At 65.3% G+C, this 112942-nt stretch carries 109 protein-coding genes (1 of these 109 cut by a window edge); 65 read left to right on the top strand and 44 right to left on the bottom strand.

The window, feature by feature from the left end:
* The 7 genes from NG900_RS03865 to NG900_RS03895 form a co-directional block, all read left to right on the top strand.
* A partial coding sequence (locus NG900_RS03865) for a hypothetical protein (RefSeq protein WP_252676946.1) occupies positions 1-192 on the top strand: 192 nt, incomplete at its 5' end.
* Between the two features lie 419 nt (positions 193-611).
* On the top strand, positions 612-2174 hold the full coding sequence (locus NG900_RS03870; protein ID WP_252676948.1) for a DUF1302 domain-containing protein: 1563 nt from the start codon (positions 612-614) through the stop codon (positions 2172-2174).
* Between the two features lie 50 nt (positions 2175-2224).
* Complete coding sequence (locus tag NG900_RS03875; RefSeq protein ID WP_252676950.1) at positions 2225-3604, top strand: DUF1329 domain-containing protein; 1380 nt, start codon at positions 2225-2227, stop codon at positions 3602-3604.
* A gap of 87 nt (positions 3605-3691) precedes the next feature.
* A complete protein-coding gene (locus NG900_RS03880) occupies positions 3692-4933 on the top strand; it encodes an MFS transporter (protein WP_289813661.1) in 1242 nt (413 codons plus the stop codon).
* Positions 4930-6267 (top strand): NAD(P)/FAD-dependent oxidoreductase, encoded by a 1338-nt coding sequence (locus NG900_RS03885; RefSeq protein ID WP_252676954.1) that lies wholly within the window; start codon positions 4930-4932, stop codon positions 6265-6267. Before NG900_RS03880 ends, NG900_RS03885 begins: the two co-directional genes overlap by 4 nt.
* Before the next feature lie 14 nt (positions 6268-6281).
* Positions 6282-6689, top strand: a complete 408-nt coding sequence (locus NG900_RS03890) for a RidA family protein (RefSeq protein WP_252676955.1) — start codon at positions 6282-6284, stop codon at positions 6687-6689.
* Between the two features lie 274 nt (positions 6690-6963).
* A complete protein-coding gene (locus NG900_RS03895) occupies positions 6964-7476 on the top strand; it encodes a TetR-like C-terminal domain-containing protein (RefSeq protein ID WP_252676956.1) in 513 nt (170 codons plus the stop codon).
* Positions 7477-7484: 8 nt separating this feature from the next.
* Here NG900_RS03895 and NG900_RS03900 read toward each other — a convergent pair whose 3' ends face one another.
* Entirely contained in the window at positions 7485-8639 is a 1155-nt protein-coding gene (locus tag NG900_RS03900; protein ID WP_252676957.1) for a helix-turn-helix transcriptional regulator, read from the bottom strand.
* 329 nt (positions 8640-8968) lie between these two features.
* Here NG900_RS03900 and NG900_RS03905 point away from each other — a divergent pair, with 329 nt between their 5' ends.
* The 7 genes from NG900_RS03905 to NG900_RS03935 all read left to right on the top strand — a co-directional run bounded on the left by NG900_RS03905 (position 8969) and on the right by NG900_RS03935 (position 16003).
* The gene (locus NG900_RS03905; RefSeq protein ID WP_252676958.1) at positions 8969-10057 is read left to right on the top strand and encodes a 3-ketosteroid-9-alpha-monooxygenase, oxygenase component; all 1089 of its coding nucleotides are present in this window, start codon (positions 8969-8971) and stop codon (positions 10055-10057) included.
* Between the two features lie 13 nt (positions 10058-10070).
* Positions 10071-10898: an SDR family NAD(P)-dependent oxidoreductase gene (locus NG900_RS03910; RefSeq protein WP_289813664.1), complete on the top strand. Its 828-nt coding sequence runs from the start codon at positions 10071-10073 to the stop codon at positions 10896-10898.
* Between the two features lie 10 nt (positions 10899-10908).
* Positions 10909-11736 (top strand): SDR family NAD(P)-dependent oxidoreductase, encoded by an 828-nt coding sequence (locus tag NG900_RS03915; RefSeq protein WP_252676960.1) that lies wholly within the window; start codon positions 10909-10911, stop codon positions 11734-11736.
* 51 nt (positions 11737-11787) lie between these two features.
* The gene (locus NG900_RS03920; protein ID WP_252676961.1) at positions 11788-12414 is read left to right on the top strand and encodes a nuclear transport factor 2 family protein; all 627 of its coding nucleotides are present in this window, start codon (positions 11788-11790) and stop codon (positions 12412-12414) included.
* 16 nt (positions 12415-12430) lie between these two features.
* The gene (locus NG900_RS03925) at positions 12431-13546 is read left to right on the top strand and encodes an alkene reductase (RefSeq protein WP_252676962.1); all 1116 of its coding nucleotides are present in this window, start codon (positions 12431-12433) and stop codon (positions 13544-13546) included.
* Entirely contained in the window at positions 13543-15126 is a 1584-nt protein-coding gene (locus tag NG900_RS03930) for a FadD3 family acyl-CoA ligase (protein ID WP_252676963.1), read from the top strand. Before NG900_RS03925 ends, NG900_RS03930 begins: the two co-directional genes overlap by 4 nt.
* A 73-nt stretch (positions 15127-15199) precedes the next feature.
* Entirely contained in the window at positions 15200-16003 is an 804-nt protein-coding gene (locus tag NG900_RS03935) for an SDR family NAD(P)-dependent oxidoreductase (RefSeq protein ID WP_252676964.1), read from the top strand.
* Between the two features lie 52 nt (positions 16004-16055).
* Here the strand turns inward: NG900_RS03935 and NG900_RS03940 are convergent, their stop codons facing one another.
* From NG900_RS03940 to NG900_RS03965, 6 genes are all read right to left on the bottom strand, one after another.
* A complete protein-coding gene (locus NG900_RS03940; RefSeq protein WP_252676965.1) occupies positions 16056-16607 on the bottom strand; it encodes a nuclear transport factor 2 family protein in 552 nt (183 codons plus the stop codon).
* A 110-nt stretch (positions 16608-16717) separates the two neighbouring features.
* Positions 16718-17926, bottom strand: a complete 1209-nt coding sequence (locus NG900_RS03945; RefSeq protein ID WP_252676966.1) for an acyl-CoA dehydrogenase family protein — start codon at positions 17924-17926, stop codon at positions 16718-16720.
* A gap of 8 nt (positions 17927-17934) precedes the next feature.
* A complete protein-coding gene (locus tag NG900_RS03950) occupies positions 17935-19116 on the bottom strand; it encodes an acyl-CoA dehydrogenase family protein (protein ID WP_252676967.1) in 1182 nt (393 codons plus the stop codon).
* Between the two features lie 79 nt (positions 19117-19195).
* Positions 19196-20344 carry a 3,4-dihydroxy-2-butanone-4-phosphate synthase gene (locus NG900_RS03955; RefSeq protein ID WP_252676968.1) on the bottom strand — a complete coding sequence of 383 codons (1149 nt, stop codon included), beginning with the start codon at positions 20342-20344 and terminating at the stop codon, positions 19196-19198.
* Positions 20341-21279: an alpha/beta hydrolase gene (locus tag NG900_RS03960; protein ID WP_252676969.1), complete on the bottom strand. Its 939-nt coding sequence runs from the start codon at positions 21277-21279 to the stop codon at positions 20341-20343. The genes NG900_RS03955 and NG900_RS03960 overlap by 4 nt, the downstream gene beginning before the upstream one ends.
* 79 nt (positions 21280-21358) lie before the next feature.
* Positions 21359-22177: an SDR family NAD(P)-dependent oxidoreductase gene (locus NG900_RS03965; protein ID WP_252676970.1), complete on the bottom strand. Its 819-nt coding sequence runs from the start codon at positions 22175-22177 to the stop codon at positions 21359-21361.
* Between the two features lie 351 nt (positions 22178-22528).
* Between NG900_RS03965 and NG900_RS03970 the strand changes: the two genes are divergently transcribed.
* Positions 22529-23716 carry a helix-turn-helix transcriptional regulator gene (locus NG900_RS03970; protein ID WP_252676971.1) on the top strand — a complete coding sequence of 396 codons (1188 nt, stop codon included), beginning with the start codon at positions 22529-22531 and terminating at the stop codon, positions 23714-23716.
* A 71-nt stretch (positions 23717-23787) separates the two neighbouring features.
* Here NG900_RS03970 and NG900_RS03975 read toward each other — a convergent pair whose 3' ends face one another.
* Positions 23788-24141, bottom strand: a complete 354-nt coding sequence (locus NG900_RS03975) for a VOC family protein (protein WP_252676972.1) — start codon at positions 24139-24141, stop codon at positions 23788-23790.
* Between the two features lie 321 nt (positions 24142-24462).
* Here NG900_RS03975 and NG900_RS03980 point away from each other — a divergent pair, with 321 nt between their 5' ends.
* The 24 genes from NG900_RS03980 (at position 24463) to NG900_RS04095 (ending at position 50996) form a co-directional block, all read left to right on the top strand.
* Positions 24463-25611: an LLM class flavin-dependent oxidoreductase gene (locus NG900_RS03980; RefSeq protein ID WP_252676974.1), complete on the top strand. Its 1149-nt coding sequence runs from the start codon at positions 24463-24465 to the stop codon at positions 25609-25611.
* A 120-nt stretch (positions 25612-25731) separates the two neighbouring features.
* Positions 25732-26925: a flavin-dependent monooxygenase gene (locus NG900_RS03985; RefSeq protein ID WP_252676976.1), complete on the top strand. Its 1194-nt coding sequence runs from the start codon at positions 25732-25734 to the stop codon at positions 26923-26925.
* Positions 26926-26943: 18 nt separating this feature from the next.
* The gene (locus tag NG900_RS03990) at positions 26944-28707 is read left to right on the top strand and encodes an FAD-dependent oxidoreductase (protein WP_252676977.1); all 1764 of its coding nucleotides are present in this window, start codon (positions 26944-26946) and stop codon (positions 28705-28707) included.
* A gap of 72 nt (positions 28708-28779) precedes the next feature.
* Positions 28780-29298, top strand: a complete 519-nt coding sequence (locus tag NG900_RS03995) for a flavin reductase family protein (RefSeq protein ID WP_252676979.1) — start codon at positions 28780-28782, stop codon at positions 29296-29298.
* 39 nt (positions 29299-29337) lie between these two features.
* Positions 29338-30105, top strand: coding sequence for a glucose 1-dehydrogenase (locus tag NG900_RS04000; RefSeq protein ID WP_252676981.1), 768 nt, complete (start codon positions 29338-29340; stop codon positions 30103-30105).
* Positions 30106-30115: 10 nt separating this feature from the next.
* Positions 30116-31162 carry a ferredoxin--NADP reductase gene (locus tag NG900_RS04005; protein WP_252676983.1) on the top strand — a complete coding sequence of 349 codons (1047 nt, stop codon included), beginning with the start codon at positions 30116-30118 and terminating at the stop codon, positions 31160-31162.
* A 1-nt stretch (position 31163) separates the two neighbouring features.
* Positions 31164-32792, top strand: coding sequence for a FadD3 family acyl-CoA ligase (locus NG900_RS04010; RefSeq protein WP_420804116.1), 1629 nt, complete (start codon positions 31164-31166; stop codon positions 32790-32792).
* Positions 32793-32801: 9 nt separating this feature from the next.
* Entirely contained in the window at positions 32802-33398 is a 597-nt protein-coding gene (locus NG900_RS04015; protein ID WP_252676985.1) for an acyltransferase, read from the top strand.
* A gap of 142 nt (positions 33399-33540) precedes the next feature.
* Entirely contained in the window at positions 33541-34434 is an 894-nt protein-coding gene (locus NG900_RS04020; RefSeq protein ID WP_252676987.1) for a VOC family protein, read from the top strand.
* 15 nt (positions 34435-34449) lie between these two features.
* Positions 34450-35340: a CoA transferase subunit A gene (locus NG900_RS04025; RefSeq protein ID WP_252676989.1), complete on the top strand. Its 891-nt coding sequence runs from the start codon at positions 34450-34452 to the stop codon at positions 35338-35340.
* A gap of 34 nt (positions 35341-35374) precedes the next feature.
* Positions 35375-36202 (top strand): CoA-transferase subunit beta, encoded by an 828-nt coding sequence (locus NG900_RS04030; RefSeq protein WP_252676991.1) that lies wholly within the window; start codon positions 35375-35377, stop codon positions 36200-36202.
* A 55-nt stretch (positions 36203-36257) separates the two neighbouring features.
* Positions 36258-37166 carry an enoyl-CoA hydratase gene (locus tag NG900_RS04035; RefSeq protein ID WP_252676993.1) on the top strand — a complete coding sequence of 303 codons (909 nt, stop codon included), beginning with the start codon at positions 36258-36260 and terminating at the stop codon, positions 37164-37166.
* The gene (locus NG900_RS04040; protein ID WP_252676995.1) at positions 37163-38272 is read left to right on the top strand and encodes an NAD(P)H-dependent flavin oxidoreductase; all 1110 of its coding nucleotides are present in this window, start codon (positions 37163-37165) and stop codon (positions 38270-38272) included. The genes NG900_RS04035 and NG900_RS04040 overlap by 4 nt, the downstream gene beginning before the upstream one ends.
* 13 nt (positions 38273-38285) lie before the next feature.
* Positions 38286-39110 (top strand): enoyl-CoA hydratase family protein, encoded by an 825-nt coding sequence (locus NG900_RS04045; RefSeq protein ID WP_252676998.1) that lies wholly within the window; start codon positions 38286-38288, stop codon positions 39108-39110.
* Positions 39111-39135: 25 nt separating this feature from the next.
* The gene (locus tag NG900_RS04050; RefSeq protein ID WP_252676999.1) at positions 39136-40287 is read left to right on the top strand and encodes an acetyl-CoA C-acetyltransferase; all 1152 of its coding nucleotides are present in this window, start codon (positions 39136-39138) and stop codon (positions 40285-40287) included.
* 38 nt (positions 40288-40325) lie between these two features.
* On the top strand, positions 40326-41201 hold the full coding sequence (locus NG900_RS04055) for an SDR family oxidoreductase (RefSeq protein WP_252677001.1): 876 nt from the start codon (positions 40326-40328) through the stop codon (positions 41199-41201).
* 13 nt (positions 41202-41214) lie between these two features.
* The gene (locus NG900_RS04060) at positions 41215-42435 is read left to right on the top strand and encodes an acyl-CoA dehydrogenase family protein (RefSeq protein ID WP_252677003.1); all 1221 of its coding nucleotides are present in this window, start codon (positions 41215-41217) and stop codon (positions 42433-42435) included.
* Positions 42436-42461: 26 nt separating this feature from the next.
* Entirely contained in the window at positions 42462-43688 is a 1227-nt protein-coding gene (locus tag NG900_RS04065; protein WP_252677005.1) for an acyl-CoA dehydrogenase family protein, read from the top strand.
* Positions 43685-44518, top strand: a complete 834-nt coding sequence (locus NG900_RS04070; RefSeq protein ID WP_252677007.1) for an SDR family oxidoreductase — start codon at positions 43685-43687, stop codon at positions 44516-44518. The genes NG900_RS04065 and NG900_RS04070 overlap by 4 nt, the downstream gene beginning before the upstream one ends.
* A gap of 42 nt (positions 44519-44560) precedes the next feature.
* A complete protein-coding gene (locus NG900_RS04075) occupies positions 44561-45016 on the top strand; it encodes a MaoC family dehydratase (protein WP_252677009.1) in 456 nt (151 codons plus the stop codon).
* 22 nt (positions 45017-45038) lie between these two features.
* A complete protein-coding gene (locus NG900_RS04080) occupies positions 45039-46244 on the top strand; it encodes an acetyl-CoA C-acyltransferase (protein WP_252677011.1) in 1206 nt (401 codons plus the stop codon).
* A gap of 90 nt (positions 46245-46334) precedes the next feature.
* The gene (locus NG900_RS04085) at positions 46335-47303 is read left to right on the top strand and encodes a WD40/YVTN/BNR-like repeat-containing protein (RefSeq protein WP_252677013.1); all 969 of its coding nucleotides are present in this window, start codon (positions 46335-46337) and stop codon (positions 47301-47303) included.
* 97 nt (positions 47304-47400) lie between these two features.
* Positions 47401-49809, top strand: coding sequence for an efflux RND transporter permease subunit (locus NG900_RS04090; protein WP_252678417.1), 2409 nt, complete (start codon positions 47401-47403; stop codon positions 49807-49809).
* Positions 49806-50996, top strand: a complete 1191-nt coding sequence (locus tag NG900_RS04095; RefSeq protein ID WP_252677014.1) for an NADH:flavin oxidoreductase — start codon at positions 49806-49808, stop codon at positions 50994-50996. The genes NG900_RS04090 and NG900_RS04095 overlap by 4 nt, the downstream gene beginning before the upstream one ends.
* Positions 50997-51108: 112 nt before the next feature.
* Here the strand turns inward: NG900_RS04095 and NG900_RS04100 are convergent, their stop codons facing one another.
* Entirely contained in the window at positions 51109-51945 is an 837-nt protein-coding gene (locus NG900_RS04100) for an SDR family NAD(P)-dependent oxidoreductase (protein WP_252677016.1), read from the bottom strand.
* Between the two features lie 266 nt (positions 51946-52211).
* On the opposite strand from NG900_RS04100, the gene NG900_RS04105 reads away from it, so the two are divergent.
* From NG900_RS04105 to NG900_RS04140, 8 genes are all read left to right on the top strand, one after another.
* Positions 52212-53288, top strand: coding sequence for a 3-ketosteroid-9-alpha-monooxygenase, oxygenase component (locus tag NG900_RS04105; RefSeq protein ID WP_252677018.1), 1077 nt, complete (start codon positions 52212-52214; stop codon positions 53286-53288).
* A 30-nt stretch (positions 53289-53318) separates the two neighbouring features.
* Positions 53319-54185, top strand: coding sequence for an SDR family NAD(P)-dependent oxidoreductase (locus tag NG900_RS04110; protein ID WP_252677020.1), 867 nt, complete (start codon positions 53319-53321; stop codon positions 54183-54185).
* Positions 54186-54215: 30 nt separating this feature from the next.
* Complete coding sequence (locus tag NG900_RS04115) at positions 54216-55697, top strand: FAD-dependent oxidoreductase (RefSeq protein WP_252677022.1); 1482 nt, start codon at positions 54216-54218, stop codon at positions 55695-55697.
* Positions 55698-55758: 61 nt separating this feature from the next.
* Positions 55759-56517: an SDR family NAD(P)-dependent oxidoreductase gene (locus NG900_RS04120; RefSeq protein ID WP_252677024.1), complete on the top strand. Its 759-nt coding sequence runs from the start codon at positions 55759-55761 to the stop codon at positions 56515-56517.
* 187 nt (positions 56518-56704) lie between these two features.
* Positions 56705-57460, top strand: a complete 756-nt coding sequence (locus tag NG900_RS04125) for an SDR family NAD(P)-dependent oxidoreductase (RefSeq protein WP_252677026.1) — start codon at positions 56705-56707, stop codon at positions 57458-57460.
* Positions 57461-57521: 61 nt separating this feature from the next.
* Positions 57522-58298, top strand: a complete 777-nt coding sequence (locus NG900_RS04130; protein ID WP_252677028.1) for a glucose 1-dehydrogenase — start codon at positions 57522-57524, stop codon at positions 58296-58298.
* A 177-nt stretch (positions 58299-58475) separates the two neighbouring features.
* Positions 58476-59387 (top strand): hypothetical protein, encoded by a 912-nt coding sequence (locus NG900_RS04135; protein ID WP_252677030.1) that lies wholly within the window; start codon positions 58476-58478, stop codon positions 59385-59387.
* Between the two features lie 105 nt (positions 59388-59492).
* Positions 59493-60005 (top strand): nuclear transport factor 2 family protein, encoded by a 513-nt coding sequence (locus NG900_RS04140; protein WP_252677032.1) that lies wholly within the window; start codon positions 59493-59495, stop codon positions 60003-60005.
* Positions 60006-60061: 56 nt separating this feature from the next.
* Here the strand turns inward: NG900_RS04140 and NG900_RS04145 are convergent, their stop codons facing one another.
* From NG900_RS04145 to NG900_RS04185, 9 genes are all read right to left on the bottom strand, one after another.
* Positions 60062-61561 (bottom strand): flavin-containing monooxygenase, encoded by a 1500-nt coding sequence (locus NG900_RS04145; RefSeq protein ID WP_252677041.1) that lies wholly within the window; start codon positions 61559-61561, stop codon positions 60062-60064.
* A gap of 91 nt (positions 61562-61652) precedes the next feature.
* Positions 61653-63281, bottom strand: coding sequence for an MDR family MFS transporter (locus NG900_RS04150; protein ID WP_420804117.1), 1629 nt, complete (start codon positions 63279-63281; stop codon positions 61653-61655).
* Positions 63217-64353 carry an HlyD family secretion protein gene (locus NG900_RS04155; protein ID WP_252677045.1) on the bottom strand — a complete coding sequence of 379 codons (1137 nt, stop codon included), beginning with the start codon at positions 64351-64353 and terminating at the stop codon, positions 63217-63219. Before NG900_RS04155 ends, NG900_RS04150 begins: the two co-directional genes overlap by 65 nt.
* A gap of 85 nt (positions 64354-64438) precedes the next feature.
* Positions 64439-65461 (bottom strand): 4-hydroxy-2-oxovalerate aldolase, encoded by a 1023-nt coding sequence (gene dmpG, locus NG900_RS04160; RefSeq protein ID WP_021197669.1) that lies wholly within the window; start codon positions 65459-65461, stop codon positions 64439-64441.
* 23 nt (positions 65462-65484) lie between these two features.
* Positions 65485-66399 (bottom strand): acetaldehyde dehydrogenase (acetylating), encoded by a 915-nt coding sequence (locus NG900_RS04165; RefSeq protein ID WP_252677048.1) that lies wholly within the window; start codon positions 66397-66399, stop codon positions 65485-65487.
* 55 nt (positions 66400-66454) lie between these two features.
* A complete protein-coding gene (gene dmpE / locus NG900_RS04170) occupies positions 66455-67237 on the bottom strand; it encodes a 2-oxopent-4-enoate hydratase (protein ID WP_252677050.1) in 783 nt (260 codons plus the stop codon).
* A gap of 64 nt (positions 67238-67301) precedes the next feature.
* Positions 67302-68684, bottom strand: a complete 1383-nt coding sequence (locus NG900_RS04175; protein ID WP_252677052.1) for a DUF1329 domain-containing protein — start codon at positions 68682-68684, stop codon at positions 67302-67304.
* 62 nt (positions 68685-68746) lie between these two features.
* On the bottom strand, positions 68747-70315 hold the full coding sequence (locus tag NG900_RS04180) for a DUF1302 domain-containing protein (RefSeq protein ID WP_252677054.1): 1569 nt from the start codon (positions 70313-70315) through the stop codon (positions 68747-68749).
* A 285-nt stretch (positions 70316-70600) separates the two neighbouring features.
* Entirely contained in the window at positions 70601-71398 is a 798-nt protein-coding gene (locus NG900_RS04185; RefSeq protein ID WP_252677056.1) for an SDR family oxidoreductase, read from the bottom strand.
* 167 nt (positions 71399-71565) lie between these two features.
* Here NG900_RS04185 and NG900_RS04190 point away from each other — a divergent pair, with 167 nt between their 5' ends.
* Together NG900_RS04190 and NG900_RS04195 are read left to right on the top strand one after the other, a co-directional pair.
* Positions 71566-72423 (top strand): alpha/beta fold hydrolase, encoded by an 858-nt coding sequence (locus NG900_RS04190; protein ID WP_252677058.1) that lies wholly within the window; start codon positions 71566-71568, stop codon positions 72421-72423.
* Between the two features lie 250 nt (positions 72424-72673).
* Positions 72674-72925 carry a hypothetical protein gene (locus NG900_RS04195; protein WP_252677059.1) on the top strand — a complete coding sequence of 84 codons (252 nt, stop codon included), beginning with the start codon at positions 72674-72676 and terminating at the stop codon, positions 72923-72925.
* Positions 72926-73025: 100 nt separating this feature from the next.
* On the opposite strand, the gene NG900_RS04200 is transcribed toward NG900_RS04195, so the two are convergent.
* The 4 genes from NG900_RS04200 to cysD all read right to left on the bottom strand — a co-directional run bounded on the left by NG900_RS04200 (position 73026) and on the right by cysD (position 77773).
* On the bottom strand, positions 73026-73523 hold the full coding sequence (locus tag NG900_RS04200; RefSeq protein WP_252677061.1) for an SRPBCC domain-containing protein: 498 nt from the start codon (positions 73521-73523) through the stop codon (positions 73026-73028).
* 76 nt (positions 73524-73599) lie between these two features.
* A complete protein-coding gene (locus NG900_RS04205) occupies positions 73600-74742 on the bottom strand; it encodes a helix-turn-helix transcriptional regulator (protein ID WP_252677063.1) in 1143 nt (380 codons plus the stop codon).
* 77 nt (positions 74743-74819) lie between these two features.
* Positions 74820-76772 carry a sulfate adenylyltransferase subunit CysN gene (gene cysN, locus NG900_RS04210; protein ID WP_252677065.1) on the bottom strand — a complete coding sequence of 651 codons (1953 nt, stop codon included), beginning with the start codon at positions 76770-76772 and terminating at the stop codon, positions 74820-74822.
* Positions 76772-77773: a sulfate adenylyltransferase subunit CysD gene (gene cysD / locus NG900_RS04215; protein ID WP_315862361.1), complete on the bottom strand. Its 1002-nt coding sequence runs from the start codon at positions 77771-77773 to the stop codon at positions 76772-76774. Before cysD ends, cysN begins: the two co-directional genes overlap by 1 nt.
* A gap of 152 nt (positions 77774-77925) precedes the next feature.
* On the opposite strand from cysD, the gene NG900_RS04220 reads away from it, so the two are divergent.
* The 6 genes from NG900_RS04220 to NG900_RS04245 all read left to right on the top strand — a co-directional run bounded on the left by NG900_RS04220 (position 77926) and on the right by NG900_RS04245 (position 84873).
* On the top strand, positions 77926-79059 hold the full coding sequence (locus NG900_RS04220; protein ID WP_252677069.1) for a DUF1214 domain-containing protein: 1134 nt from the start codon (positions 77926-77928) through the stop codon (positions 79057-79059).
* Complete coding sequence (locus tag NG900_RS04225; protein WP_252677070.1) at positions 79056-80243, top strand: sulfotransferase family protein; 1188 nt, start codon at positions 79056-79058, stop codon at positions 80241-80243. Before NG900_RS04220 ends, NG900_RS04225 begins: the two co-directional genes overlap by 4 nt.
* A gap of 44 nt (positions 80244-80287) precedes the next feature.
* A complete protein-coding gene (locus NG900_RS04230; RefSeq protein ID WP_252677072.1) occupies positions 80288-81079 on the top strand; it encodes an SDR family oxidoreductase in 792 nt (263 codons plus the stop codon).
* 22 nt (positions 81080-81101) lie between these two features.
* The gene (locus tag NG900_RS04235) at positions 81102-82064 is read left to right on the top strand and encodes an acetyltransferase (RefSeq protein ID WP_252677074.1); all 963 of its coding nucleotides are present in this window, start codon (positions 81102-81104) and stop codon (positions 82062-82064) included.
* 254 nt (positions 82065-82318) lie between these two features.
* Positions 82319-83620, top strand: coding sequence for an alkaline phosphatase family protein (locus NG900_RS04240; RefSeq protein WP_252677078.1), 1302 nt, complete (start codon positions 82319-82321; stop codon positions 83618-83620).
* The gene (locus NG900_RS04245; protein WP_420804124.1) at positions 83620-84873 is read left to right on the top strand and encodes a cytochrome-c peroxidase; all 1254 of its coding nucleotides are present in this window, start codon (positions 83620-83622) and stop codon (positions 84871-84873) included. The genes NG900_RS04240 and NG900_RS04245 overlap by 1 nt, the downstream gene beginning before the upstream one ends.
* Here NG900_RS04245 and NG900_RS04250 read toward each other — a convergent pair.
* Positions 84853-85320, bottom strand: a complete 468-nt coding sequence (locus NG900_RS04250) for a nuclear transport factor 2 family protein (RefSeq protein WP_252677082.1) — start codon at positions 85318-85320, stop codon at positions 84853-84855. The genes NG900_RS04245 and NG900_RS04250 overlap by 21 nt on opposite strands.
* Positions 85321-85541: 221 nt before the next feature.
* Here NG900_RS04250 and NG900_RS04255 point away from each other — a divergent pair, with 221 nt between their 5' ends.
* Together NG900_RS04255 and NG900_RS04260 are read left to right on the top strand one after the other, a co-directional pair.
* Entirely contained in the window at positions 85542-85994 is a 453-nt protein-coding gene (locus NG900_RS04255; protein WP_252677084.1) for a nuclear transport factor 2 family protein, read from the top strand.
* A gap of 43 nt (positions 85995-86037) precedes the next feature.
* Positions 86038-86793, top strand: a complete 756-nt coding sequence (locus NG900_RS04260; RefSeq protein WP_252677086.1) for a glucose 1-dehydrogenase — start codon at positions 86038-86040, stop codon at positions 86791-86793.
* A gap of 107 nt (positions 86794-86900) precedes the next feature.
* Here the strand turns inward: NG900_RS04260 and NG900_RS04265 are convergent, their stop codons facing one another.
* From NG900_RS04265 to NG900_RS04290, 6 genes are all read right to left on the bottom strand, one after another.
* Positions 86901-87659: a glucose 1-dehydrogenase gene (locus NG900_RS04265; RefSeq protein ID WP_252677088.1), complete on the bottom strand. Its 759-nt coding sequence runs from the start codon at positions 87657-87659 to the stop codon at positions 86901-86903.
* A gap of 70 nt (positions 87660-87729) precedes the next feature.
* Complete coding sequence (locus tag NG900_RS04270) at positions 87730-88587, bottom strand: SDR family NAD(P)-dependent oxidoreductase (protein WP_252677090.1); 858 nt, start codon at positions 88585-88587, stop codon at positions 87730-87732.
* Between the two features lie 3 nt (positions 88588-88590).
* Positions 88591-89007: a nuclear transport factor 2 family protein gene (locus NG900_RS04275; protein WP_252677092.1), complete on the bottom strand. Its 417-nt coding sequence runs from the start codon at positions 89005-89007 to the stop codon at positions 88591-88593.
* 38 nt (positions 89008-89045) lie between these two features.
* On the bottom strand, positions 89046-89966 hold the full coding sequence (locus NG900_RS04280; RefSeq protein ID WP_252677094.1) for an NAD-dependent epimerase/dehydratase family protein: 921 nt from the start codon (positions 89964-89966) through the stop codon (positions 89046-89048).
* Positions 89967-90005: 39 nt separating this feature from the next.
* The gene (locus NG900_RS04285; protein ID WP_252677096.1) at positions 90006-90731 is read right to left on the bottom strand and encodes an EthD domain-containing protein; all 726 of its coding nucleotides are present in this window, start codon (positions 90729-90731) and stop codon (positions 90006-90008) included.
* 89 nt (positions 90732-90820) lie between these two features.
* Positions 90821-91306: a nuclear transport factor 2 family protein gene (locus tag NG900_RS04290; protein WP_252677098.1), complete on the bottom strand. Its 486-nt coding sequence runs from the start codon at positions 91304-91306 to the stop codon at positions 90821-90823.
* Positions 91307-91548: 242 nt separating this feature from the next.
* On the opposite strand from NG900_RS04290, the gene NG900_RS04295 reads away from it, so the two are divergent.
* Positions 91549-92046 carry a nuclear transport factor 2 family protein gene (locus tag NG900_RS04295; protein ID WP_252677100.1) on the top strand — a complete coding sequence of 166 codons (498 nt, stop codon included), beginning with the start codon at positions 91549-91551 and terminating at the stop codon, positions 92044-92046.
* Between the two features lie 74 nt (positions 92047-92120).
* Complete coding sequence (locus NG900_RS04300) at positions 92121-92756, top strand: AraC family transcriptional regulator (RefSeq protein WP_252677102.1); 636 nt, start codon at positions 92121-92123, stop codon at positions 92754-92756.
* A 102-nt stretch (positions 92757-92858) separates the two neighbouring features.
* Here NG900_RS04300 and NG900_RS04305 read toward each other — a convergent pair whose 3' ends face one another.
* From NG900_RS04305 to NG900_RS04350, 10 genes are all read right to left on the bottom strand, one after another.
* Positions 92859-94457, bottom strand: a complete 1599-nt coding sequence (locus NG900_RS04305; RefSeq protein ID WP_252677104.1) for a GMC family oxidoreductase — start codon at positions 94455-94457, stop codon at positions 92859-92861.
* 398 nt (positions 94458-94855) lie between these two features.
* A complete protein-coding gene (locus NG900_RS04310; RefSeq protein WP_252677106.1) occupies positions 94856-95782 on the bottom strand; it encodes an MBL fold metallo-hydrolase in 927 nt (308 codons plus the stop codon).
* Positions 95783-95898: 116 nt separating this feature from the next.
* Positions 95899-97359: an NAD(P)(+) transhydrogenase (Re/Si-specific) subunit beta gene (locus tag NG900_RS04315; protein ID WP_252677108.1), complete on the bottom strand. Its 1461-nt coding sequence runs from the start codon at positions 97357-97359 to the stop codon at positions 95899-95901.
* Entirely contained in the window at positions 97356-97679 is a 324-nt protein-coding gene (locus NG900_RS04320) for an NAD(P) transhydrogenase subunit alpha part 2 (RefSeq protein WP_252677110.1), read from the bottom strand. The genes NG900_RS04315 and NG900_RS04320 overlap by 4 nt, the downstream gene beginning before the upstream one ends.
* Before the next feature lie 18 nt (positions 97680-97697).
* Entirely contained in the window at positions 97698-98819 is a 1122-nt protein-coding gene (locus tag NG900_RS04325; RefSeq protein ID WP_252677112.1) for a Re/Si-specific NAD(P)(+) transhydrogenase subunit alpha, read from the bottom strand.
* Between the two features lie 42 nt (positions 98820-98861).
* Entirely contained in the window at positions 98862-99626 is a 765-nt protein-coding gene (locus NG900_RS04330; protein WP_252677114.1) for an SDR family oxidoreductase, read from the bottom strand.
* 47 nt (positions 99627-99673) lie between these two features.
* Complete coding sequence (locus NG900_RS04335; protein WP_252677116.1) at positions 99674-100708, bottom strand: phosphotransferase family protein; 1035 nt, start codon at positions 100706-100708, stop codon at positions 99674-99676.
* A gap of 18 nt (positions 100709-100726) precedes the next feature.
* On the bottom strand, positions 100727-101401 hold the full coding sequence (locus tag NG900_RS04340; protein WP_252677118.1) for a histidine phosphatase family protein: 675 nt from the start codon (positions 101399-101401) through the stop codon (positions 100727-100729).
* Between the two features lie 264 nt (positions 101402-101665).
* Positions 101666-102973, bottom strand: coding sequence for an MFS transporter (locus tag NG900_RS04345; protein ID WP_252677120.1), 1308 nt, complete (start codon positions 102971-102973; stop codon positions 101666-101668).
* Positions 102974-103065: 92 nt separating this feature from the next.
* On the bottom strand, positions 103066-104259 hold the full coding sequence (locus tag NG900_RS04350) for an alpha-hydroxy acid oxidase (RefSeq protein WP_252677121.1): 1194 nt from the start codon (positions 104257-104259) through the stop codon (positions 103066-103068).
* 111 nt (positions 104260-104370) lie between these two features.
* On the opposite strand from NG900_RS04350, the gene NG900_RS04355 reads away from it, so the two are divergent.
* Entirely contained in the window at positions 104371-105330 is a 960-nt protein-coding gene (locus tag NG900_RS04355; protein ID WP_252677123.1) for a LysR family transcriptional regulator, read from the top strand.
* On the opposite strand, the gene copD is transcribed toward NG900_RS04355, so the two are convergent.
* Positions 105327-106265 (bottom strand): copper homeostasis membrane protein CopD, encoded by a 939-nt coding sequence (gene copD, locus NG900_RS04360; protein WP_252677125.1) that lies wholly within the window; start codon positions 106263-106265, stop codon positions 105327-105329. The two genes, NG900_RS04355 and copD, sit on opposite strands and share 4 nt — an antisense overlap.
* A 4-nt stretch (positions 106266-106269) precedes the next feature.
* On the bottom strand, positions 106270-106647 hold the full coding sequence (gene copC, locus NG900_RS04365; RefSeq protein WP_252677127.1) for a copper homeostasis periplasmic binding protein CopC: 378 nt from the start codon (positions 106645-106647) through the stop codon (positions 106270-106272).
* A gap of 202 nt (positions 106648-106849) precedes the next feature.
* Here copC and NG900_RS04370 point away from each other — a divergent pair, with 202 nt between their 5' ends.
* Positions 106850-107971: a beta-ketoacyl-ACP synthase III gene (locus tag NG900_RS04370; RefSeq protein WP_252677129.1), complete on the top strand. Its 1122-nt coding sequence runs from the start codon at positions 106850-106852 to the stop codon at positions 107969-107971.
* 123 nt (positions 107972-108094) lie between these two features.
* A complete protein-coding gene (locus NG900_RS04375; protein ID WP_252677131.1) occupies positions 108095-108487 on the top strand; it encodes a tautomerase family protein in 393 nt (130 codons plus the stop codon).
* A 111-nt stretch (positions 108488-108598) separates the two neighbouring features.
* Here the strand turns inward: NG900_RS04375 and NG900_RS04380 are convergent, their stop codons facing one another.
* Positions 108599-109570, bottom strand: a complete 972-nt coding sequence (locus NG900_RS04380) for an SRPBCC family protein (protein ID WP_252677133.1) — start codon at positions 109568-109570, stop codon at positions 108599-108601.
* Positions 109554-109910: an ArsR/SmtB family transcription factor gene (locus tag NG900_RS04385; RefSeq protein WP_252677135.1), complete on the bottom strand. Its 357-nt coding sequence runs from the start codon at positions 109908-109910 to the stop codon at positions 109554-109556. The genes NG900_RS04380 and NG900_RS04385 overlap by 17 nt, the downstream gene beginning before the upstream one ends.
* A gap of 118 nt (positions 109911-110028) precedes the next feature.
* Between NG900_RS04385 and NG900_RS04390 the strand changes: the two genes are divergently transcribed.
* From NG900_RS04390 to NG900_RS04400, 3 genes are read left to right on the top strand one after another with little or no spacing between them, the layout of a single operon-like run.
* Positions 110029-110919, top strand: a complete 891-nt coding sequence (locus NG900_RS04390; protein WP_252677137.1) for an alpha/beta hydrolase family protein — start codon at positions 110029-110031, stop codon at positions 110917-110919.
* Positions 110916-111350 (top strand): MarR family winged helix-turn-helix transcriptional regulator, encoded by a 435-nt coding sequence (locus NG900_RS04395; RefSeq protein WP_252677138.1) that lies wholly within the window; start codon positions 110916-110918, stop codon positions 111348-111350. Before NG900_RS04390 ends, NG900_RS04395 begins: the two co-directional genes overlap by 4 nt.
* On the top strand, positions 111347-112126 hold the full coding sequence (locus NG900_RS04400; RefSeq protein WP_252677140.1) for an enoyl-CoA hydratase: 780 nt from the start codon (positions 111347-111349) through the stop codon (positions 112124-112126). Before NG900_RS04395 ends, NG900_RS04400 begins: the two co-directional genes overlap by 4 nt.
* Before the next feature lie 50 nt (positions 112127-112176).
* Here NG900_RS04400 and NG900_RS04405 read toward each other — a convergent pair whose 3' ends face one another.
* On the bottom strand, positions 112177-112942 hold the 3' portion of the coding sequence (locus NG900_RS04405; RefSeq protein ID WP_252677142.1) for a diacylglycerol kinase catalytic domain-containing protein. 167 nt of this gene lie beyond the right edge of the window; only the last 766 of its 933 coding nucleotides appear in the window; the start codon falls outside the window, past its right edge; the stop codon is at positions 112177-112179.

The following is a 112942-nucleotide window of genomic DNA, read 5'->3' on the forward strand; positions in this document are numbered from 1 at the left end:
CAGCACCACCCAGCCCAAGAAGGAGAAACGCACCGCCAAACAACCCGCACAAAGCGACACCTAACAGCCTTTGGGGTGGGTCAGTTTTCGATGCAAATCCTGGGTCAGAATTCGGTGCAAATCAACAGTCTCGCCACGCTGCGCCTTGAACTAGGTGGCGGCTCCTCTCTGTATCCTTCTCTTCGAAGATGAGGCATATCCAGAAAACTTCTGGGTCACCGGCCATGGTCTGTCACGCTGGTCTCACTAATTAGCGCGATATGTCCATGCATTCGCAATTATTCTGTCAAACCGATTCACTAGCACCGACACAATAAGTGGGAAAACGCTGAAGAATCAGTGGCGCAAGTTCCATGTATTGTGTCTCCCGACAACTTGTCGATCGACAGAATCCCCCGAGCGCAGTCACAACGGGGCGGGCGGAGGGAGCGCTTCGACCCGGAATCGTGGCGCCCCTGAGTGCCATCTTCAGTTACCGGCTGGATCTTCTTGCAAATGCATCGTGAGATGTATTAGGGAATCCCAGTACTCCAAGCAGACGATTCGGCAGCGACACCCGATTGCCTACGCTTCGCCGGCTATCTGACAGGTAGTCACACATAGGAGGAGCGATGTACACGCAGCAACTTGGGTTGGGCGGGCCACGCGGACAGTGGTGCAGAACGGCGTTAGCGGCAGCATGCGCGGCAGTGATGATGCCGGCGTGGGCGGGCAATACCATCGATCTGGGAGCGGACACCACGCTCGACTACCAGGCAACGGTGGGCTACGGGCTTGGCATGCGCACGCGTTCGCCGAGCGGTACGTTGCTCTCGCCCGACAACATCAACGGCGACGATGGCGACCGCAACTTCAAGAAGGGGAGCCTGATTCAGAACCAGGTCAACTTCCTGGGCGAGGGGGATCTCAAGCACGGCGACATGGGTTTCTTCCTGCGCTTCAGTGCGTTCTACGACCAGGCCTATCACCGGCCGAACGACAACAACGCGCCCGATACCGTCAACAAGGATGGCGCTTACAACGCATTCACCTCGGACGCACAGCATTTTCTTGGCGGACCCCGCGCGAAGCTGCTGTCGGCCTATGCGTACAACACTTTCAAATTTGCGGACACGGAGCTGAACGTCAAGCTGGGTAGCCAGGTCGTGCAATGGGGCGAGAGCCTGTATTTCGCCAACATTGCTGCCGCACAGGCCCCGGTGGATGCGGTCAAGGGCTATGTTGCCGGTGCCGAAGTCAAGGACATCCTGTTGCCGACACCGCAGTTGTCGATGCAGTGGAACCTGACGCCCAGCATCAGCTTGCTGGGCTACAAGCAGTTCCAGTTCCGGGAGAACCAGCTGGTGCCGCCGGGCGGCTACTTCAGCTATTCCGACGTGACCGGCCCGGGCTCGCAGTTCATCACGGGTGACGGCTTTCAGATTCCGCGCGGCCCGGACATCAAGCCGAGCAGCCGCAATCAGTGGGGGGTAGGCGGCCGCTGGCGCGCCGAGCAGGGCACGGAGTTCGGCCTGTATCACCTGCACTACAACGACACGAATCCCAACGTCGTCTTCAGTGTCTTTCCGACACTGCAATACCAGCAGACGTACTTCGACAACATCAAGCTGACCGGGGCGAGCTTTTCGACGGATCTCTTCGGTGTGAATGTTGCCGGCGAAGCCTCGTACCGTCAGGGTGCGGCCGTGCTCGTCAACACCGCGGACGGCCCGCTGCCCACGCGAGGCAACGTCTGGCAAACCAATCTGTCGGCCATCTACACGATTGGCCCGACGCCGCTGGCGGCATCGCAGACGCTGGTTGGCGAAGTCTCTTACGTGCGCGTTGCCAGCGTGAAGCCGCTGGAGGGGTCGACCGAGTTGACCAACACGCGCGGCGCCCTGGCCGCAGAGGTGGGGTGGACGCTGAGCTACAAGAACGTGTTCGACGGCTGGGATCTGGATGTCCCGCTGACTTACGCCCACCAGTTCTCGGGCAACACGTCGCTGGCTGGGGCGCTCGGTGCATTGACCGGGGTAGGCGATACGCAGGTCTCGGCCGGCTTGACGTTCACGTACCACAGCAATCTGAAGCTCGGGATCGTGTACGCGAAGTTCCTCGGCACACCGAACGCGGTCACGCGCCCGCTGGCGGACCGCGACTACGTACTCGCCACCGCAACGTATTCGTTCTGATCGCGTTCTGACTTCTGACGCGTCTTTACCCTGACACAAGGAAATTGGAAATGAAACGCAAACTTCGCCCCGCGCTGCGCGCCCTGGCATGGGTTGCCGGTACGACCCTCGCGCTGTCGGCATTCGCCAAGCTCACGCCTGAGGAGCTCAAGAAACTGGACGGCCCCCTCACGCCGATGGGCGCTGAGCGCGCCGGCAATGCCGATGGGTCCATTCCCGCCTGGACGGGCAAGGTGCTCGGCGCACCGGCCGGCGTCGACTACAAGCCCGGCGAGCGCTACCCAGACCCGTACGCCAACGAGAAGCCCATCGCCGTGATCACGGCAAAGAACATGGCGCAGTACGAGTCGAAACTGACCGAAGGCACCAAGGCCATGTTCAAGCGCTATCCGGAGACGTTCAAGATCCCGGTGTACCCGAGCCATCGCGATTTCCGCTTGCCCGACGCCAAATACAAGGCCATTCACATGCAAGCCGCGCGCACGACCATGAACGAGAGCCAGAACGGGCTGCGCGACTTCCCGCCGATGGCGCCGTTCCCGATTCCGAAGTCGGGCGTGGAGTTGATGTGGAACCTGCGCCTGGCCGCCAGCCTCGTGGCGGAGGACGCGATCTACGACCAGGCGGTGGTGTATCCGAACGGCAACCTGGTGTGGGGCAAGACGACTTACACGATCTACGCTCCCGCGAGTTCGGACGTGTTCGACCCGAAGAATCCGCTGAACAGCAAGAGCTTCTTCCGGAACACCACGATCCTGCCGTTATCCGATCGCGGCACCATCATCACCGGATATGAAATGTGGGATCAGGACAGCGTCGACAACCGGCGCACGTGGGTCTACAACCCCGGGACGCGACGTGTGCGGCAGGCGCCCGAATTCGGCTTCGACCAGCCGCAGGGCCCCGGCGGCTTTCGCACCGTCGATGACGATCGCCTGTTCAACGGCTCGGGGCTGCGCTACGACTGGAAGATCGTCGGCAAGCACGAGATGTACATCCCCTACGACAACTACAAGCTGATGGACCCGAACATCAAGTACGCGGCCATGCTGACGAAGGGGCATGAAAACATGGACTACATGCGCTTCGAGCTGCATCGCGTGTGGGTGCTGCAGGCCACGCTGAAGGAAGGCTACCGCCATCAGTACGCGAAGCGGGTGCTGTACATCGACGAAGACACCTGGAATGCAGTCGCCGCCGACAACTTCGATGCACGCGGCACGCTCTGGCGCACGAACTACATGGGCACGCTCTATGCCTTCGACGCCAAGGATTTTTATGCGACGGCGACTTTCTACCATGACCTGATCTCGGGCACGTACTACGCGGACCGCCTGACCAATGAAGGCCCGATGCCCGCTCTCACGCCAAACGCCAAATCGGTGGAGGGGTACTACACCGCTGACGCGATTCGCGGCGCCGGCAAGTAACCGTGCAACGGCCCGGCCCGCCGCGCGGGTGCGGCGGGCCGGTCGCGCTTCTCGTCGCCCGTGCCCGCTTGAATCTCATTTGAAAGCATGCAGACATCCACTTCTCTTCACCCCCATGCACGTCGTGGCTGGATTGTCGTTGTTGGCCTGGCCCTTGTGTTGTGCGTCGCCTTCGGTACCACGCTGAATGCCCTGAGCGTGCTCACTCCGCCTATCACGCAGGCATTCCAGTGCTCGAACGAGCAGGCGGCGCGGGTGGCGACGGTATTCCTCATCACCATGACGCTGGCGATGCCCGCCGCGGGCTGGTTGCTGGATCGCATTGCACCGTGCCCTGTCATGACGGCCGGCGCGGTCTTGACCGTGATCGGATATTTCGTCGCCGCGCGCAGCCTCGACATCGACGTGTTCACCGTCGCGATGGGCATCGCCGGCATTGGTGTGGGGGCTTCGACCTATGTCCCTGCCATCACACTCGCCTCACACTGGATCGCACCACACCGGCAGGGATTGGCTTACGGGATCCTGCTTGCCGGGGGCGCGATCGGCGCCATCATCTTTCCGGTGCTGATCACCCATCTCACCAATGCTTTTGGCTGGCGTTATGCGATGCAGTCGATCGGTTGGTGCATCGCGCTCACCTGCGTGCCATTGCTGCTCTGGGTGGCTCGCCTGCCGAATGCGGAGGAAGTGACGCACGTCGCCGCGCCGGGCATGACACCACTTGCCGGCTACGGCATTGGCGAAGCGCTGCGCATGCCGCGCTACTGGTTGTGGATCGTGATGATGCTGCTTGTCACGCTGAGCAGTCTGGGCGTGTACATCGCGCTGGTGCCTTACCTGGTCGCCAGCGGCTATTCTGCAGAGCGCGCGGCGGCCATCTACGCTGCGGTCGGTGCGGCAACCTTCATCGGCAATTTTCTGTTCGGTGCGCTCAGCGAGCGCTGGGGGGCGAGGGCCGTGCTGCTGGTCGGCACGGCTGCCAGCGCCGCCGGCATCCTCTGCCTGCTTGCCGTGCGCGACCGCACGCTGGGCATGATGGCGATTGCCTCGTTCTCGTTGATCTGGGGCAGCACGTTCAATCTGGCCAACCAGCTCTCACCGCTGCTGCTGGCCGAAGCGGTGGGGCAGCGCAACTTCGGCAGCCTGCTCGGCATCGGCAACCTGATCTCGGGCCTGGGTTCTGCCATCAGTCCGGAAGCGCTTGGGTATCTGGTCGACGTCACGCACACCTACACGCACGCGCTCGTGCTGTGCACTGCGCTGATGGCTGCCGCGCTGGTGCCCATCGCGCTGATGCGTGGCGCGCCGCGGGAGGGCATCGCATGATGTCGCTTGCACCAATGAGCACAAGCGAGGCGTACGAAGCGGGCGCGATCGACATCGCATACAGCGGATGGCGGCCGCAGGAGCCCCTGGCCACCTATGCACCGCTGGCCGGCGATATCGATACAGACGTCGTCGTCATTGGCGCCGGTCTGGCGGGGGCGTCCCTCACGCTCCATCTTGCCGAGCGTGGCGTACGGGCCGTCACGTTGGAGGCGCGGCAGCCGGGCAATGGCGCATCGGGGCGCAACGCCGGACACGTGCAGACGTTTCTGGACGACCTTGAGCCGCTGCGCGCCTGGGGCGATCGGGCCACGCGCTTTGTCGACTTCTTCATCGAGCATCGCAACATCGTGTTCGATCTTTGCGCCAAGTACGGCATCGATGGGGATGCGGCCAAGTGCGGCATGGTGGAAGCTGCACTGCGTCCGCAACGCGCGCTCGAACGCAAAGCGGCGCAATGGAAGGCATACGGCTATGACGTGGATGTCGTCGGTACGCCGGAACTGCGCGCGCTGCTCGGCACCGAGCATTACCGCTACGGGCTCCATTGGCGTGAGGGCGGGCGGGTCAATCCGTTCCTGTTCACCAACGGGATGGTGTCGGCTGCGGTGCGGATGGGCGCCCGGGTATACGGCGACTCACCGGTGCTTGCGTGCACCCGCGAAGGGCAGCGCTGGCGGGTTCGGACCGCAGCGGGCTCCGTGCTCACGCAGCGTGTTGTGATCTGCACGAACGGCCACGCCGGCAACCCCTTCTTTCCGGATCTTGCCCGCACGCAGTACCCGCTGGTGGCCTGCGCGATGGCGACCCGGCCGCTACCGGCGCACGTGCTGGATGCGATCAACCCGAGCCGAGCGGCCGTCACGCAATTTCCGACGGGGCTGTATCCGATGGTCATCGATGGGCGCAACCGCCTGATCACGGCCACGATTCCGCATCCGGGGCGGGCGCACGAAGCACAGGCTTACTTCAGCTATTTCCTGCAGCACCTCCATCGGGCTCATCCGCAGACGCGCGATGCCAACATCGAAATGGAGGCGTATTGGACCGGCATCACGGCGAATTCGTCGTCGGTGTACCACGCCGACTTTCCAAAGCTCTACCGTGTGGAAGATGGCGTGCTGGCCCTGATGAACCTCGGCACGTGGGGCAATGTCATGGGGCCGTTGCTCGGCATGAGCCTGGCGCATGCACTGGCGAGCAACCGTACCGATGCGTGCGTGCTCCCTGTCGAGAAGCCAGAACGCGTGCGTGTGCCCCGGCTGTTCGAATTCAAGACCCGTCACCTCATGATCCCTGCCGCGAGAATCATCGACCGGCTCAACCTTGCTTAAAGGAAAGCACCCTGATGACCATTGAACATCTGAACCCCAGCGGTTTGCTCAGCTTCCCGCCGCTCACCCAGGTCGTCGTCACGGCGAGCCGCCGGTTGGCCTTCGTCGCTGGTCAGACGGCTTGCAACGCTCAGTACGAGGTGCTGGGTGGCAACGACTATCGTGCCCAATCGGAGCAGGCCCTGCGGCATCTGAAGATCGCCGTGGAGGCCGCCGGCGCGACCGTGCACCAGATCGTCAGCAGCACGGTGTATTTGAAGGCACTGACACCCGAGGTGGCCGAGCAGTTCGTGGCTGCCCTGTCCACCGCATTGGACGGAGGACCGTTCCCGCCTCACGCCTTTACGATGGTTGGGGTCCAGGCGCTGGCTAGCCCAGAGGTGCTGGTTGAAATTTCGGCGGTGGTCGCGATCGACGACTGATCGATCCGCGTTGGCGATGCGCCGGCGTCACGACCCAGTGATCGCGGTGGTGGCCGGCTTTCGGCCAACGCACCGCGGCCGGTGGACTGCGTACCCGCTGCGTACTGGCCATGGTGAGGTCACCGCCATGATGTTCGATGTCTTGATTGGCCCATATCTGCCTCGCGCTATGATGCTGCGAACGAAGAAACGACCGAGTACAAGCAAGATGACAGTCAAGGCGGGGCCTGGGCGGAGCAGGCCGGGAGGTAGAACGGAGCAGGTGCGCAACGCCGTGACAGCGGCCGTGCTGCAGTTGATCGAGGCGGGGCAGATCGATTTTGAATTGCAGGAGGTGGCTCGCCTGTCAGGCGTGCATCGGACCACCATCCATCGCCGTTGGCCCGACAGAGCATCGCTGATTGCCGAGGCGCTAAGCGAACACACCTCGCACATCGACGTGCAGTTCACCGGCGACTGGCGTGCCGACATCCGGCACGTGGCCTTCGCGCTGCGGGACTTCCTGAGCAATCCGGCCGAGGTCGCCATGAACACGCTTCTGGCCTCGACGGACAACGCGGAGTTCCGCGAAATGATGACGGGGCACTGGGGCACCGTGATGGCGGTCTTCCAGACGCCCATCCTCCAGGCACAGGCGCGCGGCGAGATCGATGCGCGGCATGATGCCGAGATGCTCGTTTCGATGATGATTGCGCCGATCGTGTCGAACATCATCTTCATCAAGCAGACGCCGGATGACCGCTTTATGGAGCGCCTGGTGGCGCAACTGATCAACGCCTGTTCGTGACGCTGCGATCAATGCTGCGGGATGACGCTGTTGAAGATCGTCTGGATCAGCGCAGTCTGTCGTGTTACGCCCGCCTTTGAAAAGATCGTACGCAGATGCGCGCGCGCGGTGTTGCGGCTGATGTCCAGCGCTTGCGATGCCTCATCGAGGGAGAGGCCTTCCACCAGCAGCAGGACCAGTGAAGCCTCGGCGCGCGTGAAGTCGAACATGCTTCGCAGCAGTTCGGCGGAGGCCACGGCTTTCTGGTCAGGGTCTCGAATCAGCACCAGCGCCGCGGGACGGTGCTTGCTGCCGGACCAATCGACGGCGGAAACCGCGCGTACCAGGATGCCAAGCTTGGACCGGCCCGGGCTTCTGGTGATGGACAGGCCATTCGCAATGCCGGGCTGGGCGGCGCCAAACGTGCCGCTTGTAATCGCTTGCTGGATCAGCCCCTGCAGCTTGCGGTTTTCCACCGAGTGATCGCTGACCAAACGGCCGTTCATGAGGGCGATGCCATCCTGTTCCGCCAGCAGCGCCTCCGCGATCGAGTTGGTGCTCAGCACGTTGCCGCTTTCGTCGAGTGCCACGGAGCCGATGAGCAGACGGTCCACCGTCCCTTCGTAAAGCCGGCGCTGTGATTCGGTTGTGTTGAGGCCGTCGCGAATGCGCACCGCACGCCGCAGGTGCGGCAATAACAGCTTGCATAGCGCCTTGTCGGCGTCGGAGAACGGGGCAGCCGCGTGCGACCGGCAGACCCGCAGACGGCATTCGATACCGTGATCGGTACGAATATCGGCCCCCATGATGTGGAGCACATCGTAGGGCTTGTTGAAGAAGCGGTAGATCTCGCTCTCCAGCCACTGCTGCTGGCCGATCAACTCCTGCACGGTGACGACCTCATCGCGCGGCAAGTTGACGAAGGGATCGAGGGCATAGAAGTGTTGGGCATACGCGCCCGTTCCCACCGTTGTGTCGACAGCGCTGGAGGTCACCAGCAACCCGGCTGAGCCATCGGTCGGCGGGCGCAACACCAGCGTCACGTAGGTCGCTGAAAACTGGTGCCGCAGGGCATCGAGGAGCGTGCGCCACGGAATGTCGATGAGCACGCCCTCGTAGACCATGCCGATCAGTTCGGAGAGCGCGTCCATGTCGGGCGTCGGCTGATCGAGGTGGACGGTCATGATCGTTTCTGTGAGGGGTATGGAGCCATGTGTGTCCGGTACTGCATTGAGCACGGCCGTCTTGGTGCGCTGCTCGCTATGGGCAGAACATCATAGCGGCTTCCCCCAGCCGCTTCCATGGCCTCCAGTGGCGTTTGAGTGGCTTGCGCGCGCAATCTGTATGCCCATGCATTCAATCTAATTGAAACGGACGATATTTTCGCCGTCGCGATATCGAAATCCGGCAGCAACCCGGCAGTCCGCTCACGCTTAGTCCGTATGCAGGATGTAGCCGCTTGTCCGCCAGCCAAACAATGTGCTCATCCAAGCAGGCATAACGGAGGAGCAACATGGCATCGCGGCCTCAAGTCGACACACATCGCACGGAAGATCGGTACGCACGCGGCTGGCACTGTCTCGGACTGGCATCCGGGTATAAGGACGGCAAGCCCCACAGTCTCAATATTTTCGGAACACGTCTGGTTGCCTTTGCGGGCGAGGACGGGCAGATCCACGTGCTCGACGCCTGGTGTCCGCACATGGGTGCAGATCTGGCGCTCGGAGAGGTGAAGGGCAATTCCATCGTCTGCCGGTTTCACGCCTGGAGCTGGGGCGCGGACGGCGTCTGCAACGATATTCCTTGCGCCAAACGCATTCCGCCCAAGGCACGGACCCGGTCTTGGCAGACCTGCGAGCAGAACCACCTTCTGTTTATCTGGAACGACCCCGAAGGCTTGCCGCCGCCGCCCGCGGTGGCCATTCCGCGCATCAACGCCTGCTTCGCCGGCGAATGGACGGAGTGGGCGGTCCGCAAGATGGTGATCCACAACAACTGCCGCGAGCTTGTCGACAACCTTGCCGACGTGGCGCATTTCGGCCCCGTTCATGGTTCGCCGGCCAGCTATTTCTGCAACACCTTCGTCGGCCACGTCGGCTACCAGATGTTCCGCGGTATCCAGAGCGAACTGCTCGGGGATGGCCTGATCGCCGACAGTGCGTATTTCGGCCCGGCCTACCACATCACGCGGATGACGGCGGAGGTTGACGGCCAGCCGGTGCACACCATCCTGCTCAATTGCCACGTGCCGATCGACCAGAACAGCTTCGAGCTGCGCTACGGCGTCATGGTCAAGAAGGTCGCCGGGCTGTCCGATGCGCAGAACGAACAGATCGCCCAGGCCTACGTGGAACAGGCGCACAAATCCTTCTTCCAGGACGTCGAGATCTGGCACAACAAGGTCCGCATCGACCACCCCGTGCTCTCCGAAGTGGACGGCCCGATCTATCAACTACGCGAGTGGTATCGGCAGTTCTATACGGATGCGGCAGACCTGCCGGCCGATCTGCACAAAGCGAAGGTGTTCGAACGCCGCGAGGGCGTCTGGCACACGCTCTCCGAGGTGCCCGCGGACGCGGTCAGCCAGTTGTCGTCCATCTGATGGCGAGGCAGGCATGAGACTCGCAAACAAGGTGGCGGTGGTGACCGGCGCCGGGTCGGGCATGGGGCGCGCCATGGCCGAACTCTTCGCGGCGCAGGGCGCGACGGTCGTGGTGGCGGATGTGAACGAGGCGGCTGCCCAAGAAACCCTGAGCCGGCTCGGCCCGGATCATGCCGGGCTGGCGCGCGCCTGCGATATCTCCCGCAGCGATGCCGTGACGCAGCTGTTTGATGCCATCGAGAGCCGGTATGGTCGCCTGGATGTTCTGGTCAACAACGCGGGCGTTGGCCAGGTACCGGGAGACGGTTTCGACAAATGCCAGGAGCGGGTGGCCGCGCGCGCGTCGCAGCTGGCCGCAGGGGAAACCCCGACGGTGTTCAGCGACATGGTCGTCGATCTCACCGATGCGGGGTGGCAGCGTGTGGTCGACATCAACCTGAACGGCACATTCTTCTGCTCGCGCGCAGCCGTGCGTCTGATGATCAAGGCCGGCGTGCGCGGGTCGATCGTCAATATCGCCAGCGTCTCGGCACTGACCGGCGAAGGGCCGCTGAGCTACTGCGCTTCCAAGGCGGCCATGCTTGGTTTGACGAAATGCCTGGCGCGCGATCTTGGGCCGCGTGGGATTCGCGTCAACGCCATCTGCCCGGGCCCGACACGGACGCCAATGATGGCGTCGATACCCGATGAATGGGCTCGCAGCCTCGAGCGTGCGATTCCCCTGGGCCACATGGCGTTGCCGGAGGAGATCGCCAAGGCGGCGCTGTTCCTGGCAACCGACGAAGCCAGCCAGTTCACGGGCCAGACGCTGTCCGTAAGCGGCGGCATGACCATGATCTAGGAGAACGAAATTGACGGGACGTTTGCAAGGAAAAATCGCTCTGGTGAGCGGTGCGGGCACGGGCATTGGCGCTGCAACGGCCAAGCGCTTTGCCGCCGAAGGGGCGAAGGTGATGATCTGCGGCCGGCGCCGCGAACCGCTGGAGGCCGTCGTCAACGAAATCACGGCAGCAGGTGGCGGTGCGGCGTGGGTCCAGGCCGATGTCACCGATGAGCGGGCTGTGGAACAGGCCGTCCAGGCGACGGTCAAGCGTTTCGGCGGCCTCGACATCATCGTCAACAACGCAGTGAACTACACCTGGGGCCTCGTCGATCAGGTCGGCACGGACGATTGGCGCAAGTGCCTGCGCGGCAGTCTGGACGTCGCGTTCTTCGGCACCCGGGCCGCCATGCGCGTGATGAAGGCGCGCGGTGCGGGCGGCGCCATCATCAACCTCGGCTCAGTGGTGGGCCTGCTCGGCAGTCCGGGGTTGTCGGCTTATGGCGCGGCCAAAGCCGGCGTATTGAATTTCAGCCGCGCGGTGGCGCTGGAAGGGGCGAGCGAGAACATTCGCGTCAATGTCGTGATTCCGGGCGTGGTCTGGAGCGAGGGTACGCGTGAAGCGCTCAACAGCGACGAAGTGGCGGACGGCACCGCCCGGTCCGTTCCCATGAAGCGCATCGGCAATCCGCAGGAAGTCGCCAACGCCATCCTGTTCCTCGCGTCTGACGAAGCCTCCTACATCACCGGCCAAAGCCTGGTGGTGGATGGCGGCAAGACATGCCGGCTGGATGTCGGCGCAACCGACTATGTCAGTGAGAGCTCGACGGAGCGACGTGGTGCAGCAGCTTCGAACTGAGCCGCGCCATACGTCACGCAGCACGCACGTACAAAGATAGGCCCCACATCAATGCACGACGAAACCTTGCTACAACGCATCGACCGCCTCGAATCGATGGAAGCGATCCGCATGTTGCCCGCCAAGTACGCGCTGGCCCTGGACATGCGAGACCTTGACGCCTGGACCGGACTCTTCCCCGAAGACGTCGTGGTCGGCAAGAACCAGAGCGGGCGCGCGCACCTGAAACGCTGGATCGACGAGACCTTGCGCAACCAGTTCACGGTGACGTCGCATCACATCGGCGGACACATCATCGAGTTCAAGGACGCCGACCACGCCAGCGGTGTCGTCTACTCGAAGAACGAGCACGAGACCGGCCCCGAATGGGTCATCATGCAGATGCTCTATTGGGACGACTACGAGCGCATTGACGGCCGCTGGTATTTCCGGCGGCGGTTGCCCTGCTACCTCTATGCCACCGACCTCAACAAGCCGCCGATCGGCGACAAGAAGATGCGCTGGCCCGGGCGCGAGAGTTACGACGGCTCATGGCACGAGCTGTGGCCGTCGTGGAAGGATTTCTGGAACAACAAGCCGGAGGACGGCTTGCCCGACGTCGCGCATCCGGCGCCGCTGGATGCGTTTCTCGAAACCATGCGGCGCGGCTCGTCTGTTCCGAAGATCCGCACACGCTGAATGCACGAGAGACGACATGACGGCGAACCTGTTTGAACCTGTTCAGCTGGGTGATCTGGCACTTGCCAACCGCATCGTCATGGCACCGATGACGCGCAGCCGTGCCGATGCCGATGACGCGCCCACTGCCTTGCACGTGGCGTACTACGCCCAGCGCGCCAGTGCTGGGCTGATCGTTGCCGAGGGCACCTACCCAAGCAAGCACGGCAAGGGATACTGCCGGACGCCCGGCATCGCCACGGCCTTGCAAATCAACGCATGGCGACAGGTCACCGATGCGGTGCACCGGCAGGGCGGCAAGATCGTGCTGCAGCTCATGCACGTTGGGCGCGTCGCCTCGCGCTACAACAAGGCACCGGACGCGCAAACCGTTGCGCCATCGGCCATCCGTGCGCGCGGCACGCTGTATTCGGATGCGCAAGGTATGGTCGAGATGGACATGCCTCGCGCACTGGGCAGCGAAGAGATCGCGGTTGTAATCGACGAATACCGCCAGGCCGCGGTGAACGCGATGGCAGCGGGGTTCGACGGCGTTGAACTGCACTGCAGCAGCGGCTATTTGCCGATGCAGTTCCTGCTGGCGTGTTCGAATCAGCGCACCGATGGCTATGGGCAGTCGTTGATGGGGCGCATCCGCTTTACCGTCGAGACGCTCGAAGCGATGGCCGCGGCAATCGGTGCCGCGCGGGTCGGGCTGCGTATCTGCCCCGGCAATCCTTACAACGATATGCGCGATGACGACCCCGCAGCCACGTACGGAGCGCTGCTCGATGCGGTATCGCCGCTGGGGCTGGCCTATCTGCATGTCAGCCGCTCACCCGATCCTGCCTTGGACGCCATGGCACTGGTCCGTCGCCATTTTTGCGGGCCGCTGATCGTCAATGACGGTTTTGACGGCCCGACCGCCGCGCAGGCCGTGGCTAGCGGAGCCGGCCATGCCGTGTCGTTTGCCCGCCATTTCATCGCCAATCCGGACTTGGTCTCGCGCTTGAGAGAAGGCGCGCCCCTGGCCGCATTCGACCGGTCGCTGCTCTATACGCCTGGCGCACACGGCTATTCAGACTACCCCTCGCTGCAGCCGTCGGAGCTCCAACTGCAGGCGGTCGCGGCGACCGGGAGTGCCTCCGCATGAGCAACGCACTAACAGGCGTGTCCACCATCCCCGACATGCTGGCCCGCTCTGCGCAGCGTTATGCGCAGGTGACGGCGATCGAGGAAGCGGGCAACAAACTCAGCTACGCAGACCTGTATCGCGCGTCGCAGACCGCAGCACGCGCGCTCATGGCGCTGGGGGTGCAGCGCGGAGACCGGGTCGCGATCTGGGCCCCCAATATTCACGAGTGGATCGTCGCGGCGCTGGGCATCCATTGCGCGGGCGCTGTGCTGGTGCCGATCAACACGCGGCTCAAGGGAGGCGAGGCGGCAGACATCCTGCGGCGCAGCGGGGCACGGGTGCTTTTCTGCGTTGGCGACTTTCTGGATATCCGGTATCCGCACATGCTCGACGGGCATGCGATTCCGCAGTTGGAACACCGGGTCATCTTGCGCGGGGCACGCGCGGGCGAAACGCGTTGGGAAGATTTCCTGGCGCAGGCAGATGGCACGTCTGAAGCGCAATGGAGGGCGCGTGCCGGCGCGATTACCGGCGACATGCCCTCCGACGTGCTGTTCACGTCGGGCACCACCGGTCAGCCGAAAGGGGGCATCACCGCGCACGCGCAGAACCTGCGTGCGTTTGCGCAATGGTCGGACATCGTCGGGCTGCGCGAGGGCGATCGGTATCTGATCGTCAACCCCTTCTTCCATGCGTTTGGCTACAAGGCCGGCTGGCTTGCCGCACTGATGCGCGGCGCAACCATCCTGCCGCATCTCGTGTTTGACGCCGAAGCCGTACTCCGCCGCATCGAGGTGGACCGGGTCAGCTTCTTGCCCGGATCGCCGACCCTGTACCTGAGTCTGCTCGCGCATCCACTGGTGGGCCGCTTCGATCTGTCTTCGCTGCGCGTGGCGGTGACGGGGGCGGCGAGCGTGGCGCCCGAACTGATCCGCCGCATGCAGCAGCAACTGGGCTTCCAGACAGTGCTCACCGCCTACGGGCTCACCGAATGCTGCGGGCTGGCGACGGTCTGTCACCCGGGTGACGACGTGGAAACCATCGCCACCACCTGCGGGCGCGCACTGCCCGGCACGGAACTGCGATGTATCGACGAGGCTGGCAACGACGTTGCCGCCGGCGCGGTGGGTGAAGTGCTGATCCGCGGCTACAACGTCATGCAGGGATACCTGGATGACGAGGGCGCAACACGCGACGCCATCGACAGCGAGGGCTGGCTGCACACCGGAGACGTCGGCTCCATTGATGAACGCGGCAACCTGCGCATCACCGGCCGGCTCAAGGACATGTACATCGTCGGCGGATTCAACTGCTATCCGGCGGAGGTGGAAAACCTCATCACGGAGCATCCTGCCATTGCCCAGGTGGCGGTGGTCGGCATGCCCGACGAACGGCAAGGTGAAGTCGGCCGGGCGTATGTCGTACTGCGCGAGGGTATGCGCCTGGGTGCGGGCGAATTGATTGACTGGTGCCGCGAGCGCATGGCCAACTACAAGGTGCCGCGCGTCGTCGATGTGGTGGACGCGCTGCCGCTCAATGCCTCGGGCAAGGTGATGAAGAACATGCTGCGGGATCTTTCCGGGAAGGTGCAACCATGAGCCGCCCTTGCGCCCGCATGCATGCCCAAGCCATCGGACGATGGCCAATGAAATCAAGACAAGGAGACCTCGTGTGACGACCCCTAACCCACGTTCGCAAGCGGATGATTTTTCCGTTGCGCTGCACACCCCCGCCAGCGCGGTGGTGGTCACTGGCGGTGCATCGGGTATTGGCGAGGCTTCGGCCGCCGCCCTGGCGGCGGTCGGCCGCCCCGTTGCCATCTGGGATATCCAGGAAGACAAGGCGCAGGCCGTTGCGGCGTCGCTGGCCGAGCGCTACGGCGTGCCTACCTTCGGGCTGGGCATCGACCTGCGCGAGGTGAGCGGCCTGGAGGCCGCGTTGGCAAGAACGCGTGCCGCCTTGCCCGCCCTTGGCGGCATGGTCCACGCCGCCGGTGTGGTCGATCAAAGCGGTGTCGACGGGCTGACGGAGGCCCGCTGGGACGCCGTGCTCAACGTCAACCTGCGCGCCATGGCCATGCTCGTGCAGGCGATGCTGCCGGACTTGCGGGCCAACGCGGGCTCGGCGGTCGTGGGCATCGCGTCGATCAATGCAACGCTGGGCAATGGGTTGATTCCTGCCTACACAGCTTCCAAGGGCGGGCTGCTGTCGCTCGTGCGCTCGCTGGCCGATGGTCTGGCCAACGATGGCATTCGTGTGAACTCGGTCTCGCCGGGGCAGATCCTCACGCCCATGGTGCAGCCTGTTGTGAGCAACTTGCCCAAGGGCACCTTCGAGCGGCGAATCATGCTCGGCCGCCTCGGCGACCCGGCCGAAGTCGGGCGGGTCGTCCGCTTCCTGCTCTCGGCCGAAGCCAGCTATATCAACGGCACCGAGATCGTCGTGGACGGCGGCAATATTCCGTCGCAGCGCTGAGGCAGGCGTCCCACCGGCGCGGCCAGCACATCCTGCCGGCCGCGCCGGATCGTCATCCCGTCCCGTTCGCGGACGAGGCCGATGGCCGGAGCAATGCCTGCGCCTCTGCGCTGCCGTCGAGCAGCCGATTGACGCGGCGCGCGATGCGCCAGCCAGGCACGTTCGCTGACCCATCCGGTGGTACCGCGCTGGGCTCGCGCACGAGCTCCCAGCGATTGGCCGAGACACGCCACACCGTGAAACCCTCGGCCGTATGCCGATACACGCGCGAGTACGAAAGTACCAACGCGCGGTCGCCATCGAGTTCAACGAGCGGCAATCCCATGACGTGCGCGCTGCCATCCCGAATCAATTGCTGGTGCACGTCATGCATGAATAGCGCCGCAATGGCCGCACGGCCTTGCGCTACCAGGTCCGGCCCCAAATCATAGATGCCGTCTTCGGTCCACAGCGCGGCCGCTTCGTGACTGCGCGCGGCATCGACGGCGCTGTCGACCAGCGGGCCATAGCTGGCAATCAACCGATGAATGGCGAGCTGGTCGCCCAGCGCGCGTACCTGCGCTTCGAGCGCCAGCAGGCGGGAGGTCGGGTCTGTGGCGTCCATGATCGCGTTTGTTGCGTGGTGCGCGCTGCGCGGCAGGCCACGGTGCGGCGCGCCGTCACTCGCGGGGAGTTCGGCAATTGCCGCACGTGGTTTGCGCAGCCGTCAGCGCGTTAGAGCATCAGAGCGGTCTTGGCGATGATGCCCAGCTGCACTTCCGCTGCACCGCCGAAGATCGTATAGGCGCGGCTGTTCAGGAACTCCGGCAGCAGGGTGCCAACCAGGGCGCTGTCGGCATGATCGGCGTAGGGCGTCACGCTGGCTTCGTCTCGCCAGCGCAGGCCTTCCAGGCCAAGCAGTTCCACGCCGAGTTCTGCCACCGCCTGCTTGAGCCGGCTGGCGCGCAGCTTGAGGATGGATGAGACCGGGCCCGGGCTCTGGCCGGGCGCCAGCCTGCCGAAGGTCTTGAGTTCCAGCATTTCGAAGGCATCGAGGTCGGCACAGACTTCGCCGAAGCGCGCTTCGAGATGGGGGTCCAGGCGCGCGCCGTCATCGCACGTGCTGCCGGCGCGAACCGCCGCCATCGCATCGCCCACGCGCTTGAGCTGGCTGCGCAGGCGAGGGCTGAAGATGCCGGCGCCGCGCTCGAACTCGAGCAGGTACTTGGCGCAGTTCCAGCCCGCGTTTTCGGCGCCGATGCGGTTGGCCTGCGGCACGCGTACGTTGTCGAAAAAGACCTCGTTGACGTCGTGATCGCCGCCGATGGTGTCGATCGGCCGCACCGTAATGCCAGGGCTGTTCATGTCGATCAGCAGGAAGCTGATGCCGTCCTGCTTCTTGCCTTCGGTGCTGGTGCGGACCAGCGCGAACATGCGGTTGGCGTGGTGCGCGTGGGTGGTCCAGAGCTTGGAGCCGTTGAGCACGTAGTCGTCGCCATCGGCCACGGCGCGCATCTTCAGCGATGCCAGGTCGGAGCCGGCGCCGGGTTCAGAGAAGCCCTGGCACCAGTAGTCTTCGCTCGACAGGATGCGGGGCAGGTGCTCCTGCTTCTGCGCCTCGGTGCCGAACTTGAGGATGACGGGGCCGACCAGGCGCACGCCCATCGGGTGCACGAGCGGCGCGCCTGCCAGTGCGCACTCCGTCTCGAAGATGAAGCGTTGCACCGGGCTCCAGCCGGTGCCGCCCCATTCCTTCGGCCAGAGCGGGACGAGCCAGCCGCGCCGCTGCAGGGCCTGCTGCCACGGGCCGGAGATTTCTGGCTCGGGGTACATGGAGCTCGTCAGGCGCTGGCCCAGACGCAACTCCGGTGTGAGGTGTTCGTTCAGGAAGGCTCGGACTTCGTCGCGGAAGGCGGCCAGATCGGGCGTGAGTTCGAGATTCATGGCAAGCCTTACGCGGTAACCAGGGAGTCAGAAGAGGCGGGTGCGTGATGATGGCCAGGCAAGAGCGTCTGGCTCTCGCGCCACGCATTGCTTTCCAGCAGGCGGCGGCCGAGCTCTGCGCTGTGCCAGGCGGTGGCGCCCCCGTGTTGCTGGAACGCAGTCAGCCTGCGGAACAGGCCGGCCACCGGCGTCTCTTCGGAAACGCCCATGGCGCCGTGCAATTGCACCGATTCCTGTGCGACATAGCGTGCCGCACGGCCCACCTTGGATTTCGCCATGGAGGCTGCGGCCAGCACATCCGCGGTACCACCGTTCACACGCAGCGCCGCCAGTTCGGTGGCGGCCAGCGCTTCTTCACAGCACACGGCCATTTCCGCCAGGCGGTGTTGTACGACCTGGAACTTGGCGATGGCTTGGCCAAACTGCTCACGCTGGGTCGTGTAAGACACGGTTTGCTCCAGCGCGGCCTGCATGGCGCCGCAGGCTTCCCAGCACAGGGCAATCAGGCCTTCGGCCAGAACCCGGTGGAGGACGGGCGTGGCGTCGTCGGCGGTACCGAGCCGCGCGTCGTTGCTCACACGCACGCCTTCAAGGTAGACGTCGGCAGCCGCGCCGCCGTCTGCGGTCCGGCAGGCGTGCATGCTGAGGCCAACGCTTTGTGGCGAGACCAGGAACACCGCGTGCGCAGCCGTATCGGGCAGCCTGGCGGAGACCAGCAGCGCATCGGCGCCATCCGCGCCCGCTGCCAGCGCCTTCACGCCGGTCAGGCGCCAGCCGTCTCCGTCACGCACGGCGCAGGTCTGTCGTGGTGCCCAGGGTGTGTGGCGGTGCGGTTCGTCGTGGGCCAGGGCGATGCGCTGCTCGCCGGCCATCACGGCGGCCAGCCATGGCTCACGCTGGTCAGCGGTACCCAGCTCAGCCAGCAGGCGCGCGGCCAATAGCACGCAGCCGTAGTACGGCGCGTTGACCTGATGGCGGCCGAATGCGCGCATCAGCACGCCGGTGTCCACCGCGCCGCCGGCAAAGCCGCCATCGGCTTCCGGCAGCGGCAATGCGAGCCAGCCCATGTCGGCAAAGTGTTGCCAGAGTTCCGGCGCGGCCATGGGGGCTTGCGCGTCGTATTCCTTCGCCAGGAAGGCGAGGGCGCTGCTCTCCAGAAGCTGCTGCTCTTCGGTCAGGGAAAAATGCATGGTCTCTTCCTTGTCTGCCTGCGCGCCCGGGTGGTGTCGGCCGCAGGCGGGATATGCGCGATCGGCAAGATCGGCGGGATCATTCCGTGGGGGCCGCGGGCTGCCTCGTCCCGTCTGGCGGCAGGAACTCAACCGTTTCGAGGTCGAAGCCGGTGATGTTGCGGTAGGCCACCGGGTGGCTCAGCAGGCGCAGCTTGCGTGCGCCGACATCGCGCAGGATCTGCGCACCCACGCCAAGTGCCCGTTGTGCAAAGGCCGGGGGTGACGGCGGGGCTGAAGTCCCGAGCCGCGCGAGCTGGGCCAGCACATGCCCGGAGGTTTCGCGTTCGGCCAGCAGTACGACCACGCCGCGGCCTTCCGCGCCAATGCGTGCCAGTGAACGGCTCAGGTTCCAACTGGGAGGCTGGCTGTTGGCGGTGGCGTCTGCCATGTTGCCGCCGCCCAGGATCACATCACGCAGCACCTCCACGACCTGCACGCGGGTCAGCACCGGCTCGTCCGGGTCGATCTCTCCCATCACCAGGGCCAGGTGCACCGCATCGAGCGGTTCGTCGTAGTACGCGTGCAGCGCAAACCGCCCGTGGGGCGTCACCAGCTCGCTGGTGGTCGTGCGCCGCAAGGTGCGTTCGGCCAGCAGGCGGTGGTGGATCAACTCGCTGATGGCGGCGACGCGCAGCCCGTGCTGCCGTGCAAACGCGATCAGGTGCTGGCCGCGCAGCAGCTCGCCGGCATCGTCGAGCAGCATGGCATAGGCACCAGCGGCCTCGCGTCCAGCCAGCTTGGGCAGATCGGAGCAGGCCTCGGCAAAGCCGGCTCGCCTGAGCACGCCATCCGGCTGGGCCACCACCGGGAAAACGTGGCCTGGCTGCACCAAGTCTTCCGCTCGGCAATGGCGCGCCGATGCCACGCGCGTGGTCAGGGCACGATCCGCAGCGGAGATGCCCGTGCTGACGCCTTCGACGGCTTCGATCGAGACGGTATAGGCCTCGCGCTCGCGGCTGCCGGTGGCCATCCAGGGCAGCTTGAGCGCCTTGCGTTTGTCTTCGGTGATGGCCAGGCACACCAGCCCGCGTGCCTGCGCCGCCATGAAGTTGATATCGGCTTCCGACACGTGGTCGGCAGCCACCAGAACGCAGCCGGTTGCTTCATCGCTGTCTTCTTCGATCACGACCACGCGTTGCCCGCCACCGAGCGCGTGCAGTACCTCTGCGATGGGATCGGACTTCATACACATGCCTGATGCGCCGCAAACGCGTCGCGCAAGGCGGCAGCCGCGGTATTGACGGCGGCTTCCGCGCCATCGAGCAGCCCGAGCATGCTCATGAAGCCATGAATCTGCCCGGGCCAGCGGCGCACCGTTACCGGCACGCCGGCCTGCTGCAGGCGCTGGCCATAGCGCTCGCCCTGATCGCGCAGCGGGTCGTATTCCGCCGTGATGATGGTGGCGGGGGCAACACCGGCCAGGTCGGGGTTGCGCAGCGGGCTCGCACGCACGTCACTGGCGTGTTGCGCATCACTGAGGTAATGCCGGCTGTACCAGCGCAGCATGTCGAGGGTGAGGAAGTTGTCTTGGGCAAACGTCTGCACGCTGCCGGATTCATCGGCGCAGTCCAGGTACGGATAGAGCAGCAACTGATGGCACAGCGCGACCGTGCCCCGCAACTGCTGGGCAGCCACGGCTGCCAGGTTGGCGCCTGCGCTATCACCGGCAACGGCCAAGGCGCCGCTGCGTGCACCCAGTTCTTCAGCATGGGTGGCGGCCCAGCGCACGGCGGCGCACGCGTCGTCGGCGGCGGCGGGAAACGGCGCCTCCGGGGCCAGGCGGTAGGCCACGGAAAGCACGATCGTGCCGGCGCGCTGTGCAAGCGAGCGGCAGAGGTTGTGGTGGGTTTCGATGCCGCAGGTGACAAAGCCGCCGCCGTGGAAGAACACCGTCAGCGGCCACGGGCCATCGCCGTGCGGAACATACAGATGCGCAGGCAGCGGACCGGCCGCACCGGGCATGGTCAGCGCGCGTTCTTGCGCCATGGCATCGCCGGGCGCGAATGGCGGCATCTGCGCCAGCATGGCGCGGTAGACCTCCGGCGACAGCGTGTCGAAATCGGGTTGCGGCATATGCGCCATGTTGTCGAGCAGCGCGCGGACTTGCGGATCGTGCGACATCTTCGGTTCCTGATGAAGGTGTGGGGCGCAAACAAGCCGTCGCTCATGGCGCGGCTGGTCTGCCTGTGGACGGTGGAAGTCAGACGGCGAAGCTCGGTGCTTCGCCTTGCACGATGCGCTCGACGCGTGCCTTTGCGGCGGCCCGCGCTTCGTCGTGCGGCATGATCCAGAAGTCCCCCGCGGCAACGCCCGCGAGGATGTGTTGCGCCATCTCGTCGGCAGTCATCCCCTGTGCGATGCCGGTGCGCAGGGCGTGATTCATGTGGCTCACGCTGCCTGGCGCCTCGGTCGACAAGTTCTGTGCAATGCCAGTGGCTACCGGGCCGGGGCAGACCACCGACACCTTGAGCGGCAGGCCCGACGCCTGCACTTCCATCGCCAGCCCTTCGGTCAGGGCAACGACGCCCTGCTTGGAAATCGTGTACGGCGCCAGCCACGGACCGACTGCGAGCCCCGCCATCGAGGCGACGTTGACGATGTGGCCATGGCCTTGCGCGCTCATGCGCGGAACGAAGGCACGCAGCGCATGGATGACGCTCCACAGGTTGACGTTGAGCACACGTTCGTACACCCGCGTCTCCAGATCCCAGCACGGGCCGGTCGCCAGCACGCCAGCGTTGTTCACCAGCAGATCGACGTGGCCGAGGGTTTCGAAGCTGAAGGCGCAGAGTTGTTCGATCTGCGACGCATCCGCCACATCGGTGCGCAGGCATGCCACGGGGTGGCCGTAGCCCGCAGCTTCCGCTTGGACGCGCTCAAGTGCGGCAGCGTCCACGTCGGCCAGTACCAGGGCCCGACCCTGTTTGGCGAGGGCGAGTGCGAGCGCGCGCCCGATGCCGCCTGCCGCGCCGGTAATGACCGCTGTCGGAAGGGCTGCGTTGGCTTGGCTGGGTGGCATATGGGTCTCCTTTGTGATGTGCCGAGCATGAAGTGGCGCCGGATTGCATGACCGGCGCGCATGGCTTCTTTCTATCGGCGGACCCCATGCGAGACATCGTCCGTTTGAACGAGGTGCATGCTGCTGCGCTGGACCACATTAGGGGCCAGGCCCCTGCAGAACGCGCGCGCGTTCCGCAGTTGAAAAGCGCGGGTATTGGAGTGAGGAGGATTCGGGCAAACCACTAGCCTTCCCGTGCTGCCCTGCACAAGCACGACTTCTATAATGGCTCCAAAAAAATTGGGGAAGCGTGTCGCAAAAATAAAGAACGCCCTGCCACGTAGCACGGCGCAAATCTTGGAGACTACAAATATGTTGATGGAGGCCACCCACACCGATGGGCGGAGCGTCCGCGCCCAGTCGACGCCGCTGTCATTGACGGAGTTCGGCACACTGCTGGGGTCGATCTATCAAGGGGCAATGGACCCGGTGCCATGGGCCCGTGCGCTTGAGCTGATCCGCACGTATCTGTGCGCGAACTATGTATCGCTGATCCTGCGCCCGCCCGGGGCCGATCGGCTCTCGCTGGCGGTGCATGCCTCGCCTGAAGGCTATTCCACGCTGGAAGGGGACGCGATCTACAACAGCTACTACTACGCGCTCGATCCGTTTGTCGGATTGCCCACGGACCGGCTGATCACGGTGGACGAGCACATCGGCGTCAACCAGTGGTGCAACAGCGACTTCTATCAGCAGTTCGCCAAGCCGTCTGATGTGCGCTTCATTCTGGGTGCCGATATCACGACCGACGACGGCGCGGAATGCCGCTTGCGCATCTGCCGCGGACATGACGGCCCCGACTTCAGCGCCGAAGACAAGCTGTTCTGCAGCATGATCGTGCCGCATCTGCGGCGCGCGGTGGACTTGCATTCGCGCATGGACGTGGTGGAAACGGAGCGCACGCTCTACGCCTCGGCCATCGATCGGATGCTGGTCGGCATGGCCATCCTCGACCAGAACGGCGCCATCATCCGCACCAACTCGGCGGCCGATGAGATCCTGGCCGAGAAAGACGGCATCAGCCTCGTCAAGGGTGCGCTTGAAGTGAACTACGCGCAGGAGAACCGGCGCTTCCAGCGCGTGTTGCGCGAGGCCGTCTCCGGCTACTGCAGTTCAGCGCTGCCGGTGGTGGAGGCGATGTCGATCACGCGGCCTTCGGGCAAGGCGCGCTTTGGCGTGCTGATCCGCTCGATTCCGCTGGGCGAGTGGTCGGAAGACAGCAAGAGCCGGCCGGCCTGCGTGATTTTCATTCGCGATCCGGAGCGCAAGTCGCAAGCCTCGCAGGAGGTCGTGCGCAAGCTGTTCGATTTCACGCCGGCCGAAACGCAGCTTGCGCTGCAGCTGGCTGACGGCCTCACGCTTGAAGAGGCGGCCGATGAACTCTGCATTGCCAAGAACACGGCGCGTGCCCATTTGCGGGCCATCTTTGCCAAGACCGGCGTGACGCGGCAAGCGACGCTGGTGCGCATGCTGCTGAGCAGCGTGGTGTCGCTGGGCTAGCGTCCTTTCTTTTTTTTGCCGTTCCAGACGGCCACAGGCATGACGTGCCTGTGGCCTTTTATTTTGCGCGCCTACTTGTTGTCCAACTTGGCGCTGACCACCAGCGGAAAACCCTGTGGTGTGGTCACCACCGCGCGCCACTCGTGTGGCCCCTTGGCCAGCGGTTCTGCCAATTGCGCACCTTGCGCCAGCAGACGCTCCAGCGCCTCTCGGATGTCCTCACCAGGCGCTACCGCAAAGGCCGGCGCCGGCTGCGCATGTAGCCGTTCTTCGCCCGCTACGAGACCAATCGTCAGCGGACCGGCGTCCAGCGCGCAATAGCGCTCACCGTCTCTGAACTTCACGCTCAGCCCAAGGCCTTGCTCAAAGAACGGCAACGCGGCCGAGATGCTGTCAACCGGGTACAGCAGAAGCTTGCACTGCATTTGAGTCTTCCTCACAGATAAGGCGCACGGGCGCCGCAATGACGAGGCACACGTGCCTGCCCGGCATGCCGCGTGCAGCAAGGCTCTGGCGATGGCACGTATGCAAAGGCGGTACGCCGTGCATGGCTTGCTGCGCTTTGGCGCACCACGGCACATGTTATGGATCGCGCGCCGCTTCGCATAATCCAATCAGACGATGTTGCGAGCCTGTCTCCCGAACACACTGCTTGCATGCAGGCCCATGTCACTGCACCGCCGGCATCGCCAGAGGCGACGCGCCGGACGACGGCCTGGCTGAACAAATCCATCGGAGACACAGCAATGCGTTTTTCACTGATCTATGAAGCACAAACCGTTGACGCATCGCGCGCCGGTGATCACAAGGTATTCGACGAAATCATGGAGCAGGTCGAGCTTGCGGAGGCGCAAGGCTTCGACGTGATCTGGGCTGTGGAGCACACTGCCCTGACCAACTACGCGCACATGAGCGCGCCCGAGACCTTCCTGTCGTTCGTGGCGGGTCGCACGCGCCGCATTGGCATTGGCCACGGCGTGGTCTGCCTGCCGCCGGCCATGAACCACCCCGTCAAGGTGGCCGAGCGCATTGCCACGCTCGACATCCTCTCCGGCGGCCGTGTGCACTTTGGCGTGGGCAAGGGCGGCACGCAGCAGGAGGCCGGCACCTTCGGCTACGACCTGAATACGCTGCACCCGATGATCGACGAGTCGATGTACCTGATTCCGAAGATCCTCACGCAGGATGAGATCGAGCACGACGGCGAGTTCATCAAGATCCCGCGCCGCCCGATTCATCCGAAGCCGCGCCAGGACCCGCACCCGCTGATGTACCTCGCGTGTACCAACGCCGACACGCTGCAGCGCGCGGGCGCACGCGGCATGGGCGCGCTGGTGCTCGGCTTCGGTGGCCCGGAAGACGTGGCCAAGAAGAACGCCATCTACCGCGATGCCTGGAATGCGCGCAAGCCGGAAGACCAGGTGGGTTTCCGTCCGCATCAGCATCTGGCCGCACTGTGCCCGACCATCGTGCTGGAAGACGGCCTGGCCGCCCGCAAGATCGGTATCAAGGGGCAGCGTTACTTCATGGAGTCGCTGGCCTACTGGTATTCGGGCGGCGCTCGTCCGGACCCGGATTCGTGGGACATCGAGCATGGTCTGGCAGAAGACGCGCAAGGCAAGACCGTCATCAAGACGAGCTTCGCTTCCGAGAAGGTGTCGGTCGACTTCAGCGACCCGAGCATGATGATGCTCAACCCCAACCACGCCTACGGCACGGTCGAGGACTGCATCAACTACGTGCAGCGCCTGATCGACGCCGGCGCCGATGAAATCCTCTTCATCTGCCAGATGGGCACGGTGCCGCAATGGGCGCAGCTGGAAACCATCCGCAATATCGGTGAGCACGTGATCCCGCATTTCCGCGCGAAAGGCCACGCGCTGCGCGTCGCCTGAGGCGGCTGCCCGCTGCCGGTTTGCCTAGTCCCGTCAGACGATGGCAGCCGGCGGCGGCAGTGCGAGCATCAACTCACGATAAGACATGCCGACGCAGGCATCAGCAAGAGGAGACAAGCGGTGCACCGAGACTTCGATTCCCAGGCTCTGGCAGCAGAACTGATCGGGCGCGCTCACGCCCTGGCGCCGACCCTGGCGCAACGTGCCGAGCAAGCCGAACAGGGCGCGCGTGTGCCCGAGCAAACCGTGGCCGACATGCAGGCCGCGGGCTTCTTCAAGGTGCTGCAGCCGCGCCGCTATGGCGGCTACGAGCTGGAGCCGCAGACCTTCTTCGACATCCAGATGGCGCTGGCCAAGGGCTGCATGTCCACTGCCTGGGTCTACGGGGTGATCGGGGTCCACAACTGGCAGCTCGCGCTGTTTGACGAGCGCGCCCAGCAGGAAGTCTGGGGCGACGATCCCACGACGCTGATCGCGTCTTCCTACATGCCGGTGGCCAAGGTCACGACGGTCGAAGGCGGGTTTCGCGTGTCCGGGCATTGGAAATTTTCGAGCGGCAGCGAGCTGTGCGAGTGGATCTTCCTCGGTGGGCTGGTGCCGCCGTCGGCGCCGGGCAACCCGCCGGAGTACCGCACGTTCCTGCTGCCGCGCGCCGACTACACCATCAACCGCAACTGGGATGTGATGGGCCTGCGCGGCACCGGCAGCCACGACATCGTGGTGGACGACGTGTTCGTGCCCGAGTACCGCACGCACCGCGCCACCGATGGCGCCATGGGCACGAGCCCGGGGCTGGCCTTGAACGATTCGCCGCTGTACCGCCTGCCGTTCGCGCAGATTTTCGTGCGTGCCGTCTGCACCGCGTGCATCGGTGCGCTGGAGGGCGGTCTGGAAGACTTCCGCGACTACGCCAGCGGCCGCGTGAGCGCCAACAGCGGCGGCAAGACGGCCGATGACGGCGGTGCGCAGCTGGCCTACGCCGATGCCACCGTGGGCATCGACGAGATGCGCCTCATCCTGCAGCGCAATTTCAATGAACTGATGGACGCCGCACGCACCGGAAAGCAGGTCGAACTGGAGCGTCGGCTGCATTTCCGCTACCAGTCGTCGCAGGTGGCAGAGCGTTGCGCCCGGCTGGCCAACGGCCTGCTGCGCTACTCGGGCGGCAACGGCATCTACAACAGCAACCCGCTGGTCCGCCGCTTCCTGGATCTGCACGCCGCACGTGCGCACTATGCGAACAACGTCGACCGCTTCGGCCAGAACTTTGGCGGCGTGATGATGGGGCGCACCAACACCGACTTCTTCATCTGAGGCGGCCAGGAGCGAAGCATGAGCGAGAACGCGATGCAGAACGCCGGGCAGGCGCAGGCCGCTCAGGTGGTGGAGTTCGATGTGGTGGTGGTGGGGTCGGGCGGCGGCGGCATGCTGGCTGCGTGCCGAGCGGCCGATCAGGGGCTGTCGGTGCTGGTGCTGGAGAAGAGCGGCCAGTATGGCGGCACCACCGCCATATCGGGTGGGGGCATCTGGATCCCGCTCAATCATCACATCGAAGAGGCGGGCGGCAAGGACAGCTACGACACCGCGCTGACCTACCTGGAAGCCTGCACGCAAGGCCTGTCCTCACCGCAACGTTTGCGTGCCTACCTTGAGCAAGCGCCGCGCATGCTGCGCTACCTGGAAGAGCGCACGCGCGTGCGTTACTACTCGCTGCCGCTCTACGCCGACTACTTCCAGCGCCTGCCTGGCGCCATGCCGGGCTATCGCGCATTGGACCCGATGCCGTTCGACGGTGCTGCGCTGGGTGACGAGTTCAAACGGCTGCGCGAGCCGTCGCCGGCTACCCTGGTCGGTGGCCGCGTCTCGGTGACATCGCGCGAAGCCCACACCATGTGGACGCGCTCCCGCGGCTGGCTTGGCTTGACGGTACGGCAGTTTGCGCGTTACTGGCTCGACTTTGGCTGGCGCCGCAAGACGTCGCGCGACAGGCGGCTGACGCTGGGCAACGCGCTGGCCGGCGGCTTGCGGCACGCCCTGCTTGAGCGCCGCATTCCGCTGTGGCTCGACACGGCACTGAGCGACCTGATTGTGGAAGAGGGCCGCGTTGCCGGTGTTGAGGTGATGCGTGAAGGCCGCCGCGTGAGCGTGCGAGCCAGACGTGGGGTGATTCTTGCCGCGGGCGGGTTTGAACGTAACCAGGCCATGCGGGAGAAGTATCTGCCGCAACCCACTCGGGCCGAATGGAGTGCCACACCGCCCAACAATACGGGGGACACCATTCTCGCCGCACAGCGCATCGGCGCTGCGCTGGATCTGATGTCGCACGTCTGGGGCGCTCCCACTGTGCGCGTTGCCGGGGAAGAAAAGCAGCGTCCGATCTTCATCGAGCGTGCCGCGCCCGGCTGCATGGTGGTCAACGGCAAGGGCCGGCGTTTCGTCAACGAAGCCGCGCCGTACTCCGAGTTCGTGCCGGCCATGTACCGGGACCACGAGCAAACGGGCTGCAGCGTGCCGGCCTGGATGGTGTTCGATGCGACATTCCGGCAGAAGTTTGCGTGCGGGCCGATCCTGCCTGCCTCGGTGATGCCGGATCACCGCATTCCCGCGGCGTTCCGGGACGTGCTCGTGCGCGCTGACACGCTGGAAGCGCTTGCGGCCAAGACGGGCATCGACGGTGCAGGCCTGGCCGCCAGCGCGGCGCGCATGAATGACTATGCGGCAACCGGCGTGGACGCCGAGTTCGGCAAGGGCGACAACGTGTTTGACACCTACTACGGTGACCCGAGCGTGAAGCCCAACCCCTGCCTCGCACCGATCGACCGGGCACCGTTCTATGCGGTGCGGCTGGACGCCGGAGACATCGGCACCAAGGGCGGTCTGCTGACGGACGAGCGAGCACGCGTGCTGCGGGAAGACGGTTCGTGCATCGCCGGTCTGTTCGCCATCGGCAACAACAGTGCGTCGATGATGGGCACCAGCTATCCGGGCGCGGGCGCGACGATCGGCCCTGCCATGACATTCGGTTTCATCGCGGCCGACACGCTGGCCAGCGAGAGCACTGCCCGAAACGAAGGGCGCGCCACGGCAGTGGCGTAAGCAGCCGAACGCAGAACACGCTTTTTTTTGGGGCGCACGCAGGCGCGGCGCCCTTGTATATGGAGACGCATCATGAGCCAAGACATTTCCACCAAGCTGCGCGAAGACATGTTGTCGGCCATGCGGCGCATGGCCCGTTCGGTAGCAGTCGTCAGCTGCCGCGACAGCGAGCGGCGCTATTCGATGTCGGTGACCGCCGTCGATTCCCTGTCGGCCGACCCGCCGTCGCTGCTCATCTGCATCAACCGCAACTCGTCGATCTATCCGCCGTTGGATGCGGGTGCGGATTTCTGCGTGAACCTGCTGGCGGTCGACCATCGCGAAATCGCCGTCGATTGCAGCGGCCGCCTCAAGGGCGAGGACCGCTTCACCACCGCAGCGTGGGATGCCGACCAACAGGGCGTGCCTTATCTGCAGGATGCGCAGGCGGCGCTGATCTGCGAACAGGATGGGCGATTCGACTACGGCACGCACGCCGTCTTCATCGGCCGCTTGCGTGAAGTGCGCCTGTCGGGCGAGGTGGCGCCGCTGGTGTATGTGGACGGCCAGTACTCCAAGTCGGCGCCGCTGATGGGGATGTGCGCGGCCTGAAGTCCGCAGGAATTGGGGCAGGAAGGAAGGGGTAAAACTATGAGCCATCGTGTTGAAGGCAAGATTGCCATCGTGACCGGCGCCGCGAGCGGCGTGGGCAAGGAAGACGCGCTGCTGCTGGCGCGCCATGGCGCACGCGTGGTGTTGACCGACCGCGACGAGGACAGCGGAAATGCCGTGGCACGCGAGATTGGCGATGCCGCCCTGTTCGTGAAGCACGACATCAGCAGCGAGGCAGACTGGGAACACGTGATGGCCACGGCGCAAGCGCGCTTCGGTGCGCCGGACGTGCTCGTCAACAACGCTGGCATCCTCGCCTTGGGCACGGTGGAAGACACCACGCTCGATCTATGGCAACGCATCATGCGCGTGAATGCCGACGGCTATTTCCTCGGCTGCAAATACGGCGTGACCGCCATGAAGGCGCGCGGCGGCACGATCATCAATATGTCGTCGGTGGCAGCGCTGGGCGGCATGGCGCACTTCTGCGCCTACAGCGCCAGCAAGGGCGCGGTGACGGCGCTCACGCGCAGCGTGGCGGCGCACTGCAAACAGCAGGGTTACAAGATCCGCTGCAACTCGGTCCACCCCGACGGCATCCTGACGCCGATGACCGCGGCGCTGCTGCCGCCGGACAGTGGTGCGGGCACGGAGGATGCTGCTCGCAGGCAGGCTGCTCTGCAGCGGATGGCGGACCCGCGCGACATTGCCAATCTCGTGCTGTTCCTGGCGTCCGACGAGTCGCGCTTCATCAATGGCGCCGAATTGCGCATCGATAACGCGCAAACCATCATGGGCCTGGCCTGAGGCGCTGATCATGGTGCAACCGCAATTTCATCGGCTCCAGATTGCCGAGGTCGTGGCCGAGACTGAAGACGCCCGGTCGCTGGTGTTCGACCTGCCCGAATCGCTGCGCGACGTCTTTGCGTACCGGCCGGGCCAGTTTCTGACGCTCCGGGTGCCGGTCAACGGCACGGTCCAGCAACGTTGCTATTCGCTCTCTAGCTCACCACAGGTGGACGAGGCGCTGCGCGTGACCATCAAGCGCGTGCGCAGCGGCCAGGTTTCGAACTGGATCTGCGACCACCTTGGCGCGGGCGACACGATCGAGGTCATGCCGCCGGCGGGCGTGTTCACGCCGCGCGCGCTGCATGGCGATTTCCTGCTCCTGGCCGGCGGCAGCGGCATCACCCCGGTGCTGTCGATTGCCAAGGCCGCGCTGCGGCATGGGCGCGGCAACATCACGCTCGTGTACGCCAACCGGGACGAGAACGCCATCATCTTCCGCGATGCGCTGCGCGAACTGGCAGCGCAGCACCCGGGGCGGCTGCGCGTGATCCACTGGCTCGACAGCGTGCTCGGGCCGCCTTCCTCGCGTCAGCTTGAAGAGCTGGTGCGTCCGTGGAGCCTGGCCGATTGCTTCATCTGCGGCCCCGCGCCGTTCATGGACTGCGCGCAGGCGGCGCTGCAGGCGCTGGGTGTGCCGCCGGGCCAGATCCATCTGGAGCGGTTTGGCGCCGCGCCCGTGCAGCCGGCAACCGAAGCGCCGCATGCGGCATCGGAAGTCGAAGCCCTTGGCGCCTGCGCGCCCGTGCCGATGACGGTGGAGCTGGATGGCACCGCGCATCGGGTCACGGCGCAGGCCGGTGAAACCGTGCTCGATGCCCTGCTGCGCGCCGACATCGCTGCGCCAAACTCGTGCCGCACCGGTTTATGCGGGGCCTGCATGTGCCGCGTTGAAGGCGGCAATGTCAGGCTGGGCGAAAACCATGTACTCGATGCAGCCGACCTGGAGGCCGGCTGGACCCTGGCCTGCCAGGCCGTACCTGTCGGCGATGAAGTTCACCTGAAATTTCCGGACTGACATGACCACTTCCGACACCATCGAAAACGCCGCCATGACGCGCGATTCCGGGCAGGAGCGCACGCAGCCCGCGAGCACCATTCCCGAGTTGCTGTGCCGTGCCGCGAAGCAGTACGACCAACGCGTCGCCATTCAGGAGGACGGCTTGCGGCTGACCTACGCCGCGCTCAATGCGCAGCGTGTCGAGGTCGCCCGCGCGCTGCTGGGGCTAGGAGTCGAACCCGGTGACCGGGTGGCCGTGTGGGCGCCGAACCTGTCCGAGTGGATTCTGACCACGCTGGCTGCGCAAAGCATTGGCGCGGTACTGGTGCCGATCAACACCCGCATGAAGGGGGTGGAGGTGGCGACCACCCTGGCCGATAGCGGCGCCCGCGTGCTGTTCTGCATCGACCACTTCCTTGGCGAGACCTATCCGGAACTGCTGGCGCCGCACAAGCCGGCCAGCCTGGAGCGTGTAGTGGTGCTGCGCCCGCGTGCGGAGCGGCCCATGGTTGACGGCGAACTGCTGTGGGCGGATTTCCTGAGCCTGGCCGCCAAGGTGGACGACGCGCAATTCCGCGCCTGCGAGCAGCGCGTGACCGGCGACACCGTGATGGACATCATGTTTACCTCGGGCACGACCGGCCGCCCGAAAGGCGTGATGACATCGCAGGCGCAGAACCTGCGTGCGGCCGACGGTTGGGCGTCGATCACCGGGCTCGAAGCGGGTGACCGTTACCTCATCGTCAACCCGTTCTTCCACACCTTTGGCTACAAGGCCGGCTGGCTCGCGGCGCTCACGCGCGGTGCCACCGTCCTGCCGCATCTGGTGTTCGACGCCGATGCGGTGATGACGCGTATCGAGAACGAACGCGTGACCGTGTTGCCCGGCCCGCCGACGCTGTATCAATCGCTGCTGAACAGCCCGCGCCTGCGCGAGTTCGATCTGTCGTCGCTGCGCTTGGCTGTGACGGGGGCGTCGGCGATTCCGCCCGTGCTGATCGAGCGCATGCGCACCGAGTTGGGCTTGCGCGATATCCACACCGGCTACGGTCTGACGGAATCGTGCGGCTTTGCCACGCTCACCCGCACCGGCGACAGTGCTGAAACCGTGGCGCTGACCTCCGGCTGCGCCATGCCCGGCATCGAACTGCGCTGCGTGGATACCAAGGGCCAGCCGGTGCCGCCCGACGAGCCGGGTGAGGTGCTGGTGCGCGGCTACAACGTCATGCGCGGGTACTTCAACCAGGCCGACGCCACCGCCGCGACCATCGATGCCGATGGCTGGCTGCATACGGGCGACATTGGGGTACTGGATAGCCGCGGCTATCTGCGCATCACCGATCGCATCAAGGACATGTTCATCGTCGGCGGCTTCAATTGCTATCCGGCCGAGATCGAGAAGCTGCTGGCATCGCACCCGGCCATCGCGCAGTGCGCCGTGGTGGGCATGCCGCACGAACGGCTCGGAGAGGTGGGCAAGGCGTACGTCGTGCTGCGCCATGGCGCCCGCCTCACTGCGGATGACCTGATCGGCTGGGCGCGGCGCTGCATGTCCAACTACAAGGTGCCGCGCGAGATTGCCTTCGTGCAGACGCTGCCGATCAGCGCGGCGGGCAAGATTCTCAAGTACCGGTTGCGCGAATCCTGAGCGCTGTCCATGGTGAAAGTCTATGCACTCGGCGGGATCACCCCCGTCGTGCATCCGGATGCGTTTGTGCATCCGGATGCGGTTCTGATTGGTGACGTGATCGTGGGGCCGGATTGCTATGTCGGCCCCTGCGCATGTTTGCGCGGCGATTTCGGCCGTATCCGCCTGGAGCGCGGCGCGAACATTCAGGACACCTGCGTTGCGCACTCGTATCCGGGCGTCGAAGTGCTGGTCGAAGAGGACGGGCACGTCGGCCACGGCGCTGTTCTGCATGGTTGCCGCGTGGGGCGCAATGCCTTGGTCGGCATGAACTCGATCATCATGGACGGCGCCGTGGTGGGGGCCGATGCCATGGTCGCCGCCGGTGCCTTCGTCAAGGCCGGCATGGCTGTTCCGCCAGGAACGCTGGTGGCGGGCATGCCGGCTCGCGTGGTGCGCACACTGAGCCCACAAGACATCGCAAAGAAGTCGGCGGGCACGCGCATGTATCAGGAGCTCGCACGCCGGTCGCTGGCCGGCATGCGCCTTGTTGACGCGTTGACGAGCGAACAGGACCGGCACACCTCGCACGCCGGAAAGGGCGCGCCCGCGCACACGCAAGACTGAGTACCGCGCACTCGCGCGGTTAGTCTCAATAGACGATGTAGGAAGCTGTCTTCAGCCGAACAATGGCTCCATCGAAGCCGCATTGCCGCATGTTCCAAGCGGTGCGGCAGGCAAGGAACCAGACCCGCCAGGAGACAGCAAGATGGATATCCGCGCGCTCGGCTACATCGTCGTCGAGTCCACCGACATTGAACAATGGCGGAAGTATGCCGAGCAGGTGCTCGGCATGGCTTGCACCGACGCACCAGGCGAAGCGCTCTACATCAAGATGGACGAGCGCGATTTCCGCTACCTGATCGTGCCCGGCAAGGAAGACCGCTACGGCGCATCGGGCTGGGAGCTGGCCGATGAGGCCGCCTTCCAGCAGGCGCTGCAGGCATTGCGCGAGGCCAAGATCGACGTGGTACAGGCCAACGCGCAGGAGCTTGCGCAGCGGCGCGTACAGGCGGCCGCGTGGTTTCGCGATCCGTCGGGCAACCGGCACGAAATCTACTGGGGACCGCGCGCGGATTTCCTGCGCTTTGTCTCGCCGGTGGGTGTGCCGCGTTTCATTACCGATCCGATGGGCCTGGGCCACACCGTGCTGCCGGCACCGGCCTTTGACGAGACCTACGCCTTCCTGCGCGACGTGATGGGCTTTGGCCTGTCCGATATTTACCGTGTGCGCTTTACGCCGGACCCGGCGGAGCCCGAGAAGCGCATCCACTTCCTGCATTGCGGCAACGCACGCCACCACAGCCTGGCCATCTTCGAGATGGCGATTCCGTCGGGCTGCGTGCACGTGATGGCCGAAGTGCCCGACATGACCGAAGTGGGCCGCGCACTCGACCGCGCACAGCAGCACGGCACGCCGATGTCGGCCACGCTCGGCCAGCACTGCAACGACCGCATGGTCTCGTTTTACATGCGTACGCCGGGCGGCTTCGACCTCGAATACGGCTATGGCGGCCTGGAGGTCGACTGGGCACAGCACAACGCCTACGAAGCCACGCGGGTCAGCCTGTGGGGCCACGATTTCAGCATTGGACGTCGTTAATTCGTCATCTATTCCATGATCAAGACACTCGATAAAAGCATGAGCCCCGCCGATGTAGTGGCGCGGCTGACCGACGGCATGACGATCGGTATTGGTGGCTGGGGCCCGCGCCGCAAGCCGATGGCACTGGTGCGCGAAATCCTGCGCTCGCCGCTGAAGGACCTGACCATCGTGTCCTACGGCGGCCCGGATGTCGGCATGCTGTGCGCTGCCGCCAAGGTGCGCAAGGTGATCTACGGTTTCGTGTCGCTCGACGTGATCCCGCTGGAGCCGCATTTCCGCAATGCGCGCGAGAGCGGTGCGATCGACGTGTGGGAAGTGGACGAAGGCATGCTGCAGCTCGGCCTGCGCGCCGCTGCCGCACGCCTGCCGTTCCTGCCAACGCGCGTTGGCCTGGGCACCGACCTGCTCACGCACAGCCCCGAGCTCAAGACGATCCGCTCGCCGTATGCGGATGGCGAAGTGCTGCTGGCCATGCCGGCCATTCCGCTGGACGTCGCACTGCTGCACGTGAACGAAAGCGACATAAAGGGCAACACGCGCATCGATGGTCCCGATCCGTTCTTTGACGAATGGTTCGCGCGGGCCGCCGCGCAGTGCTACGTCAGCTGCGAAACGCTGAGCACCTCGCTGGAAGAAGAAGACCTTACGCGTGCGCGCAACAACCCGTTCGAGCGCTCACTGGTGACGGGCGTGGTGCATGCACCGGCCGGTGCGCACCCGACGTCGTGCGGGCCGCAATACGGCTTTGACGTGCCGCACCTGAAGACCTACTGCGCCAGCGCAGACGAGGACGCGGGTTTCGCCACCTATCGCCACGACGTGATCGGAAAGAGCGAAGCCGATTACCTCGCCAAGATCGGCGGCACAAGCCATGTGCTGGGCTTGCCGCTGCCCATTCTTTGACACCGTCCGTTTGACACCGACCTCAGGAGCCACTGTGAGCGTCAATCACGAATTCACTCTTGCCGAACTGATGATCGCGGCCGCCGCCCGTGTCTGGAATGACGACGGCGAAGTCCTGGCCACCGGCATCGGCGCCGGCCCACGCATTGCCGCCGGCGTGTCGCGCCTGCTGCACAACCCGGGCCTGTTGATGACCGACGGCGAAGCCTACCTGGTGGAGCAACCCGTGCCGCTGGGCCGGCGCGAGCCGGGCTTCAAGGTGCGCGCCAGCGGCTGGATGGGCTACTCGCGCGTGTTCGATTGCCTGTGGGGCGGCCGTCGCCACGCCATGGTCATGCCCACCCAGATCGACCGCTTCGGCCAGGCCAACATCTCGCGCCTGGGCGGCACGCACACGCAGCCGAAGAAGCAGCTGCTGGGTGCGCGCGGCTTTCCGGGCAACAGCATCAACCACGCCAATTCTTTCTTCGTGCCCGCGCACAGCACGCGCACGTTTGTGAAGGACGAGGTGGACATGGTCTGCAGCGTGGGCCACAACCCCGCGCGCCATATCGAAGGCATGCGCAGCTTTGCAGACTTGCGCGTCATCGTGACCAACCTGTGCGTGATGGATTTCACCGGCCCGGACCACGCCATCCGTGTGCGTTCGCTGCACCCGGGCGTGAGCCTGGAAGAGGTGCGCGCCGCTACCGGCTTCGCACTGGCCAACGCCGCTGACGAAGCGCTGCCGGAGACCCCCGCGCCGAGCGCGGAAGAACTGGCCGTCATCGCCAAGCTGGACCCGCACAACCAGCGCGCCACCATCGTGCGCGACAACCCGCCCGGCCGCCGCGCAGCCGTGCAAGAGGCCACCGCCGCATAACGTCCCACAGGCGCGCCGAGCATGGCCGCACCGGCAGCCACGACGAGAACAGACCATGTCAACAGAAGCCATCACCCCAGAAGAGCTCGGCCCGAACGCCGAGGTGCTGTATCAAGTCGCCGACGGTGTGGCCACGGTCACGATGAACCGGCCGCAGTACCACAACGCGCAGAACTCCAAGATGACGTACGCGCTGGATGAGGCCTTCCGTCGCGCATCGTCCGACGATGCCGTCAAGGTCATCATCCTGCGCGGCGCCGGCAAGCATTTCTCCGCCGGCCACGACATCGGCACACCCGGCCGCGACATCGACGAGACTTTCGAGCGCGCCTCGCTCTGGTACGACCACGTCAACAAGCCGGGCGGGGAACTGCTCTACGCGCGTGAACAGGAGGTCTACCTGGGCATGTGCCGCCGCTGGCGCGACCTGCCCAAGCCGACCATCGCCATGGTGCACGGCGCGTGCATTGCGGGCGGGCTGATGCTGGCGTGGGTGTGCGATCTGATCGTCGCCTCCGACGATGCATTCTTCTCGGACCCCGTGGTGCGCATGGGCATTCCGGGCGTGGAGTATTTCGCCCACGCGTATGAACTGAACCCGCGCATCGCCAAGGAATTCCTTTTCACGGGCGATCGCATGGATGCCGCACGCGCCTACCAGATGGGCATGGTGAACCGCGTCACCACGCGCGACGCGCTGGAGAGCACCACGCTGGCGCTGGCGCAGAAGGTGGCCACGATGCCGCGCCTGGGCCTGACGCTCACCAAGCAGGCAATCAACCACGTTGAAGAGTTGCAAGGCAAGCGCGCGGCCATGGATGCGGCCTTTGCGTGGCACCACTTCGCCCATGCCCATAACGAACTGACCAGCGGCGACCGCCTGGGCGGCTACGACGCCCGCGCCATGGCCGCATCGCAGCGCACGGGTGGTGACGGCGGTGAGGGCAAGGAGCGCGCAGCATGAGCGCAACAAGCTTGCATACGGTGCTGTGCGATCTGCTCGGCTGCCGGTACCCGATCGTCCAGACCGCGATGGGCTGGGTGGCCGATGCGCGTCTGGTGGCGGCCACGGGCAACGCGGGCGGCTTCGGCTTCCTGGCCGGCGCCACGCTGCTGCCGGGTGAGGTCGAACGCGAGATCCTGGCCGTCAAGGCGCTGAGCGGGCAGCCGTTCGGCATCAACTTCCACATGTTCCAGCCGAACGCCGACGAGGTGGTCGAGATGGCGATCCGCCACCGCCTGCGTGCCGTCAGCTACGGCCGTGGGCCGGATGCCCGCATGATCGGCCGGCTCAAGGCGGCGGGCATCGTCTGCATGCCTACCGTGGGCGCGGCCAAGCACGCCGCCAAGGCGGTCGAACTGGGTGCCGATGTGGTGACGGTGCAAGGTGGCGAAGGCGGCGGCCACACCGGCGGCACCCCGACAACGCTGCTGTTGCCGCAGGTGCTGGAGTCTGTGAGCGTGCCTGTGGTGGCGGCAGGCGGCTTTTTCGACGGGCGTGGCCTGGCGGCCGCGCTCGCTTACGGTGCGGCTGGTATCGCCATGGGCACGCGCTTTCTGATGTCGAGCGATTCCCCGGTGCCAGCGGCCACGCTGCAGCGCTACGTGGCGGTCAAGGACGCAGGAAAGATTCGCGTGTCGCTCGCCATCGACGGCCTGCCGCAACGCATGATCGACAACCCGCTGCTGCTGGAGCTGGAAGCGGCCGGCCCGCTGCGCCGCACGTGGCTGGCGCTGGCTGCGGCCTACAAATGGCGCCAGCGCACCGGCATGCGCACCTCGCAAATGCTCGCCACCGGGTGGCGCGCGATGCGCCAGCACGACTACAGCGCCGCGCAGGCCATGATGGCCGCCAACGCACCGGTGCTGATCCAGCGCGCGATGGTGGAAGGCCATCCGGACGAAGGCGTGCTGCCCAGCGGGCAGGCGGCGGCCGCCATCGGCGCACTCGACTCTTGCGAACAGATCATCACGCGCATCGCGGCCCAGGCGCAGGCGCGCCTCGATGCATTGCACGCAACGGCACAACCGGCGCAATCGGCACAAACCGTCGCCGCCGCCACTCTCTAACGAGCCCGTTTCCATGACCACACAGCAAAGCAACAGCGCGCGCGCCTCGGGTGCGGCGCCTTTCAAGATCGACGTGCAGGACGGCGTGGCCGAACTGGTGATCGACCATCCGCCCGTCAACGCGCTCAACAGTGCCGGCTGGCACGCGCTGGCCAAGGCCATCGAGCAGCTTGGGCAACAACCGGACGTCCGTGTGATCGTGCTGCGCGGTGAAGGCCGTGGCTTCTGCGCAGGCGTGGACATCAAGGAACTGGCCGCGTATCCGCAGCGCATTGTTGACGTGAACGCTGGCAACTACGAAACGTTCCGCGCGGTGCACCGCAATCCGGTGCCGGTCATTGCAGCCGTACACGGCTTCGTGCTGGGCGGGGGCATCGGCATTTGCGGTGCGGCCGACATCATCGTTGCGTCCGAATGCGCCACCTTCGGCGTGCCCGAGATCGACCGTGGCGCCATGGGCGGCGGTGCTCACCTGCAGCGCATGTTTGGCGTGCAGAAGGTGCGCACCATGTACTTCACGGGCGACCCGATCGACGCGGCTGAAGCGTATCGCCTGGGCGCGGTGGAGAAGGTCGTGACGCGCGCCGAGCTGCGCGATGCCGCGTTGGAGATGGCCCGCAAGATCGCCGCCAAGAGCCCCGCCATGGTGCGTCTGGCCAAGGAAGCGCTCAACGGCGTGGAAGACGGCAACCTCGAAGACAAATACCGCTGGGAACAGGGCTTCACCCTGCAGGCCTACATGACCGCCGATTCCACCGAAGCGCGCGACGCGTTCGTGGAACGCCGCGAGGCGCGCTTCGACGGCGACGCATCGACGTCGACCAAAGCCGCCGCTTGAGCGCATTCAGAACAAGGACATCGACATGAAACAAGCCTATATCGTCGACGCGCTGCGCACGCCCGTGGGGCGCCGCAAGGGCGGGCTGTCGCACGTGCACGGCGCCGACCTCGGTGCCTTCGTGCTGAAGGAACTGGTCGGCCGCAACGCCATTCCGGCCGAAGACTACGACGACGTGGTGTTCGGCTGCTGCGACACCATCGGGCCGCTGGCCGGCAACATCGGTCGCAGCTCGTGGCTGGCGGCCGGGCTGCCGCTGCAGGTGCCCGGCGTGACGGTGGACCGCCAGTGCGGTTCGTCGCAGCAGGCCGTGCATTTTGCCGCGCAAGCCGTGATGAGCGGCAACCAGGACGTGGTGATCGCCGGCGGCGTGCAGACCATGACGCAGATCCCGATCTCGTCGGCCATGCTGGCCGGTCAGGCGCTGGGCTTCACCGATCCGTTCTCGGGTAGCGAGGGCTGGCGCGCGCGCTTTGGCGATGCGCCGGTGTCGCAATTCCATGCCGCGCAGATGATTGCCGACCACTGGAACCTCTCGCGCGAGGCGATGGAAGCCTTCGCGCTGGAGAGCCACCGCCGTGCCATGGTGGCCATCGAAGAGGGCCGCTTCAAACGCGAGATCGTGCCGTTCCAGGGCGTCTCGCGCGACGAGACGCCGCGCCCCGATACCACCCTGGCCAAGATGGCCACACTGGAACCGCTGATGCCGGGCGGCAAGCTGACCGCCGCCGTGTCGAGCCAGACCTGTGACGCCGCCGCCGCGCTGCTGGTGGTCTCGGAAGACGCGCTCAAGCGCTACAACCTCACGCCGCGTGCGCGCATCGTGCACATGAGCGTGATGGGCGACGACCCGGTCTGGATGCTGACCGCACCCATTCCCGCCACCAAGCGCGCGCTGGAGCGTGCGGGGTTGAGCATGAACGACATCGACGTGGTGGAGATCAACGAAGCCTTCGCCTCGGTGGTCATGGCGTGGCTGGCCGAGACTGGTTACTCGGCCGAGAAGACCAACCCGAACGGCGGTGCCATCGCGCTGGGCCATCCGCTGGGCGCAACCGGTGCGCGGCTGATGACCACGCTGCTGCACGAGCTGGAGCGCACCGGCGGCCGCTACGGCCTGCAGACCATGTGCGAAGGCGGCGGTGTCGCCAACGTGACGATCATCGAGCGCCTCTGAGCTACGCACAGGCGCTCACGCAAGAACAGGAGCAAGCAATGGGAATCTGCGACGGACGTACCGTCATCATCACGGGCGCGGGCGGTGGCCTGGGGCGTGCGTATGCACTGGCCTTCGGTGCCGAAGGTGCCAACGTGGTGGTCAACGATATTCGGCGCGAGGCCGCCGAGGCGGTGAGCGAAGCCATTCGCGCGGCCGGCGGCAGCGCCATCGCCAACGACGACGACATCACGAAGCTGGCCACGGCGCAGCGCATCGTCGATGCAGCGGTTGAAGCATTTGGCGACGTGCACGTGCTGGTGAACAACGCTGGCATCTGCCGCGACCGCATGTTCGTCGGCCTGTCGGAAGAGGACTGGGACGAGGTGATGCGCGTGCACCTGCGCGGCCACTTCTGCCTGGCCAATCTGTTGGCCAAGCGCTGGCGCGATGCCTCCAAGGCGGGTGTCAAGGTGGATGCACGCATCATCAACACCAGTTCTGGCGCCGGGCTGCAGGGTTCGGTGGGACAGTCCAACTACGCCGCTGCCAAGGGTGGCATTGCGAGCCTCACGCTGGTGCAGGCCGCCGAGCTGGCGCGCTACGGCATCACCGCCAATGCGCTGGCGCCTGCCGCACGCACGGGCATGACCGAAGGCGTGTTCGGCGAGATGATGAAGGCGCCCGAAGACGGCTTTGACGCCTTCGACCCGGCCAACGTCGCACCGCTGGTGGTGTGGCTGGGCAGTGCCGAGTCGCGCCACGTGACCGGCCAGATGTTCGAGGCGGCCGGCGGCAAGATCTCCATTGCCGACGGCTGGCGCACGGGCCCGGAGCAGGACAAGGGCGCGCGCTGGGAGCCGCGCGAACTGGGGGCCGCGGTCGGCAAGTTGCTGGCGCAGGCCCAGCCGGCACAGAAGGTCTACGGCACCTGAGGCGGGCACGACGATGGAACTCTCGCTTTCGCTCGAGCAGGAAATGATTCGCGACACCGCGCGGGAGTTTCTCGACGCGCGCAGCGATTCCGCCGCGGTGCGCCGAGTAGTGGATGCGGTGGATGCGGTGGATACCGAAGGACCGTCCGCCGGGCATGACCCCGAACTCTGGCGCGAGGTGGCCGAACTGGGCTGGTGCGGCATCGCCTTGCCTGAAGAGGTTGGCGGCGCGGGACTGGGCGCACCCGAGCTGGTGTTGCTGATGGAGCAAATGGGCCGCCGCCTGGCGTGCGTGCCTTACTGGTCGAGCGTCTGCCTGGCGGCGCCGGCCTTGCAGGGGGCCCTGGCACCGGCGCAGGCGCAAGCGTGGCTGGAGCCGTTGGCGCTCGGCACAACGCGCGCCGCGCTGGTGCTGCCGGTCGGTACGTCGCCCGACCCGGCTGGGCAACTCGCGCCGGAATCGCTGTCTGTGTGGGCCGAGGCGGGTGAGGGCGGCTTCGTGCTGCACGGCCGAGTCGATCAGGTGTTCGATGCGGTGGGCGCGCATTGGCTGCTGGTGCCTGCGCGCATCCACGACGGCGCTGGCGGACTGGCGCTGTTCTGGCTGGACGTCGCGGCGCTGGCGAACAACCCGCAGCTGCGCGTGCAACCGCTCACCACGCTGGACCGCACCCGGGCCGTGGCCTCCGTCGTGTTCGACGCGTTGCCAGTGGACGCAGGCGGCTGCCTTGCGCGCGGCGCCGAGGTGGCGCGCGGCATTGGCGGGGCCTTGTGGCACGGCACGCTGATGCTGGCGGCCGAGCAACTCGGCGGCGCGCAGCAGTGCCTGGACCTGACGGTGGCCTACGCGGCAGAGCGCATCCAGTTCGGCCGGGCCATCGCCTCATTCCAGGCGGTCAAGCACCGCTGCGCACAGATGATGGTGCTGACCGAAGCCGCGCGCTCCGCCATTCACGGCGCCGCGCATGCATGGCAAGCCGCCGTCGCGGCTGAAGAGGCAGGCGCAATGGATGCCGCGCGCCTCGATATCGCCGCAGCACGCCTTGCTGCTGAGGAGGCCTTCGCCTTCTGCACGCAGGAGGCGATCCAGCTGCACGGCGGCGTGGGCTTTACGTGGGAATACGACCCGCAGCTGTATTTCAAGCGCGCGCAGGCGGCGGCAGGCTGGCTGGGCGGTACGGCAGCGGCGCTCGATTGCGTTGCCGGCGCACTGGCCGCAGACCACGCGGAATGACTGGCAAATCAAAGGTTGAGAAGAGCATGACTTCAGTCGATTGCAGCGCTCCGGAAACGAGCGAAGCCGCGCTGCGCGAAGCCGTGGCAGCGTGGATGGCGGAACATCTGACAGGTGAATTCGCCTGCCTGAAGCATCGCGGCGGGCCGGGAGATGAAGAAGCGTTTCCCGAGCTGCGCAAGGCCTGGGAGCGCAAGCTGGCCGAAGGCGGCTGGACCTGCGTGGGCTGGCCCGAGGCGCACGGCGGACGCAATCTCTCGGTGATGGAGCAGGTGGCCTTCCAGGAGGAATACGCGCGTGCCGGCGGCCCGGGCCGCATGGGCCACATCGGCGAAGGCTTGATCGGCCCTACGCTCATCGCCTACGGCACCGAAGACCAGAAGGCGCGCTTCCTGCCGGGCATCCGCAACGGCACCGAACTCTGGTGCCAGGGCTATTCGGAACCGGGCGCCGGTTCGGACCTCGCCAATGTACGCACCCGCGCCGAGCGCGATCCGGCCACGGGTGACTGGATCGTGACGGGCCAGAAGGTGTGGACGTCGCTCGCGCACGAATCGGAATGGATCTTCGTGCTGGCGCGCAGCGAGGCGGGCTCCCAGGGCAACCGCGGGCTGATCTTCCTGCTGATGCCGCTGGACCAGCCGGGCATCGAGATCCGCCCGATCCGCCAGATGGGCGGCGGTGCCGAGTTCAACGAGGTCTTCTTTGATGGCGCGCGAGCCAAGGCCGCAGACGTGGTGGGCGCGCCGGGCGAGGGCTGGCGCATTGCCATGGCGCTGCTGGGCTTCGAGCGCGGCATCTCCACGCTCGGCCAGCAGATGCAGTTTGCGCATGAACTCGGCTGGATCGTGGACGCTGCGCGCGAGAACGGCGCATGGCGCGACCCGGTACTGCGGCGGCGCATTGCACGCGCCTGGTCCGGCCTGCGGGTCATGCGCTACAACGCGCTGCGCATGCTGGCCGGCGCGCAGGGCGCAGACAGCGGCACAGGAAGTGGCGCATTACAGCGCGAAGCGCTGATCTACAAGTACTACTGGTCCAACTGGCATCGGGACCTGGGGCAGCTTGCACTGGATGTGCTCGGCCCCGAGGCCAACCTCATCGACGAGACCAACACGCGCCGCACCCGCCTGCAAGGCATGGCGCTGTTCTCCCGCGCCGACACCATCTACGCCGGCACCAACGAAATCCAACTCAACATCATCGCCGAGCGCGGCCTGGGCATGCCGCGCGAAGCACGGGGACAAGCATGAACACCATTTCCGATACCACGCATTCCAACGGCGCGGCACAGGGCGTGCGCGCTGCGCCCGCCTACGTTCCTGGCCATGGCCTGCTGAAGGGGCGCAGCGTGCTGATCACGGCGGCCGCCGGGGTCGGCATCGGCTTTGCGGCGGCGCGCCGGTGTGTTGAGGAAGGCGCACGCGCGCTGATGATCTCCGACATCCACCCCCGCCGCCTGGAAGAGGCCGTCGCCAAGCTGCGCGCCGAAACCGGCCTGGAGGCCATCTACGGCCAGTTGTGCGACGTCTCCAACGAAGAACAGGTCCAGGCACTGGTTGCCGCGGCAGAAGAAGCACTGGGCGGCACCGACGTGCTGATCAACAACGCGGGCCTCGGCGGGTCGCGCCGCATAGTCGAGATGGACGATGCCGAATGGCTCCGAGTGCTCGACATTACCCTCACCGGCACGTTCCGGATGACGCGGGCGATGTTGCCGCACATGCAGTCGCGCGGGCGCGGCGCCATCGTCAACAACGCGTCGGTGCTCGGGTGGCGCGCGCAGAAGGAGCAAGCGCACTACGCAGCGGCCAAGGCCGGCGTGATGGCGCTCACACGCTGCAGCGCGATGGAAGCCGCCGAGTTTGGCGTGCGCATCAATGCGGTGGCGCCCAGCATCGCCTTGCACGATTTCCTGAAGAAATCGGCGCCGGCGGAGCTGCTGGAGCAACTGGCCGCACGCGAGGCGTTCGGGCGTGCCGCCGAAGTGTGGGAAGTGGCCAATGTGATGGTGTTCCTGGCCAGCGACTACGCCTCGTACATGACAGGAGAAGTGCTCCCGGTGAGCAGCCAGCAGGCATGAGGCCCGCGGCGGCTTGGGGTAGGGGCCGCTAAGGAGATAGGCATGGCAAGGGTGTTTGATTCTGCTCAGGCAATTCTGGATGCAGTCGGGCAGCGGCTGGGCGAGAGCGCCTGGACAGAGGTGACGCAGGCGCAGATCAACGGCTTTGCCGATGCCACGGGCGACCACCAGTGGCTGCACGTGGATCCGGAACGCGCGGCCAACGGCCCGTTTGGTGCCTGCATCGCGCATGGCTATCTGACGCTGTCGCTGGTCAACCAATTCCTGCCCGAAATCCTGACCGTGGAAAACATGAAGATGGGCGTGAACTACGGCTGCGACAAGGTGCGTTTTCCGGCGCCGGTGCGCGTCGGTTCGCGCCTGCGCGGCGTGGGCGAACTCGTCAAGGCCGAAGCGCTGCAAGGTGGTGTGCAGGCCGTGGTGCGCATGACCGTCGAGGTCGAGGGGCAGGACAAGCCCGGTTGCGTGGCCGACACCATCAGTCGCTACTACTTCTGAATCCGAACTTTCGAGGACAAGCATGAAAGAAGCCGTCATCGTAGCCGTGGCACGTACGCCCATCGGCAAGGCATTCCGCGGCGCATTCAACGATACCGAGGCGCCGGTGCTGGGCGGCCACGTGGTACGCACCGTGGTTGAGCGCGCGGGCATCGACCCGGCTGAAGTGGACGACGTGCTGATCGGCGCGGCCGCGCAGCAGGGCACGCAGGGCTACAACCTGGGCCGCCTGTGCGCCACCGCAGCCGGCCTGCCCGACAGCGTGCCGGGCATGACGATGGACCGCATGTGTTCGTCGGGCCTGATGACCATTGCTACCGCCGCGAAGAGTATCCAGTGCGGCGAGGCCGACATCATCGTGGCGGGCGGCGTGGAGTCGATCTCGCTCACGCAGAACAAGCACAAGAACGCATATCGCGCGCAGTCCGAAGCCGTGCTCGCGCGCCAGCCGGCCGCCTACATGGCGATGATCGAGACCGCCGAAGTGGTGGCGCAGCGCTACGGCATCACACGCGCCGCGCAGGATGCCTATGCCCTGCGCAGCCAGCAGCGCACTGCGCAAGCGCAGAGCGAGGGCCGCTTCGACGACGAGATTGTTTCGCTCGAAACCACGCGCGCGCTGTTCGACAAGACGGGCGCACAGACCGGCACCGAGCTCGTGCGCCTGATGCGCGATGAATGCAACCGCGCAGACACCAGCGCGGAAAGCCTGGCCGGTCTCAAGCCGGTCTGGAGCGGCGGCCGCGTGATCGCGCAGGGTGAACACATCACCGCGGGCAATGCGTCGCAATTGTCGGATGGCGCGGCTGCGGTGCTGCTGATGAGTGCAGACGAAGCCAAGCGGCGCGGCCTGCGCCCGCTGGGGCGCTATCGCGGCATGGCGGTGGCCGGCTGCGCACCGGACGAAATGGGCATCGGCCCCGTGTTTGCCGTGCCCAAGCTGCTGGCGCGCCACGGCATGACCGTGAACGACATCGGCCTGTGGGAGCTGAACGAAGCCTTCGCCTGCCAGGTGCTGTATTGCCAGGACAAGCTCGGGATTCCGGATGACCGGCTCAACGTCAACGGCGGTGCAATCGCCATCGGCCATCCGTTCGGCATGTCGGGCGCGCGCATGAGCATGCACGCGCTGATCGAAGGCCGCCGGCGCGGGGTCGCGCATGCCGTGGTGACGATGTGTGTTGGCGGCGGCATGGGCGCAGCCGCGCTGTTTGACGTGCTGCCGTAATCGGTACATCGCCGCAGGCACCGGAGGCACATGGGCCCGTCAGAGGCCGCCCCGGTTGTCCAGCAGCGGCACCCCTAGGAGGAGACAACGATGAAGCAATGGATTGGCGTGGCCATGTCGGCAACCGTGCTGGCCACGGCTGCCTGGGCGTTCTCGCCCCGGCCCTTACCGGCGTTTGCGGCCACCACGCTGCGGCCGGATCAACTGCAGATCACCGGGCTTGCCCACGCAGGCAAGCGGCTGGTGGCCGTGGGCGAGCGCGGCAAGATTCTGCTGAGCGACGACCAAGGCGCCAGCTGGCGCACCGCCGCCGTGAGCATCGATCAGGGTTCGACCCTGACGCAGCTGGCCTTTGCCGATGACAAGAAAGGCGTTGCGGTGGGCCACAGCGGTTGGATCCTGCGCACCGAAGACGGCGGCGCCCACTGGCAGCAGGCCGCATTCGACGACAAGCAATCGGACCCGCTGCTAGGCGTGTGGATGCAGCCCGGTGGCGCGTGGTTCGCCTTCGGCAGCTTTGGCCGCTTCCTGGTGTCGCGCGATCAGGGCGCCAGCTGGAAGGACGCAGCGGTAGACGCAATGCGCGACCGACATCTCAACGGCATGACGGGCGATGCCCAGGGCCGTCTGATGCTGGTGGGGGAGTCGGGCCTCGTACTGCGTTCCGCAGACGGCGGCGCCCACTGGGAAACGATGCAGGTGCCGTACAAGGGCTCGCTGTACGGCGTGCTGGCACTGCACAACGGCACATGGCTGGCCTACGGGATGCTCGGCAACGTGTTGCGCAGCGATGACTTCGGGGCCACCTGGCAGGCGTCGGATGCCCAGGCCCATACGTCCTTCTTTGGCGGCGCGCAGCTGTCGGATGGTCGCATCGTGCTGGTGGGGCAGGGCGGCACGCTGGCCGTGTCGACAGACGACGGCCGCAGCTTCAAGCCGCAGACGGCGGACTCGCAGTCCCTCACCACGGTGGCCGATGTCGGCAATGCCCACCTGGTCATCGGCGGCGACGGCGGCATCAGCACGTTCGCACTCCCTCCTGGTGGCGTCAGCCGCTGATCTTCCCTGATTCATTGCAAGCGAGCACGCCATGACCCGCTCCCCTGATTTCCACCCTGCGGCTGCTGTCACCCCTGCGCTGACCCGCACGAGCCGCATGGTCGCCTTCTTTGCACGCGCGCTGATCCAGTACCGCCGGTTGTTGCTGGTGCTGTGCCTGGCCATGACCGTGGCGATGGGCCTGTCGGCCACGCGCCTGCGGCTGGACCCGGGCTTCAACAAGATGATCCCGCTGCAGCACCCCTACATGCAGATCTTCACCAAGTACGCCAGCGCCTTTTCGGGTGCCAACACCGTACTGGTCAGCCTGCGCTGGAAAGGTGAGGGCGACATCTACAACCGCGCCTTCATGGACAAGCTGCGGCACGCCACCGATGACGTGTTCTTCATCCAGGGCGTGGAGCGTCCGCGCGTGTATTCGCTGTTCACGCCCAACGTGCGCTACACCGAGGTGACCGAAGACGGCTTCCGCGGCGATGTGGTGCTGCCAGGCCGGTTCTCCGGCACGCCCGAAGAACTCGACCAGGTGCGCAGCAACGTGGCCCGCTCGGGCCAGATCGGCCGTCTGGTCAGCAACGACCTGAAGTCGGCTTTGATCCGCGCCGAATTGAGCGAGGTAGATCCCGCCACCGGCCAGGTCATCGACTATTCGCGCGTGGCACGCGAGCTGGAAGCCATCCGCGCAAAGTTCTCCGGGCAGGACGTCGAGGTCAATATCGTCGGCTTTGCCAAACTGGTGGGCGATGTGGAAGAAGGCATCACCAGCGTGATGATCTTCTTCGCCATCGCGTTCCTCATCACCACGTTGATGCTGTATTTCTACACGCGCTCGCGCAAGACGACGCTGCTGGCACTGCTGGTGGCGCTGCTGCCGGTGGGCTGGCTGCTGGGCCTGCTGCCGCTGCTGGGGTATGGCATCGATCCGATGTCGATCCTGGTGCCGTTCCTGATCTTCTCGATCGGCGTGTCGCATGCGGTGCAGATGACCAACGCCTGGCGCCAGGAGGTAGTGCGCGGGCATGACTCGGTGGAGAGCGCGCGCGCGGCATTCAGCAAGCTGTTCGTGCCCGGCACGGTGGCGCTGCTGACCAATGCGCTGGGGTTCATGGTCATCATGCAGATCAAGATCGATATCGTGCGCGAACTTGGCATTACCGCTTGCCTGGGCGTGCTGCTGATGATCGTGACCAACAAGATCTTCCTGCCGATCCTGCTCTCTTATACGCAGCTTGAGCCGAAGGTAGTCGAGGCAGGCAAGCGCCAGGTACAGCGTGGCGATGCCGGCGCGTCGATGTGGTCGAGCTTTGGGCGCCTAGCGCGCCGCGGGCCGGCGATCGGGGTGTTTGTCGTCTCGCTGGCATTGCTCGTACTGGGTGCAGTGCAGTCGCGCGCGCTCAAGGTGGGCGACATCGGCAACGGTGCCCCGGAGCTGCGTGCCACGTCCCGCTACAACCTCGACAGTGAAGCCATCGTGCGCCAGTACAACATCGGCGTGGACGTGTTGACGGTGATGGTGGAGCCCAAGGGCTTTGACGACGGCTGCCTGCACTACCCGGTGATGAGCGCGGTGGAGCGCTTCGAGATGCAGATGCGTGGCGTGTCGGGCGTGCAATCGGTGGTGAGCGTGGCCTCGATGGGCAAGGTGGTGATCGGCGCTTTCAACGAGGGCAATCCGCGCTGGGAAGCCCTGCCGCGCAGCAGCGATGGCCTGAGCCAGGGCGCCAAGGCGTTCGACCCCGACAACGGCATGAACACGTCGAACTGCCAAGCCATCCAGGTGCTGATCTATACCGCCAACCACGAAGGCGCCACCATCGCGCACATCGTCAAGGAGATCAAGGCATTCACGGCCGCAGACCAGACCCCGAACGTCGCATTCCGCCTGGCCGGCGGCAACGTGGGTGTCATGGCGGCCACCAACGAAGCCGTGGAAGAGGCCGAGGTGACGATGCTGCTGGCCATCTTCGGGGCCATCACGCTGCTGTGCCTGCTGACCTTCCGCTCGTGGCGCGCGGTGCTGTGCATCATCGTGCCGCTGACGCTGGTGTCGATCCTGTGCAATGCGCTGATGGCACGCCTGGGCATCGGCCTGAAGGTCTCGACGCTGCCGGTCATCACGCTGGGCGTGGGGGTGGGCGTGGACTACGGCATCTACCTGTACGAGCGCCTTCAGCATCAACTGCGCGAAACCGACCAGACACTGCCGCAAGCCTTTGCCGAGGCAATGCGCCAGCGCGGCACGGCGGCGCTGTTCACCGCACTGACGATGTGCATCGGCGTGGGCACGTGGGCGTTTGCGGCGCTCAAGTTCCAGGCAGACATGGGGATCCTGCTGGCGTTCATGTTCCTGGTGAACCTGTTCGGCGCGGCGCTGCTGCTGCCGGCGCTGGCCGCGTGGCTCGGCGTGGAGCAGGAGGAGCGCGCACGCGGTGCCCGTTCTTCCGTACACTCGGGCCATGTTGTCGGCGAGCTCAAGGCCGGCAAGCTCAATTCGGAGGTGGCATGAGCGCACGCGCATTCACGCCGTGGCAACTGGCTGGCCTGACGCTGCCCAACCGGTTCGTCAAGGCCGCAACGTTTGAGGGCCGCACGCGGGGCGGCGAGCCGAGCGAATCGCTGGCGGCATTTCATGCCGGCATCGCCCGGGGCGGTACCGCACTCACGACGGTGGCGTACTGCGCCGTCGCGCCGGGTGCGCGGACCTTTCCAGACCAGATCTGCGTAGACGAGTCGACCCTGCCTGGCTTGCGTCGGCTGGCCGATGCCGTGCATGGCGCGGGTGGGCTGGTGTCGGCGCAATTGGCCCATGCCGGTTCGTTTTCACGCCTCAAGCGCCCGCTCGGACAGCGCTCGCGCGGGCCGTCGGTCACGCTCAATGACTACGGTCTGCTGGCGGGTGAGCCGATTGCTGGAGCGATGCGGCAGAGCGATCTCGACGCAGTGGTCGCACAGTACGCCGAAACCGCAACGCGACTGAAGGCCGCTGGTTTCGACGCGCTCGAAATCCACATGGGTCATGGCTACTTGCTGAGCCAGTTCATCAGCCCCGCAACCAATCGCCGGACCGACGCCTACGGGGGCAACCTCGTGAACCGCATGCGCTTGCCACTGCGCGTGCTGGAGGCGGTGCGCGCAGCCGTGGGCAACGACATGCCGCTGATCGCCAAGCTCAATCTGAATGACGGGCTTCCCGGTGGCGTCTGCGTGAACAACAGCATCGAAGCCTGCAGACTGCTGGCCGCAGGCGGCATCAACGCCATTGAGCTGAGCGGCGGCTTTGTCAGCCGCTCGCCGATGTACCTCTTCCGCGGCGAGAGCCCGTTGCCGGAAATGATCCGCAACGAACGCAGCGCGATCTTCCGCTTCTTCTTCCGCCTGGCCGGCCCGAAGCTGTTTCCGTCGATGCCGTTCGAGCCGCTGTATTTCCTCGAGCAGGCCCGCCGTGTGCGGCAAGCCGTGGATGTGCCGCTGATCTACCTCGGCGGAGTCAGCAGTGGTGACGATGTGCGGCGTGTGCTGGACGAAGAGGGCTTTGATGCCGTCGCGCTCGGCCGGCCGTTGCTGCACGACGCGGGTTTTGTTGAACGGCTGCGCGCCGATGCGCGAGCGGTCAGCGGCTGCACGCACTGCAACCGCTGCGTGGGCTTGCTGGATGCGCCGGGCGGGGTCCGCTGCGCGCTTGTGCAAGCGTAATACGTGGGGACGGCGCTGCGGCGCTCATCCCTCCGGTCCAGCGTAAAAGGGCCGCTCCGACATCCATCGGAGCGGCCCTTTCTCCTTGGGCTCGACTCAGTGGGGACAGCGCTCAGAAGTTGAGTCCGTTCCCGGTGATGACCGGCATGTTGGTCCACACGCCGCGTGCGTCGCGATACCAGCCTGCAGCCGCCAGCGCGCCACCGTCTACGTGCAGCGTGGTGCCGCTGACCCAACCGGCCAGCGGGCTGGCCAAGTACAGCGCGGCACCTGCCGCATCTTCAGGCGTGCCGAAGCGCCCCAGCGGAATCCATTGCGACATCCGCTCTCGATGTTCCGGCGCGATCATGACTGAGAGCGGCAACTGCGGCGTCTCGGTCGATTCCGGTGCGATCAGGTTGACGCGGATTCCGGCGGGACCGAGTTCCAATGCCAGGCTCTTGGTGAGCCCGCTCAATGCGGCTTTGCAGGCCGCATACACGCTGCAATTGGGAATGGCGCGGAACCCCTCGATGGACGACAGGCTGATGATGCTGCCGCCTGGGCCGTTGTGCCGCAGCAGCGGAATCATGGCGCGCGTGACCAGGAAGACCTGCTTCAGATTGACGTCATACAGGCGCTGGATATCGCTGTCTGTATAGGCCTCGAACGGCTTGGCAATCATCAGCGAATCGCCCACGTTATTGATCAGCACATCCAGGCCGCCGAAGCGCTCGTCCACGGCTTTCACGAGGTGCGCAACCTGATCGCCCTGCGTCACATCGGCTTGCACGATGACGTGGTCGACGCCGGCGGCGTCAAGCCACGCACTCACGTCGGCGGCGCGCTGCGCGTTGACCTCTGCGATTGCCAGGCGCGCGCCGGCGCGTGCGAACGCTTCCACGATGGCGCGCCCGATACCCGCGCCGCCGCCCGTCACGAGCACTGTCTTGCCATTGAAATCGAGCATGCCGTCTCCTCGTTTTGATTTGCGTTGATTTCGCTGATTCTCGAGTCCGGGTGCGTGCGTCACATCGTCCAACGGGACTAACGGTCAAAAAGGGGGGAAAGGCGGAAAAGGCGGGCAGAAGCGGTCGTGCAACCCAGCGCAATGCGTGGTCGCAGCCGTGGGGATGGCCCCTAGTCCGATGGGACGATGAGCGCGGCGTGTGCTGCAAGTAAGGTCACTCTGGGCTGCCAAGACAGGCGGCATAAAGCCAACAATCAGGAGACGACATGTCCACAACAGGCTATAGGATCGAAGCCAAGCCGCTCGGCGATCGCTTTGCACGCGGTTGGCATTGTCTGGGCCTGGCGGCCGACTATCGCGACGGCAAGCCGCACACACTGAACATCTTCGGTCGCCGCCTGGCGGCCTTTGCCGATTCCACCGGCCAGATCCGTATTGTCGATTCGTTCTGCCCGCACATGGGTGGCGACCTCAGCACCGGCACCGTGCAGGGTGATGAACTGGTCTGCCCGTTCCACGGCTGGAAATGGGGCGGCGATGGCGCATGCAAGGAGATCCCGTACTGCAAGCGCGTGCCGCCCAAGGCCCGCATCGGCAGCTGGATCACCAGCGAGCAGAACCACCTGCTGTTCGTCTGGCATGACCCGGAGGGCAAGGCACCGCCGCCCGAGGTGGCGATTCCGCGCATCGATGCCTGCTTCTCCGACGAGTGGCACGACTGGGCGATGGACAAGATGCTGATCAACACCAACTGCCGCGAGCTGGTGGACAACATCTCGGACATGGCGCACTTCGACACCGTGCATGGCACCGAGCTGCAGTACTTCGCCAACCTGTTCGAAGGGCACAAGGCCACCCAGTTGATGATCGGGTGCAGCAAGCGGCTGTCGGGCGACGACCGCCTGACCGCGCTGTCCACGTATTTCGGACCGGCCTATCACATCACGCAGATGACCGGCAGCGCAAACGGCCAGCCGATCGAATCGATCCTGCTGAACTGCCACGTGCCGATCGACCAGAACAGCTTCGAGTTGCGCTACGGCGTGCTGGTCAAGCGCATTCCAGGACTGCCGGAAGAGCAGAGTCAGGCCATTGCGCAGGCCTACGTGCAGCAGGCGCGCGAGGCGTTCTATGAAGACGTGCAGATCTGGGCCAACAAGGCCCGCATCGACAACCCGGTGATGTGCGAGGCAGATGGCCCGATCTATCAGGCGCGCGAGTGGTACGGCCAGTTCTACGTGAACGCAGATGCCGTGACGCCCAACAGCGTGGCGCGTCGCGTGGTCGAACTCAACCCCGGTGGTATCGAGCCGAGCCCGTTGCATCACGTGTTTGAAGCCTAATCTGCCAGATCAATCAACGAGGGGAACGTTGTGTCTTCCAGCAATCAACCGCTTGTGGCTGTCGTCACAGGTGCTTCGCGTGGCGCCGGCAAGGGCATTGCCCTGGCGCTCGGCGCCGCCGGCGCTACGGTGTACGTCACCGGCCGTTCGCAGCAGGAAGGCGACGCCGCACTGCCCGGCACCATCTGGTCGACCGCAGACGAGATCGACAAGGCGGGCGGCAAGGGCATCGCCGTGCCGTGCGACCACAGCGACGATCGTCATGTCCAAACGCTGTTCGAGCGCGTGTCGCGCGAGCATGGCCGGTTGGACATCCTGGTCAATAACGCCACTTTCCTGCATGACGAACTGACCGTGCGCGGCGGGTTCTGGCAGAAGCCGCTCGACATGGTCGACATCCTCAATGTCGGCCTGCGATCGGGCTACGTGGCGAGCTGGTTTGCCGCGCCGTTGATGATCAAACAGCGTCGCGGGCTGATTGCCTTCACGTCGTCGTTTGGTTCGAGCTGCTACATGCACGGGCCGGCCTACGGCGCGCAGAAGGCCGGCGTCGACAAGTTCGCCAAGGACATGGCCGTGGACCTGCGCGCGCACAACGTCGCGGCAGTGTCGATCTGGATGGGCATGCTCAAGACCGAGCGCAGCATGCGTTCACTGGCACGCGCCCCGGATCAGTACGCCGAGTTTGCCGCGATGGCGGAAACGCCGGAGTTCACCGGCAAGGTCATCCATGCGCTGTATCGCGATCCGAATCTCATGAGCAAATCGGGCCAGGTGCTGATCGGCGCAGAAGTCGCGCAGGAATACGGCATTCAGGATGCCGACGGCAAGCAGCCGCCGTCTCATCGCGAGATGCTGGGCAGCCCCGCCCAGGCACATCCGGCCATCGTGGATTGATCGACACCTCTTTGCTTGCGAGCGCGCTTCATGTCAGCTGAATTTTCTGTTACGCGTCCACATCGCTTGTCGAACGTTGAACGTTGGGACATCGAAACGGATGTCATCGTGGTGGGTTTTGGTGCGGCGGGTGCATGCGCGGCCATCGAAGCCGCACACGCCGGTGCCGCCGTCACGCTGTTCGAGGTGGCGTCTGGCAGTGGCGGCACCAGCGCCTTGTCGGGCGGTGAAATTTATATGGGCGGCAGCGGCGGCACGCCCGCGCAGCGGCAGGCAGGCTTTAACGATGACACGGAAGACCTGTACCGCTATCTGTTGATGGCGGGCGGGCCCGATGCCGACGAGGCAAAGGTCCGCCTGTATGCCGACAACAGCTGCGCCCACTACGACTGGCTGGTCGAGCAGGGCGTGGTCTACAAGAACACCTATCTGCCCGAGCGGATGATGGAGCCCGAGACAGACGACTGTCTGATCTGGTCGGGAAGCGAAGAGGCGTGGCCCTTTGTGGAAACCGCAAAACCGTGCCCACGCGGGCACACGCCGCAATTTGTCGGCTGGGGTGGCGGGCGCATGTTGATGGACGCGCTGGCTGCGCGTGTCGTCAAGCTGGGCGTGGACGTACGCTACGACAGCCGCGTGCTCGCATTGATTGCCGACGAGGCCGGTGCCGTGCATGGCGTGGTCGTCCGCACCGATGGCCGCGTGCAGTACGCGCGTGCGCGCCGGGGTGTCGTGCTCTGCGCGGGCGGGTTCGCGATGAACCGCGACATGGTGCGGCGCCATGCGCCCAGCCTGTTGCGCGCCAACGAACCGATTGGCAGCCCAGGCGATGACGGCTCGGGCATCCTGATGGGCATGAGCGTGGGCGGTGCCGCGATCCATATGGACCAGGGTTTCACCACCTTGCCGTTTTACGCGCCGGAGTCGCTCATCAAAGGCATCTTCGTCAATGAACGCGGCCAGCGTTTCATCAACGAGGATTGCTACCACGGCCGCGTCGCGCACCACATCCTGCAGCAGCCCGGCAACCGCATTTATCTGTTGGTCGATAACGCAACCTACCAACCGCCGGCCGAGTTCGCACGCATCGGCATCGCCGCCGCGGGCGAGACGTGGGAGGAAGTCGAACACGACCTGGAAATGCCGCCGGGCACGCTCAGCGCCACGATGTCGGTCTATAACCGTTATGCGAGCAAAGGCACCGACCCGCTGTTCCACAAGGCCGCGAAGTGGCTCCAGCCATTGATCGAACCGCCGTTCGTTGCGCTGGATTGCCGCATGGACTACGCGTTCTATTCGTACTTCACGATGGGCGGGCTCGATACCTTGCCCACGGGGCAGGTAGTGTCAGAAAAGCGTGTGCCGATTCCTGGGCTGTACGCCGCGGGGCGCACGACGTGCGGCCTGCCGCGCTGGGGTGGTGGATACAGCTCGGGCATGTCGCTGGCCGACTCCACCTTCTTTGGTCGGCAGGCGGGGCGGCACGTTGCCCGTTCGGGTGCCGACGCCTAATCTTTGATCGGACGCCTTCACGCGAAGGCCCAAGAGAACAAGAGGACAAGAGGAAATCACGATGAAAGAATTCAACGACAAGGTGGTGCTCATCACCGGCGGGTCAACCGGCATCGGCCGCGCGGCTGCCGCGGCATTTGCACGTGACGGCGCCAAGCTGGTGCTGGCCGACGTGAATGCCGACGTGGGTGAAGCCTTTGCCGCCGAACTGCGCAAGGGCGGCAGTGATGCCCTCTTCGTGCGGACTGACGTGTCCCGCGCGGAAGACTGCGAAGCCATGGTGGCTCGGGCCCTGGAGACGTTCGGGCGGCTGGATGTCGCATTCAACAACGCGGGTATTTCGGATGCGCCGCAAACCGCCACGCCGGAGTATTCGCTCGATCTGTGGGAGAAGATCATCGGCATCAACCTGTCGGGCGTCTTCTATTGCATGCGCTACGAGATTCCGGCGCTGCTCAAGTCGGGCGGCGGCGCCATCATCAACACGTCGTCGATTGCGGGGCAGATTGCATTCCCCGGCACGGCGGGCTACACGGCCAGCAAGCACGGTGTGGTGGGCCTGACCAAGGTGGTGGCCGCCGAATACGGCGCGCGCGGCATCCGCTGCAACGCGCTCGCGCCGGGCATGATCGAAACGCCCATGACCAAAGCCGCGCTGGACTCCGAACAGGCCCGCGCTGCGATGCTCCCGGGCATTCCGGCCAGGCGCTTCGGCAAGCCCGAGGAAATGGCCGACGTGGTCGTCTGGCTGGGGTCTTCGCGCGCGAGCTACGTCAACGGCGCCTATATCGCGGCCGACGGCGGTTATCTGATCCAGTAACGGCCTCGTCGCACTGGATGCGATCAAGTCGTGTCTTCAAGCATTGGCCCCGCATATGCGGGGCCTTTTTTCATTCAGCCGTCGGGCAACGCCGCCTCGTAGTCTGTAAAGACGATTCGGCACGCGCACGCAAAACGTAGCGTAGCGAAAGCGCTGGTTGGTTGTGACCGGTGAACAGGAGACAGACATGACCCGGCTGAAGGGGAAAGTGGCATTGATTACCGGCGCGGGCCAGGGCGTGGGGCAAGGTATTGCTTACGCCTTGGCGGCCGAGGGCGCGCGTGTTGCCGTGGTCGGCCGTACGGCAGGCAAGCTCGATGAAACGTGCGCAGAGATTCGTCGCCGTGGCGGCGAGGCGCAGCCCTTTGTGGCTGACGTGATGGTGAAAGACGACATCGAGCGCTGCGTCGCGCAGGTGGCGGCGCACTTCGGCGGCATCAACGTGCTCGTCAACAACGCACAGGTGGTGCCGCTGGGGCGCCTGCTGGACGTGACGGACGAGGCGTTCATGCAAGGCATCGATTCCGGCCCGCTTGCGACCATGCGCCTGATGCGCGCGTGCTATCCGCATCTGCGCGGCGACGGCGCGGTGGTGAACTGTGTGTCATCCGCTGCGGTGCGCTGGGACGCCTCGGGCTATGGCCACTACGCGGCCGTCAAGGAAGCCATCCGTTCACTCACCCGCGCTGCGGCCTGCGAATGGGGCGTGGATGGCATTCGCGTCAACGCCATTGCACCGCACGCCATGTCGCCCGGCATGGCCGGATGGGTGGCCGAGCGGCCGGAAGAGGCGGCCGCCTTCTTCAAGACCATTCCGCTGCAGCGCGTGGGCGACTGCGAGAAAGACATCGGCCGCGCCGTTGCAATGATCGTCAGTGCCGATGCCGGCTACCTGACCGGCGCGACGATCCCCCTCGACGGCGGGCAAGCCTATTGGGGATAAGCGCACCACACGTGCCGGTGCGTGACGAAATGAATCTCAAAACGACATCAGAGGTTGAAACATGAATCGATTGCTCAACAAGGTCGCGATCGTGACCGGTGGCGCCCGTGGCATGGGCGCGCACACCTGCAGGTTGTTCGTGCAGGAAGGCGCGCGCGTCGTCATTACAGACGTGCTGGAAGCCGAGGGCGAAGCGCTGGCGCGTGAGCTGGGCGACGCGGCACGCTTTCGCAAGCTCGATGTGAGCGATGAATCCGCGTGGGCGAGCCTGGTGGCAGAAACGGTCGAGGATTTCGGCCGCGTCGATGTGCTGGTCAACAACGCCGCAGTGCTGGCGTTCGGCAGTATCACGGAGTTGTCCAAAGCCGCGTTCGAGCGCGTGGTCGCCATCAACCTGGTCGGCACGTTCCTGGGTATCCGCACGGTGGCGCCGTTCATGAAGCAGCAGGGCGCTGGTTCCATCGTCAACATTTCGTCGGTCGATGGGCTGCGCGGCGTCAACGCGCTCGCCGCCTACGTGTCGAGCAAGTGGGGCGTGCGGGGGCTGACCAAGGCTGCAGCGCTGGAACTGGGCCATCACGGCGTGCGGGTCAACTCGATCCACCCGGGCGGCGTGAACACGGTGATGTCCAACCCGACCGGCGCGCCGGTGGACGAGGTCAACAAGGGCTACCGCAACGTACCCGCGCAACGCGTTGGCGATCCGGATGAAGTGGCCCGGGCCACGCTGTTCCTCGCCAGCGACGAGGCATCGTACTGTCACGGCAGCGAGCTGGCTGTGGATGGCGGGATGGCTGCCGGCAGCTACTACCCGGGCTTGCCCGGTTCGCCAATCTGAACGGTCGGCGACGGCAGCGGAGGCTGCCGTCTGCGCTGTGACCGGCGCGGTAGCCCACGCAAACGCTGTCGCGTGGGTAACCGGGCTGTTCATAGGGTAAATGACCGATGGCCTGGCCATTGACTTGATGCAAGCATGCACCAGCGGTGTCCGGAAATGCTTACAGGAGTCAGGCAGATGCTCAACAAGCTGGTGATGGCCGCCTTGGTGGCCCAGGCGTTCTCTGGATTGGCGATGGCCCGCGGCGAGGGTGCTGTCGAAGATCTGAACATTCCCGGTCAACCGCCCATGCTCGGCCTGCATTGGGAGCGGGGCCAGGCCACAGCCCATCAGGCGCGCCCCGGCACCAGCCCGCTCATGACCTATCAGGGCGGGAAGATCATGCCGACAGCGGTCACCCAAGCGATCTTCTGGGGCACGAGCTGGAGCAACAGCAGTTTCATCGGCGACAAGATTTCCGGCATTGACGACTGGTACACCGGCTTCAGCAATGCCAACTACGCCAAGACCAGCGACGAGTACACCGGGACGAACGGCCGGGTTGGTGCGGCCACGTCGTATCTGGGCCACATCATCGACACGAGTGCGGCGTCCGGCGGCGGCTCCACCTCGGCCATCCTGGCGGAGGTCTGCAAGGTGATCAAAAACCCCGACCCCTCGGGCAACGGCTACTACGCCGTCTACACCGACCGGCCGCGCGGCAATGCGGGCTATTGCGCGTATCACAGCTATGGCCAATGCGGCGGCACGCCAGTGCAGTTCGCCTTCTTCTGGAGCCTCGATGGCGACCCCGGTTGCGATCCGCAAGACACCTCGGGCCTGCATTCGCAAGGCTTGGCGGCGCTGGCGAATGTGTCCGGCCATGAGTTGTCGGAGGCGCGCACCGATCCGGCCTCGCCTGGCGGCTGGTATGACCGCAACGGCCAGGAGAACGGCGACAAATGCGCCTGGACCTTCGGCGCACCGCTGGTGACGTTCAGCAATGGCGTGCAATGGAAGATCCAGGGCGAGTGGTCGAATGCCGCGTACACCGCAGGCACAGGCTATCCGAACAGCTCGGGACAGAAAGGCTGCCTGTCGGGGCTTTGATCAGCGACGCGTGAACGGCGCCGGCCCGAGTGCGAATCCGGCCGGCGTTGTCATTTTCGCTTCGGACGCGCCGTCTTCGCTCACTCACAACACAAGGCGTGCCGCATGTGTTTCGCCCCAACCCTGTTGCTCTTAGCGGCACTCGCCGGTCCGGCCTTGTCTCAACCGGTGTTGCCGCCAGGCACCGGTGGCTCGCCCTTGGGCCTGGCAACCCGCAGTGTGTCGGTCTATCTGGGCCTGGAGCGCACCCTGGTCGATTCGCTCAAGCAAGGGAATCGCGATGCCGTGCTCAAACAACTGGCCGAAGGCTTTGCCGCCTACGCGCCTGATACAAACGACCAGGGACTGCCGGCGCAGGCTTGGGTGGACGGCGAACTGCATCGCCAGATCATCGACGCGCAGGTGCGCGATCTGAACGTGCGCGAGCTCGACGACCTGGCAATCGTGAGCTTTCTGCTGGAACAACAGCTCCACCGCAGCGGCAAGACGCGCACAACGGTCGTGTACGTGGTCGACATCTGGCGCCGGACATCACACCAGCTGTGGGCGCGCTACGTATCGTGGCCGGCGCATGTCGGGCTCACGCCTGCCAGGCGCAGGCCGACCGGAAAGGAGTAGGGCGCTTTCGCCGCCACCCGTCGCGCTCGCCGGCCCGCAGCGGCCTCACGTCGACATCAACCGGCCACCCCCTGCACAGCGCGGCTGACCGTCTGCTCGAACGCAGACAAGTCCGGTGTGGCCATCACATCGCGGAAGCGCGCATAGTTCCAAGGCCAGCTTGCCGGCACACCTTCGCCGTCGAGGTACCAGCTGTTGCAGCCCGACGCGAAGATGGTGTTCTTCGCAGCCGCCAGGCGTGCCGCCTCGTAGGCGTCGAGCGCTTGCTGCGTGGCGGCAATCTCCGTGCACGCACCGCTGCGCAGCAGGTTCAGCAACTGCGCGATGTAATCCCATTGCTTCTCTGCCACGTCGATCAGCGAGAAGTTGCCGACCGGGCTGGTCGGGCCATTGAGCATGAAGAAGTTCGGGAACTCGGGAATGGAGATCGCCAGATAGGCGTGCGGCCGCTTGGCCCACACGTCGTCCAGCCGGCGGCCGTCGCGGCCGGTGATCTGCATCGGGCGCATGAAGCGGTCTGCGTGGAAGCCGGTGGCCAGCACCAGCACGTCCAACTCGTGCTCGACGCCGTCGCGTGTGCGCACGCCTCTCTCCGTCAGCGTCTCGATGTCGTCGACGACCAGTTCGGCATTGGGGTGCTGAATCGCTTGGTAATAGTCGGGCGAGAAGATCAGGCGCTTGCACGCCGCACGATAGTTCGGGCGCAGCTTCTCGCGCAGTACCGGGTCTTGCACGCTGCGTTCGAGGTTGTCCAGCACGATGGCCTCGATCATGGCGATCTCGGGCGACGACGCATCGGCCACGGCCGTGGTGAAGCGCTCCACGTTGGCCAGGTAGGTCTCGTCGTTCTGCATGCGCTTGAGCAGCGCCGGATCGTCGCGGAAGGCCTGCTTTTGTTCTTCGGTGAAGAAGGGGTTCTCCACCGGCATGACCCATTGCGCGGTGCGCTGGAAATGCTTGAGCTTGCCGGCGCGGCTGGCCAGTGCCGACACCAGCTGCACGCCGGTCGACCCATTGCCGATGATGCCGATGCGCTTGCCGTCCAGCGGCACGGTGTGGTCCCAGCGTGCGCTGTGCAGCAGGTCACCGCGGAAGTCTTTCAGGCCCGGGAGGTTCGGCGTGCGCGGGTGGTGCAGCACGCCCGTGGCGGCGATGACCACGTCGGCTTCATCGCGCACGCCGCTGGCCGTTTCCAGATGCCAGCGCCCGCCCACGAACTCACAGCGCTTCGCTTCCTGGTTGAAGCGGATCAATTCGTCGATCTTGTACTTGCGGGTGGTCTGCTCGAAGTAGCCTTGCACTTCCGCGCCCGGCGGCAGCTGGCGGCTCCACTCGGCATTGGGCTCGAACGAATACGTATACGCGTGCGAGGGCACGTCGCACGTCAGGCCCGGATACGTGTTCTCGCGCCAGGTGCCGCCCACGCGTGAGGCCTTCTCGTAGATCGTCACGTTCCGGTAGCCGGCTTCGAGCAGCTTGATGCCGCTCAAGATGCCCGACATGCCTGCGCCGAGCACAACGACGCGCAGGTCTGGATTGAGGTTGGGTTGCGTCATGATGAATGTCACTCTGGTAAGTCGTGTTGATGCGGATATGCGACGCCAACCTGGGGCCGGAATGCACAATCTGTGGTGAGAAAAAGCGCGCCTAGTGGCCCATCGAGATACCACCCGGCGCAGGGCGCCTGAGCAGGCACGCCAGTGGAATACACAGCAGCAGCGCGAGCGCCAGCAGGTGGAACGCCTCGGAATACGTCATGACCATCGCTTCACGCTGGATTTGCGCGGCCAACTGCCCCAGGGCTTGTAGCCGGGCATGGACCGCATCGCCGTGCTGCTCCACCAAGCCCTGTGCCGTGGCGGCAAGGTAGGCCTGGCCGATGGGGGCGTTCCCGCTCAACGATTCACGGATGACGGCGTCGTGAAAGGCGTAGCGCCGGTCGATCAGCACCCCGAGCAGCGCCAGCCCCACCGAGCCGCCCAGGTTGCGCGCCATGTTGTACAGGCCCACGGCGTCCCCCGCGTCTTCCTTTGCCACGGCACCCAGAGAGGCCTGGTTCAGCGGCATCATCGCCATCATCTGGCCAACGCCGCGCAGCAACTGGGACTCGATGAAGTTGCCCCCGGCCGACTGCGCCGTCAGGGCAACGTCGAGCAGGCAACTGGCGCCAAAGCAAAGCAGCCCGCCGATCACCAGCACGCGCATGTCGATGCGGCCGAGCAACTGCGGCAGGACGGGCGCCATCAGGAACGCTGGAATGCCGTAGACCAGCATCACCGCCCCGGACTGCTCGGCGTTGTACCCCGCGATGCCGGCAAGGAATTGCGGCAGCAGATACGACATGCAGTACATGCCCGCGCCGATCGTGAAGACGATCACGATCACGCTGGCGTAGCGCGGGTTGCCCAGCAGCCGCAGCTTCACGATGGGCTTGCCGGCGCCGAACTGGCCGGCCGCCAGCAGGCCGATGCCCACCACGGCAATCACACCGAGCCAGACGATCATGGGCGATTCGAACCACTGTTCGCGCTGGCCTTCTTCCAGCAGCACGGTCAGCGAGCTGAGCCCGATCGAGAGCCCGCCGATGCCGAGCCAATCGGCATGGAAGAAGCGCGACCAGTCCGTGCGCTCGGCGGGCAGGCCCACACGCAGCAGCACCATCAGCGCGATCGACACGGGCAGATTGAGGAAGAAGCACCAGCTCCAGTCCAGGTTCTCGGTCAGCCAGCCGCCGACGGTCGGCCCCAGCATGGGCCCGAGCAGGACGGTGAGCCCGAAGATGGTCATGCCGATCGGCATCTGCCGCCGCGGCAGGCGCGTGGCGACGATGGTCTGCGCGGTGGGGATCATGGCGCCGCCGGCGAATCCCTGGCCGATGCGACCGATGACCATCTGCGTGAGGCTATGCGATACGCCGCAGAGGATCGAGAAGGCGGTGAACAGCACTGCATTGCCCAGCAGGAACCGGCGCAGGCCAAAGACGCGCGTCAGCCAGGCGGCGAGCGGAATCATGACGATTTCCGACATCAGGTAGCCGGTGGAGATCCATGTGCCCTCGGTGCCGGTGGCGCCGATCCTGCCCTGGATCTGCGGCAATGCTGAGTTGGTGATGGAGATGTCGAGGCTCGCCATCAGCGCGCCAAGGGCGCCCGCTGCCACGGCAATCCAGTCGACCGCGCGCGCGCGCGGTTCCGATCCGCGCGCGTCGGGCCTAGCCACGCGAGGCTTCCAGCTCGATGCGCTCCCGCGCTGCCTGCGCGCCGCGCGTATCCACATGCACCGTCACCGACAAGCCGGGCACGAGCACGCTGCGCGCTTCCTTGCCGGCTTCCACACGGATGCGCACCGGCACACGCTGGACGATCTTGGTGAAGTTGCCCGTGGCGTTCTGTGGTGGCAGCAGCGCAAACTGCGCGCCGGTGCCGGGCGACAGGCTCTGCACGGTGCCGTGCAGCTCCGTGCCGCCGAGCGTGTCGACCAGAATGCGCGCGGGCTGGCCGGGGCGCATCATGCCGATCTGTGTTTCCTTGAAATTGGCTTCGAGATAAAGATCCTGCACCGGCACAAGCGTCAGCAGGCGGGAGCCGGGCTGCACATACTGGCCGACGCGCACGGCGCGGTCTCCCACGCGGCCGGCGGTGGCGCTGCGGATGACGGTGTCCTGGATGTCGAACTGGGCCTGCCGCGCGCTGGCTTGCGCCACGGCCAACTGGGCCTTGGCCTGCTCGATCTGCGCTTGCGTGGCAACCACCTGGCGCTGTGTGGACAGCAGGGCGGCGCGGTTGGATTCCACATCGGCGGCGGCCTGCTTGCGTCCGGTGCGCAGCTCGGCCATGCGTTCGCCGCTTTCCGCGCCGATGGCTACCAGCGGCGCATGGCGTTGCGTTTGTTCGACGACAAAGGCTTCGTGGGCGCGGGCCCCGTCCAGCGTTGCGCGAGCGCGCTCCACATCGGCCTGACGCTGGAGCAGCTCGGCCTCGCCGCGTGCAATGTCGGCGCGGCGTGCGGCGATGGTGGCGCTGGCCTGCTCGAGCGCGGCCCGGTATTGGCGATCATCCAGACGCACCAGCGGCTGCCCGGCAATCACGGTCTGGTTGTCGGTGACTAGTACCTCTGCCACGTAGCCCGTCACCTTTGGCGCGACGACCACGTTGTCGGCGCGCAGGTAGGCATCGTCGGTGGTTTCAATGAATCGCCCGACCATCCACCAGCGCAGGCCCCCGACGCAGGCCAGCACCAGCAGGCCGCTGCCGAGCAGCACAAGCAGGAGAACGCGCAGGCGGGGCAGTTGCCCACCTGCGGTGATGTCGGGTCCGATGGCCTCGCCGGCCGGTGCGGTCATGGTCATGGAGGGTTCCGATCGGATGACTGTGGTGGGTCGGGCGCCCGCGATACTGCTGGCGCCGTCCCCACCGGTTCAATGCATCAGGCCATCAAGCCATCAAGCCACGTTCGCGGGCCAGGGTCATGGCGGTGTCCTCGATCATGTCTTCCTGCCCGCCCACCAGGCGCTGGCGGCCAAGCTCGACCAGAATCTCGCGGGCCGGAATCTTGTACTTGGCTTCGGCGCGCTTGGCGAACAGCAGGAACGAGGAGTACACGCCCGCATAGCCCAGCGTCAGTGCATCGCGGTCGATGCGGATCGGGTGGTCCATGATCGGCACGACCAGGTCTTCCGCCACATCGGCAATGCGGAACACGTCGACACCGGTTTCGATGCCCATGCGCGCGCACACGGCCACGAACACTTCCATCGGCGTGTTGCCGGCACCGGCGCCCAGGCCAGCCGCGGCCGCGTCGATGCGGTTGGCGCCGCAGGCCACCGCGGCCAGCGAGTTGGCGACGCCCATGGCCATGTTGTGGTGGCCGTGGAAGCCGAGTTCCGTTTCGGGGCGCAGCGCCTGGCGCACGGCGGTCAGCTTCTCGGTCACGTCGTGCGGCAGCATGTGGCCGGCCGAATCGGTGATGTACAGGCAGTTGGCGCCGTACGATTCCATCAGCAGCGCCTGCTTGACGAGCTGCTCGGCCGGGGCCATGTGCGCCATCATCAGGAAGCCCACCGTATCCATGCCCAGCTTGCGGGCCATGCCGATGTGCTGTTCGGACACATCGGCCTCGGTGCAGTGCGTGGCCACGCGGATGGTGTGCACGCCCAGGTCGTGCGCCATGTGCAGGTGCTCGACGGTGCCGATGCCCGGCAGCAGCAGTGCAGACACCTTGGCTTGCTTCAACTCGCCGAGCACGGCGCGCAGATAGTCCTCATCGCTGTGGGCGGGGAAGCCGTAGTTGACGGAAGCGCCGCCCAGGCCGTCGCCGTGCGTCACTTCAATCAACGGCACGCCGGCGGCGTCGAGCCCGCGCGCAATGCTCTTCATCTGCTCCAGAGAGATCTGGTGGCGCTTCGGGTGCATGCCGTCGCGCAGCGTCATGTCATGCAGGGTGATGCGTTGTGTCATGTCGATATTCCTCGGGCTCAGGCTCAGGCGAGTGCCGGTTCGGCGGTGGGCAGCGAGCCATCCAGCAGCGCGGTGGCAATGCGCTCTGCCGTGCGTGCGGCGGCGGCGGTCATGATGTCCAGGTTGCCGGCGTAGCGGGGCAGGTAGTCGCCCAGGCCTTCGACTTCCATGTAGATGGACACGCGCTTGCCGTCGAACACCGGGCCATTCTTCAGCGTGTAGCCCGGCACGTATTGCTGGACGTCGGCAATCATGGCGTGGACCGACTTGGTGATCGCTTCCACATCCGGCTCGCCTTCGGTCAGGCAATGCACGGTGTCGCGCATGATCAGCGGCGGCTCGGCCGGGTTGATGATGATGATGGCCTTGCCTTCGCGTGCGCCGCCCACCTTCTCGATGGCGCCGGAAGTGGTGCGCGTGAACTCGTCGATGTTCTTGCGGGTGCCGGGGCCGACGGAGCGTGACGACACCGTGGCCACGATCTCGCCATAGGCCACCGGCTGCACGCGCGAGACGGCGTAGACGAGCGGAATGGTTGCCTGCCCGCCGCAGGTGACCATGTTGACATTCATGGCGTTGGAGCCCAGGTGCGCGTCGAGGTTGACCGGCGGCACGCAGAACGGGCCGATGGCCGCGGGCGTGAGGTCGATCATGCGTACGCCGCGCGCCGTGAGCTTGTCGGAGTGCTCGCGGTGCACGTAGGCCGAGGTGGCGTCAAAGGCGATGCGGATGCCGTCGGCCTCCAGGTGGGGCAGCAGCCCGTCAACGCCTTGGTCGGTGGTTTTCAGGCCCAGTTCACGGGCGCGGGCCAGGCCTTCGGAGGCGGGGTCGACCCCCACCATCCAGACCGGTTCCAGCACCGTACTGCGGCGCAGCTTGTAGAGCAGATCGGTGCCGATGTTGCCGGGGCCGATCAGGGCGCATTTGATTTTTTCCATGGGGCTTCCTTCTGATGATGGGTACGCGTTGGCACGCCCTTGCGCGGGAGCAGCGTCAGACAAAGTCCGCCGTGCAACTGCCGATGCCGCTGATATGCATGCGCAGGCGATCGCCGGCCTTCACCGGGATCAGCGCGGCGAGCGAGCCGGAGAGAATGGTTTCGCCGGCCTCCAGCGCCACGCCAAGCTCGCCCAGCGTGTTGGCAAGCCACGCCACGGCGGCGGCGGGGTGGCCTTGCACGGCATCGCCGCGCCCGGTGGCGACACATTCGCCGTTCTTTTCCAGTGTCATGGTGCAGGCGGCGAGGTCCAGGCCCTCGGGGCTGACACGCGTCTGGCCGAGCACGTAGACGCCGCACGAGGCGTTGTCCGCCACGGTGTCTTCAATGCGGATGCGCCAGTCTTCAATGCGCGAATCGACGATCTCGAAACACGCGCAGACGGATTCGGTGGCGGCCAGCACGTCTTCGGGCGTGATGCCGGGGCCGCGCAGGCTGTGCTTGAGCGTGAAGGCAATCTCGCCTTCCGCGCGCGGCGCAATGAGCGCGCCGGCCGGAATGGCCTGGCCTTCCGCGTAATGCATGCTGGCAAGCAGCATGCCGAAATCGGGTTGGTGCACGTCCAGCATCTGCTGAACGGGTTTGCTGGTCACGCCGATCTTCTTGCCGACAACGCGGTCACCCGCTGCCAGGCGATGGGCAAGGAACCGCTGCTGGATGCGGTAGGCGTGTTCGATCGTGAGGCCGAGGCCTCGGCCGCTCAATGGGGCGACCGGCGTGCGGGTCGCGAGGGCGCGGTGGAGTTCTTCGCCGAGGCAGGCGATCAGATCTTGTTGCATGGCGGAGTGGGGAAGCAGTGTGTCGGCGAGTGCCCGCTTGCGCGGACACTCGGCACATCACAGGTCAGGTGCCAGAACTGCGGGCAGCATCCGGCGAGAAGTAGCTGGGATTGAACTGCGGGCTGTTCTCCAGCACCGGCATCACGTTCTCATTGGACAACCGGTCGGCCAGGTACGCGCCCGAAGCCAGGTCGTGGTAGAAGGTGACCCCCGTGTAGAAGGTGTGGGCGTCGTAGGCGTACAGCGTGGTTGCCATGTTCGTGCGCCACAGTTGGCCTTGTGCGTCGAAGTTGTCGGCGGCCAGTGCCATCCAGCTGTCTTCGTCCAGGTACAGGCGGCGCTTGGCGTACTGATGGCGGTAGCCCGACTTGAGCGTGGCTTCCAGTACCCACACGCGGTGCAGCTCATAGCGCATGAAGTCCGGGTTGGCGTGGCCCTTGGAGAGCAGGTCCTTGTACTTGACCGATGCGCTCATCGCCTTGTAGTTGTTGTACGGCACATAGATTTCCTTCTTGCCGACAATCTTCCAGTCGTAGCGCACGCCCGTGCCGTTGTAGAGACGGTCGTCGTCCACGGTGCGGAAGCCGCCCGTGCCGTTGGGCTGGTCAAAGCCGTATTCCGGCGCCTGGCGCACGCGGCGGGTGCCCGGGTTGTACATCCAGGTGCGGTTGGCGTTGTCGCTGTTGTCGCTCCACAGGGTGTAGCCGACGAGCACGGTGCCACGGTCACGCAGCGGGAGCAGCGTGGTCTGGCGGAAGAACGCCTGGTTATAGAGGTCGCTCTTCGGGTCGGCGGAAGGCGTGTTGCGCACCGAGTAAATGTCGTAGCGCACGCGGCCCCAAGCGATGTTGCCTTCGGGGTAGACGACGGCCTGGTCGTAGGTGGCGGCCTCGGTGCCGATGCCGGAAGACAGGCGCAGGTTCCACATCAGCTCCACACCGTTCTTCGGGATGGGGAACGGAGCAATCGGTGGCGCATTCGTGATGCCGTTGGCTGCCTGGGCGGTCGGCGTGGACATCGGCGCCAGGGTGCGGATTTCCTTATAGACCGAGTCGTTGAAGCGGAAGTCGCGATGCGACGGGTAGACCGGGATCTTGAACGTATCGGGGTAGCGCTTGAGCAGCGCCTTCTGCCCATCGGTCAGGCGGTTTTCATACTGCGCCATGTTCTGCGCCGTGATGACCACCAGCGGCTTCTCGCTGGCGTACGGGTCGGGATAGCGCTCGCCGGCCTGCCATTTCACGCCCGGCGGCGTGCCGAGCCACTTGCCGCTCCAGGCGGGGATGTCGCCATCCTTGCTGCCGGCGCGTTCGGCGCCGACAGGAGTCAGTTTGCCGTCGAGCTGTTTCAGATCGTCCGCGGTGTTCGCCGCAAGCGCGGCAGAGGCGAGCGCCATGCTGCTTGCCAGCAGCAAGGCAGGAATGCGCAGTTGGGGTGTGGGTCGCATTGCTGTGTCTCCTTGGGATAAATCCGGCCGCTCGAGGGCGGCCGGTATGCCGTTGCTCCGGCTTAGAACGAATACTTCGCGTTGAACGCCACGTAGCTGCGGTCAGCCAGCGGGCGGTCGTTGAGGTCGGCACCGCCCATGAACTTCGCGTACGTCAGATTCAGTTCCAGGTTGTTGAGGTACTTCATCGTGACGCCGATGCTCGCGCGGCGGTCGCCCGCGCCATACAGGGAGCCAAGCGCGCCCGGTACGGAGGAGTGACCGCTGATGGCCTGCGCATACGTGAGCGGGATGGTCATGTCCCAACCGTCGAGCACGTTGTTGTAGGTGAGGGACCAGCCGATCTGCGCACCGACTGCGTCACGCGAGTTCGTGAGCACGCTTTGTCCGAAGACCGGGTCGACGCTCAGCACGTGCACGTACGCGATTTCGGCCACGACGCTCTGCGAGTTGGCAAGCTTGTTCGGGCCGATGGCGTAGATGGCAGACAGCTGGCCCTGCACGACCTTGCCGCGCGTTGCCGTCGGCGAGCCCTGCACGTTGACCAGCATCGGCTGGCCGTCCTTGTAGCTCACTTCACCGGCGATGTTGGCGCCGAACGCCTGCGTGGAGAAGCTGGCGCCGGTCAGGTTGATGCCGCCGAAGTACTTCTGTTGGTACTGCATCGTCGGGAACAGCGAGATCAGCACGCTCGGGTTCTTGTCGCTGTACCGCAACTGGTACAGGCCGAACTCGGTGTCTTCAGCCACGCGGAAGCGCGTGCCAATACCCCACTGGCCGGCGTTGGTCGGCTTGATGTCGGGCCCGCGCGGGATATTGAAGCCCGGCCCGGCGATCAGGTATTCCGAGCCCGGCCCGACGATGTCGCTCGTGCTGAAGTAGCTGCCGGGCGGGAACAGCTGGTTCTCCTTGTAGACGAACTGGTAGTAGCCCATCAGGCTGAACGACGGATTGATCTGCCATTGCAAGGAGGCCTGGGGCACGGGCAGCAGGATGTCCTTCACCTCTGCGCCGGGCACGAACGACTTGGTGGCATCCACCGGCCCTTGCGCAGCAGCGATGTTCGGGAAGTACAGGCTTTCGCCCCACGCCACCACCTGGTTACCGATCTTGCCGCTCAGGCGGGTGTCGCCAATGCCGACCGCGCCGTATGCATACGCGTCGAGCAACTGTGCACGCTGGCCCTGGAAGTTGCGCGCATACGGGGTGAATTCGTCGAAGGCGCCGCTATGGTTGACGGTGCCGGGCGCGTTGTTGGCGTTTGTGCCGTGATACGCCGTGTCGTAGAAGGCGCTGCCGCGCACGAACAGGCCGTAGTCGCCGTGCTGCAGATTGCCTTCGCCAAGCAGCGAGGCGCGGTTGGCGATCAGGCTGCCGCGGTGGAAGTTGCGGTTGCCGTCGTCGCCGTTGATGTTCAGCGGCGAGAGCAGCGTATCGCTCGGCTTGCCCGTGCGCATCGCCACGCCGTAGTTGGCCGTGAACGAGTAGCTCAGCGATGTGTCGTTGCCCAGGTCGACAGTGTTGTCGGCCCATGCCGCGGTTGCGAACAGCGTCGCAAGCGCTGCAGCGATGACCGATGGGCGAAGCGTGCGCTGCTGCCGGGTCGGTCGGTTGTCGAGTTTGTCCTGCATCAGTCTCCTCCTATGTGGTCTGCACGGGGGCCTGCTACACGTGCCTGGCCTCTTGTGTTGGCAAGCGTAAGGAGCGGGGTATGCGCTCGAATCGTCAGAACGGACTAGTCCAGCAACATTCGGCAAATCGCGCCGCACGGTCATGTCCGCAGAGGCGCGAATGGGGCCGCGAAATGGCGCCGCGAATGGCGCCGCGAAATGGGGCACTGATGCGCTCACCGTCGCGCATCGGAATCAGGGAAAGCACCGGGTGTGCGGGCGTTCGGCCAACGCCAGGCGTTGGGGTCAGTGACCGCCGCCGGGTTGGGCCGTCGCTGCCGCGAGGAAGGCTGGGCGTTCGCCGCCGCCGTCGACCGTGAGGTTGGTGCCCGACACATAAGCCGCCTGCGGCGAGGCTAGGAACAGGCAGGCGTTGGCAATGTCAGCCGGGTCTGCCAGCCGTTCCAGCGGCACGGTGGAGCAGACACGCCGCAGCGCATCGGCATCGCCGTAGTGCCCTTGCTGTGCGGTCTCGGTCAGCACCAGTCCGGGGCTGACAGCCGCGACCCGCACGCGTGGCGCCCACTCCACCGCCAGCGAGCGCACTGCGTTCAGGATGCCGGCCTTGGCGGCGCCGTAGGCCGCCGTGCCGGGGGAGGGGCGCAGTGCGCTGACGCTGCCGATGAACAACTGCACGCCGCCGCTGGCCTGCTTCTGCATGACGGCGTTGGCACGCTGCGCCAGTTGCAGCGGTGCGACCAGGTTCAGCCGGATGACGGACTCCATCAGCCGGGGCGAGGCGTCAGCCACCAGCGAAAACGGCGAGCCGCCTGCGTTGTGGATCACGATGTCGAGCCCGCCGCTCTTGCTCACGATGGTCGAGAGCAGTGCGTCCATCTGGTCACCCTCACGGATGTCGGCGGTGATGAATTCCGCGCGGCGCGGCGCCCCCGGAGAAAGCGTTTGCGTGTCGTCGGGCGGGGTGCGCCCGCACGTGTAGACCGTGGCGCCGGCATTGAGAAACGCCTGTGCAATGGCGGCACCGATGCCGCGCGCGCCGCCGGTTACGAGCACGGTCTTGTCTTTGAAATCGAATCCCATCATGGCCTGTCTGGCGGTGTCGCCTGTGTTCTGTTGTGAGGTGGTGAGCGAAGAAGTCAGCGCCGATGGTAGGGAAAACCGGGCCCGCGCTCTTAGTCCGAAGAGACGATGCTGGTGGCCGGGGTGGGGAAGATGATCGTTGCCAGACAACCAGACACGGAGCCTCACCAATGTCAGCTTCACAATCGTCGATCACGCTGCCGGTTGGCCGCTACGTGACCACCGCCTCGGGCTTGCGGCTGCATAGCACGGAGTCCGGCAGCGGCGAGCCGGTGGTGTTCATCCACGGCAGCGGGCCGGGGGCGAGCGGGCACAGCAACTTCAAGCACAACGCGCCAGCGTTTGCGGCGGCCGGCTATCGGACCGTGGTGGTGGATCTGCCGGGCTACGGGCTGTCGTCCAAGCCCGATGACGTGGAATACACGCTCGACTTTTTCGTGACGGCATTGCGCGCGCAGCTGCAGGCACTGGAGGTTGGGCGCTGCGTGCTGGTGGGCAATTCGCTGGGCGGCGCGATTGCGCTGAAGTACGCCCTCGACTACCCCGAAGACGTGAGCCGCCTGGTCATGATGGCGCCCGGTGGCGTGGAAGAGCGCGAGACCTACTTCCAGATGGAAGGCATTCAGAAGATGGTGTCGCTCTTCACCGGCGGCCACATGAACCCCGACACCATGCGCCAGTTGCTGCAACTGCTGGTGTACGACACCAGCGTGGTGACCGATGCGCTGGTCGAAGAGCGCATGAACGTGTGCCGCGAACAGCCGCGCGAGGTGCTGGCAACGATGCGCGTGCCGAACTTGACTGCGCGCCTGGGCGAGGTGGCCTGCCCGGTGCTTGGCTTCTGGGGAACGGATGATCGATTCAACCCCGTGAGCGGCGCCATGAAGTTCCTCGAAGGCTGCAAGGAGGCGCGGTGTGTGCTGATCAACCGCTGCGGCCATTGGGTGATGGTCGAGCATCGCGACTATTTCAACCGCGAGTGCCTGGGCTTCCTGGCCGATACGGCAGAGGTGGTAGAGGCGGCGTAAAGCTGATCTGCAGGGCGGGTCCCTCGGCCTCACCGGCCTGTCGATATGTGATGCAAATTCGACTTGCCGCCGGCGGCCGCGCTACGGGGTATCGCTCCCAAGCGTTTGCGCCCGCAACGCGCCTGTAAATCTAGTCTGGTTGGACGATGTGGATGGGCGCTCCACTCTCTAACGTGAACACATCAGATCGGCAAGAGCCGGCGATCGCCAGACCAACCGACGGACTGGCGTTTTGTGGAAGGAGACGACAATGAAAGCAGGACTGTATGCAAGCTTTCTCTTGGGATTGGGCGCCATGACGGCGCTGGGGCTGGGCACGCAGGTCGAGCCGCCGACAGCGCCGCTATCGGTCAGCCAGCTTGGTGGTGCGTTGCAGCGCCTTCTGAGCATCGACGACGCATCGGCCGCCCCGGTAGCGGCATCCATGCCGTGCGATGACGCCTGCCGCCAGAACTACGGCGTGGCGGTGGTCGACGTTCTGAATCGGCTCCCGCGGCAGTAAGGGTCTTCAAGCGCCTTCCGCGCGCTGGCCGCGCGGCCCCGATCCAGCCCTCTTCTTTGGCCGGGCCGGCATCCTTGTGGGATCGGCCCGGCGCTTGCCTTCAGCTCGCCTGCGACGCGGTTTCCGTGTTGCCGCGGCGGGCGGTGTGAAGCGCCTCGGCGCGTTGCTTCACGTCACGCGCGACCTGATCGAACCCCTGCTTCACCCATGCACCGTGCTCGCGCATGATGGTGTCTGCGTTGAGCCCGAGAAACAGGTCCGTCGTGAAGTAGCGGCAGCGGTCCGCGCCGACGGCCTCGACGTACTGGTCGCGCCGTGCGGCGTCCTTGTTCTCATCCGTCGGGCGCTGCTCCCATGAGAGCAGCCGTTCCGGCTCATAGGCCACCAGGTATTCATTGACGGGAATGGTCTGGTCGGTGCCAGGAATGCGCACCTGCATGTACACCATGTCGCCCAGTTTGCCGGTGGTCTTCAAGCCGGGGCAGAAGGTGTTCCATTCTGCGTAGCGCTCGAAGTCGGTCAGCACCTCCCACACCAGCGATGCCGGTGCGTTGATGTCGACCTGAATCGACGTGACGAGATTCTCTGCCTTTGCCATGTGCTCCTCCATGAAGGGGCGTGGTTGGAAAAATAGGAAAGGGCGCTCGAGGGCGCCCCGTTGGTTCAACTCGTGTTCAGCCCATCACCACCACACTCGATAGCAGCATCTTCACCAGCACGGCCTGCCGCGTGGCACCCGTCTTGGAAAAGATGCCGCGCAGGTGGGCGCGTGCCGTGTTCTTCTTGATGCCAAGGCGCGTGGCGGCTTCGTCCAGCGTCAAGCCATCCACCATCAGCAGGGCCAGTTCGATTTCCGTGGGTGTGAGGTGGAACAGCTTGCGCAGGTTGGCGTGCGTGTTGCGCGGCGAGCCCGCCGGGTCGCGAATGAACACGGCCACAGCCGGCCGGCGCGCCTTGTCTTCGGCGCGGTAGCTGAGCGGGATGGGGCGCACCAGCACGCTCAGCGGCGTAGACACCTCGGGCCGCGTCAGTGTGGTGACTTCGCTGCGCGTGTTGGCCGTGGCCTGGGCTTCGACCGCGCCTTCCAGAATCTTGCGGAACTTGCGGTTCTCGATCGGGCAGTGCGCGTGCAGCGTGCCGTCGCTCAACTGCAGGCCATCGCGCGCGGCCAGCAGGCGGTTGGCCATGTCGTTGGTCCTCATCACCTTGCCGCGCTCGTCCAGGATCACGGTGCCCACCAGCAGGCGGTCGACCGCGCCTTCGTACAGCGTGCGTTCCGATTCAAGCACGTCGAGCCGCGCATGCAGATCGACTGCGCGCTTCAGGTGGGGCAGCAGCCCGCCCAGCAGTGTCTTGTCGGTATCGCCAAAGTCCTGCCCGCCGTGGTTGCGGCTGACGAACAGCGCGCATTCCACGCCGTTGGGTGTGACGAGGTTGACGGCGAGGATGTAGCGCAGGTCCAGCGGTTGCAGGTATTGCACGTAGAACGGGTGCGCCAGCCAGCCGGCCTGCCCGAATAGTTCGTCGGCGCTGAACAGCCGGTCGGGGTGCAGGTCCAGGAAGGGGCACAGGGCGTAGTACTGCTCGCTGTACGAGGGCTCGCCCGGCAGCAGCGGGCCGTAGTGCGAGGCGTTGACGATCAGTCCGGGCCGGCAGGTGGCGGGGTGGCGTAGCACCAGGGTCACAAAGGCCGCGCCCAGCCGCTGGCGCACGCTTTCGAGAAAGCCCGCCCAGGGCACCGTCTCGGTCGGCCCCTGATAGAGCAGATCGAGCAGGGCGCTCAATTCGCTGGCCGGCAACGGGTCTGGCAACTTCATGACGGTTCCTCGCGTCGCGACAACGGAAAAAGGCGGCACGGGCCGCCTTTCCCATCGTACGGATCGAGGCTGAGGCCTCATCGTCCGTTTGCAGTAGATGCGGATTCCCGCAGCCAGGCGACGATGCGCTCCGCCGCTTGTTCCGCCGTTTCCGCAGTGGTGTCGATGCGCAGTTCCGGTTGCTCGGGCGGTTCGTACGGCGAGTCGATGCCCGTGAAGTTCTTCAGTTCACCGCGGCGCGCCTTGCGATAGAGCCCCTTGGGGTCGCGTTCTTCCGCCACCGCCAGCGGGGTATCGACAAAGACTTCGATGAACTCGCCTTCGCTCACCAGCGCCCGTGCCATCTCGCGCTCCGAACGGAACGGCGAAATGAACGACACCAGCACGATCAACCCCGCATCCAGCATCAGCCGCGACACTTCGGCCACACGGCGGATGTTTTCCACACGGTCGGCCTCGGAGAAGCCCAGGTCCTTGTTCAGGCCGTGCCGCACGTTGTCGCCATCCAGTAGATAGGTGTGATGGCCGAGCGCGTGCAGGCGCTTTTCCACTAGGTTGGCGACGGTGGATTTGCCCGCCCCCGAGAGCCCCGTGAACCACACGATGCGCGGCACCTGATGCTTGAGCGCGGCGTGCGCGTGGCGGTCCACGTCGATGGCCTGCCAGTGCACGTTCTGCGCGCGGCGCAGGGCAAAGTGCAGCATGCCGGCGCCCACCGTGTTGTTGGTCAGGCGGTCGATCATGATGAAGCCGCCCAGGTCACGGTTCTTCGCATACGACTCGAACACCGCCGGCTGATCCAGGTGCAGGTTGCACACCCCGATCTCGTTCAGCTCCAGCGTGCGCGCGGCCAGGTGCTCCAGCGTGTTGACGTTGACCTTGTACTTGGGCTGCGCCACCGTCACGCCCACCGTGCGCGTGCCGAGCTTGAGCAGGTAGGGGCGGCCGGGCAGCATGGCCTCTTCGTTCATCCACACCAGCGTGGCTTCGAACTGATCGGCCACGGCGGGTGGGTCTTCCGCGCAGGCGAGCACGTCGCCCCGGCTGACGTCGATCTCGTCTTCCAGCGTGAGCGTGACTGCCTGGCCGCGCACTGCATGAGCGGTGTCGCCGTTGGCCCCGATGATGCCGGCCACGCGGCTCTCGCGGCCCGACGGCAGCGAGCGCAGCCGGTCGCCCACGCGCACTTCACCGGCGCTGATGGTGCCGGTAAAGCCGCGGAAATCCAGGTTCGGGCGGTTGACCCACTGCACCGGCAGGCGGAACGACGCGTCCTGCGTGGGCGCACTGTCGATCGGAACGTTCTCCAGGTGCGCCATCAGCGTGGGGCCCTGGTACCACGGCGTGTTGGCGCTGGGCTCGGTGATGTTGTCACCGCGCAGTGCCGACATCGGGATGCAGACGATGTCCGTCAGGCCGATCTGCTGCGCGAAGTCGCGGTATTCGCGTTCGATGGCGTCGTACACGTCGCGCGAGTAGTCGACCATGTCCAGCTTGTTGACGGCCACCACCACGCGGCGGATACCCAGCGTGGAGACCAGATAGCTATGGCGGCGCGTCTGCGTCTGCACGCCGCGGCGCGCATCCACCAGCAGCACGGCCAAATCGGCGGTCGACGCACCCGTCACCATGTTGCGGGTGTACTGCTCGTGCCCCGGGGTGTCTGCCACGATGAACTTGCGCTTGTCGGTGGCAAAGAACCGGTAGGCCACGTCGATGGTGATGCCTTGCTCTCGCTCGGCGGCCAGGCCATCCACCAGCAGCGCGAAGTCGAGCTGGTCGCCCTGCGTGCCCATGCGCTTCGAGTCGGCTTCCAACTGCGCGAGCTGGTCTTCGAACAGCATCTTCGACTCATACAGCAGCCGGCCGATCAGCGTGCTCTTGCCGTCGTCCACGCTGCCGCAGGTGATGAAGCGCAGCAGCCCCTTGTTCTTCTGGGCGTGCAGATACTGTGCGACGTCGTGTTGCGCGTCATTGTGTTGCGCCACCGATTGTGTCAATCCGGGCGCGGCATCCAGTAGCGTTTCCATCAGAAATAGCCCTCCTGCTTCTTCTTTTCCATCGATCCGGCCGAGTCGCTGTCGATCAGTCGGCCTTGTCGTTCAGACGTGGTGGCCAGCAGCATCTCGCGGATGATTCCGTCCAGCGTGTCGGCCTCGCTCTCGATTGCGCCGGTCAGCGGGTAGCAGCCCAGCGTGCGGAATCGGACATTGCGCATGACGGGCTTCTCGCCGGGGCGCAGGGGCAGGCGGTCGTCATCGACCATCACCATCACGCCGTCGCGCTCCACCACGGGGCGCTCCTTGGCGAAATACAGCGGCACGATGGGGATGTTGTTCAGGTAGATGTATTGCCAGATGTCGAGCTCGGTCCAGTTCGACAGCGGGAACACCCGCAGGCTTTCGCCCTTGCGCTTGCGGGCGTTGTACTGGCGCCAGAGTTCGGGGCGCTGCATCTTCGGGTCCCAGCGGTGCTGCGCCGTGCGCACGGAGAACACGCGCTCCTTGGCGCGCGATTTCTCTTCGTCGCGCCGGGCGCCGCCAAAGGCTGCGTCAAAGCCGTAGTGGTCCAGCGCCTGCTTGAGCCCTTGTGTCTTCCAGATGTCGGTATGCACGGCCGAACCATGCTCGTGCGGGCTGATGTTGCGTGCGAGCCCGTCGGGGTTGATGTGCACGCGCAGGTCCAGGCCGAGCCGCTCGGCGGTCTGATCGCGGAACGTGATCATCTCGCGGAACTTCCACGTCGTATCGACATGCAGCAGCGGGAACGGCGGCTTGGCCGGGTGGAAGGCTTTCATGGCCAGGTGCAGCATCACCGCGCTGTCCTTGCCGATGGAATAGAGCATGACGGGGTTTTCGCACTCCGCCACCACTTCCCGCATGATGTGGATGCTCTCCGCCTCCAGTTGCTCCAGGTGGGTCAACATCGAAGTCTCCTCTTCGCTTGCCGGCTCCCTTTGCGGACATCGCGGATATCGCTGATGCCGCGGGTGCCTGGCATGGTGAAAAGGTAGCGATCCGGGGTGCTGCACAACTTCGTCCGGGCGGACTAAGAAATGGCCGGCGGTGCTGCGCGTTTTCTAGTCCAGGTGGAGGAGGTAGCCGCAGGGATGCGCTTGGTACCGTTGCTTCGACGCGCTGACAGGGCCTGCCTGTTGCGCACACCGACAACGGGAGCAAGCACATGGCGATTTCTGCCGAAGAGCAGTTGTTGAGCGGCCAGACCTGGGCCGAGTTCTGCGATGTACTCAAGCGCAGCGGGCAGCAGATCCTGCGCACGGAGGCGCCCGCCGATGCGCTCACGCGCACCGAGGGCTACCGCTATCTGAGCCGGCTGCTGCGCATTGCGCTGGAGATGCACGTGGAGTTTGCCGACGCGGCGTTCCCCGGCTTCTTCTCGCCGTCGCACGAAACCGCCAAGATCGGCGCGGACAACCCCGACAACCTCTATCGCTATGCCCGCCTGGACGGCAACGCCACCTACCGCATTCGCGGCCGACGCGGCACGGTGGCGTACCTCAGCTTCGGCACGCAGAAGGGCGGCTACGAAACCGACGGCCGCATGATCCAGACCGGCTTTATCGACAGCAACAAGCTGACGGTAGCGCCGGACGGCAGCTTCGAACTCATCCTCAGTGCGCAACCGCATGACGGCAACTGGGTGCGCATGGAGCCGGCCACCAATGCGCTGGTGGTGCGGCAGACCTTCCTCGACCGCAAAGCCGAAATGCCGGCCGAGCTGCAGATCGAGCGCATTGGCGCCGTCGACACGCCCGCGCCCTTGAGCGCGGAACGCCTGCACGGCGGCCTGCTGCGTGCAGCCGGGTTTGTGGAGAACACCGCACGCATCTTTGCCGACTGGGCACAGGGCTACGGTACCCACGTCAACGGCCTGCCGCCGGCAGACCAGGCGGTGTGCCAGGCCGCAGGCGGCGACCCGAACATCTTCTACTACCACTCGCAGTGGGCGCTGGAAGACGACGAGGCGCTCGTGGTTGAAGTGGACCGCGTGCCCGAGTGCGAATTCTGGAACTTCCAGATCAACAACTACTGGATGGAGTCGCTCGACTACCGCTACCACGACATCTGCCTGAACAAGCACCGCGGGCAGCTGGATGCCAACGGCGGTATCACCGTCATCCTCAGCGCGCGCGATCCTGGCTTGCCAAACTGGCTGGAGACTGCCGGGCACCGCAACGGCACGATGTGCTGGCGCTGGGTGGGGGCGGGGCAACTGGCGCAGTCGGCGCATCCGCGCACGCGTGTGGTCAAGCTCGACGCATTGAAGGCGCAGAAGACGCTGAAGGAGGTTGCATGACGGTCGTACTGGAGCACACCGCCATGCTCGACGTGGACAGCCTCCTGGCGCAGGCCAGCGAGCAGACGGGCGGCTTGACGGATTTCGGCCCCGGCAACTATCGCGAAGCGCTGCATGTGCTGTTCGACGCGCTGGCGCGCGAGGCCAATCTGTCTGCGCAGGGCGTGCGCCTGCTGCACGGCAAGCTGCTGGCGCAACTGGTGAACCGGCTCGTCATCCAGGAATACTGCCGGTGCCATCCGGAGATCCTGCAGGAGCGGATTGAAGACCCGCTCGTGATCGTCGGGCTGCCGCGCACCGGCACCACGCTGCTCCAGCGCATGCTGGCCACCGACGCGCGGTTCCATTCGGCGGCATGGTGGGAAACGCGCTATCCGGCACCGTTGCCGGGCGAGGGCGTGCGCGATGCCGGCCAGCGCATTGCGCGCGCGAAGGAAGAAGTTGCGCAGATGATCCAATTCATCCCCGACATTCTGGCCATCCACCCGCTCGACGCCATGCAGGCCGACGAGGAATTCATGCTGATGGAGCACTCGTTCATGTGTGCCATGGATTCGTACGTGAACGTGCCGACGTACACGGCGTGGCGCGAGCGGCAGGACCAGACGCCCGTCTATGCGTATCTGAAGACCATGCTGCAGTTCCTGCAGTGGCAGAAGCGCCTGCGCGGCGAGCCGCCGGCGCAACGCTGGGTGCTGAAGACCCCGCAGCACCTGCATGCGGTCGAGGTGCTCTTCCAGGCCTTTCCCGGCGCGCAGGTGGTGCTGACCCATCGCGACCCGACGCAGACCATTCCGTCGATGGCCAGCATGGCCCACACGCTGTGGAAGCTGTATGCCGACGCGCCGGAGGCAGAGGCAGTCGGCCGGCAGTGGAGCGGCCAGTTGCAGCGCGCAACGGCGCATGCGATGGCCGTGCGCGACCGCATGCCTGCCGATCGCTTCCTCGATGTGCGGTTTGAAGACACGGTGCGCGATCCGTTTGGCGTGGTGGAGTCTGTGTACCGCTTTGCCGGCATGCCGCTGACCGATACCGCCCGCGCCGGCATGCAGGCGTGGATGGATGGCAACCCGCGTAACCAGCGTGCGGCGCATGCCTACGCCCCCGAGCAGTTCGGGCTCAGCCAGGCGCAGATCGAACGCGACTTTGCCGCCTACCGCGCGCGGCACGTGAACCCAGCCTAAATAGACGAAGACAAAGCGCACCGCGCACCCAAGGAGACAACACCATGCTGTTGAAAGACAAGGTCGTCATCGTGTCGGGCATCGGCCCCGGCCTGGGCGTGAAGCTGGCCGTGGAGGCTGCCCGAGAAGGCGCCCGCGCCGTTGCCATTGCCGCCCGCACGCAAGCCAAGCTGGACGACGCACAAGCCCGCATCGACGCATTGGGCGTCGATTGCGAAGTGCTGAAAGTGCCGGCCGACATCACCAACCGTGCGCAGTGCCGCGAACTGGCGGCAGAAGTCATGCGCAGGTACGGCCGCATCGACGCGCTGGTCAACAGCGCCTATCAGCATGGCAACTTTCCCGAAGCAGTGGAAGAGGCGGACCTGGATGTCTGGCGCGACGTGTTCGAGACCAACGTGTTCGGCACCATGACCCTGACGCAGGAAGTGGCGGCGCTGATGAAGCCGCAGGGCCACGGCGCCATCGTGATGATCAACACCATGGCCACGCGCAAGCCGATGCCGGGCGAATCGGGCTATGCCGCCTCCAAGGGGGCACTGACGGTGGCGGTCAAGTACCTCGCGCGCGAGCTGGGCAAGTACGGCATCCGCGCCAACAGCGTCTTCATGGGCTGGATGTGGGGTGCGCCGGTGCAGGGCTATGTGCAATGGGCTGCGGCAGAACAGGGCGTGAGCGAGGAACAGATCGTCGCGCCGATCCACTCGCAGATCGCCCTGGGCCGCATGCCGACCGACGATGACTGCGCCCGCGCCGCGCTGTTCCTGGTGTCGGACTACGCACGTGCCATCAGCGGGGCCTCGCTCGACGCCAACGGCGGCGACTTCATGCCTTGACGCCAATGCCCGGAGCCTCGCAATGACCCGCTACTTTGCCTTCAATGGCGATGCCGACGGCCTGTGCGCGCTGCAGCAGCTTCGCCTGGCGCAACCGTGTGAGGCCACGCTCATCACCGGCATCAAGCGCGATATCCGTCTGCTGGAGCGCATCGATGCGCAAGCCGGCGACGTGGTGACCGCGCTCGACATTTCGCTCGACCAGAATCGCGCGGGCTTGCTGCGTCTGCTGCAGGCCGGCGTGGAGGTGGAGTACTTCGACCACCATCACGCCGGCGAGCTGCCTGCGCATGCGGGGTTGCGCGCCCACATCGACGAAGATGCCAGCGTCTGCACCAGCATCCTGGTGGACCGTCACCTGGACGGGCGCCATCATCGCTGGGCCATCGCCGCGGCTTTTGGCGACAACCTGGGCGGCGTGGCGCGTGCCATGGCAGAGCAGGCGGGCCTGGGCGCGCAGGACACCGCCACGCTGGAGCAGCTCGGCACCTGCCTCAATTACAACGCGTATGGCGAGTGCCTGGACGATCTGCATTTCGACCCGGCCGCGCTGGCGCAGTACATGCTGCCTTTTGAAGACCCGCTGGCCTTTGCGGCGCAGAGCGCGGCCTATCGGGTGCTGTGTGCCGGCTATGAGGACGACATGGCCCGCGCGCGATCCATCGGGCCGGTGCACGAGTGCGCCGGTGCCACCGTGCTGGTCCTTCCGGATGCGCCGTGGGCACGCCGCGCGATCGGCGTGCTGGGCAATGAACTGGCACGCACGCGCCCGGCGGATGCCATCGGTTTGCTATCGCCGAAGAGCAGCGGCGGCTATGCCGTCAGCGTGCGGGTGCCGGCAACGAGCCTCACCGGTGCTGCCGACTTCTGCCGCGGCTTTGCCACTGGCGGCGGGCGTCGCCTTGCGGGTGGCATCAACCACTTGCCGGATGCCGACATGGAACGCTTTATCGGCAGCTTCTCTCACTGCTTCGGCAGGCCGTAGCCCGCTCGCGCGAATACTCCCCCCACCCCCCCTCGCTCCCCCACGCGATCGTAGTCTGCTTGGACGATGCCGATGGACGGTCGCCCCCCTAACGTGGGCGTTGGCTTGGCAACGTGATCTCCAGCCATTCGAGCGCGGGGCACTGCGTGTCCCGCGTTCACTTTTCTTCAGGCATCTCCGGAGGCAACAAGCCAACGCCCGGGCCCAACAGCCATTGAGCCTGACCGATGTCCAAATCAAGAGAGGGGGAGTCAATGCAAGTCACTGGTCAACGTTTGCTGCACGCGCTGCGTCGCGTTGGCGGCACGCTAGCCTGCTGCGCCGTGCTCAGCGGCACACTGGGCGGTTGCAACATGGACAACGATCCGCCGACCCAGCAGTCGATCCGGCACGTGTTCGTGCTGACGATGGAGAACAAGAACTACAACGACACCTTCGGCACCAGCACGCAGGATCCTGACCTGCAAGCCATGGCCAAGCAGGGCGCATTGCTGACCCAGTACTTCGGCACCGGTCACGTGAGCCTGGACAACTACATCGCGATGATGAGCGGCCAGCCCTCGACCAAGGAAACCGAGAGTGACTGCAACCTCGGCTTCAATGATGTGGTGGCAGACGGCTGGGACGCCGGCAACCCCAAGGTGCTCAAGGCCAAGGGCGGCATGGGCTGCGTGTATCCGAACACCGTGAAGACGTTCGTGAATCAGCTGGACGATCTGAAGCTGACCTGGAAGGGCTACATGGGCGACATGGGCAACGACCCGACCCGTGAGTCCGCCACCTGCGGGCATCCAAAGATCGGCGCGATCGACAACACGCAGTCGGCACAGGCCCCCACGGCCGACGTGCCGAAGGGTGACCAGTACGCGACCCGCCACAACCCGTTCATGTACTTCCACGCGATCATCGACGACCAGGCCTACTGCGACAACCACGTCGTCAACCTGGACGCGAACCTGCAGAAAGACCTGCAGTCGATCGACACCACGCCGAACTTCGTGTTCATCACGCCCAACCTGTGCGATGACGGCCACGATGGTGACGGCACCGGCGCCAAGCCGTGCGTCAACGGCGACAAGGGCGGCCTGACCTCGATCAACGCGTTCCTGAAGAAGTGGGTGCCGATCATCCAGGCATCGCCGGCGTATCAGAAGGACGGCCTGATCATCATCAACTTCGACGAATCGGCCGACATTGTGCCGGCAGGCAAGACCACCGTGAACGGTGTGACGACGATCACGGTGAACTTGCCCGGCGATGCGTGCTGCGGCCAGCAGGTCGGCCCGAACGTGGTGCGCCCGGACGACGTGATCCTGCAGGTCTCGCCGACGCTGCAGTACAAGCTGCACTACGTGGGCGTGGGTGGGGACCGCACCGGCGCGGTTATGCTGTCGCGCTTCATCAAGCCCGGCACGGTCAGCAATACGCCGTACAACCATTACTCGATGCTGCGGAGCCTGGAAGACATCTTCCAGACCAACGGGTACCTGGGCTACGCCGACGACAAGAACCTGACGACGTTCGGCAGCGACATCTTTACCAATCTGCAGTGGTGATCAGCGCTTGGCAACAGGCACGAAGGGCCGTCGCCGTTGCGGCGGTTCTTCTTTGCCTGGGAGCCTGTGAGCGCCAACCGGAACGCCCGGCTGCACGGCTCTCCAACGAAGCGCAGGCCGAGATTGGGCGACTGGCATTTTTCGATGCGTCGCTCTCGGCTTCGGGCCGCATGTCATGCGCGACGTGCCATAGCCCTGAGCACGCCTACGGTCCGCCAAATGGGTTGGCTGTGCAGCTGGGCGGGCCGGAATTGACGGACCACGGCACGCGTGCGGTGCCGTCGCTGCGCTATCTGCGGCGCACCCCCATCTGGTTCAAGACCTTCACATCGAACGCGCGCGAACGCCTGACCGAGACCGACAATGTGCCGGTGGGCGGCTTCACCTGGGATGGCCGCTTCAACACGCTAGCGGAGCAGGCCGCCGCGCCGCTGCTGACCGCCAATGAAATGGCCAACACCAGTGTGGGTGCCGTGGTGGAGCGGCTTGCCAGGAGCCCATACGCCGCGCGCTTCCAGGCGGTGTTCGGGCAGGATATCTTTGCCCGCCCTGATGCGGCCTTCGCTGCGCTGGGGCAAGCGTTGCAACGCTTCCAGCTCGACGATCCAAGCTTCCAGCCCTATAGCAGCAAGTTCGATCACTACCTGGACGGCAAGGTGCAGCTGACCGCGCAGGAGCAGCGCGGCCTGAAGCTGTTCAAGGACCGGGACGGCGGCAATTGCGCCGCATGCCATACCGTGGAGCCGGGCGCCAATGGCGCACATCCGCTGCTGACCGATTTCAGCTTCGCGGCTATCGGTGTGCCGCGCAACCCCGAGATTCCGGCCAACGCTGATCCGGCCTACTACGACATGGGTCTATGCGGCCCGGTACGCTCCGACCAGAAAGCCGAGCGGGCCTACTGCGGCCTGTTCAAGACACCCACGCTGCGCAACGTCGCTACGCGCGGCGCGTTCTTCCACAACGGGCGTTTCCACACGCTGGAAGACGCGCTGCGCTTTTATGTGGAGCGCGATACCGCGCCGCAGAAGTGGTATCCGCATCCGGGCAGCAAGCAGGCGTTTGACGATCTGCCCGAGGCGTTGCAGGACAACGTCGACCACATCAACGCGCCGTTCACGCATCGCAAGGGTGACCGGCCTGTGTGGTCGCAAGCCGAGATCCGCGATGTGGTCGCGTTTCTCAAGACGCTGAACGACGGCGATCTACCTGCAGGCGTAACGGTGCTGGCGTCACCCGGTCGCGCGCGATAGCGCTGCTGGCACGTTGTGGCCGTAGCAGCGTTCCTCGACGCGCTCAACCATGCGCCAGCCGTGCGCCCCGCGTTTGAACCGGTCGACATACCACAGGCCAAGAAACATCACCTGGGTACGGCCATCCTCCAGCACGACTTCCATCGGGTTGAAGCAGATCGTGCGTGCGCGGGCAGCGTCGCCATCGAGTCGCACCGACACGTTGCCGACCATGTGCTGCGTGTTCGGAAACGCTGGCAATACCGAGCGCAACCACGCCTTGACTTCCGGATAGCGGCCATCGACGCCGCCCATGGCTCGGTAGTCGATGTAGGCATCGGGCGTGAAGATCGCGTCGAGCGCATCGAAATCTCTGGAGTCGATCGCCGTCGCGTAGTCGACGATGAGTTCGCGGATGTTGTGATGATCTGACAGCGTTTGCAGGTCGTATTTGGCGGCTTGGGTCATGCGGATCGAACAATGGAAGGCAGCTGTGTGTGCCGCTGCTGTGAGAGGGAAATGGAGCGCTGTGCCAGTGCGTTGATCTCACGTTGTGCCGGCGGCTGCATGGAGCGTAAACCCGCTCGGCGCTTGGGAATACGTCGGGTCGGACTAAGGTGTTCCCCGGGGCGCGTGCTCGCCAACGGTGAGGCTATAGTGGCCCGGCCCACGAGCACGGAGACCTAAGGATGTCGAACGATGCTGTTGAGATTGCCAACCTGTTGTATCGCTATGCGGAGTTGCTCGACAGCGGCGACCTCGAAGGCGTGGCTGCGCTGTTCCGCCATGCGCGCATGAAGGTCGCCGACGGCGACACGACGATCGACGCGGCCGAACTACTGCGCGTCTTCCGCACACGCGTGAAGCTGTACCCGTGTGGCACACCGCGCACGAAGCACGTTGTCACGAATCCGATCATCGAGATTGACATCGCAGCGCATCGCGCGACCGCGCGCTCGTACTACACGGTGCTGCAGGCCACCGACGCGCTGGCACTCCAACCCATCGCCGCCGGGCGCTATCACGACGCATTCGAATGCGTTGAGGGCGTCTGGCGCTTTTCGTTCCGCGACTATTCGATGTTTGATGCGGTCGGCAACCTGAGCGGCCATCTGAACGCACAGGCCGCAGCGCACGCATGACGCGTGCGACACCTTTTCCCTTTCAACCCGGAGCAGACAGACGATGAAACGCCTCGAAGGCAAGGTCGCATTGATTACCGGTGGCGCACGCGGGCAAGGCGCAGCGGAGGCGCACAGGTTTGTCGAGGAGGGGGCGCGGGTTGTCATCGCCGATGTGCTCGATGCCGACGGTGAGCGCGTGGCAGCCGAGCTTGGCGATGCCGCGATGTTCCAGCATCTGGACGTCACGCAGCCTGACGCATGGAGCGCAGCCGTGCGTGCCGCGCAGGCGCGCTTCGGCAAGCTGGATGTGCTCGTCAACAATGCAGGCATCCTGATGCTCGCGCCGCTCGAGTCGTGCTCGCTGGATGACTATCGCAAGGTCATCGACGTGAATCAGGTCGGCTGCTGGCTGGGCATGAAATCCGTCCTGCCTGCGATGAAGGAAGCGGGCGGCGGGGCGATCGTGAACGTATCGTCAACGGCCGGCATGGAGGGGGTCGCGACCGGCACAGCATACGTGTCCAGCAAGTTCGCGGTGCGCGGCATGACGAAGGCAGCCGCGCTCGAACTCGGGCGCTACGGAATCCGCGTCAACTCGGTCCACCCGGGTGGGATCGATACCGTGATGGCGCGCCCGCCGGAGTTTGCCGACATCGATGCTTCCGGCGTCTATCGCCGCCTGCCGATCTCTCGCATCGGCCGCCCGGAAGAAGTGGCGAATCTGGTGCTGTTTCTCGCGTCGGATGAATCGAGCTACTGCACGGGCTCGGAGTTCATCGTTGACGGCGGGATGCTCGCAGGCTCCACGTTCGGCTGAAGCGTGGGCGCGGCGCGCTCACCAAAGCACGGCCTGTGCCCGCGTTGGTACATCTCCAACCATCGCGGGCACAGTGCTTTCAGCCCTGCTGAAAGCACTGGCTTGCGTCAGAGCGAGCTGATCAGTTGCGCGTTGTCGATGCGCAGTTCCGCGCCGTTGATGAAGCGCGATTCATCCGAGGCCAGGAAGAGCACCAGGTTGGCGACGTCCTTGGCATCGCACATGCGGGCCATGGGGTTGTGCTCGATGCCCAGCGCTGCAGGGTCGAGGTCAGGCACGAGTGCCTGCGTCATCGGCGTCCAGATGCCATCCGGGTGGATCGAGTTGCAGCGGATCCGGTAGCCGGCCTTCTTGCAGTGCGCGGCAACACTGCGCGTGAGCGCGGTGACGGCACCCTTGGAGCCGGTGTACGCAGCCATCATCGGTAGCCCGCCGAGCGCCGCCACGGAAGACATGTTGATGATGGTGCCGCCGCTCGGCCGGTGCTTCATGGTCGCCACGGCGAACTTGCAGCCGAGGAAGTAACCGTCACCGTTGGTCTGCATGACCTTGCGCCAGGTCTCGAGGGTGGTGTCCTCGATGGAGCCGAGCGGGCAGATGGCGGCATTGTTGACCAGCACGTCGAGGCCGCCAAACATTTCCACCGCAGTGGAGACGACGCGTTGCCAATCGTCGGGGCTGGCAATGTCGTGCCGGACAAAGCAGGCTGCGTCGCCAATCTCGCGGGCCACGGCCTGGCCGGCCTCTTCATTGATGTCCGTCAGCACCACGCGCGCGCCTTCGGCGGCGAGCAGCAGGGCGTCTGCCTTGCCGACGCCGCTGGCAGCACCGGTGATGATGGCGACCTTGTCTTTCACGCGATCCATACTTGCATTTCCTTATCGGGTTGAGGGCCGCGCCGGTGCCGACGGCAAGCGCTGGCGGCGCGGCACGATGTCAGACGGTGGCTGGCACCCGGCCAGCGCGAACGGCTTGCCAGGCAGCCTCCCCGTAGAGGTGACGAACGGCGCCGTCGAGCTCCGGGTTCTTGCGCAGCTCATTGCCGCCATCCACGGCAAAGCTCTGGCCGGTGACCCATGCCGATTCGGGGCCGGCGAGGTAGCGCACAGCTTCGGCGATGTCTTCTGGTTTGCCGAGACGGCCGAGTGGCATCTGCTCCAGAAACGCGTCTCGCATGGCCGGATCGTCGAACATGGGTGCGGTGGCGTCGGTCTGGGTGAGCCCCGGGCGCACCGCGTTGACGCGAATGCCGGCGGACGACAGTTCCTCGGCGGCCGCACGCACCAACCCTTCGAGACCGGCCTTGGACGTGCAATAGGCCGACAGCCACTTGAAGTTCAGCCGGGCCGCGCTGGACGAGATGCAGACGATCGAGCCGCCGCCGCTTCTTGCCATGAGCGGAGCGGCGTGGCGGATGGCGGTGAACGTGCTGACGATGTTCAGTTCGAGCTCGGCGCGGAAGCTGTCTTCGTCATGCATCAGGAACGGGCGGAAGCCTCCGCCGCCCACCGTCGGCACAACAATGTCCAGCCGATTGTGCAGCGACCATGCCAGCTTCAACGCGGCCTGCACATCGCCGGAGCGGCCTGCGTCGCCCGCAAAGAGGTGGACGTCGGCATCGGGCACCTGGGCGCGCAGTTGCTTGCAAGTCTGCTCCAGCGCGTCGCGCCTGCGGCCCATCAGCAGGACGGTCGCGCCGTCACGCAGCAGTGCTGCTGCACTGGCGGCCCCGATGCCGCCGGCGCCGCCCGTGATGAGCGCTGTCTTGCCTTCGAGTGAACGCTTCGCGTGCATGGCTCACCCCTTCAGCGGCAGATCCTGGGCCCAGTCGAGCAGGAGTGTCCTGCGCGAAAAGAGCCACTTGCCGTCCTGGAACACGAGGTTGTCCTGGTAGCGAATGCCCCAGTCCAGCTTGTGTTCGACACCATCACGCGCGTAGATGTGGTTGGCAACGCAATACGTTTCCGCATTGGCCGCCGCGCCTTCCACTTCCACCAGCTGGTTATGCACGTGATGCTGCGTCGCGCGGTACTGCTCGATCTGCCGCATGCCGGCCACGATCGCTTCGCGGCCGGGCATGGTGAAACCCGGGCCTTCCACGACGGCATCTTCGGTAAAGAGGCCGGCGAGCTGCACCCAGTCGCGGCGGTCCACCGATTGGGCGTACCGGCAGGCAAGGGCGCGAATTTCCTGATGCGGGGTTGATGCGGACATGACGTTTCTCCGGTCTTGGCGTGTCAACACGGGGGCGGTCATGCCGCTGCCGGGTATTGGCTGACGATCTCGTTCACGGTGCGCTGGATATCACCGCGCCGATAGCCGAGTCGGGCAGTTTCGGCCGCGTCCGGTTCATAGGCAACCGTGTTGCCGCGCCCGGTGTAGATGGCCAGGTCTGGCAGCAGCGGGTGCTCCTGGTCGAGCGACGGCACGTCGCGGTCATTGCCGGCGGCGCGGAAGAAGGCGCGGAAATACTCGGCAAAGCTCAGGTTCTCATCGCCGACCAGATAGGCCTTGCCGGACTCGCCGCCCAGCAGCGCACCCGAGATGGCTTCGGACAGCGATTGCGTAGAGATGAAGTTGCTGCCACCGGCCGGACCGAACACCGGGATCGGGCCCAGCATGCCCTGCGCGTAGCGGGTGTAGGCCTCGAACATCGGCACGGCCAGGCCGGGCACGCTGCCCACCACGAAGGGGGCGTTGACGCTGCACACATGGAAGTCGGGCGTTGCGAGTGTACGCACACGCTCGTCGGCCAGGTGGCGCGAGCGCACGTACGGGCTGGTCTCGATCAACTCCGGCGCGACTTGGCTGTAGAAGCTGCCGACCAGCACGGCGCGGCGCACGCCTGCGTCACGTGCGAGGGCAAAGAACTTGGGCACGGCTTCACTGTTTGCCCGCTCCCAGTGGGCGGCCTGCGCAGCGGCATCGGCACCCGGCGGCACGTGGCGGATGTCATTGCCTGCGGCAAAGACCAGGGCGTCGAATCGCGCGAGATCGTCTTTGGTGAACGTCTCGGCGATGTAGTCGCCCTGCATGAAATCGAGATCGGCGAGTGCGCTGCCGGGCGCGGGCGCCTTGCGCCCGGCAATGGTGACCGTGTGACCCTGCGCGCGCAGCAAAAGGGCAGCGTGCCCGCCAATGAGGCCGGTGCCACCGACGACGAGAATCTTCATCTTGTCTCCTGTTGATCGATTGATATGGGCAGCGTGCTCTCAGGCGCGCGGTGCCTTGACGACGTACTGGCTGGTGGGCACGACGTCGATCTTGTCGAAGTCGATGAAGCGGTTGCAGCTGTCCATCATGCTGGCCAGGTTCTGCTGGAACTTTGCCTCGTCGCCCACGGCATCGAAGAAGGCCTGCGGGTCGGTCATGGCCGCGGCGGGGAAGCACTCCTCGACGACTGCGTCGATGAGGGGAGCGCCCAGCGTCAACGGGCGGACCACCACGTTCTGCACGTAGAGGAAGTTGTCTTGCGTGTCGATGGCGACGCGGGTGTGATGGTTGTGCCAGACATCGAGCCACGCTTCCGGCGTGAGGCGGGGTGGGCGGCGCAGAAACGCCAACTGGGAGAACCCGGCCGTGCGCTGGCCCGGTTCCGCCGGAAAGCGGGTGTTACGGATGGGCTGCGACTCGGTCACCAGGTAGGCCGCCATGCGCTCCACGGCGGATTCGATCAGGTCATCAAACGGCTGACGGAACATCTTGTTGGCACTGTCCATCCAGACGCTGATCAGGCCGTCCATCTGCGGGCGCGTGTTGACCTGGCGCAGGCCTTCAGCGGGCTGCACAGCGGCATCGGCCAGGTTGACCTGAACGCCGCGCGCGCCAAGCGCCAGCAGTTTGTCGGCAATCTCGCCGCGCAGGCGACGATCCAGCGCTTCGGCATCGGCGTGGTTGCCGGTCTTGCCGCGCCAGATCACGTAGAGGACTTTTTCCATGGTGTGTGCGAATCGGAAGGTGAGGGGGAGGGTGGGTCGGCACGTCGGAGGTGGTGCCGACTCGCTGGTGCGGCGCGCGCTGTCGGTTGTCAGCGGGCCGAGGTGAAGCGGTTGGCCGTCACGCGGAAATCCGCGGGGATCGGCGATGTGACGGCCTCGAATACGCGGTCGTATCCGGTGGAGAGGATCTGCCACTTGCCGTCGCGCTTGACGTATTCGTCGCGGTAATAGGCGGTGCCACGCAGGAGCCAGTTCTGCTCTTGCGAGATCACATAGTCTTCCAGGTACCAGAGGCCCGTGGCCCTGTCGCGGCTCGCGCCCACCAGTTCGATCTCGGGGTGGTGGCCCTGGTGCAGGGTGAGCAGCGGCGGATCGTCAAGCAGCTTGCGCAGCTCGGCGACAAATTCATCACGGCCGTTGAAGCGATATTTCCCGCTGTCGAGCCAGGTGGTGCAGTCCTCGGCAAGGCAGCTCGAGAGCAGTGGCCAATCGTGGCAGTCGACTGCGCGAAAGTACCGGTACTTCAACTGTCGGATGGCTTCGATTTCAAGCAGGTCTTGTAGTGCGTTGTCCATCGGGTCTCCTGGCATGGGTGGCCTAGCGTCATAGGCTCTGCAGGCATCTTGCGGGCAGCCCGATGCGTATTCATCGTCCACACGGACTATCGGCAATGGATGCGCCCGAACCCGTGCGAGAGGCCTTTTAGTCTGTTCAGACGATGGATGGGGCGGCCCGCTTGGCTAGCCTGTGCACGCTGTCGATGCAATTGCCCAAGTGAGGGGCGCGGCGGCTCGGCGGACCATTGGAGGCGAAGGCAATGCAAGGAAACGGTTTGGAAGCGCGTCTGCGCAAACTGGAGGATCTCGAGTCGATCCGCCAGCTCAAGGCGCGCTATCTCTCGTGCTGCGATGCGAAGGATGTCGAGGGTATGCGCGACTGCTTCGTCCCCGGCAAGGTCACGATCGACTACGGCGCGATCGGCGTGTTTGACCATCGGGACCAGCTCATCGAGGTGTTTCAGAAGCTTGGCGGTCACGACCATATCGTCGACATGCACCACGGCGTGAATCCGGAGATCTCCGTGGTGAACGACGACACCGCGTGCGGCACCTGGGGCTTGTATTTCCATCAGATCAACACGAAGGACAATACGCTGACGCAGCTCGGCGCCTACTACGAAGACGAGTACCTGCGCACGGAAGGCGGGTGGAAGATCAGCAAGACGCGCTGCGTGATCACGTCGACCCAGATGCTTCGCTTCACCGAAGGTACGCCGCTGGTGATGTTCGCCGGACGCAGCATGATCGCACCGTGACACGGAGGCCGCACTGCGCGTTGACGCCCGGTGCGGCACGCTGTTGCGCTTCCTTATCTGCCATGCACGTTCACTTGCAGAGTCACTTTCCCATCCGGCTGCATCGGCTGCTGCCCGCCTTCCCGTGGTTGGTCACGCAGACCAGCGGCCGCACCGTGATCCGGCGGCGCGGCTTCGAGCGCCTGCTTGTGCCGGGCCAGCAATTGATCCTCCAGCCGTTTGAAGCCGTTGAGGTGCTGCTCGATGGCGATTACGCACAGGCATCGGTGTGTACGTTTGAAGTACAGAGCGATGGGCTGGTGGACCTCCAGGAGGCGTCGCTCTATCAAGGCATCTCGCAGCGTGTTTTCTTGCAGCCGCAGCACACGTGGGACGCCAGCCATGTGTCCGAGCTGCTCGACGTGCCCGCGCTGAAGGTTCGCGCCAAGCTGTTTTCCCAGGGGTATGCCCTGACCGATATCTGCCGCACACAGCGGCTCATGCGGGCGCTGTTCGAGCTCACGCATGGCGGCAGTTCCGCTGCGGGGCTCAAGCCGCGTATCGGATGGCCGATGCACGGCGATCTCGAGACCGCGTTTCACGATCGGCTCGGCGTGTCGCTGACGGCGGCCAGACATCTGTCCACCAGTGTGTCGCGCAGCCGTATCGAAACGCTTGCCGTCTTTCCTCCGCCGGCTCGGCGCCAGCAACAGCCCGTCGCTTGCGATTGAGCCCCGTGCGGGCCGCACGGTGACACGCGCCCCGCGGATGTCGGGTGCCGCGCTACGGCTGCGGCACGCCAAGAAATCCGTGGCAGAACATCGGCGAAATCATCAGGCCGCCATCGAGATCATCTCGGCCGCTTTTTCCGCAATCATGATGATGGATGCGCTGGGGTCACCGGTCGAGATTCGCGGCATGACCGATCCATCGACGACCCTCAGCCCCTCGGTGCCGTGCACTTGCAGTCGGTCATTCACCACTGCGAGTTCGTCGTTGCCCATTTTGCAGGTGCCGACGGCCTCGTAATTGGGGTTGATGGTGTCGCGGAAGTAGGCGTCCAGCGAGGCGTCGTCCATGCAGTCCAGGCCCGGCATCACTTCCCGTCCACGGAAATCGTCGTAGGCGCGCTGGCTGAAGATGTCGCGTGCCATTTTCAACCCTCGCCTCAGTGCTTCGCGATCCCGCTCGTGCGCCAGATAGTTTGCGTTGATGAGCGGCGGCGTGGCAGGGTCCGCCGAGCGCAGTTTCAATTCTCCGCGGCTTTCCGGCCGGGTCAGGATGATCAGGTTGGATACGCCGTGCTCCGGAACGACACCCGTCAGAGTCGGCATGATGGGTATCAGGTAGAACTTGAGATCCAACTCGGAATGGCCGGCCGCGCCGGACCGAAGATAGGCGATTGCATCTGTACTGTTTCCGGCAATCGGGCCGCCCCGCTTGAACAAATAGCTGAGCCCCGCTTGTGCCATGGCCAGCGGGCTCGAAACGTACTTGTAATACGTGACTGCCTGTGGGCAGGCGATCTGGAGCTGCGTGCCGACATGGTCATGCAAGTTCTGCCCCACACCCTTGAGGTCGAGCAGCGGGGCGATTCCCACCGACTTCAAATGATTGGCATCGCCGATGCCCGACAGCATCAGCAATTGCGCCGATTGGAAAACGCCGCCACTTGAGATCACCTCGGCACTGGCGTAAGCGCGTTTGACAATGCCGTGCTGCACATACTCGACGCCGATGGCGCGCATGCCCTGAAACAGCAGACGGGTAACGTGCGCATGGGTCTCGATCTTCAAGTTCTTTCTGCGACGGGCGGGCCGCAAGTACGCGACCGCGGAGCTGATTCTGCGTCCCTTGAAAATGGTCCGATCCGACGGTCCGAAGCCCTCGGGCTTGGCGCCATTGTGATCGTCGCTGTAGGGGAAGCCGGCCTGCTGTGCTGCTTCCAACCATGCCGCCGCGGCCGGATTGTCGATGCACGCTTGCGTCACCCTCAGGGGGCCGCTGCCGCCATGGAACGCGTTTTCGCCATGCTCATTGCCTTCGGCACGCTTGAAATAGGGCAAGACCTCCGCATGGGACCACCCCTTGTTACCGAGGCGCGCCCACTCGTCGAATATTTCCGGTGCGCCGCGGCTATAGCACATGCCGTTGATCGAGCTGCTCCCGCCAAGGACCTTGCCGCGCAGATCATGCAGCACGCGGTTGTTCAAATGCTGCTGCGGCGCCGTTTCATACTTCCAGCTGAACATGCCCCCCTGCAGCATCGGAAGGAAGCCCCCGGGGATGTGAATGAGCGGGCTCTTGTCTTGTCCGCCTGCCTCAAGAAGCAGCACCTTGCGATATCGATCGGCAGAAAGGCGGTTGGCAAGCACGCAGCCCGCCGACCCTGCGCCTACGACGATGTAGTCATAGTCAGCTTGGATGGTCATGAGAGTTTTCTGTAGCACCTATAGACATCAGCCGTGTGCTGGATCGACTGGCGTACTCGGCTACAAAGGCCTGTAGACACGTCGTCATCAATCGATGAGACGGGCGCGAGTGTCGATACCCCGAGCTACCCGTGCCGGGATAGGTGCCGTTGAGACGCGAGGCGTCCAGCCACGTGCTGCGAAGGACTTCGTTAACGCATCATAAGTTGCGTTAACGGGATGCTATAGACGGGGCATGGTGATGTCAACCTAGGCGCAGAGCGGGTGGGGCCAGGAAGGTGATGACCGAGGTAGCGCGGTTGACGGACGAACCGGGCAGGACGGGCTTGCGAAGAAACGCGTGCGAACGCCGCGGACGGTGGACGTCGCGGGCGCGTTGCACCGATGTGAAGCCGCCCCTAGGGGAGCCGGTAGACCCCGTGTTCGTCCACCTGCACGCGGCCATCGGCCAGGAGCTCGGCCAGATGCTGTGAGATCGTGCGAGTCTCGGCGCTCACCACCCACAGGGCCTCATGCCCCGGCGGATACAGCAGGCGCTGCTCGACCAGTTGCGCGAGCGTTTTGGGGGATTCGCGCAACATGGCCAGCAGCCGCTGTTCGCGTTCATCAAGCTTGGCCGTGTACGCGGCGAGGTCGCGCAGGAAGTGCTCGCGGTCGGTGTAGATGCCACGGTGGTGCGACGTGACCCACACCTTGGCCGGAATCTCCGGCAGCCGCACCAGGCTGCGGCGGAAGTCGTGCAGGCTTGAGCAGGCGTCGCCGTAGTAAGGGCCAAAGCCCGTCAGGTCGATATCGCCGATGAAGGCCACGCCCTCCGGCTCGACCACCAGGACGGTGTGGCCCGCGGTGTGGCCCGGCATGTGGAACGCGCGCACGTGCGACTGGCCCAGATCCCACGATGCGCCATCGGCGTACCCCTGCGCGTCGGGGCGCGGAGCGTAAAAAAAATCACGCTCGATGTTCGCCAGCATTGCCGGCGCCTGGGCTGCGTCAATGCCGTAGTGGGCGATCATGGCGTCCCAGCTGCGCACGGCGGCCAGGTCAGCTTCATTGACGTGCACGCTGGCATGCGGCAAGCGATGCAGGCCGGCCATGTGGTCTTCGTGCACGTGCCCCATCACCACCAGTTCGGTCGCATCGAATTCTGCGCCGATGTAGTTGGAGACGATGGGCGTGTCGAACGCCGCGCGCGTGTCAGAGCCCCGGATGACGACCTGGTTGCCGTCGGGGTACTTCCCGCTTTTCTCGCCAAAGAAGACCGAGACGCGGCCGAAGTCGGCACGCTGGATCTGCGGGCGGGCGCCGGGGGGCATGACTGCGTTCATGGGGCTCCTTCCTTGGCGGTTGTGCGGGCTACGGATGTATCCAATGGCTAACACGGCGCACCGGCCGTAAAGCGCCGGTAGTGCGCCGGAGCTTCACGGTTTTTCCTGCTTCGGCCTCAGACGGCCTTGGCCATCTCTTCAACGACCTTTTTGGCGTCGCCAAATACCATCATCGTCTTGTCCATGTAGAACAGCTCGTTGTCCAGCCCGGCATAGCCGGCGTTCATCGAGCGCTTGTTCACGATGATGGTCTTGGCCTTGTAGGCCTCGAGGATCGGCATGCCGGCAATCGGCGATTTCGGATCGGTCTTGGCGGCGGGGTTGACCACGTCATTTGCACCCAGCACCAGCACCACGTCGGCCTGGCCGAACTCGCTGTTGATGTCTTCCATCTCGAAGACCTGATCGTATGGCACTTCCGCTTCGGCCAGCAGCACGTTCATGTGACCCGGCATGCGCCCGGCGACCGGGTGGATCGCGTACTTCACCGTGACCCCCTTTTCGGTGAGCAGCTCGGTCAGCTCCTTCAGGGCGTGCTGTGCGCGCGCCACCGCCAGGCCGTAGCCCGGCACGATGATCACGGTTTCCGCGTTGCCCATCACGAACGCCGCGTCGTCGGCAGAGCCTGACTTGACCGGGCGCTGCTGCTGCGCGCCGGCCGCGGCAGCGGACGCCGTCTCGCCACCAAAGCCACCCAGGATCACGTTGAAGAACGAGCGGTTCATCGCGCGGCACATGATGTACGACAGGATCGCGCCCGACGAGCCCACCAGCGAGCCCGCGATGATCAGCATCGGGTTGTTCAACGAGAAGCCGATGCCCGCCGCTGCCCAACCCGAGTACGAGTTCAGCATTGACACCACGACAGGCATATCTGCTCCGCCGATCGGGATGATGATCAGCACGCCCAGCACGAAGGCAATTGCCAGCATCAGCACGAACGGCAGCCACGCTTGCGTGAGGAAGAACGCCACGCCAAAGCCGATCATGGCCACGGCCATCAGCAGGTTGAGCCAGTGCTGGCCGGCAAACTGCACCGGCGCGCCTTGGAACAGGCGGAACTTGTACTTGCCCGACAGCTTGCCGAACGCGATGACCGAGCCCGAGAACGTGATGGCGCCGACAAAGCAGCCGATGAACAGCTCGATGCGGTTGCCTTGCGGAATCTCGTGCGAACCGGCAGGAGCAATGCCAAATGCCGAGGGCTCCGCCACCGCAGCCACCGCAATGAACACCGCCGCCAGACCGATCAGCGAGTGCATGGCCGCCACCAGTTCCGGCATCTTCGTCATCTCGACCTTGCGGGCGACGTAAGCGCCAAGACCGCCGCCCACCACCAGTGCGGCGAGGATCAGCCCCAGGCCCGTGGCCACCGAATCCTGCGCCGCACCGGCGGCGAGGAAGGCTTCCTTGAGCCGCGCGATCAACGCCACGGTGGTGAGCGCCGCGATGGCCATGCCGACCATGCCGAACGCATTCCCGCGCCGTGCCGTGGCCGGATGCGACAAGCCCTTGAGCGCCTGGATGAAGCAGATCGACGCGAGCAGATACAACAGGGTGACAACGTTCATGCTCATGGCTTGGCCTCCCCGTGCTTGGCCGCTTTCGGCTCTTTCTTCTTGAACATTTCCAGCATGCGCTGGGTGACCAGGAACCCGCCGAACACGTTCACCGCCGCCAGTGCCACCGCGCCCACGCCCATGACGCGGCCCAGGCTGGTTTCAGTCAGGCCCGCAGCCAGCATGGCACCGACGATGACGATGGCCGAAATGGCATTGGTCACGGCCATCAGCGGCGTATGCAGTGCCGGTGTGACCGTCCAGACGACGTGATAGCCGACGTAGATCGCCAGCACGAAGATGATCAGGTTGATCACCGTATGGTTGATGACTTCCATCTGTGTCTCCTGATGTGCCTATGCGGCGGCTCGCAGCACTTCGCCGTCGCGGCAGACGAGGCACGCGGCGACGATGTCGTCGCTGGTGTCGATCGTGAGCGCGGCATCCTTGCCGATGATGAGCTTGAGGAAATCGAACACGTTGCGGGCGTACAGCGCCGAAGCATCCGCGCCGACCATGCTGGCCAGGTTGGTGTGCCCGACCAGCGTGACGCCGTGCCGTTGCACCACCTCGTCGGGCACGGTCAGCGGACAGTTGCCGCCTTGCGCGGCGGCCAGGTCGACCACTACCGAGCCCGGCTTCATCTGCTGCACAGTTTCCTCGCGCAGCAGCGTCGGCGCGCGACGGCCCGGAATCAGCGCCGTGGTGATGACGATGTCGGCTTGCGTTGCACGTGCGTGCACGAGTTCCGCCTGGCGGCGCATCCAGTCTTCCGGCATGGGGCGTGCGTAGCCGCCCACACCCTGGGCAATCTCGCGCTCCTCATCCGTGAGGAAGGGCACGTCGAGAAACTTGGCGCCGAGCGATTCGATCTGCTCCTTCACTGCCGGACGCACATCGGACGCTTCAATGACCGCGCCCAGGCGCTTGGCCGTGGCAATGGCCTGCAGGCCCGCAACGCCCGCACCGAGGATCAGCACGCGCGCGGCCTTCACCGTGCCGGCGGCCGTCATCAGCATCGGCATGAAGCGCTGGTAATGGTTGGCCGCCACCATCACGGCCTTGTAGCCGGCGATGTTGGCCTGGGAAGAGAGCACATCCATGCTCTGCGCGCGCGTGGTGCGCGGCGCCGCTTCCAGCGCGAAGCCGATCACGCCGGCCGCGGCCATGCGGGCGTTGTTCTCGGCGTCGAACGGGTTGAGCATGCCCACCAGCACGCTGCCGCGCTTCATGTGTGCGAGTTCGGCGGGCTCGGGGGCGCGCACCTTCAGCACGAGGTCTGCCCCCAGTGCTTCAGCCGCAGTGGCGATGCGCGCGCCAACAGCCTCGTACGCGGCGTCGGGCTGGCTGGCGCGCTCGCCCGCGCCGGCCTCCACAATCACCTGGTGGCCTTGTGCCACGTATTTCTTCACGGTCTCCGGGGTTGCGGAGACGCGCGTTTCCCCAGCCCGAGTTTCCTTCGGGATGCCTATCTGCATGGTCTTACCTCGTATTTGGCAGTGCGCGCGTGGCGCTGTCCCTTAGACGGTCATGCCGCCATCGACGACGATGCATTCGCCGTTGGTGTAGCTCGCGGCGTCAGACACGAGGTAGAGCACCGTGCCGGCCATCTCGCGCGGCTCGGCGTGGCGGCGCAGCGGGATCTCGCTGATCCAGCGGTCGTAGGTGGCCTTGTCTTCAAACAGCGCGCCGGCAAACTTGGTCTTGGTCAGGCCCGGCAGCAGGGCGTTGACGCGGATGCCGAACGGCCCGCATTCCATGGCGAACGCGCGCGTCATGTGCGCCACGGCGGCCTTGGTGATGGAGTAGATGCCCTGCTTGTCGCCCGGGTGCAGTGCGTTGACCGACGCCGTGTTGACGATCGTGCCGCCGCCTTGCGCCTTCATCATCTTGCCGGCTTCGACCGACATGAAGAAGTAGCCGCGCACGTTCACTTCCACGGTCTTCTCGTAGGCACCGAGGTCGGTGTCGAGAATGTGGCCGAAGTACGGGTTGGCCGCCGCGTTATTGACCAAGATGTCGAGCCGGCCATGCGTGTTGCGGATGTAGGCGAAGGCGGCCTCGATGTCTTCCATGCGGCCGACGTGACAGGCAAGGGCTTCAGCCTTGCCGCCTGCCGCGCGGATGCTTTCGGCAACGGCCTCGCAGTCGGCCAGCTTGCGGCTGGACACGATCACGTGCGCGCCTTGCTCGGCGAGCAGCTTGGCGATTTCTTCGCCAATGCCGCGGCTGGCGCCGGTCACCAGGGCGATCTTGCCGGTCAGGTCGAACAGGTTGGTACTCATGGTTTGCTCCTCCAATGGTGTGTTCTGTGTGGGCCGCAGCGGCAGCCTCAGTGTTGGGTGTCGATCAGGCGCACGGCCGCTTCCGCGAGCAGGCCGGCCATGTCTCCGGCCTTGCCAGCCTGCGCGTTCGATGCGTTGCCGTTGAGCGCGCGCTTCTTTACGCCTTGCGCAATGGAGGCAAGGCGGAAGAAGCTGAACGCCAGATAGAAGGGCCAGTTCTCGATCGGGGCGATGCCGCGCAGCTCGCAATAGCGCGCGACCATCTCCTCTTCGGTCGGGATGCCGAGTGCCGCGCGATCCGCCCCCGCAAGGCCCTGGATATGCGAGCCCGATGCCGGCAGCCGCAGGCACATGCAGAAGTACGCCAGGTCCGCCAGCGGGTTGCCCAGCGTCGACAGCTCCCAGTCGAGCACGGCCTTCGCGCCGTAGCCGTCGGGTTCGAACATGATGTTGTCGAGCCGGAAGTCGCCATGCACCAGCGACGGCTTGCCGGTATCGGCCGGGCAGGCCGAAGGCAGCCATTCGATCAGCCGCTCCATGGCCTCGATGCGCTGTGTTTCCGCAAGGCGGTACTGCTTGGTCCACACGCCGATCTGGCGCTCGAAGTAGTTGCCGGGCTTGCCGTAATCGGCCAGCCCAACCGCGTCGACGTCGATGTCGTGCAGTGCGGCCATGGTGCGCAGCATCGTGTCGTAGCAGGTGGCGCGATCGGCTTGCGGCACTTCGGGCAGGGCGGGGTTCCAGTAGATGCGCCCGTCTTCAAAGCTCATCACGTAGAACATGCTGCCGATCACGTCGCGGTCTTCGCACAGGTGATACGGGCGCGCCACCGGCACGGCCGTGCCCGACAGTGCGCTCAGGATGCGGAATTCGCGGTCAACGGCGTGGGCCGATTTCAGCAGCTCGCCCGGCGGCTGGCGGCGCAGCACGTAGCGTGCTTTCGGCGTCTGCAGGAGGAAGGTCGGGTTTGACTGGCCGCCGGAAAACTTCTCGGCAACGACAGGGCCTTCAAAGCCGGGGATATGGTCTTCGAGATACCGCGCGAGCTTGGCGATATCGAGTTGCTGCGATGCTTGCGTCATGATGGGGCGTTCGGGCGTTCACCCGTAAGTCTGGAAACCGCGCCGTTCGGGATCGTCCAGGTGCGGCACGCCATTGAAGGTGGCCAGTTGGAACGATTCGGCATTGAAGAAATATTGCGAGACGCTGCTGTTGCGGATCTGCAGGTTCAACGCAATGGCGCTTGCCGGCGGAGCCGCCAGTACTTGCTGCGCAGTCACCGCAATGGGGCCGCCTGAGCTGATCGCCAGCACGCGCTGCCCGCCACCGGCCTGGATGGCCGCGCGCGCGTCCGCCACGCGTTGCTGGAACGCGGCCCACGTCTCGGGCAGCGGCCCTCGAATCTTGTTGTCCGACCACAGGTGCAGCACCTGCTTGAGCGCCCGGTAGTGGTCGCGCATCGACCCCGAAGCCAGCTTCGTCAGCTCGGGAAAATCTTCACCCAGCGCGGCAAACAGCCCCTGGAAGTCGTATTCGTTCAGGCCGGCGTGTTGCTCGTAGCTGGCGCCCGAGATGCCCATGCCGCGCAGGATGCCGTCGACGGTCTGCTCGTGGCGGCGGAGCGTGCCGCAGATGACGCGATCGAACACGATGTCCTGCCGCGCGAAATACTCACCGAGCCAAACGCTTTGCTGCTCGCCGCGTTCGGAGAGCCGGTCGTAGTCTGCCGCGCCGAACGATGCCTGTCCGTGTCGTACGAGATAGAGCTCTGCCATCGTGTGCTCGCCAGATCGAAAGGCGACCAGATTAGCGACCGATGGATTATTTGTGAAATTTATTGTTTGAATGACATGTCATGCATGTAATGAATGACACGGCACCGCAAGGCATCGTCTGCCTGCGGTGTCTTCCCCGCGGAGGCCGGCACGGATTGCCGGTTGCCGAGGGATTCCTGTGGTGGGCCACGAGTTCAGTGCGGCTTGGCGCACCTGTGGCCTCCAATGCCACCGCTTATTGCAGTGGCGTCCAGGCGGGCCAGATCAGTTCTTGTGACGGCTAAATCGACGCCCTTGGTCGAATACGGTAGCAACGGCGACCATCAATCCCGAACAAGCCAGGATGATGGCAACGCCGCCCGTGTCATGCGTGGCCGAGTGCGCAACCATCGACAACGCCCACAGCGGTGCGAGTCCGCCGGCCAGGGCCGTACCGATTTCGCGCCCCGATCCCACGCCCGTGGAACGGCTTTGCACTGGAAACTGGCGGCTCAGGAACGACCCCTGCGGCGCAAACATCATGGGCGCCAGAACGCCGGTGCCGATGATCATTGCCCAGTAGATCGACGTGCTGGCCCCCGTCCCCAGCAGTGAGAGGAAAGGGTATGCGAACAGCGCCGACAGGATGCCGCCCACCATCAATACTTTCTTGCTGCTGAATCTGTCGCACATCCAGCCGAAGAATGGCACGGTCACAATGGCGACCAAACTGGCCAAGGTCACGGAAAGCGAGGTGACGCCGGCTGATACGCCCTTGAATTGGGTGAGGTAAGCGAGGGAGAACGTCTTGAAGATATAGCTGAGGGCGTTATATCCCACGGCAATAAAAAACACGACACTCAAGCCCTTGAACTGCGACGTCAGAATGTCCCGAATGGGTTTTTCCTCGCGATGGCTTTCTTCAAAGGAGGTGTATTCCGGCGTTTCCGGCAGGCTTTTCCGCACCCATATCCCGATCAGCACCAATAGAAAGCTCAAGAGGAAAGGAATACGCCATCCGCCCGCCAGCAGGAATCGATCACCGGCCCTCGTGAGCAGGTAGACCGTCAGCGACGAAAGCAACAGGCCCAGGTTCAAGCCCAGCGCAGGCCAGGACCCCTGACGGCCTTTGCGGTTGTCTGCGGCATGTTCGTATGAGGTCACGGCGGCGCCGGCCAGCTCGGCCCCCGCACCCAAGCCCTGAACAATGCGGATCAGTACCAGCAGCAGCGGTGCCCAGAAGCCAATGGACGCGTAAGTCGGAATCAACCCGATCGCCGTCGTGCACAACCCCATCAGGCAAAAGGTGACAAAGAGCATCTTCTTGCGGCCGTATTTGTCGCCGAAATAGCCGAAGAAGATTCCGCCAATCGGCCGGGCAACAAAGCCGATCGCAAACGTGGCAAACGCCTGCAGCGTGGCGTTGGTCGGATTGGCAGTATCAAAGAAGACCTTGCTGAAAACAATGGAAGCCATCGTGGCGTACAAATAAAAGTCGTACCACTCCAGCATGGAACCTACGATTGTGGCTGCGGCCACTTTCTTCAGTCGCTGCCGGCTTTCCTCGCGGGTTTCAGGGTGCAATGCTTTCATTGATTGAGCCTCCTTTTCAGTGTGTTTTTTATAGGTATTGGCGCCATGAACCCGTTGTTGCCGAGTTCGCCAATCACCTTGGGCCCACCCGCTCAGCGGCGGCGCACGATGTGCTGTGAGCCCAACTCGGCGCAGCACGTGGCGCCCAGCATGGCCAGGTTGCGGTCCACCTCGTCGCGCAGCAGGCCGATGGCGTGGGCCACGCCAGCCTCGCCCGCCACGGCGGCGGCGTAATTGAAGGGGCGGCCTACCAGGACCATGCGCGCACCCAGCGCCAAGGCCTTAAGTACATCCGAGCCGCGGCGGAAGCCGCTGTCGATGAGCACCGGGTAACCGCGCCCGACTGCCGCCACCACCGCTTCGAGCACACGCATGGGCGAGGCTGCGCCGTCGAGCTGGCGACCACCGTGGTTGGACAGCACGATGCCATCGGCGCCCACGCGCTGCGCCTCCAGTGCGTCTTCCACGCTGAGCAGGCCCTTGACCACCAGCGGCCCTTTCCAGCGCCGGCGAATGGCTTCGATGTGGTGCCAGGTCAGATGATCGCGTGCCGAAAAATCGCGCAGCACGGTGGACGACATGATCGGTGCGCCACGTGTGGCGAACGAATTCTCGAAATGCGGCATGCCATGGCGTAGCAGCGTGCGCAAGAATGTGCCTATCACCCAGCCAGGCCGGGCCATGCCGTCCCAGGCGAGGCGCAGGCTCGGACGCAGCGGCGTGGAAAAGCCGGTGCGGATGTTGTTCTCGCGGTTGGCCGAGATGGGAATGTCCACTGTGACCACCAGCGTGCCGAAACCGGCGCGCTCCACGCGGTCGACAAGCGCATCGATGCGCGCCTGGTCGCCCGGTATGTACGCCTGGAACCAGGTGTCCGGACTCTCGCGTGCCACCGCTTCCATGGGGATCAGCGAAGTGCCGCTCATGATCGACACGATGCCCGCCTGCTGTGCGGCACGGGCCAGCACCAGATCGCCGCGGTAGGTGGTCAGCGCATTGATGCCCATTGGCGCTATGCCGAATGGACTGCTGTAGTGCTGGCCGAACAGCTCCACCGCCTGCGAGCGCTTCGACACGTCGCGCAGGACCCGTGTGGAAAACGCATAGTCGTCGAACACCTCCCGGTTATCGCGAAGCGAGGCGTTGTCTTCGGCCGCGCCTGCGATATAGCCGAAGATGGGCCGGGGCAAGCGCCGACGCGCCGCAGCCTCGAAGTCGTGCAGCGAGAGCATGTTTCGCAGCGCGGCCGGCGCGTTCACAGACGAGGGTTCAGCGTAAGAGGCCATGGTAGGAGTGCGGGGCTGCTTCAGGGGCAGCGACACTTTAGGGCCGCGATTTTGCGAATTAAAGCGAAATATTTAGAATGGGTATGTTCGCTTTTATGAAACAAGATTACCATGTCTCAGCCATCGGTCAAGCAGCTCGAAGCGTTCTGGTGGGCCGCCACCTGTGCCAATTTCGCTACGGCAGCGGAGCGCGTGCACCTGTCGGTGTCGTCGCTGTCCAAGCGCATAGCGGAGCTGGAGGCTGCGCTCGGTCAGCCGTTGTTTGACCGCAGCGGCCATCGCGCTGCGCTGACCGAGGCGGGCGAACGCCTGCTACCGGCCGCGCTCGGCGTGCTCAACGCCATGGCGGCATTGAGCCAGAAGCTGGATGCGCGGGTCGAGCTGACTGGGCGCTGCCGCTTCGGGGTGGGCGATCTTTCCGCGCTGACGTGGTTGCCCGCTTTCGTGGCGGCAGCACGGCAGGCACACCCGCGGCTGAGCCTGGAACCCTACGTGGATGTGGGCGGCGTGCTGGAGCGCCGCTTGGCCGATGGCGAACTGGACTTTGCCGTGATCGCGGGCCGCTCCTCGCGCAGCGAATTGTTGTCGCAGCCCGTCGGGGCCGCCCACTTTGCCTGGGCTGCTGCGCCCAGTCTGTTGAAGGCGGGCCGCCTGGGTGCGGCGGCGCTCTTTCAGCGCCACCCGCTGGTCACGCTACCGCAAAGCGCGGGTACGACACGGTTGCTCGACGACTGGCTGTTGGCCAACCGCGCGACGGTGCATGAGCGCATCGTATGCAACAGTTGGGCGGCTGTCGCGGGCATGCTGCGGCAAGGCGTGGGCGTGGGTTTTCTCCCTGCACACTGGGTCGGCGTGCTGCACCTGCGCGCCGTGGGCACTCGAACGCCGCTCGCGCCGCTGCACTACACCTTCCAGTGGCGGCGCGGCGATACGCGGGCGCTGATCGCGGCCATGCAGCCACTGGCGCAGGAGCGGGTGGATTTTTCCGTGTCTCCGGTTTTTGCCGATGTGGCCGTTCATGAAGAAAGGAGGGCAGGCGGGCGCAAACCGAGAGCTTCGACCACGTCTTAGGAAGGCAGTGGTGAGAGCACACCCAGCCACGCCACCAGCGCAAGGATCACCACGGCAACGCAGGCTTCAGCACGCAGGCTGTTGCGCAACGCCCTGACTGCGCTGGCGTAATCCCCCATCCGGATGGCAGCCGCAAGCCGTGGGCTCAACCGATAGCGATTGCCCGCGGCCAGCACGAGCATCCCCGCAAACAGCATCAGCTTGCCTAACAGCAGCCATCCGTACGGTGTGGCGAATGTGTCGAGTGTCGGGCCCACGACAAACGCGTAATTCGCAACGCCTGTTGCGATGAGCACACCGACGATGCCCGTGCCGATGGTCGCAAAGCCACTGGCGGCGCGGCTCAGCGTTTGCACCGCTCCCGCCGTGTCCGCGCATCTGGCCGACGACAGCAGCACGAACGCGACAAGGGCGCCCACCCACATGCCCGCGGCCAGCAGGTGCGCGATGTCGATGACCAGGTGGAATGTGCCACGCAGGCCGTCGTCCATGGCGCCGTGCCCGCTCCACGCGAGCGTGGCCAGGGCGATGGCGCCAACGGCTGCAAGCCCGATTCGTTTGCGGTCCGCCCGCCTGCGCCACGCAACCGCCATGGCAAGGCACGTGGCGAGCGCCACCATGCGCACCATCCACGCCGTGCCGACGGCAGTGCCGGTCAGGATCATGTTGAAGACGTGGCCGGTCAGCGTGGTGTAGGTGGTGGCGCCCGTCATCGATTCGGCCATCGCCACGATGTCCCACAGCGACAGCACAACGCCTGCTACTGCGGAGGCTTGGGCAAGCCTGCTGTTCCGCCGCGAGACAACTGACGTGCGGGCGGACGCGCGATCGGCAGGCCCCAATGCATAGATGCTGAAGAGCGGCACGCCAAAGAGGATCATCAGATCCAGATGCAGCGCAAAGCGCAGGACCACGCTCAGCCAGTCTTCTGGCATCGCGTTACTTCACCTGGAAGGCGAGATGGCCGCTCACGCGGTGCGTGTCAGCCGCCACCACATGCCAGTCGACGCGGTAGGCGCCCCGTCCGAGCGGTTGCGCGGGGGATACGGTCAGCGTGCGTCCGTCGCTGCTGGTGGCGACCTTGGAGGCAACGTTCACCGGGCCGGATGCTCCCGTCATGACCACCGTGGCATCGCAGAACTGTGCGACCAGTTTTTCGGAGAAATGCAGCGCGATCTGCGCGGGCGCGGGGCCGGAGGATTGGTCGGCAGGGCTCGCTGAGAGCAATTTCGGATGGGCGAGCGCCACCGAGGCGGCGAGCGCTGCGACAACGGCCACGCTGGCTTGGGCGACGCGGGAAAAAGTGAGCGTAGGCATGCGGGTGTCCTGCGGAGTTGGGGGCTGATGGTTAGCGTAACGCATTGCGTTGCGGGCCCTTGCCTTTGCAGGCGTGGAGGACCCGCAATGTGCGCTTCGCAACGCAAGCGCGGACTAGAGGTAAACGACCATACCGCGTAGCCCGGCACCGCGCGATCGATGTGCTATCGTCGCCGCCACGAAAATTTCACAAACACCGGGTATGCACGACGTCGTCATCAGCGGTACGGGCCTGTGGGTCGCGCCGGAGATCATCACCAATGAGGAGCTGGTCGTCTCCTTCAACGCCTACGCGCAGCGCTACAACGAACAGCACGCAGCGGCCATCGCCGCGGGTGAGCTGGCGCCGCTGTCGGCGTCGTCGGCGGAGTTCATCGAGAAGGCCTCGGGCATCCGCCAGCGCTATGTGGTCGAGAAGACTGGCGTGCTGGACCCGACCCGCATGCGCCCGCACCTGACGCCGCGCCCGGACGATGCACTCTCGTTGCAGGCAGAGATCGGCGTGGCCGCCGCGCGTGATGCCCTGGCCGCCGCCGGCCGCGACGCTGCCGACGTCGACATGCTGCTGTGCGCCACTTCCAACTTTCAGCGCCCGTATCCGGCGCTGGGCGTCGAGATCCAGAACGGCATCGGCGCGGGCGGCTATGCGTTCGACATGAACGTCGCCTGTTCGTCGGCCACCTTCGGGCTGGAGCAGGCCATCAACGCCGTGCGCAGCGGCACCGCGCGGGCCGCGCTGGTGGTAAGCCCCGAGATCACCTCCGGCCACCTCGACTGGAAAGACCGCGACTGCCATTTCATCTTCGGCGACGTATGCACGGCCGTACTGGTCGAGCGCGCGGAAGACACGCGTTCCACCGATGCCTGGCGCGTGCTCGGCACCAAGTGCGCGACCAGCTTTTCCAACAACATCCGCAACAACGCCGGCTACCTCTCGCGCAGCGAAGACCGCAACCCCGACGACCGCGACCAGCTCTTCCGCCAGGAAGGCCGCAAGGTCTTCAAGGAAGTCTGCCCGATGGCCGCCGAGCACATCGCCGGCCATTTGCAGCAACTGGGGCACACCCCCGCCGACGTGCGCCGCTTCTGGCTGCACCAGGCCAACCTGGCGATGAACCAGCTGATCGGCAAGCGTTTGCTTGGCCACGAGGCCTCGGCCGATGAGGCGCCGGTCATCCTGGATGAGTTTGCGAACACGGCATCGGCGGGTTCCATCATTGCGTTCCACCGGCACCGCGCTGATCTGAAGTCGGGCGACGTGGGGCTGATCTGCTCGTTCGGTGCGGGCTATTCGATCGGCAGCGTGGCGATCCAGAAGCAGTGATCGGGCGGCGGCGCGGGCAGCGTCCTGACCTCCCGCAGCGGCTCTATGGGAAGCGGCGGCGCCTTCTTTGCCACCGCGCCAATCTGAGGCATGCTGGCGTCACCACAAACCAGGGAGCCCGGCATGCCTCTCGTTCAAGTGTCGTTGCGTCGCGGCAAGTCTGCGGCCTATCACCAGGCCATCTTTGACGGCGTGTATCGCGCCATGCGCGAAACCTTCAACGTGCCGGAAGACGATCGCTTCATGACGATCACCGAGCATGATGCGAGCACGTTCAGCGTGAGCCCCACGTACTTCGGCATCGCACGCAGCGAGGACGCGGTCATCCTTCAGCTCACCGTCAACAACACGCGCACGCGCGAGCAGAAGCAGGCGCTCTACCGCCGCATCGTCGAGCTGCTGCACGAGAGCCCTGGCATTCGCACGGAAGACGTGTTCATCAGCTTGGTGGAAGTGCTGCCCGAGAACTGGTCGTTCGGCCATGGCATCGCGCAGTACGTGGCGGACAAGGGCTGACTTGCGCCATGACCCCGCGTCAGATCCTGTGCGCCCACGTGTGGGGCATGGCACTCGTCGTCGGCGCGGCGGTCACGGTGGCGACCGTCACGCGCGACGTGTTGCGGGCGCTCAGTCCTTGAGCGAATTGCCCAGCATGTCGAGCAGGAACTGCGTGCCGCGCTCGCGCGATCCGGCATCGTCGTAGCCGTCGAGGAAGGCGCCTTGCTCGGTCATGACGAGGTGCGTGCCGCCCGAGCCGTCCATGGCCGGGCGCAGTTCCAGCGTGGCGAGCGAGGCGGAGATCTTGCGATCGTCCAGGTGCATCACGTACGAGTAGACGACGCGCTCGTCGGGAATGACGTCGTGGTACGTGGCCTCGAAGCTGGAGACCACACCGCTGTCCCATCGGCCTTTGACGACTTCGCGGCCACCGGGGCGGGCGTCCATTTCGCGCACGAGCAGGGTGTAGCCATTGCCGCCGGCAAACCACTTGGCCTTGGCGGCGGGATCGGTCAGCGCCATGAACACACGCGAGCTCGGCGCGTCGTAGGTGCGCTCCACCGTAAAGGTGGCATGCACGACCGAGCGTTGGATGCCATCGGCAACCGGCACGCGTGCGGCTTCGCGCTCCAGCTTGTCCAGCGTTTGCTTCCAGCCTTCGGACGCGCCCTTGATCATCATCTCGGCAATGGGGGCGAGCGGCGTGTGGGTCTGCGTGACTTCCATGCGCGTGGTTTTCGCACCCTCGCCGCCTTCCTCGGTAAACGTGACGACGGTGTGGGCGTTCATCAGCGGGCGGTTGTCGCCGTCCACCACGTTCATGTCAATGACCAGGCGGGCGTTGGGCACGATCTCGATAAAGTGGCCGCGCGACCAGTGGTCTTGCCCTTCGGGCGAGCGCATGCACACGTCAAACTTGCCGCCCACGCGAAACTCGACCGTAGCATCCGGCACCGTGAAATGCATCGGGCAGAACCAGCGCTTGATGTGCTCGGCGGTGCTCCAGGCCTTGAAGACCCAGTCGCGCGATACAGGAAAGGTGCGGGAAATCACAAGCGGGCGTAGGGCGGTGCCTGCGGGCTGGTCAACGGTCGTCGTCATGCGGGTCTCCTTGGGTTTTCAGCGTTTCGAGGTAGGCGCCCAGGCGGTCGAAGTGCTGCTCCCACTCCAGGCGTCGTTGGTTGATCCACTGCTCGGCCAGGCTCAGGGCCTCGGGTTCGATGCGGCATGTGCGTACGCGGCCCACCTTTTCCGATCGCACGAGGCCGGAGTTCTCCAGCACCGACAGGTGCTGCATCACGGCAGGCAGCGAGATATCGAGTGGCTGGGCCAGCTCGCTGACCGAAGCTGGGCCGCGCACGAGTTGGACGAGCATCGCGCGCCGGTTGCCGTCGGCCAGTGCCTGGAAAGCGAGATCGAGAGAGGTGTCATGGTTAAGCATGTTGTTAACTATAGCGACTCCGAATAGTTAAGCAAGTACTTTATCTTCATGGCGTTGACAGACCGATTTACTTCGCATACAAAGTAAATAACTTCGTATGCGAACTAAGTCGGCAACCATGAACGGCACCCCCCAAACCATTCCCGCCACCGACGGCTACCCGTTGGGCGCCCGGCTATGGACAGCCGCCGGCATACCGCAAGGCGTGGTGGTCATGCACCCGGCCACGGGCGTGCCGCAGCGCATCTACCAGGCCTTTGCCGCCTTCCTGGCCGGACGCGGCTTCCACGCCATCACGTACGACTACCGTGGCATTGGTGCCTCGCGGCCCAAAGGCCTGCGAGGGTTTGCCGCACGCATGCGCGACTGGATGCTGCTCGATGCCGAAGGCGTGATGCGATGGGCGAGGGCGCGTTATCCGGCCTTGCCGCAACTGGCAGTGGGGCACTCGGTGGGCGGCCACGCCATCGGCATGTGTGGTGCCGGCTGGGGTTTGGCCGGCGCCGTGCTGGTGGCCTGCCACACGGGCAACTCGCGCTTCATCCGGCAGCGGGGTGAACGCTGGCGTGTCGAACTGATCCTGCGCGGGCTCGGCCCGATGCTGGCCCGGCTGATCGGCTATGTGCCCGGCAGCCGCATGGGCCTGGGCGAAGACCTGCCGGGTGGCGTCGCCATCGAGTGGGGTGCGTGGGCTGGCATGCAGCGCTACTTCTTTGACGACCCCACGCTCGGCGCCGTCGGGCGCTTCAACGGCGTGACGAACCCCGTGCTCGTCTATGGCTTTGATGACGACCCGTGGGCTACGCCGCCCGCCATCAATGCGCTGACCACGCACTTCACCAGCACCTGGGTGGAGCGCCGCCAGATCGCGCCGGCAGAGGCGGGCGCAGCGGTGGGGCATATGGGCTTCTTCCGGCCGAAGTTTGCCGAGACACTATGGCCCGGTCTAGCGGATTGGCTGGTCGGGCACGCTAGCGCTGCGAGTACCGACGTGGAGGCGGCCGCATGACCGCACCCGACCGCCGCCTCGTTTATCTGATCAACGTCGGGCAACGCCGCCTGCAGCGCTGGATTCAAACGCGCACGGGCGAAGGCGTGACCGCCGCGCAATCCGGCCTGCTGTTCTTCCTGGAAAAGAACGACGGCGCGTTGATGCGTGAAGCCGGTGCCGCGCTGGACCTCGGCCCCTCCGCCATGAGCGGCCTGGTGGACCGCACCGCAGATGCCGGCCTGATCGAGCGACGCCCCGACGCCGAAGACGGCCGCGCCTGGCAACTCTGGCTCACACCTGCTGGCCGCGCCGCACTGGCCGAAACCCGCAATGGCTTGACCGAGTTGAATGCCCGCCTGACCGAAGGTTTTACCGACGCAGAAATCGACACCGTCGCACGCTGGCTGGCCAGTCTGCAAACCAAGTTCCCCACCGGAGACGAACAATGAGTGAACACATCCAGAGCCATATTGCCGATGGCGTATTGACCCTGACTCTGGCACGCGCCGACAAGAAGAACGCCATTACCGATGCCATGTACGGCGCGCTGGCCGATGCGCTGAACGCCGCCGAGCGTGACAGCACCGTGCGCGTGGTACTGCTGCGCGCCGAGGGCGACATGTTCTCGGCCGGCAACGACATCGGTGAATTCGCCTCGATTGCCATGACCGATGGAAAGGGTGGCTCTGAGCGCAACGTCATCCGCTTTTTGCACGCACTGGCACGCGCCACGCGCCCGCTGGTGGCGGCGGTGCAAGGCCGCGCGGTCGGCATCGGCACGACCATGCTGCTGCATTGCGATTTCGTGCTGCTGGCCGACAACGCGCAGCTCTCCACGCCGTTCGTCAACCTGGCGCTGGTGCCGGAAGCCGCATCGAGCCTGCTGATGCCCGCGCGCCTGGGCCACGTGCGTGCGTTCGAGATGTTCGCGCTGGGCGATGCGGTGAGCGCGCAATCGGCGCTCGCGTGGGGCTTGGCGAACCGGGTGGTGCCGCTGTATCAACTTGGCACGGAGGCGCAGGCCATCGCTGAGCGATTGGCGCGTCAGCCGCTGGGCGCGCTGACCGAAACCAAGCGCCTGATGCGCGATGCCGAGCTGCTCAAGCAGCAGATGGATGTGGAGAGCGCCTCGTTTGCCAAGCGGTTGAAGTCTCCCGAAGCACATGAGGCTTTCCGGGCGTTCGTCGATCGGCGACCGCCCAATTTCAACGCCGTGGCGCACTGAGTGTGGCGGTGTCTCCTTCGGCGGCTTGGTCCGGCCGCCATTTTTATTGTCTAAACGGCCAACCGCCCCTGCGTGGCCGCCACCGAGATCGTCGCCTCCATACCGGCAGTGAAGCGCAGGTAGTCGGCTTCCATCCCATCCGAAAAGATCACGCCGTTCTCGGGCATGCGCGAGCGCAGCCGGAGCGGTTGATCGGCATCCACATGGCCGAACACGAGCGTGGCCTGCGACGCGCGGCTCGGAAACGGCTCGCGCACGGCAAACGTCAGCTGCGGCGTGTCCCATGGCTGCGGTTCGTAGCGGAAACCATCGTCGCCGGCATGCATGGCGCGTGCCACGCCCATCGAGCCGGTCACGATGCTCTTTAACCACGCCGTCGACCCGAGGCCCGTCGACACGATGATCCCCGACGACGATTGCGCCTCGCGCTGCTCGCCCAGCTCGATCTCATACAACGCCGACGCATGCGTGCGCGGGCCGATAAAAAGGTCATTGACGGCGCGCAGCACCTGTCCGTCGGACAGCCGCGCTTCGGCCATCGTCACGGCCTTGGTCGGTCGCTTGTCGCGCGCCACGTCGGTCAGCACGTGGCCAAGGTCTTTCGGTTCGAAGGGCAGCAGCACGCCGTCCCAGCGGCCAGGTTCGGGGTTCAGGCCGATGAGCGGCTGGCCGTCGAGATACTTCATCGAATTGGCGACCAGCCCGTCCTGCCCGAGCGCCACAACGATGTCATCCGGCGCAAAGATGAAGTTGGGCAGGTAGCCGCGGTCCACCACCTGATAGCGGCCCCAGGCCTGCAGCGCGCGCACGGTGATC

It is taken from the genome of Ralstonia soli (genome assembly GCF_023955655.1).
Classification (GTDB): domain Bacteria; phylum Pseudomonadota; class Gammaproteobacteria; order Burkholderiales; family Burkholderiaceae; genus Ralstonia; species Ralstonia soli.

Bases quoted from the DNA above. Each gene is read 5' to 3' on its own strand.
- NG900_RS03870 (WP_252676948.1), top strand. From the start codon at position 612: ATGTACACGCAGCAACTTGGGTTGGGCGGGCCACGCGGACAGTGGTGC.
- NG900_RS03875 (WP_252676950.1), top strand. From the start codon at position 2,225: ATGAAACGCAAACTTCGCCCCGCGCTGCGCGCCCTGGCATGGGTTGCC.
- NG900_RS03880 (WP_289813661.1), top strand. From the start codon at position 3,692: ATGCAGACATCCACTTCTCTTCACCCCCATGCACGTCGTGGCTGGATT.
- NG900_RS03885 (WP_252676954.1), top strand. From the start codon at position 4,930: ATGATGTCGCTTGCACCAATGAGCACAAGCGAGGCGTACGAAGCGGGC.
- NG900_RS03890 (WP_252676955.1), top strand. From the start codon at position 6,282: ATGACCATTGAACATCTGAACCCCAGCGGTTTGCTCAGCTTCCCGCCG.
- NG900_RS03900 (WP_252676957.1), bottom strand. From the start codon at position 8,639: ATGACCGTCCACCTCGATCAGCCGACGCCCGACATGGACGCGCTCTCC.
- NG900_RS03905 (WP_252676958.1), top strand. From the start codon at position 8,969: ATGGCATCGCGGCCTCAAGTCGACACACATCGCACGGAAGATCGGTAC.
- NG900_RS03910 (WP_289813664.1), top strand. From the start codon at position 10,071: ATGAGACTCGCAAACAAGGTGGCGGTGGTGACCGGCGCCGGGTCGGGC.
- NG900_RS03920 (WP_252676961.1), top strand. From the start codon at position 11,788: ATGCACGACGAAACCTTGCTACAACGCATCGACCGCCTCGAATCGATG.
- NG900_RS03925 (WP_252676962.1), top strand. From the start codon at position 12,431: ATGACGGCGAACCTGTTTGAACCTGTTCAGCTGGGTGATCTGGCACTT.
- NG900_RS03930 (WP_252676963.1), top strand. From the start codon at position 13,543: ATGAGCAACGCACTAACAGGCGTGTCCACCATCCCCGACATGCTGGCC.
- NG900_RS03940 (WP_252676965.1), bottom strand. From the start codon at position 16,607: ATGGACGCCACAGACCCGACCTCCCGCCTGCTGGCGCTCGAAGCGCAG.
- NG900_RS03945 (WP_252676966.1), bottom strand. From the start codon at position 17,926: ATGAATCTCGAACTCACGCCCGATCTGGCCGCCTTCCGCGACGAAGTC.
- NG900_RS03950 (WP_252676967.1), bottom strand. From the start codon at position 19,116: ATGCATTTTTCCCTGACCGAAGAGCAGCAGCTTCTGGAGAGCAGCGCC.
- NG900_RS03955 (WP_252676968.1), bottom strand. From the start codon at position 20,344: ATGAAGTCCGATCCCATCGCAGAGGTACTGCACGCGCTCGGTGGCGGG.
- NG900_RS03960 (WP_252676969.1), bottom strand. From the start codon at position 21,279: ATGTCGCACGATCCGCAAGTCCGCGCGCTGCTCGACAACATGGCGCAT.
- NG900_RS03965 (WP_252676970.1), bottom strand. From the start codon at position 22,177: ATGCCACCCAGCCAAGCCAACGCAGCCCTTCCGACAGCGGTCATTACC.
- NG900_RS03970 (WP_252676971.1), top strand. From the start codon at position 22,529: ATGTTGATGGAGGCCACCCACACCGATGGGCGGAGCGTCCGCGCCCAG.
- NG900_RS03975 (WP_252676972.1), bottom strand. From the start codon at position 24,141: ATGCAGTGCAAGCTTCTGCTGTACCCGGTTGACAGCATCTCGGCCGCG.
- NG900_RS03980 (WP_252676974.1), top strand. From the start codon at position 24,463: ATGCGTTTTTCACTGATCTATGAAGCACAAACCGTTGACGCATCGCGC.
- NG900_RS03990 (WP_252676977.1), top strand. From the start codon at position 26,944: ATGAGCGAGAACGCGATGCAGAACGCCGGGCAGGCGCAGGCCGCTCAG.
- NG900_RS03995 (WP_252676979.1), top strand. From the start codon at position 28,780: ATGAGCCAAGACATTTCCACCAAGCTGCGCGAAGACATGTTGTCGGCC.
- NG900_RS04000 (WP_252676981.1), top strand. From the start codon at position 29,338: ATGAGCCATCGTGTTGAAGGCAAGATTGCCATCGTGACCGGCGCCGCG.
- NG900_RS04005 (WP_252676983.1), top strand. From the start codon at position 30,116: ATGGTGCAACCGCAATTTCATCGGCTCCAGATTGCCGAGGTCGTGGCC.
- NG900_RS04010 (WP_420804116.1), top strand. From the start codon at position 31,164: ATGACCACTTCCGACACCATCGAAAACGCCGCCATGACGCGCGATTCC.
- NG900_RS04015 (WP_252676985.1), top strand. From the start codon at position 32,802: ATGGTGAAAGTCTATGCACTCGGCGGGATCACCCCCGTCGTGCATCCG.
- NG900_RS04020 (WP_252676987.1), top strand. From the start codon at position 33,541: ATGGATATCCGCGCGCTCGGCTACATCGTCGTCGAGTCCACCGACATT.
- NG900_RS04025 (WP_252676989.1), top strand. From the start codon at position 34,450: ATGATCAAGACACTCGATAAAAGCATGAGCCCCGCCGATGTAGTGGCG.
- NG900_RS04035 (WP_252676993.1), top strand. From the start codon at position 36,258: ATGTCAACAGAAGCCATCACCCCAGAAGAGCTCGGCCCGAACGCCGAG.
- NG900_RS04040 (WP_252676995.1), top strand. From the start codon at position 37,163: ATGAGCGCAACAAGCTTGCATACGGTGCTGTGCGATCTGCTCGGCTGC.
- NG900_RS04045 (WP_252676998.1), top strand. From the start codon at position 38,286: ATGACCACACAGCAAAGCAACAGCGCGCGCGCCTCGGGTGCGGCGCCT.
- NG900_RS04050 (WP_252676999.1), top strand. From the start codon at position 39,136: ATGAAACAAGCCTATATCGTCGACGCGCTGCGCACGCCCGTGGGGCGC.
- NG900_RS04055 (WP_252677001.1), top strand. From the start codon at position 40,326: ATGGGAATCTGCGACGGACGTACCGTCATCATCACGGGCGCGGGCGGT.
- NG900_RS04060 (WP_252677003.1), top strand. From the start codon at position 41,215: ATGGAACTCTCGCTTTCGCTCGAGCAGGAAATGATTCGCGACACCGCG.
- NG900_RS04065 (WP_252677005.1), top strand. From the start codon at position 42,462: ATGACTTCAGTCGATTGCAGCGCTCCGGAAACGAGCGAAGCCGCGCTG.
- NG900_RS04070 (WP_252677007.1), top strand. From the start codon at position 43,685: ATGAACACCATTTCCGATACCACGCATTCCAACGGCGCGGCACAGGGC.
- NG900_RS04075 (WP_252677009.1), top strand. From the start codon at position 44,561: ATGGCAAGGGTGTTTGATTCTGCTCAGGCAATTCTGGATGCAGTCGGG.
- NG900_RS04080 (WP_252677011.1), top strand. From the start codon at position 45,039: ATGAAAGAAGCCGTCATCGTAGCCGTGGCACGTACGCCCATCGGCAAG.
- NG900_RS04085 (WP_252677013.1), top strand. From the start codon at position 46,335: ATGAAGCAATGGATTGGCGTGGCCATGTCGGCAACCGTGCTGGCCACG.
- NG900_RS04090 (WP_252678417.1), top strand. From the start codon at position 47,401: ATGGTCGCCTTCTTTGCACGCGCGCTGATCCAGTACCGCCGGTTGTTG.
- NG900_RS04095 (WP_252677014.1), top strand. From the start codon at position 49,806: ATGAGCGCACGCGCATTCACGCCGTGGCAACTGGCTGGCCTGACGCTG.
- NG900_RS04100 (WP_252677016.1), bottom strand. From the start codon at position 51,945: ATGCTCGATTTCAATGGCAAGACAGTGCTCGTGACGGGCGGCGGCGCG.
- NG900_RS04105 (WP_252677018.1), top strand. From the start codon at position 52,212: ATGTCCACAACAGGCTATAGGATCGAAGCCAAGCCGCTCGGCGATCGC.
- NG900_RS04115 (WP_252677022.1), top strand. From the start codon at position 54,216: ATGTCAGCTGAATTTTCTGTTACGCGTCCACATCGCTTGTCGAACGTT.
- NG900_RS04120 (WP_252677024.1), top strand. From the start codon at position 55,759: ATGAAAGAATTCAACGACAAGGTGGTGCTCATCACCGGCGGGTCAACC.
- NG900_RS04125 (WP_252677026.1), top strand. From the start codon at position 56,705: ATGACCCGGCTGAAGGGGAAAGTGGCATTGATTACCGGCGCGGGCCAG.
- NG900_RS04130 (WP_252677028.1), top strand. From the start codon at position 57,522: ATGAATCGATTGCTCAACAAGGTCGCGATCGTGACCGGTGGCGCCCGT.
- NG900_RS04135 (WP_252677030.1), top strand. From the start codon at position 58,476: ATGCTCAACAAGCTGGTGATGGCCGCCTTGGTGGCCCAGGCGTTCTCT.
- NG900_RS04140 (WP_252677032.1), top strand. From the start codon at position 59,493: ATGTGTTTCGCCCCAACCCTGTTGCTCTTAGCGGCACTCGCCGGTCCG.
- NG900_RS04145 (WP_252677041.1), bottom strand. From the start codon at position 61,561: ATGACGCAACCCAACCTCAATCCAGACCTGCGCGTCGTTGTGCTCGGC.
- NG900_RS04150 (WP_420804117.1), bottom strand. From the start codon at position 63,281: ATGTGGATACGCGCGGCGCGCAGGCAGCGCGGGAGCGCATCGAGCTGG.
- NG900_RS04155 (WP_252677045.1), bottom strand. From the start codon at position 64,353: ATGACCATGACCGCACCGGCCGGCGAGGCCATCGGACCCGACATCACC.
- dmpG (WP_021197669.1), bottom strand. From the start codon at position 65,461: ATGACACAACGCATCACCCTGCATGACATGACGCTGCGCGACGGCATG.
- NG900_RS04165 (WP_252677048.1), bottom strand. From the start codon at position 66,399: ATGGAAAAAATCAAATGCGCCCTGATCGGCCCCGGCAACATCGGCACC.
- dmpE (WP_252677050.1), bottom strand. From the start codon at position 67,237: ATGCAACAAGATCTGATCGCCTGCCTCGGCGAAGAACTCCACCGCGCC.
- NG900_RS04175 (WP_252677052.1), bottom strand. From the start codon at position 68,684: ATGCGACCCACACCCCAACTGCGCATTCCTGCCTTGCTGCTGGCAAGC.
- NG900_RS04180 (WP_252677054.1), bottom strand. From the start codon at position 70,315: ATGCAGGACAAACTCGACAACCGACCGACCCGGCAGCAGCGCACGCTT.
- NG900_RS04185 (WP_252677056.1), bottom strand. From the start codon at position 71,398: ATGATGGGATTCGATTTCAAAGACAAGACCGTGCTCGTAACCGGCGGC.
- NG900_RS04190 (WP_252677058.1), top strand. From the start codon at position 71,566: ATGTCAGCTTCACAATCGTCGATCACGCTGCCGGTTGGCCGCTACGTG.
- NG900_RS04195 (WP_252677059.1), top strand. From the start codon at position 72,674: ATGAAAGCAGGACTGTATGCAAGCTTTCTCTTGGGATTGGGCGCCATG.
- NG900_RS04200 (WP_252677061.1), bottom strand. From the start codon at position 73,523: ATGGCAAAGGCAGAGAATCTCGTCACGTCGATTCAGGTCGACATCAAC.
- NG900_RS04205 (WP_252677063.1), bottom strand. From the start codon at position 74,742: ATGAAGTTGCCAGACCCGTTGCCGGCCAGCGAATTGAGCGCCCTGCTC.
- cysN (WP_252677065.1), bottom strand. From the start codon at position 76,772: ATGGAAACGCTACTGGATGCCGCGCCCGGATTGACACAATCGGTGGCG.
- NG900_RS04220 (WP_252677069.1), top strand. From the start codon at position 77,926: ATGGCGATTTCTGCCGAAGAGCAGTTGTTGAGCGGCCAGACCTGGGCC.
- NG900_RS04225 (WP_252677070.1), top strand. From the start codon at position 79,056: ATGACGGTCGTACTGGAGCACACCGCCATGCTCGACGTGGACAGCCTC.
- NG900_RS04230 (WP_252677072.1), top strand. From the start codon at position 80,288: ATGCTGTTGAAAGACAAGGTCGTCATCGTGTCGGGCATCGGCCCCGGC.
- NG900_RS04235 (WP_252677074.1), top strand. From the start codon at position 81,102: ATGACCCGCTACTTTGCCTTCAATGGCGATGCCGACGGCCTGTGCGCG.
- NG900_RS04240 (WP_252677078.1), top strand. From the start codon at position 82,319: ATGCAAGTCACTGGTCAACGTTTGCTGCACGCGCTGCGTCGCGTTGGC.
- NG900_RS04250 (WP_252677082.1), bottom strand. From the start codon at position 85,320: ATGACCCAAGCCGCCAAATACGACCTGCAAACGCTGTCAGATCATCAC.
- NG900_RS04255 (WP_252677084.1), top strand. From the start codon at position 85,542: ATGTCGAACGATGCTGTTGAGATTGCCAACCTGTTGTATCGCTATGCG.
- NG900_RS04260 (WP_252677086.1), top strand. From the start codon at position 86,038: ATGAAACGCCTCGAAGGCAAGGTCGCATTGATTACCGGTGGCGCACGC.
- NG900_RS04265 (WP_252677088.1), bottom strand. From the start codon at position 87,659: ATGGATCGCGTGAAAGACAAGGTCGCCATCATCACCGGTGCTGCCAGC.
- NG900_RS04270 (WP_252677090.1), bottom strand. From the start codon at position 88,587: ATGCACGCGAAGCGTTCACTCGAAGGCAAGACAGCGCTCATCACGGGC.
- NG900_RS04275 (WP_252677092.1), bottom strand. From the start codon at position 89,007: ATGTCCGCATCAACCCCGCATCAGGAAATTCGCGCCCTTGCCTGCCGG.
- NG900_RS04280 (WP_252677094.1), bottom strand. From the start codon at position 89,966: ATGAAGATTCTCGTCGTCGGTGGCACCGGCCTCATTGGCGGGCACGCT.
- NG900_RS04285 (WP_252677096.1), bottom strand. From the start codon at position 90,731: ATGGAAAAAGTCCTCTACGTGATCTGGCGCGGCAAGACCGGCAACCAC.
- NG900_RS04290 (WP_252677098.1), bottom strand. From the start codon at position 91,306: ATGGACAACGCACTACAAGACCTGCTTGAAATCGAAGCCATCCGACAG.
- NG900_RS04295 (WP_252677100.1), top strand. From the start codon at position 91,549: ATGCAAGGAAACGGTTTGGAAGCGCGTCTGCGCAAACTGGAGGATCTC.
- NG900_RS04305 (WP_252677104.1), bottom strand. From the start codon at position 94,457: ATGACCATCCAAGCTGACTATGACTACATCGTCGTAGGCGCAGGGTCG.
- NG900_RS04310 (WP_252677106.1), bottom strand. From the start codon at position 95,782: ATGAACGCAGTCATGCCCCCCGGCGCCCGCCCGCAGATCCAGCGTGCC.
- NG900_RS04315 (WP_252677108.1), bottom strand. From the start codon at position 97,359: ATGAGCATGAACGTTGTCACCCTGTTGTATCTGCTCGCGTCGATCTGC.
- NG900_RS04320 (WP_252677110.1), bottom strand. From the start codon at position 97,679: ATGGAAGTCATCAACCATACGGTGATCAACCTGATCATCTTCGTGCTG.
- NG900_RS04325 (WP_252677112.1), bottom strand. From the start codon at position 98,819: ATGCAGATAGGCATCCCGAAGGAAACTCGGGCTGGGGAAACGCGCGTC.
- NG900_RS04330 (WP_252677114.1), bottom strand. From the start codon at position 99,626: ATGAGTACCAACCTGTTCGACCTGACCGGCAAGATCGCCCTGGTGACC.
- NG900_RS04335 (WP_252677116.1), bottom strand. From the start codon at position 100,708: ATGACGCAAGCATCGCAGCAACTCGATATCGCCAAGCTCGCGCGGTAT.
- NG900_RS04340 (WP_252677118.1), bottom strand. From the start codon at position 101,401: ATGGCAGAGCTCTATCTCGTACGACACGGACAGGCATCGTTCGGCGCG.
- NG900_RS04345 (WP_252677120.1), bottom strand. From the start codon at position 102,973: ATGAAAGCATTGCACCCTGAAACCCGCGAGGAAAGCCGGCAGCGACTG.
- NG900_RS04350 (WP_252677121.1), bottom strand. From the start codon at position 104,259: ATGGCCTCTTACGCTGAACCCTCGTCTGTGAACGCGCCGGCCGCGCTG.
- NG900_RS04355 (WP_252677123.1), top strand. From the start codon at position 104,371: ATGTCTCAGCCATCGGTCAAGCAGCTCGAAGCGTTCTGGTGGGCCGCC.
- copD (WP_252677125.1), bottom strand. From the start codon at position 106,265: ATGCCAGAAGACTGGCTGAGCGTGGTCCTGCGCTTTGCGCTGCATCTG.
- copC (WP_252677127.1), bottom strand. From the start codon at position 106,647: ATGCCTACGCTCACTTTTTCCCGCGTCGCCCAAGCCAGCGTGGCCGTT.
- NG900_RS04370 (WP_252677129.1), top strand. From the start codon at position 106,850: ATGCACGACGTCGTCATCAGCGGTACGGGCCTGTGGGTCGCGCCGGAG.
- NG900_RS04375 (WP_252677131.1), top strand. From the start codon at position 108,095: ATGCCTCTCGTTCAAGTGTCGTTGCGTCGCGGCAAGTCTGCGGCCTAT.
- NG900_RS04380 (WP_252677133.1), bottom strand. From the start codon at position 109,570: ATGACGACGACCGTTGACCAGCCCGCAGGCACCGCCCTACGCCCGCTT.
- NG900_RS04385 (WP_252677135.1), bottom strand. From the start codon at position 109,910: ATGCTTAACCATGACACCTCTCTCGATCTCGCTTTCCAGGCACTGGCC.
- NG900_RS04390 (WP_252677137.1), top strand. From the start codon at position 110,029: ATGAACGGCACCCCCCAAACCATTCCCGCCACCGACGGCTACCCGTTG.
- NG900_RS04395 (WP_252677138.1), top strand. From the start codon at position 110,916: ATGACCGCACCCGACCGCCGCCTCGTTTATCTGATCAACGTCGGGCAA.
- NG900_RS04400 (WP_252677140.1), top strand. From the start codon at position 111,347: ATGAGTGAACACATCCAGAGCCATATTGCCGATGGCGTATTGACCCTG.